Source organism: Pseudarthrobacter sp. DSP2-3-2b1 (genome assembly GCF_049895945.1).
In the GTDB taxonomy this organism is placed as follows: Bacteria; Actinomycetota; Actinomycetes; order Actinomycetales; family Micrococcaceae; genus Arthrobacter.
Genome location: NZ_JAFCTI010000001.1, coordinates 449,271 through 562,808 on the forward strand (window position 1 = coordinate 449,271; position 113,538 = coordinate 562,808).

At 65.4% G+C, this 113,538-nt stretch carries 103 protein-coding genes, 1 tRNA gene and 2 riboswitches (1 of these 106 cut by a window edge); of the genes, 36 read left to right on the forward strand and 68 right to left on the reverse strand.

Annotation, left to right across the window (positions count from 1 at the left end):
• Positions 1–140: 140 nt before the first annotated feature.
• Both ACP7AX_RS01910 and ACP7AX_RS01915 read left to right on the forward strand, forming a co-directional pair.
• Entirely contained in the window at positions 141–881 is a 741-nt protein-coding gene (locus ACP7AX_RS01910) for a YqjF family protein (RefSeq protein WP_426225196.1), read from the forward strand.
• A 300-nt stretch (positions 882–1,181) separates the two neighbouring features.
• The gene (locus ACP7AX_RS01915) at positions 1,182–1,973 is read left to right on the forward strand and encodes a ZIP family metal transporter (protein ID WP_426225197.1); all 792 of its coding nucleotides are present in this window, start codon (positions 1,182–1,184) and stop codon (positions 1,971–1,973) included.
• Between the two features lie 30 nt (positions 1,974–2,003).
• Here the strand turns inward: ACP7AX_RS01915 and ACP7AX_RS01920 are convergent, their stop codons facing one another.
• Positions 2,004–4,511: a Tex family protein gene (locus tag ACP7AX_RS01920; protein WP_426225198.1), complete on the reverse strand. Its 2,508-nt coding sequence runs from the start codon at positions 4,509–4,511 to the stop codon at positions 2,004–2,006.
• Between the two features lie 185 nt (positions 4,512–4,696).
• On the opposite strand from ACP7AX_RS01920, the gene ACP7AX_RS01925 reads away from it, so the two are divergent.
• Positions 4,697–4,993, forward strand: coding sequence for a hypothetical protein (locus ACP7AX_RS01925; RefSeq protein WP_131682329.1), 297 nt, complete (start codon positions 4,697–4,699; stop codon positions 4,991–4,993).
• A gap of 240 nt (positions 4,994–5,233) precedes the next feature.
• Here ACP7AX_RS01925 and ACP7AX_RS01930 read toward each other — a convergent pair whose 3' ends face one another.
• Positions 5,234–6,304: an alkene reductase gene (locus tag ACP7AX_RS01930; RefSeq protein ID WP_131682330.1), complete on the reverse strand. Its 1,071-nt coding sequence runs from the start codon at positions 6,302–6,304 to the stop codon at positions 5,234–5,236.
• Positions 6,305–6,505: 201 nt separating this feature from the next.
• Between ACP7AX_RS01930 and ACP7AX_RS01935 the strand changes: the two genes are divergently transcribed.
• From ACP7AX_RS01935 to ACP7AX_RS01945, 3 genes are all read left to right on the forward strand, one after another.
• Positions 6,506–6,940, forward strand: a complete 435-nt coding sequence (locus ACP7AX_RS01935) for a pyridoxamine 5'-phosphate oxidase family protein (protein WP_131682331.1) — start codon at positions 6,506–6,508, stop codon at positions 6,938–6,940.
• Positions 6,941–7,099: 159 nt separating this feature from the next.
• Positions 7,100–7,570 carry a DNA mismatch endonuclease Vsr gene (locus ACP7AX_RS01940; protein WP_131682332.1) on the forward strand — a complete coding sequence of 157 codons (471 nt, stop codon included), beginning with the start codon at positions 7,100–7,102 and terminating at the stop codon, positions 7,568–7,570.
• A 269-nt stretch (positions 7,571–7,839) separates the two neighbouring features.
• Positions 7,840–8,250: an Hpt domain-containing protein gene (locus tag ACP7AX_RS01945; RefSeq protein ID WP_131682333.1), complete on the forward strand. Its 411-nt coding sequence runs from the start codon at positions 7,840–7,842 to the stop codon at positions 8,248–8,250.
• Here ACP7AX_RS01945 and ACP7AX_RS01950 read toward each other — a convergent pair.
• A complete protein-coding gene (locus ACP7AX_RS01950) occupies positions 8,223–8,993 on the reverse strand; it encodes a response regulator transcription factor (RefSeq protein WP_426225199.1) in 771 nt (256 codons plus the stop codon). The two genes, ACP7AX_RS01945 and ACP7AX_RS01950, sit on opposite strands and share 28 nt — an antisense overlap.
• A gap of 100 nt (positions 8,994–9,093) precedes the next feature.
• Between ACP7AX_RS01950 and ACP7AX_RS01955 the strand changes: the two genes are divergently transcribed.
• Positions 9,094–10,752, forward strand: coding sequence for a sensor histidine kinase (locus ACP7AX_RS01955; protein ID WP_426225200.1), 1,659 nt, complete (start codon positions 9,094–9,096; stop codon positions 10,750–10,752).
• Between the two features lie 45 nt (positions 10,753–10,797).
• Here ACP7AX_RS01955 and ACP7AX_RS01960 read toward each other — a convergent pair whose 3' ends face one another.
• The 11 genes from ACP7AX_RS01960 to ACP7AX_RS02010 form a co-directional block, all read right to left on the reverse strand.
• Entirely contained in the window at positions 10,798–12,057 is a 1,260-nt protein-coding gene (locus tag ACP7AX_RS01960; RefSeq protein ID WP_426225201.1) for a 5-methylcytosine restriction system specificity protein McrC, read from the reverse strand.
• A 58-nt stretch (positions 12,058–12,115) separates the two neighbouring features.
• Positions 12,116–14,347: an McrB family protein gene (locus ACP7AX_RS01965; RefSeq protein ID WP_426225202.1), complete on the reverse strand. Its 2,232-nt coding sequence runs from the start codon at positions 14,345–14,347 to the stop codon at positions 12,116–12,118.
• A gap of 95 nt (positions 14,348–14,442) precedes the next feature.
• A complete protein-coding gene (locus ACP7AX_RS01970; protein WP_131682337.1) occupies positions 14,443–14,709 on the reverse strand; it encodes a PLDc N-terminal domain-containing protein in 267 nt (88 codons plus the stop codon).
• Between the two features lie 141 nt (positions 14,710–14,850).
• Positions 14,851–15,267, reverse strand: a complete 417-nt coding sequence (locus ACP7AX_RS01975) for an acyl-CoA thioesterase (protein ID WP_426225298.1) — start codon at positions 15,265–15,267, stop codon at positions 14,851–14,853.
• Positions 15,268–15,392: 125 nt separating this feature from the next.
• Positions 15,393–17,462 carry an ABC transporter ATP-binding protein gene (locus ACP7AX_RS01980; RefSeq protein WP_426225203.1) on the reverse strand — a complete coding sequence of 690 codons (2,070 nt, stop codon included), beginning with the start codon at positions 17,460–17,462 and terminating at the stop codon, positions 15,393–15,395.
• On the reverse strand, positions 17,459–19,192 hold the full coding sequence (locus ACP7AX_RS01985; RefSeq protein ID WP_426225204.1) for an ABC transporter ATP-binding protein: 1,734 nt from the start codon (positions 19,190–19,192) through the stop codon (positions 17,459–17,461). Before ACP7AX_RS01985 ends, ACP7AX_RS01980 begins: the two co-directional genes overlap by 4 nt.
• 211 nt (positions 19,193–19,403) lie before the next feature.
• On the reverse strand, positions 19,404–21,011 hold the full coding sequence (locus ACP7AX_RS01990; RefSeq protein WP_426225205.1) for an MDR family MFS transporter: 1,608 nt from the start codon (positions 21,009–21,011) through the stop codon (positions 19,404–19,406).
• Between the two features lies 1 nt (position 21,012).
• The gene (locus ACP7AX_RS01995; RefSeq protein ID WP_131682341.1) at positions 21,013–21,501 is read right to left on the reverse strand and encodes a MarR family transcriptional regulator; all 489 of its coding nucleotides are present in this window, start codon (positions 21,499–21,501) and stop codon (positions 21,013–21,015) included.
• A 168-nt stretch (positions 21,502–21,669) separates the two neighbouring features.
• Entirely contained in the window at positions 21,670–23,364 is a 1,695-nt protein-coding gene (locus ACP7AX_RS02000; protein ID WP_426225206.1) for a thiamine pyrophosphate-binding protein, read from the reverse strand.
• A 6-nt stretch (positions 23,365–23,370) separates the two neighbouring features.
• Complete coding sequence (gene speB / locus ACP7AX_RS02005) at positions 23,371–24,447, reverse strand: agmatinase (RefSeq protein WP_426225207.1); 1,077 nt, start codon at positions 24,445–24,447, stop codon at positions 23,371–23,373.
• 145 nt (positions 24,448–24,592) lie between these two features.
• Entirely contained in the window at positions 24,593–25,168 is a 576-nt protein-coding gene (locus ACP7AX_RS02010) for a cupin domain-containing protein (RefSeq protein WP_131682344.1), read from the reverse strand.
• Between the two features lie 284 nt (positions 25,169–25,452).
• Here ACP7AX_RS02010 and ACP7AX_RS02015 point away from each other — a divergent pair, with 284 nt between their 5' ends.
• Positions 25,453–26,976, forward strand: coding sequence for a sodium:solute symporter (locus ACP7AX_RS02015; RefSeq protein WP_426225208.1), 1,524 nt, complete (start codon positions 25,453–25,455; stop codon positions 26,974–26,976).
• Positions 26,977–27,106: 130 nt separating this feature from the next.
• Here the strand turns inward: ACP7AX_RS02015 and ACP7AX_RS02020 are convergent, their stop codons facing one another.
• Positions 27,107–27,331, reverse strand: a complete 225-nt coding sequence (locus ACP7AX_RS02020) for a hypothetical protein (protein WP_131682346.1) — start codon at positions 27,329–27,331, stop codon at positions 27,107–27,109.
• A 258-nt stretch (positions 27,332–27,589) separates the two neighbouring features.
• On the opposite strand from ACP7AX_RS02020, the gene ACP7AX_RS02025 reads away from it, so the two are divergent.
• Both ACP7AX_RS02025 and ACP7AX_RS02030 read left to right on the forward strand, forming a co-directional pair.
• Positions 27,590–28,732, forward strand: coding sequence for a VIT1/CCC1 transporter family protein (locus tag ACP7AX_RS02025; protein WP_426225209.1), 1,143 nt, complete (start codon positions 27,590–27,592; stop codon positions 28,730–28,732).
• Positions 28,733–28,863: 131 nt separating this feature from the next.
• Positions 28,864–29,739, forward strand: coding sequence for a matrixin family metalloprotease (locus tag ACP7AX_RS02030; protein ID WP_426225210.1), 876 nt, complete (start codon positions 28,864–28,866; stop codon positions 29,737–29,739).
• A gap of 33 nt (positions 29,740–29,772) precedes the next feature.
• Here ACP7AX_RS02030 and ACP7AX_RS02035 read toward each other — a convergent pair whose 3' ends face one another.
• Complete coding sequence (locus ACP7AX_RS02035; protein ID WP_426225211.1) at positions 29,773–30,909, reverse strand: LOG family protein; 1,137 nt, start codon at positions 30,907–30,909, stop codon at positions 29,773–29,775.
• 5 nt (positions 30,910–30,914) lie between these two features.
• On the reverse strand, positions 30,915–31,385 hold the full coding sequence (locus ACP7AX_RS02040) for an SRPBCC family protein (RefSeq protein ID WP_426225212.1): 471 nt from the start codon (positions 31,383–31,385) through the stop codon (positions 30,915–30,917).
• Between the two features lie 240 nt (positions 31,386–31,625).
• Between ACP7AX_RS02040 and ACP7AX_RS02045 the strand changes: the two genes are divergently transcribed.
• The gene (locus tag ACP7AX_RS02045; protein WP_426225213.1) at positions 31,626–32,366 is read left to right on the forward strand and encodes a GntR family transcriptional regulator; all 741 of its coding nucleotides are present in this window, start codon (positions 31,626–31,628) and stop codon (positions 32,364–32,366) included.
• Positions 32,367–32,381: 15 nt separating this feature from the next.
• Positions 32,382–33,275 (forward strand): 5-deoxy-glucuronate isomerase, encoded by an 894-nt coding sequence (gene iolB, locus ACP7AX_RS02050; protein ID WP_426225214.1) that lies wholly within the window; start codon positions 32,382–32,384, stop codon positions 33,273–33,275.
• A 67-nt stretch (positions 33,276–33,342) separates the two neighbouring features.
• Here the strand turns inward: iolB and ACP7AX_RS02055 are convergent, their stop codons facing one another.
• The 18 genes from ACP7AX_RS02055 to ACP7AX_RS02140 all read right to left on the reverse strand — a co-directional run bounded on the left by ACP7AX_RS02055 (position 33,343) and on the right by ACP7AX_RS02140 (position 53,967).
• Positions 33,343–34,383 (reverse strand): Gfo/Idh/MocA family oxidoreductase, encoded by a 1,041-nt coding sequence (locus ACP7AX_RS02055; RefSeq protein ID WP_426225215.1) that lies wholly within the window; start codon positions 34,381–34,383, stop codon positions 33,343–33,345.
• Complete coding sequence (locus ACP7AX_RS02060) at positions 34,380–35,165, reverse strand: TIM barrel protein (RefSeq protein ID WP_426225216.1); 786 nt, start codon at positions 35,163–35,165, stop codon at positions 34,380–34,382. Before ACP7AX_RS02060 ends, ACP7AX_RS02055 begins: the two co-directional genes overlap by 4 nt.
• On the reverse strand, positions 35,165–36,253 hold the full coding sequence (locus ACP7AX_RS02065; protein ID WP_426225217.1) for a Gfo/Idh/MocA family oxidoreductase: 1,089 nt from the start codon (positions 36,251–36,253) through the stop codon (positions 35,165–35,167). The genes ACP7AX_RS02060 and ACP7AX_RS02065 overlap by 1 nt, the downstream gene beginning before the upstream one ends.
• Before the next feature lie 36 nt (positions 36,254–36,289).
• Positions 36,290–37,333, reverse strand: coding sequence for a Gfo/Idh/MocA family protein (locus ACP7AX_RS02070; RefSeq protein ID WP_426225218.1), 1,044 nt, complete (start codon positions 37,331–37,333; stop codon positions 36,290–36,292).
• A complete protein-coding gene (locus tag ACP7AX_RS02075; RefSeq protein WP_426225219.1) occupies positions 37,334–38,329 on the reverse strand; it encodes a Gfo/Idh/MocA family oxidoreductase in 996 nt (331 codons plus the stop codon). It abuts the gene before it with no gap.
• 121 nt (positions 38,330–38,450) lie between these two features.
• Positions 38,451–39,386, reverse strand: a complete 936-nt coding sequence (locus ACP7AX_RS02080; RefSeq protein WP_426225220.1) for an ATP-binding cassette domain-containing protein — start codon at positions 39,384–39,386, stop codon at positions 38,451–38,453.
• A gap of 10 nt (positions 39,387–39,396) precedes the next feature.
• Entirely contained in the window at positions 39,397–40,446 is a 1,050-nt protein-coding gene (locus ACP7AX_RS02085) for an ABC transporter permease (RefSeq protein WP_426225221.1), read from the reverse strand.
• A gap of 63 nt (positions 40,447–40,509) precedes the next feature.
• Positions 40,510–41,511: a substrate-binding domain-containing protein gene (locus ACP7AX_RS02090; protein ID WP_426225222.1), complete on the reverse strand. Its 1,002-nt coding sequence runs from the start codon at positions 41,509–41,511 to the stop codon at positions 40,510–40,512.
• A 360-nt stretch (positions 41,512–41,871) separates the two neighbouring features.
• Complete coding sequence (locus ACP7AX_RS02095) at positions 41,872–43,314, reverse strand: sugar porter family MFS transporter (protein ID WP_426225223.1); 1,443 nt, start codon at positions 43,312–43,314, stop codon at positions 41,872–41,874.
• Complete coding sequence (locus tag ACP7AX_RS02100; protein WP_426225224.1) at positions 43,311–44,186, reverse strand: sugar phosphate isomerase/epimerase family protein; 876 nt, start codon at positions 44,184–44,186, stop codon at positions 43,311–43,313. The genes ACP7AX_RS02095 and ACP7AX_RS02100 overlap by 4 nt, the downstream gene beginning before the upstream one ends.
• 53 nt (positions 44,187–44,239) lie before the next feature.
• Positions 44,240–45,253, reverse strand: a complete 1,014-nt coding sequence (locus ACP7AX_RS02105; RefSeq protein WP_426225225.1) for a Gfo/Idh/MocA family protein — start codon at positions 45,251–45,253, stop codon at positions 44,240–44,242.
• 42 nt (positions 45,254–45,295) lie between these two features.
• Positions 45,296–46,213, reverse strand: coding sequence for a sugar phosphate isomerase/epimerase family protein (locus ACP7AX_RS02110; protein WP_426225226.1), 918 nt, complete (start codon positions 46,211–46,213; stop codon positions 45,296–45,298).
• Between the two features lie 85 nt (positions 46,214–46,298).
• Positions 46,299–47,828, reverse strand: a complete 1,530-nt coding sequence (locus ACP7AX_RS02115) for a CoA-acylating methylmalonate-semialdehyde dehydrogenase (protein WP_426225227.1) — start codon at positions 47,826–47,828, stop codon at positions 46,299–46,301.
• Positions 47,829–47,890: 62 nt separating this feature from the next.
• Positions 47,891–49,819, reverse strand: a complete 1,929-nt coding sequence (gene iolD / locus ACP7AX_RS02120; RefSeq protein ID WP_426225299.1) for a 3D-(3,5/4)-trihydroxycyclohexane-1,2-dione acylhydrolase (decyclizing) — start codon at positions 49,817–49,819, stop codon at positions 47,891–47,893.
• Positions 49,820–49,858: 39 nt separating this feature from the next.
• Positions 49,859–50,854 (reverse strand): Cgl0159 family (beta/alpha)8-fold protein, encoded by a 996-nt coding sequence (locus ACP7AX_RS02125; RefSeq protein WP_426225228.1) that lies wholly within the window; start codon positions 50,852–50,854, stop codon positions 49,859–49,861.
• On the reverse strand, positions 50,851–51,882 hold the full coding sequence (iolC, locus tag ACP7AX_RS02130) for a 5-dehydro-2-deoxygluconokinase (protein ID WP_131682355.1): 1,032 nt from the start codon (positions 51,880–51,882) through the stop codon (positions 50,851–50,853). The genes ACP7AX_RS02125 and iolC overlap by 4 nt, the downstream gene beginning before the upstream one ends.
• A gap of 204 nt (positions 51,883–52,086) precedes the next feature.
• Complete coding sequence (locus ACP7AX_RS02135) at positions 52,087–52,491, reverse strand: tautomerase family protein (RefSeq protein WP_426225229.1); 405 nt, start codon at positions 52,489–52,491, stop codon at positions 52,087–52,089.
• Positions 52,492–52,749: 258 nt separating this feature from the next.
• On the reverse strand, positions 52,750–53,967 hold the full coding sequence (locus tag ACP7AX_RS02140) for an MFS transporter (protein ID WP_426225230.1): 1,218 nt from the start codon (positions 53,965–53,967) through the stop codon (positions 52,750–52,752).
• Positions 53,968–54,139: 172 nt separating this feature from the next.
• On the opposite strand from ACP7AX_RS02140, the gene ACP7AX_RS02145 reads away from it, so the two are divergent.
• The 3 genes from ACP7AX_RS02145 to ACP7AX_RS02155 all read left to right on the forward strand — a co-directional run bounded on the left by ACP7AX_RS02145 (position 54,140) and on the right by ACP7AX_RS02155 (position 55,560).
• Positions 54,140–54,589 carry a MarR family winged helix-turn-helix transcriptional regulator gene (locus ACP7AX_RS02145; RefSeq protein ID WP_426225231.1) on the forward strand — a complete coding sequence of 150 codons (450 nt, stop codon included), beginning with the start codon at positions 54,140–54,142 and terminating at the stop codon, positions 54,587–54,589.
• 105 nt (positions 54,590–54,694) lie between these two features.
• Complete coding sequence (locus ACP7AX_RS02150) at positions 54,695–55,081, forward strand: metalloregulator ArsR/SmtB family transcription factor (protein ID WP_131682474.1); 387 nt, start codon at positions 54,695–54,697, stop codon at positions 55,079–55,081.
• Positions 55,078–55,560 (forward strand): SRPBCC domain-containing protein, encoded by a 483-nt coding sequence (locus ACP7AX_RS02155; protein ID WP_131682359.1) that lies wholly within the window; start codon positions 55,078–55,080, stop codon positions 55,558–55,560. The genes ACP7AX_RS02150 and ACP7AX_RS02155 overlap by 4 nt, the downstream gene beginning before the upstream one ends.
• 164 nt (positions 55,561–55,724) lie before the next feature.
• On the opposite strand, the gene sucD is transcribed toward ACP7AX_RS02155, so the two are convergent.
• The 7 genes from sucD to ACP7AX_RS02190 all read right to left on the reverse strand — a co-directional run bounded on the left by sucD (position 55,725) and on the right by ACP7AX_RS02190 (position 63,551).
• Complete coding sequence (gene sucD / locus ACP7AX_RS02160; protein ID WP_131682360.1) at positions 55,725–56,627, reverse strand: succinate--CoA ligase subunit alpha; 903 nt, start codon at positions 56,625–56,627, stop codon at positions 55,725–55,727.
• Between the two features lie 10 nt (positions 56,628–56,637).
• Entirely contained in the window at positions 56,638–57,807 is a 1,170-nt protein-coding gene (sucC, locus tag ACP7AX_RS02165; protein WP_131682361.1) for an ADP-forming succinate--CoA ligase subunit beta, read from the reverse strand.
• Positions 57,808–58,028: 221 nt separating this feature from the next.
• A complete protein-coding gene (locus ACP7AX_RS02170) occupies positions 58,029–58,736 on the reverse strand; it encodes a hypothetical protein (protein WP_426225232.1) in 708 nt (235 codons plus the stop codon).
• Positions 58,737–58,742: 6 nt separating this feature from the next.
• Positions 58,743–59,483, reverse strand: coding sequence for a hypothetical protein (locus ACP7AX_RS02175; protein WP_426225233.1), 741 nt, complete (start codon positions 59,481–59,483; stop codon positions 58,743–58,745).
• On the reverse strand, positions 59,480–59,938 hold the full coding sequence (locus ACP7AX_RS02180; protein ID WP_426225234.1) for a hypothetical protein: 459 nt from the start codon (positions 59,936–59,938) through the stop codon (positions 59,480–59,482). Before ACP7AX_RS02180 ends, ACP7AX_RS02175 begins: the two co-directional genes overlap by 4 nt.
• Before the next feature lie 103 nt (positions 59,939–60,041).
• The gene (gene pcrA, locus ACP7AX_RS02185) at positions 60,042–62,639 is read right to left on the reverse strand and encodes a DNA helicase PcrA (RefSeq protein ID WP_426225235.1); all 2,598 of its coding nucleotides are present in this window, start codon (positions 62,637–62,639) and stop codon (positions 60,042–60,044) included.
• An 81-nt stretch (positions 62,640–62,720) separates the two neighbouring features.
• Positions 62,721–63,551, reverse strand: a complete 831-nt coding sequence (locus ACP7AX_RS02190; RefSeq protein WP_426225236.1) for an inositol monophosphatase family protein — start codon at positions 63,549–63,551, stop codon at positions 62,721–62,723.
• 32 nt (positions 63,552–63,583) lie between these two features.
• On the opposite strand from ACP7AX_RS02190, the gene ACP7AX_RS02195 reads away from it, so the two are divergent.
• From ACP7AX_RS02195 to ACP7AX_RS02210, 4 genes are all read left to right on the forward strand, one after another.
• Positions 63,584–64,216 carry a hypothetical protein gene (locus ACP7AX_RS02195; RefSeq protein ID WP_131682365.1) on the forward strand — a complete coding sequence of 211 codons (633 nt, stop codon included), beginning with the start codon at positions 63,584–63,586 and terminating at the stop codon, positions 64,214–64,216.
• Positions 64,217–64,306: 90 nt separating this feature from the next.
• Positions 64,307–65,137 (forward strand): hypothetical protein, encoded by an 831-nt coding sequence (locus ACP7AX_RS02200; protein ID WP_426225237.1) that lies wholly within the window; start codon positions 64,307–64,309, stop codon positions 65,135–65,137.
• A gap of 2 nt (positions 65,138–65,139) precedes the next feature.
• Positions 65,140–66,606 (forward strand): hypothetical protein, encoded by a 1,467-nt coding sequence (locus ACP7AX_RS02205; protein WP_426225238.1) that lies wholly within the window; start codon positions 65,140–65,142, stop codon positions 66,604–66,606.
• 2 nt (positions 66,607–66,608) lie between these two features.
• Positions 66,609–67,019, forward strand: coding sequence for a hypothetical protein (locus tag ACP7AX_RS02210; RefSeq protein WP_131682368.1), 411 nt, complete (start codon positions 66,609–66,611; stop codon positions 67,017–67,019).
• Here ACP7AX_RS02210 and ACP7AX_RS02215 read toward each other — a convergent pair.
• Positions 67,016–67,900 carry a DUF998 domain-containing protein gene (locus tag ACP7AX_RS02215; protein ID WP_426225239.1) on the reverse strand — a complete coding sequence of 295 codons (885 nt, stop codon included), beginning with the start codon at positions 67,898–67,900 and terminating at the stop codon, positions 67,016–67,018. The two genes, ACP7AX_RS02210 and ACP7AX_RS02215, sit on opposite strands and share 4 nt — an antisense overlap.
• Between ACP7AX_RS02215 and ACP7AX_RS02220 the strand changes: the two genes are divergently transcribed.
• From ACP7AX_RS02220 to ACP7AX_RS02230, 3 genes are all read left to right on the forward strand, one after another.
• Positions 67,874–67,946, forward strand: a tRNA-Arg gene (locus ACP7AX_RS02220). The two genes, ACP7AX_RS02215 and ACP7AX_RS02220, sit on opposite strands and share 27 nt — an antisense overlap.
• A 1-nt stretch (position 67,947) precedes the next feature.
• The gene (locus ACP7AX_RS02225) at positions 67,948–68,442 is read left to right on the forward strand and encodes a DUF6314 family protein (protein ID WP_426225240.1); all 495 of its coding nucleotides are present in this window, start codon (positions 67,948–67,950) and stop codon (positions 68,440–68,442) included.
• Entirely contained in the window at positions 68,439–68,891 is a 453-nt protein-coding gene (locus ACP7AX_RS02230) for an NUDIX domain-containing protein (protein WP_131682370.1), read from the forward strand. The genes ACP7AX_RS02225 and ACP7AX_RS02230 overlap by 4 nt, the downstream gene beginning before the upstream one ends.
• Positions 68,892–68,919: 28 nt before the next feature.
• Here the strand turns inward: ACP7AX_RS02230 and ACP7AX_RS02235 are convergent, their stop codons facing one another.
• Both ACP7AX_RS02235 and ACP7AX_RS02240 read right to left on the reverse strand, forming a co-directional pair.
• A complete protein-coding gene (locus tag ACP7AX_RS02235) occupies positions 68,920–70,833 on the reverse strand; it encodes an ABC transporter transmembrane domain-containing protein (protein WP_131682371.1) in 1,914 nt (637 codons plus the stop codon).
• Entirely contained in the window at positions 70,830–72,494 is a 1,665-nt protein-coding gene (locus ACP7AX_RS02240) for an ABC-F family ATP-binding cassette domain-containing protein (RefSeq protein WP_426225241.1), read from the reverse strand. The genes ACP7AX_RS02235 and ACP7AX_RS02240 overlap by 4 nt, the downstream gene beginning before the upstream one ends.
• A 251-nt stretch (positions 72,495–72,745) precedes the next feature.
• Here ACP7AX_RS02240 and ACP7AX_RS02245 point away from each other — a divergent pair, with 251 nt between their 5' ends.
• Both ACP7AX_RS02245 and ACP7AX_RS02250 read left to right on the forward strand, forming a co-directional pair.
• Positions 72,746–73,513, forward strand: a complete 768-nt coding sequence (locus ACP7AX_RS02245; RefSeq protein WP_426225242.1) for a hypothetical protein — start codon at positions 72,746–72,748, stop codon at positions 73,511–73,513.
• Positions 73,510–74,247, forward strand: a complete 738-nt coding sequence (locus ACP7AX_RS02250; RefSeq protein WP_426225243.1) for a hypothetical protein — start codon at positions 73,510–73,512, stop codon at positions 74,245–74,247. The genes ACP7AX_RS02245 and ACP7AX_RS02250 overlap by 4 nt, the downstream gene beginning before the upstream one ends.
• A gap of 226 nt (positions 74,248–74,473) precedes the next feature.
• Here ACP7AX_RS02250 and ACP7AX_RS02255 read toward each other — a convergent pair whose 3' ends face one another.
• The 10 genes from ACP7AX_RS02255 to ACP7AX_RS02300 all read right to left on the reverse strand — a co-directional run bounded on the left by ACP7AX_RS02255 (position 74,474) and on the right by ACP7AX_RS02300 (position 86,022).
• Positions 74,474–77,521, reverse strand: coding sequence for an alpha-mannosidase (locus ACP7AX_RS02255; protein WP_426225244.1), 3,048 nt, complete (start codon positions 77,519–77,521; stop codon positions 74,474–74,476).
• 132 nt (positions 77,522–77,653) lie between these two features.
• Positions 77,654–78,541 (reverse strand): formate dehydrogenase accessory sulfurtransferase FdhD, encoded by an 888-nt coding sequence (fdhD, locus tag ACP7AX_RS02260; protein ID WP_426225300.1) that lies wholly within the window; start codon positions 78,539–78,541, stop codon positions 77,654–77,656.
• Positions 78,542–78,682: 141 nt separating this feature from the next.
• Positions 78,683–80,233 (reverse strand): molybdopterin molybdotransferase MoeA, encoded by a 1,551-nt coding sequence (locus tag ACP7AX_RS02265; RefSeq protein ID WP_426225245.1) that lies wholly within the window; start codon positions 80,231–80,233, stop codon positions 78,683–78,685.
• Between the two features lie 10 nt (positions 80,234–80,243).
• On the reverse strand, positions 80,244–80,537 hold the full coding sequence (locus ACP7AX_RS02270) for a DUF6457 domain-containing protein (RefSeq protein ID WP_426225246.1): 294 nt from the start codon (positions 80,535–80,537) through the stop codon (positions 80,244–80,246).
• A 2-nt stretch (positions 80,538–80,539) separates the two neighbouring features.
• Complete coding sequence (mobA, locus tag ACP7AX_RS02275) at positions 80,540–81,208, reverse strand: molybdenum cofactor guanylyltransferase (RefSeq protein WP_426225247.1); 669 nt, start codon at positions 81,206–81,208, stop codon at positions 80,540–80,542.
• Between the two features lie 83 nt (positions 81,209–81,291).
• Positions 81,292–81,792 (reverse strand): HNH endonuclease, encoded by a 501-nt coding sequence (locus ACP7AX_RS02280; RefSeq protein WP_426225248.1) that lies wholly within the window; start codon positions 81,790–81,792, stop codon positions 81,292–81,294.
• Between the two features lie 303 nt (positions 81,793–82,095).
• Positions 82,096–82,866 carry an NlpC/P60 family protein gene (locus tag ACP7AX_RS02285; RefSeq protein WP_131682378.1) on the reverse strand — a complete coding sequence of 257 codons (771 nt, stop codon included), beginning with the start codon at positions 82,864–82,866 and terminating at the stop codon, positions 82,096–82,098.
• A gap of 182 nt (positions 82,867–83,048) precedes the next feature.
• Positions 83,049–83,738: a C40 family peptidase gene (locus ACP7AX_RS02290; RefSeq protein WP_426225301.1), complete on the reverse strand. Its 690-nt coding sequence runs from the start codon at positions 83,736–83,738 to the stop codon at positions 83,049–83,051.
• A 61-nt stretch (positions 83,739–83,799) separates the two neighbouring features.
• Positions 83,800–83,965, reverse strand: a riboswitch (cyclic di-AMP (ydaO/yuaA leader).
• Between the two features lie 144 nt (positions 83,966–84,109).
• The gene (locus tag ACP7AX_RS02295; protein ID WP_131682379.1) at positions 84,110–84,934 is read right to left on the reverse strand and encodes a peptidoglycan DD-metalloendopeptidase family protein; all 825 of its coding nucleotides are present in this window, start codon (positions 84,932–84,934) and stop codon (positions 84,110–84,112) included.
• Positions 84,935–84,937: 3 nt separating this feature from the next.
• Positions 84,938–85,148, reverse strand: a riboswitch (cyclic di-AMP (ydaO/yuaA leader).
• Positions 85,149–85,326: 178 nt separating this feature from the next.
• Positions 85,327–86,022 (reverse strand): iron dependent repressor, metal binding and dimerization domain protein, encoded by a 696-nt coding sequence (locus ACP7AX_RS02300; protein WP_131682380.1) that lies wholly within the window; start codon positions 86,020–86,022, stop codon positions 85,327–85,329.
• A gap of 285 nt (positions 86,023–86,307) precedes the next feature.
• Between ACP7AX_RS02300 and serC the strand changes: the two genes are divergently transcribed.
• Positions 86,308–87,438 (forward strand): phosphoserine transaminase, encoded by a 1,131-nt coding sequence (serC, locus tag ACP7AX_RS02305; protein ID WP_426225249.1) that lies wholly within the window; start codon positions 86,308–86,310, stop codon positions 87,436–87,438.
• Positions 87,439–87,446: 8 nt separating this feature from the next.
• Here the strand turns inward: serC and ACP7AX_RS02310 are convergent, their stop codons facing one another.
• Genes ACP7AX_RS02310 through ACP7AX_RS02320 form a run of 3 tightly spaced genes read right to left on the reverse strand, consistent with a single transcriptional unit; the run spans position 87,447 to position 89,836 of the window.
• On the reverse strand, positions 87,447–88,784 hold the full coding sequence (locus ACP7AX_RS02310) for an MFS transporter (RefSeq protein ID WP_426225250.1): 1,338 nt from the start codon (positions 88,782–88,784) through the stop codon (positions 87,447–87,449).
• Positions 88,785–88,829: 45 nt separating this feature from the next.
• The gene (locus ACP7AX_RS02315) at positions 88,830–89,444 is read right to left on the reverse strand and encodes a DUF3027 domain-containing protein (RefSeq protein WP_426225251.1); all 615 of its coding nucleotides are present in this window, start codon (positions 89,442–89,444) and stop codon (positions 88,830–88,832) included.
• A gap of 8 nt (positions 89,445–89,452) precedes the next feature.
• Complete coding sequence (locus ACP7AX_RS02320) at positions 89,453–89,836, reverse strand: cold-shock protein (protein ID WP_108597270.1); 384 nt, start codon at positions 89,834–89,836, stop codon at positions 89,453–89,455.
• Between the two features lie 249 nt (positions 89,837–90,085).
• Between ACP7AX_RS02320 and ACP7AX_RS02325 the strand changes: the two genes are divergently transcribed.
• From ACP7AX_RS02325 to ACP7AX_RS02355, 7 genes are all read left to right on the forward strand, one after another.
• Complete coding sequence (locus ACP7AX_RS02325) at positions 90,086–90,319, forward strand: hypothetical protein (RefSeq protein WP_131682384.1); 234 nt, start codon at positions 90,086–90,088, stop codon at positions 90,317–90,319.
• A gap of 10 nt (positions 90,320–90,329) precedes the next feature.
• Positions 90,330–92,834, forward strand: coding sequence for a helicase-associated domain-containing protein (locus ACP7AX_RS02330; protein WP_426225252.1), 2,505 nt, complete (start codon positions 90,330–90,332; stop codon positions 92,832–92,834).
• A gap of 13 nt (positions 92,835–92,847) precedes the next feature.
• Complete coding sequence (locus ACP7AX_RS02335; RefSeq protein ID WP_131682386.1) at positions 92,848–94,494, forward strand: DNA repair helicase XPB; 1,647 nt, start codon at positions 92,848–92,850, stop codon at positions 94,492–94,494.
• Between the two features lie 92 nt (positions 94,495–94,586).
• A complete protein-coding gene (locus ACP7AX_RS02340; RefSeq protein WP_426225253.1) occupies positions 94,587–95,087 on the forward strand; it encodes a DUF427 domain-containing protein in 501 nt (166 codons plus the stop codon).
• A 76-nt stretch (positions 95,088–95,163) separates the two neighbouring features.
• Positions 95,164–95,874 carry a response regulator gene (locus tag ACP7AX_RS02345; RefSeq protein ID WP_131682388.1) on the forward strand — a complete coding sequence of 237 codons (711 nt, stop codon included), beginning with the start codon at positions 95,164–95,166 and terminating at the stop codon, positions 95,872–95,874.
• A gap of 2 nt (positions 95,875–95,876) precedes the next feature.
• On the forward strand, positions 95,877–97,421 hold the full coding sequence (locus ACP7AX_RS02350) for a sensor histidine kinase (RefSeq protein WP_426225254.1): 1,545 nt from the start codon (positions 95,877–95,879) through the stop codon (positions 97,419–97,421).
• Positions 97,422–97,530: 109 nt separating this feature from the next.
• Positions 97,531–97,818, forward strand: a complete 288-nt coding sequence (locus ACP7AX_RS02355) for a WXG100 family type VII secretion target (RefSeq protein ID WP_131682389.1) — start codon at positions 97,531–97,533, stop codon at positions 97,816–97,818.
• A 39-nt stretch (positions 97,819–97,857) separates the two neighbouring features.
• Here the strand turns inward: ACP7AX_RS02355 and ACP7AX_RS02360 are convergent, their stop codons facing one another.
• Positions 97,858–98,871: an RNase H family protein gene (locus tag ACP7AX_RS02360; RefSeq protein WP_426225255.1), complete on the reverse strand. Its 1,014-nt coding sequence runs from the start codon at positions 98,869–98,871 to the stop codon at positions 97,858–97,860.
• Positions 98,872–99,101: 230 nt separating this feature from the next.
• Between ACP7AX_RS02360 and ACP7AX_RS02365 the strand changes: the two genes are divergently transcribed.
• A complete protein-coding gene (locus tag ACP7AX_RS02365; RefSeq protein WP_426225256.1) occupies positions 99,102–100,424 on the forward strand; it encodes an ABC transporter substrate-binding protein in 1,323 nt (440 codons plus the stop codon).
• A 105-nt stretch (positions 100,425–100,529) separates the two neighbouring features.
• On the opposite strand, the gene groL is transcribed toward ACP7AX_RS02365, so the two are convergent.
• The 5 genes from groL to ACP7AX_RS02390 all read right to left on the reverse strand — a co-directional run bounded on the left by groL (position 100,530) and on the right by ACP7AX_RS02390 (position 105,023).
• Positions 100,530–102,158, reverse strand: a complete 1,629-nt coding sequence (gene groL / locus ACP7AX_RS02370; protein WP_108600340.1) for a chaperonin GroEL — start codon at positions 102,156–102,158, stop codon at positions 100,530–100,532.
• A 292-nt stretch (positions 102,159–102,450) separates the two neighbouring features.
• Positions 102,451–103,734: an ABC transporter substrate-binding protein gene (locus ACP7AX_RS02375; RefSeq protein WP_426225257.1), complete on the reverse strand. Its 1,284-nt coding sequence runs from the start codon at positions 103,732–103,734 to the stop codon at positions 102,451–102,453.
• Between the two features lie 11 nt (positions 103,735–103,745).
• Positions 103,746–103,952: a cold-shock protein gene (locus ACP7AX_RS02380; RefSeq protein ID WP_108600346.1), complete on the reverse strand. Its 207-nt coding sequence runs from the start codon at positions 103,950–103,952 to the stop codon at positions 103,746–103,748.
• A 57-nt stretch (positions 103,953–104,009) separates the two neighbouring features.
• Positions 104,010–104,642, reverse strand: a complete 633-nt coding sequence (locus ACP7AX_RS02385) for a LytR C-terminal domain-containing protein (RefSeq protein ID WP_131682393.1) — start codon at positions 104,640–104,642, stop codon at positions 104,010–104,012.
• A gap of 51 nt (positions 104,643–104,693) precedes the next feature.
• Positions 104,694–105,023, reverse strand: coding sequence for a DUF3263 domain-containing protein (locus ACP7AX_RS02390; RefSeq protein WP_131682394.1), 330 nt, complete (start codon positions 105,021–105,023; stop codon positions 104,694–104,696).
• 129 nt (positions 105,024–105,152) lie between these two features.
• Here ACP7AX_RS02390 and ACP7AX_RS02395 point away from each other — a divergent pair, with 129 nt between their 5' ends.
• Positions 105,153–105,923, forward strand: a complete 771-nt coding sequence (locus tag ACP7AX_RS02395) for a uracil-DNA glycosylase (protein ID WP_426225258.1) — start codon at positions 105,153–105,155, stop codon at positions 105,921–105,923.
• 14 nt (positions 105,924–105,937) lie between these two features.
• Positions 105,938–106,777, forward strand: a complete 840-nt coding sequence (locus ACP7AX_RS02400) for a siderophore-interacting protein (protein WP_426225259.1) — start codon at positions 105,938–105,940, stop codon at positions 106,775–106,777.
• Positions 106,778–106,819: 42 nt separating this feature from the next.
• Here ACP7AX_RS02400 and ACP7AX_RS02405 read toward each other — a convergent pair whose 3' ends face one another.
• The 3 genes from ACP7AX_RS02405 to ACP7AX_RS02415 all read right to left on the reverse strand — a co-directional run bounded on the left by ACP7AX_RS02405 (position 106,820) and on the right by ACP7AX_RS02415 (position 110,848).
• Positions 106,820–108,307, reverse strand: a complete 1,488-nt coding sequence (locus ACP7AX_RS02405) for a threonine/serine exporter family protein (RefSeq protein ID WP_131682397.1) — start codon at positions 108,305–108,307, stop codon at positions 106,820–106,822.
• 62 nt (positions 108,308–108,369) lie between these two features.
• Positions 108,370–109,686, reverse strand: a complete 1,317-nt coding sequence (locus tag ACP7AX_RS02410; protein ID WP_426225260.1) for a peptidoglycan bridge formation glycyltransferase FemA/FemB family protein — start codon at positions 109,684–109,686, stop codon at positions 108,370–108,372.
• An 88-nt stretch (positions 109,687–109,774) separates the two neighbouring features.
• On the reverse strand, positions 109,775–110,848 hold the full coding sequence (locus ACP7AX_RS02415) for a lipid II:glycine glycyltransferase FemX (protein ID WP_426225261.1): 1,074 nt from the start codon (positions 110,846–110,848) through the stop codon (positions 109,775–109,777).
• A 247-nt stretch (positions 110,849–111,095) separates the two neighbouring features.
• On the opposite strand from ACP7AX_RS02415, the gene ACP7AX_RS02420 reads away from it, so the two are divergent.
• Positions 111,096–111,638 carry a TspO/MBR family protein gene (locus ACP7AX_RS02420; protein ID WP_426225262.1) on the forward strand — a complete coding sequence of 181 codons (543 nt, stop codon included), beginning with the start codon at positions 111,096–111,098 and terminating at the stop codon, positions 111,636–111,638.
• Between the two features lie 362 nt (positions 111,639–112,000).
• Here the strand turns inward: ACP7AX_RS02420 and gcvP are convergent, their stop codons facing one another.
• Positions 112,001–113,538: the 3' portion of an aminomethyl-transferring glycine dehydrogenase gene (gene gcvP, locus ACP7AX_RS02425; protein WP_426225263.1), read on the reverse strand. It continues 1,327 nt past the right edge of the window; the window shows 1,538 of its 2,865 coding nt (coding positions 1,328–2,865); the start codon falls outside the window, past its right edge — the gene reads right to left on this strand; it ends in the stop codon at positions 112,001–112,003.

Here is a 113,538-nt window from a genome sequence, read left to right on the forward strand (position 1 = left end):
GCCACCAAAGACCACCCACCAGGCTGGATCTCACCCACCGGCAGACACTACGCCACCGAAGAACCCGACTGGGAACCACCCCAACTACCGGAAGCGCTCACAAAAGCGGGACCGGATTCATTGGATGAAGGATTGAGGCGATGACAAATCAGCTGAGTAGCCCTGAACCGTGGCCGGAAGCGCCGCAACTGCCTGGCCCCATCATCATGGACCAGCGCTGGACCGATACCCTGTTCCTGCACTGGCGCCTGCCCGAGTCAGCCGCAGCCGCCTTCATGCCGCCCGGGGTGGTTCCCGACGTTTACGACGGTTCGTCCTGGGTGGGCCTGATCGGCTTTCGCATGCGCAAGGCCGCACTCGGCCGTGGACCAGCAATACCGTTCTTCGGGGATTTCAACGAGGTCAATGTTCGTCTCTACTCCCGTGGACCGGATGGCACTCGAGGCGTGGTGTTCCTGAGCCTCGACGCTGATCGCCTCGCGGTGGTCCTGGCGGCCAGAGCAGCCGGAATCCCTTACGTCTGGTCCAGAACTGACTTCCACTCCGCACAGTCGGACGGTTCCACTGGCTACTCGGTCCGGCGGTTCCGGGGCGGCGCCAGGAGCGAGTTCGCAGCTATACCTGAGCTGGAAGGCGTCGCCACCGATCCGTTGTCTGTACACCTCACCGCAAGGTTTGGCCTCCACACCACTTTCCGCGGCCGCACCCTGTACATCCCCAACACGCACTCGGCCTGGCCATTGCACCAGGCGGAGGTGACCCAACTCGACGACGGAATCGTCAACGCTGCCGGAATCGGGGTGGCTGGCCCCCCGGAGTCGGTCCTTTTCTCGCCGGGAGTCCGGACCCAGTTCGGCCGGCCGAGGGTTCTGAGTACCTAGCGGGCCGACGCCCGCCGACGCCCGCCCGGAGGACAGCACCACCAGCGCGTCGCCCCCGCGCGCTTTATGCGGTTATGCGTCCTGCCACCATCGCCCTTTACAAACCTGGCAACGAGGGTTCCCACACCCGCCTGAAGGGAGTTGGAGGGGTCAAAATACAGGTCTCCCTCGGTCGCCCGGCTGTGCGCGATGAGCTGTTCCGCTTCGAGTTTGGCTTCCGCCGCAGTGGCACCGACGATGCCTAGTCCTGACCTGCAAAAATAGGTTCCGCCCGCCGGGTCCCGCTCCTATACTGTCGGGATGATGATGTCGCTGGTTTTCGGCGCCATAGCATCCAGTGCACTGATTCTGGGTGCCTTCATCGGTGTTAAGTTCGAACTCCCCAAGCGCCTCCTGGCGATGCTCCTGGCTTTTGCAGCCGGTGCCCTCATCACTGCCCTGACCTTCGAGTTGTTCGAGGATGCCTACGAACGCGGCGGGATCATTCGGGCCGCCATTGGCTTGATGATGGGAGCCATCGTATTCACCGCCCTCAGCGCCTTGCTGGACCGGTGGGCCCAGCCGGGGTCCAAGGCCACGCCAGCGGACGAGTTCCAAGGCAGCGCCAAGCTCGACACTGACGCAGCCGCCGCGGACAAACCCGCAGCTGTTGAGTCGACCCGTGGTGCAGCCGGACTTGCCCTCCTGGCTGCTGTCACGCTGGACGGGGTGCCCGAAAACGTCGCCTTGGGGGTTTCCCTCGGTGAAGGAACCGGCGGCTTGGCATTGCTGGCCGCCATCTTTGTGTCCAATTTCCCGGAGGCCCTGGTGGGCGCGGCCTCCATGCGGACCCAGGGCCGCTCGGCCGGAAGCATCATCGGGCTGTGGGGTGCCTGCGCAGTGCTGCTGGTTGTTGCCGTTGTGGTCGGTGCCGGACCTCTTTCAGGCACCGACCCTGAGGCGATCTCGCTGCCCTTGGCCTTTGCAGCCGGGGCCGTGATTGCATCGCTGGCGGACACTCTGATGCCGGAAGCATTCGAGCACGGCGGCCCGGCGGTGGCGCTGAGCACCGCTGCCGGGTTCGTTCTGGCGTTCGTTCTGTCCCTCGCCTAAGCAAGGCCTTCCCCCGCCTGAGGCGGCGAACTACTTGCCCAAGCCGGCTTTGCGAAGCGCCTCGGCCATGGCGGTATTAGCGGGAGCAGGTTTGGGGGCAGGAGGCCGGCCGCCGGTGCCCCGCGCACCTGAATCCCCGCCTCCGGAGTTCGGCAAAGTGCTGGTCTTGCCACTGCCGCGGTTGTCCGACTTCTGACCACCGGCGCCCCGCCCACCTGAATCCCGGCCCCCGGAGTTCCGCCCGCTGGCGTCGCGGGTCCCGCCGAAATCCCTTGCGCCGCCCGGGGTCCTCGCGCCCCCGGACGGCGACGGCTCGTCGTCGAGCCTCAACGTCAACGAGATCCGCTTCCGTTCCGGATCGGCCTCCAGCACCTTCACCCGGACCACCTGCCCGGACTTCACCACTTCACGGGGGTCGGACACGAAGCGGTTGGCCAGCGCCGAGACGTGGACCAGGCCGTCCTGGTGGACGCCGACGTCAACAAAGGCGCCAAATGCCGCGACGTTCGTGACAGTTCCCTCCAGCACCATGCCGGGCCTGAGATCGGAGATCTTCTCAATCCCCTCCAAGAAGGTGGCCGCGGCGAAGGCGGGGCGAGGATCGCGGCCTGGCTTATCCAACTCGGCCAGGATGTCCTGCACCGTGGGTAACCCGAACGTCCCATCAACAAAGGTGCGTGGATCCAGGGAGGACGCAGGTGCGGACCCGGCCGCCACCAGGATTTTCCGCGCCACCGCGTAGGCCTCCGGGTGGACACTCGACGCATCCAGCGGTTCCGCTCCCCCGGTGATCCGCAGGAACCCGGCGCACTGCTCAAACGCCTTGGCACCCAGCCGCGGTACCTTCTTCAGTTCGCTGCGCTTGGCGAAGGGCCCGTGTTCGTTCCGGTACGCCACAATGTTTTCGCTCAGCAAGGGCCCGACGCCGGCCACCCGGCTCAGCAGCGCAGGCGAGGCCGTGTTCACGTCGACCCCCACCGCGTTCACGCAGTCCTCCACCACCGCGTCCAGGCTCCGGTCCAACTTCGACGCCGTGACATCATGCTGGTACTGGCCCACACCGATGGATTTGGGATCGATCTTCACCAGTTCCGCCAGCGGATCCTGGAGCCGCCGCGCGATGGACACCGCCCCGCGCAAGGACACGTCCATGCCCGGCAGCTCAGCGGCCGCCAGCGCAGATGCCGAATACACCGACGCCCCGGCCTCGGAGACCACCAGCTTCTGTGGCTTTTGCGCAGCGGCGGGAAGCAGTTTAATCAGTTCGGCAGCGAGCTTGTCCGTTTCGCGGGACGCCGTGCCGTTGCCAATGGCCACCAGCTCCACGTGGTGCTTCTGCGCCAACCGGACCAGCGTGGCGAGCGCCTCGTCCCATTTCCGGGCCGGCGCGTGCGGGTAGACGGTGTCCGTGGCCACCACTTTGCCCGTTCCGTCCACCACGGCGACTTTCACGCCGGTCCGCAGGCCAGGATCCAGACCAAGGGTGGCGCGGTTGCCGGCGGGCGCGGCCAGGAGGACATCGCGCAGGTTGGCGGCGAAGACCCGGACGGCCTCATCCTCGGCGGCGCTGAACATGCGGCCGCGAAGATCAGCGGTCAGCCGCGCAAGCACCCGCGAGCGCCAGGCAAGCTGCGCGGTCTGCATCAGCCACGCGTCGGCGGGACGGCCACGGTCCGCAACCCCGAGGCACCTGGCCACCGCAGCCTCATAACGGGCACGCGCGGCGGCAAGGGCGTCGTCGTCGGCCGGATCTGCCTCGGCGAGGTCAAGTTCCAGCACCCCATCCTTCTCGCCGCGCAGCAACGCCAGCACGCGGTGCGAGGGCATCCCGGACGGCGCCTGGGCGAACGCAAAGTAGTCCGCGAACTTCTGGCCGTCGGCTTCCTTGCCCTTCTTCACGCGCGACACCATCCGGCCCTGGGTCCAGAGCCGTTCGCGCAGGTTGGCGGCAAGATCCGGGTCCTGCGCAACGCGTTCCACCAGGATGGAGCGGGCACCGGCGAGCGCAGCAGAGGCATCCTCAACGGCGTGCTCCGGGTTCAGGTACTTGGCCGCCTCCCGTTCCGGATCGAGGTCCGGGCGTTTCAGCAGCGCCTCGGCAAGCGGCTCCAGCCCGGCTTCGCGGGCGATCTGGGCCTTGGTGCGCCGCTTGGACTTGAACGGAAGGTAGATATCCTCCAGCCGGGACTTGGTGTCCGCAGCAAGGATCGCCGTCTGGAGTTCCGGCGTCAGCTGCCCTTGGGCAGCGATCGCCTCAAGGACGGTACGACGGCGGTCCTCCAGTTCGCGGAGGTAGCGCAGGCGCTCGTCGAGCTCGCGGAGCTGTGTATCGTCCAGCGTCCCGGTGGCTTCCTTGCGGTACCGGGCGACGAACGGGACGGTGGACCCGCCGTCGAGCAGTTCCACTGCGGCCTTCACCTGCCAGGTATGAACGGCAAGCTCAGCGGCAATCTGGGCATAGATTGCGTCGTCCGGCGTGATGGCGCCGGTTTGGGCGGGCGATGCGGGGGACGAAGGGCGCTGCGGGAGTTGAGTCACCAGAACATTTTGCCCTACTGCCCTGACGGTCTCTACCAAGGCGGGCGCTGGCGGCTTTGCCTGTCACGGCGCCCGTTGCCCCGGCTCTGCCCGGGCGGGCAGCGGAAACGGGTATTCCACTCCGGGCCGTGAAGTGCTGTAGTTGAGTTGCCGTCATCGGTAATCATTTCGAGGAAGAGGCCACCATGCGGGAACTGCTCATCGTCTTTCAGGAAGGATTCGACGAGGCCAACATCACCGTACTGGTCAACGGCAAAGAGGTCCGCCGTGACGTCGGGGTCTCCACCAACCCGCTCTTGGGCGAAGCCTTCGAAGCTTCAGTGGAACTGCCCGCAAAGGGTGCCCAGGTGGGCGTGGAAGTCACCAACCGGGGCCTCAAAGGTATCCTCAAAGTCAGCGGAAAGCCCAAAAGTCTGCTCGTCTCCATCCAGGACGGCAAGCTGGTTATGCGCGAAGGAACCGGCCGGGAAGCCTTCCTCTAAATTCCCCTAGCTATGGTCCATTCGCTGGAGTATTCTGTCATCACCGCCCAGTCCATGCGAATCTGGGCGGGCCAACTTATAGCTCAGCCAAAACAGCCGTCGGATGGCTAATTGGCGCGGGCTGCCGGAACAGCACGCCGAGCAGCCGACGACGGCGGCACCCCCCGGGTGCCGCCGTCGCCCTGTGTTGCTGCCTGGACAGCAGTTGTAGCACTTAGAAAGGCGCCACAGTCACCCGTTTTAGCCGGCGTACGCCGGGTAATCGGTGTAGCCCTTGGCGCCCTCGGTGTAGAACGTGGCGGCGTCGATAGCGTTCAGCGGAAGGCTTTCCTTCCAGCGGCGGGCCAGGTCAGGGTTCGCCAGTGCGGGGCGCCCCACCACCACAGCATCCGCGTGGCCGTCGGCTACGAGCGCCAGGGCCTCCTCGCGGGTGGTGACCACGCCAAAGCCGCTGTTCACCAGGAACGGGCCGGCGAAACGGGTCCGGAGGTCCTGCACCAACTCCCCGCTCGGTTCGTGGTGCAGGATGCTCAGGTACGCCAGATTCAGGGAAGCGATGCTGTCCACCAGGACCTCATAGGTGGCGCGGACATCTGCCGCGTCCGTTTCCGCGATGCCCTGGACGTTGTGCTCGGGTGAGATGCGGATGCCCACGCGGTTTGAGCCGACAGCGGCAACCACGGCATTGACCGTCTCGATCACGAAGCGTGCCCGGTTTTCCGGGGAACCGCCGTAGCTGTCCGAGCGGACGTTCGAGTTCGGGGCGAGGAACTCGTGGAGGAGGTAACCGTTGGCTGAGTGCAGCTCCACGCCGTCGAAACCTGCTTCAATCGCGTTGACGGCGCCGGTGACGATCTCCTGCATCACTACGGACAGTTCCCCGGTGCTCAGGGCGTGCGGCACGGGGAACGGCTGCTTACCGGACGGCGTGCGGACTTCGCCGTCGATGGCAACCGCACTCGGTCCCACGATGGTCCGGCCACCCGTGATGGCCTCGTGGGACACCCGGCCGCCGTGCATGACCTGGGCGAACATCCGGCCACCCTCTGCGTGAACGGCGTCGGTGACCTTCTTCCAACCCGCAACCTGTTCTGCATTGACCAGTCCTGGCTGCCCTGAGTAGGAGCGTCCGGCAGGGCTCGGGTAGATACCCTCGCTCACGATAAGCCCCAAGGATGCACGCTGGCGGTAATGCTCCACCACCAGCGGGCCCGGGACACCTTCTTCGCCAGTACGGATACGGGTCAGCGGCGCCATCACCAGGCGGTTAGGCAGTTCGAGCTCGCCAAGGGTCAACGGAGAAAACAGCATGCGCGGTCCTTTCGAAAATGAACGGGTTCTGCTTGGCCCAACTGCCCGGCGCCTGCAACTATTCCGGGGTGAGACGCGGATCATGGGCTGCCGGCCGCCGGCAGCCCTGGCAGGCGCCGGCACATCCCCTCGCGGGGTGGGCGTCAGCAAAATTGTCCCGGGGTCTAGCATTCTTCTACCGATCGTAGAAGAATGGCCCACATGATGTTCAACCACGCAGATGGAAACCCTGTCCTGGAACTCGATGATGAGCAGTCCTGGAAACTCCTGGAGGCCACCAAGCACGGCCGGCTGGTTGTTTCAGTGGCCGGCGAACCCGACATCTTTCCCGTGAATTATCTTGCCTCGGGACGGAAGCTTTACTTGCGGACAGCGCCGGGCAACAAGCTCGCCCAGCTGACCATCAATTCGACCGTGCTCCTGGAGACCGACGGCATTCTCGAGGACGAGGCGTGGTCGGTAGTGGTCCGGGGCACGGCACGTGTCCTGAGCAACTCCGCGGAGCTCGCCGAGGTGGAGGGCCTGGGCCTCAAAACCTGGGTGCCCACGCTGAAGGACTTCTATGTGGAGATCGAGCCCCGCTCCGTCAGCGGCCGCCACTTCGAGTTCGGCGAGCAGCCTGAGCGCGAGATCTAGGAGCTCCTGGGTCACACTCCAAGGCTGGGTCACTCCGAGGCTGGGCACTTCCAGACTGGGTGACTCCGAGGCTGGGCACTTTCAGACTGGGTCACTTCTGAGGCGGGTAACTCCCCCAGCAGGTGAATCCTAAACCGGGCAAACTCCTAGACTGGAATCATGGCGGACAAGCTCACTCCCGAGCAGCGCAGCTGGAACATGTCCCGGATCCGGGGAAAGAACACCAAGCCCGAACTGCTGGTGCGCCGCCTGCTCCACGCCAAGGGCTACCGCTACCGGTTGCACGGAAAAGCCGGCAAGGCGCGCCTGCCCGGCCGCCCAGACCTGGTGTTCGCGGGACGGCGCAAGGTCATCTTCGTCAACGGCTGCTTTTGGCACTTCCACGACTGCCGGGTGGGCCAGCACGCCCCCAAAGCCAACGCCGCCTTTTGGGAGGCTAAGCGCACCCGCACCTTGCACCGCGATGCCCACCAACGCCTTGAACTCGAAAGTGCGGGCTGGGAAGTGCTCACGGTCTGGGAGTGCGAGCTGAAGGACGGCTCGTCCCTCGAAGCCCATTTGGTGAGCTTCCTCGGTTCGCCGGCTGGTACAGCCGCTCTTGCCAGCCCCACCCCGGGCCCGGCTGGCTGAGTCAGCGGGCCGACCGAACTCAGCGGGCCGACCGAATTCAGCTGGCCGATGGAACTTGAGACAATCTTGACTCTTTGCCCCGCCGCGAATTGATGCGCGCCCGCGAGGATTGGGCTCCTGAAGGTAAACCCGCAGTCTCCTCAGGAAAGCCACATTCCTTGTGCTGAGCCGTGCCGGGTCTACGTAAGAGTCTTAGTCTGAAAGTGGACGAAATGCCCGACGGCGCCGCCCCCTTTCCGGGGTGGCACACCCCAGCGGAAAGGACAGTAATGGCTTCCTCCGACGACGCCGGGCGGCCCTTGGTTGACCAATCAGTCCTTGACCGGCTGCGGGTTGAACTCGACGAGGATGAGGGCTACAGCACTGTCTTTGTGGGCAATTTCATTGGCTACCTGCCGGTCAGGATCGACAGGCTTCGGTTGGCGTTGACCACCGGAGACCTGGACGGGGCCGTGGACGCAATCCTCAGCCTCAAAACATCCAGCCAGATGGTGGGCGCCGAACGGCTGGCGTGCTTGGCGCTGACCCTGGAACGCTCCATCCGCGAAGAGTCGCAAAGCACCGATCCCTCAGTTGCGCTGCCCCGGCTGGCCGCCACACACCTGAAACCGATCAGCCACTGCATCCGCCAAACGGTCCACCGGCTGGAGTCTCAGCGCTCCGCCGGAGCCAGCCGGTAGCCGACGCCGCGGACTGTCTGCAGCCAGCGGGGGCGCTGCGGTGAATCGCCGAGCTTCTTCCGCAGGTTTCCCATGTGGACTTCCACGGAACGTTCGTCTGCCTCGCTGATGTAACTGCCGACGTCGTAATCCTCGTCGCGGAGCCGTCGCACCAGATCCGATTTGGTCCGGACCGTCCGCCCCGCCTCGAGCAGGGCGTAAAGCAGTTCGAACTCGGTCCGGGTCAGGTTAAGTTCAGCCCCATCCACTGTGACGGACCGTGAAGCGTAGCTCAGGACCAGGCCGTTGTGGCTGTAGGTTCCGTCGCCTGAGCCGGGGGGAGCGTCCACGGGCTGGTCCGCGCCGGGAACGGCTTCCGCCGGGTCGGGGACCGACCGGGGGCGGCGCATCATGGCGGCGATCCGGGCTCGTAGCTCGCGCGGCCTGAAAGGCTTGGTGAGGTAGTCGTCCGCCCCGGATTCCAGCCCGATCAGCGTGTCCAGCTCATCCGCGCGGGCCGTGAGCATCACGATGTAGGCATCGGAGAACTCACGGATCTGGCGTGACACCTCAAATCCGTCGATGTCCGGCAGCCCGAGGTCGAGGGTGATGACGTCAGGATTCAACGTCTTTGCGGCCAGGACCCCTTCGATGCCACTGCTGGCAACGGTCACCTCAAATCCCGCCTGGGTCAGGACCGTGCGTACAAGTTCGCGGATATCCTGATCATCCTCGATGACCAGCCCCACTCGTGCTTCACTCATCCCAGCCCCCTCAGCCACCTTGACAACGTCAGAAGTATAGCCCGCTGCCGATATCCTGCTGGTATGCGTCTCCCTATCGTCCCATCTCAGGCCCGAATTCATGCGTGACTCTGCTGTGCCGCGTGCTGTGGGCTGGCTGAAAGCGTTCCGCCGGCCTTTCCACGAGAACACCCTGACATCCCGGGTGGTCCTCAGCCAGGCACCGCTGTCCGTCACGGCCCTCTTTACGGCGTTCCTGGTGTTGGCGTTTTTCCCCGGCGTTTTCGAAAACCCCTTGTTTGTGGCGTTTTTGGTCTCCCAGCTGGTCATTACGGCGTTGTGTTTCCTGGTTCCCTGGGACCGGCTGCCGTTCACCAGCTTCCTTGTCCTTCCGTTGTTGGATTTCGTGTCCATCGGGTTGGGGCGGGAGGGTGGCCAGGACAGCCTGACAGGCATCAGCCTCCTCGCCGCGTTCCCCGTCATCTGGCTTTGCGCTTCGGGTTATTACCCGCGGACTGCCCGGTTGCTGTCCTTCGTGGGGCCGCTGGCAATCATCTGGGTTCCCCTCTTCGCGCGCGGGGACGTGTCCGGCCCGAGCCTTGCCAAAGCCCTGCTCATTCCGCTGATGATGCTGGGGATCGGAGTCTCTGTCAGCGTCCTGACGCAGAGCATGATGCGCCAGCAGCGGACCCTGGAGGAGAAGGACCAGCAGCTTCAGGCGGGCCTGGAAAAGTCCATGCGCCAGGAAGCGCTCCTCAACACCATCCTGGATACCGTGCACACTGGGGTCCTCGCCGTGGATGCCGGCGGGAACGACATCCTGATGAACCGGAAGCAGCGGGCCAATCACATCCTGGCCACGCCCCAGGACATCCCCGATCCGAACGAGTCCCAACTGCTGGTGTTCGCGGCGGACCGCACCACTCCGGTCCCTGTTGGGGACAGGCCGGTGCGCCGGGCTGTGCTCGGTGAGACGTTTACCGACTACCTGGTTTGGCTCGGTGCCGGGCCTCAGCAGCGGGCCATCAGCACCTCGGCCCGGGCTATGAAGGACGCCGACGGGAAGTTCGCGGGATCGGTGATCGTCTTCAGCGATGTGACGGACCTGGTGGATGCTCTGGCAGCCAAGGACGATTTTGTCTCCAGCGTCTCGCACGAGTTCAGGACACCCCTGACCTCGATTCTCGGCTACGTGGAACTGCTCCTGGCCGATGGACCGGACGAGGAACGGCAGCAGCCCCTGGAGATCATCAAGCGGAACTCGGAGCGGCTGCTCACCTTGGTCTCTGACCTTCTGGCCAGCAGGAACGGCCAACTGCTGGTGAAGCCGTACGCTGTGGACGTGGCTGACCTGGTGCGGGCCAGTGTGTCCGCCGCGCAGCCCAGGGCCGACTCCTCCGGGGTGGTCCTGGAGACGGACATTCCCGCGCAGCTGGAGGCCCACGTTGACGGCCCGCGCATCTCCCAGGTGCTGGACAACCTGGTTTCCAATGCGATCAAATACTCGCCCGACGGCGGCAACGTGGTGATTGCCCTGGTGCAGGAGGACGGCCACCTCAAGTGCCAGGTCCGGGATACCGGCATGGGCATGGCCCCTGCTGACCAGGCCGAGGTCTTTACCAAGTTCTTCCGGACCTCCAACGTCCGCCGGACAGCCATTCCCGGCGTGGGACTGGGGTTGCCCATCAGCAAGGCGATTGTGGAGGCCCACGGCGGAACCATCGAGGTGGAAAGCAAGCTGGGCCAAGGCACCACCTTCACGTTCCGGGTGCCCGTCTAGGCTTAGCACCAAGCCCGGCGCTTCCAGGGGCGGTGCCAGCGGGGTTTAGCGGGCGGCCCGGACCACTTCTCCCCACGACTGCCGCGCCAGATCGCCGATGGCAGCCAAAATTTCCGACGGCGGCCGCGAAAGGTCCAGCGGAAATTCGACGACGTCGATGTCGGTGTTCAGGATGCGCCGCAGTTTGACCTCTCCCGCACCTGCGTAGACCAGCCAGGCGGTGGGCACTTTCAGGGCGGTGCAGTACGCGAGCATCTGGTAATGGTCCGCAGTCAGGGACGCGCCCAGATCCGCCGCGGCCTTGTACTTCGCGTCATAGACCACCACTGGACGGCCGCCCAGCAGGTGCACTGCGTCCGGCCGCACGGAGAGCCGGTCCGAATCCCTGACAGCCTCACTCAGCAGTGCGTTGTACTGCAGCCGCATCTCCCCCGGGTATGCGGCCATCGCCTCGCGGAGGGCGGTGCCGACGAAATCCACAAACACCTGCTCCATGTCCACCACAAACGCGGCCGTCTGCTGTTTTCCTTCCCCTGCTTCAGCGGAGGCCTTGCGCAGGATCAGTTCAGCCAGGCGCAGGACCGCGTGGTAACGGACGTTCTTCCTGCTGGGCGTCCACGGCGGTGGCGGGGCTCCGGCCGGAAGGCGGGTGACGGCGTCGAGCTTTCCCTTGAGTTGCCGGAGGCGGCTCAGGACTTCGGGCCGGACCCGCGGGACCTGGCCCATGCGCTCGAGCGCGGCCCGCAGGACGCGGTTTTCGGCGATGTCCTCCGTGAACTCGTCGTAGGAGACTTCGAGCGGGACCAGCATGCCGGGGCGGCGGGAAATCTGGTCCGAAATCCGGATGCGGCCTTTCACTGTCCGCAGCGACTCGTCCACCGTGAGGTAGCCCTGCAGCACCCCGCGGCCCAAAGCACGCTCTGCCAGCTGGGCGAGGGATTCGGCCAGCGCGCTCCAGAGTTCACGGTCCTCGGCAGCGGCCACGGAATCCGGACGGAAGCCTTGCTCGCCGGCATAGCCGAGCAGGAACAGCAGCCTGCTCAGGCCCAGCCGGTCCTTGGGCCGCACATCCAGCTGGAGCGTGGAGGTGCGGACTGAACCCACCTTCCCCACGGGCTCGATGCGGTACAGGCCCATGCCCATCGGCGACGCCTTGGCCAGGCCGCTGGAGTTCACGAACGCCGCGGTGGCGGAATCCAGGCGCTCCACGATCCCGCCGGACAGCTCGTCCAGGACCAGGTGCCGGGCAGCTGGGGCCGCCCGAGCCGGCTGCCCAGCCTGGCCAGACTGGCCACGTGACGACACGGGCTTTCCGGCCGGCGCTTTGCTGCTCGCAGCGCCCTGCGACGGCTCGTGGGCAGGCTTAGCCGGCAGCAAGGCGTCCCAGCAACTGGTCCAAGCCGAACCGTTCCTCAAGCTGGGCCCGCTTCAGCTGGCCGTGATAGTGCTCCTCCAGCAGCGGCATCAGCTCGTATTTCCAGATCCGGCGCAGGCCGGCGGGTGTCTGCGCGGCGGGCTTCATGAAGTAGGACGGGCCGATCATCAGGTCCCGGTCCCATTCGTCGATGGCAGCGTTCAGCGCATCCAGCAACAACGCCGGTGTGGTGTCCAGCTGCCTGGCCTGGAGGAAGCGCAGCAGCGAACCCTTCACCGGTTCGGTCTGCGGATGCAGCTCGATGAAGGCGAAGCGGCGGCGGATGGCTGCGTCCATCATGGCGATGGAGCGGTCCGCCGTGTTCATGGTGCCGACGATGTAGAGGTTGTCAGGCAGCGTGAACGGCTCGTTGGGGCTGTACTGCAGGTAGATCCGGTCATCGCGGTATTCGAGCAGGAAGTACAGCTCGCCGAACACCTTGGCCAGGTTGGCGCGGTTCATTTCGTCGATGATCAGGAAGTAGGGCTTGCTTTCGTTCCCGGGCTTGGCTGCTTCCTCGGCCAGCCGGCGCAGCGGCCCGGCCACGAGCTTGAAGGACACCTGGCCCTCATCCGTTTTGTCCGGCCGGTACCCTTCGAAGAAATCCTCGTAGGCGTACGACGGATGGAACTGGACCAGTTTCACCCGTTCGTCGGTGCTGTCATCGGCAAGCTCAGCGGCGAGGTGCTTGGCCAGGTAGGTCTTACCGGTCCCGGGCGGGCCGTACAGGACCAGTTGCCTGTTCTCCTCCAGCAGCTCCGCGATCTCCTGCAGCGGTTCGAGGTCCATGTGGAGCGAATCCGCGAAGCCGCGGCTGAGCGGGCGGAAGCCCTCGTGGACCGGGACAACCTCGACGGCGGCGGTGGCGGGGTCGTCGTCGTCCGGTTCCGCCTCGGCGGGCACGAGCGACTGGAGTGCCTGCACCACTTTGGTGACGTCAACGATGATTCCAGGCGTGGCCAGCTGCCGCTGGACGTGCCGGGGCAGGTCCGCGGTGGTGTGGGCGTCGTCAAACCAGCGGACCTTGCGGCGCATCCGGCGGTTGTCCTCATTGTGTTCCGGTTCGCCGAGCACCACACCGAGCCGGACGGCGCCGGCGTGCTGGCAGAGGACGAGGTCGCCGGGCTTCATCACCGTCAGGAAGGCGAAGACGGCCGTTTTGGTGTCCTCCCGTTCCACGTAACCCAGGTGCTTGTAGTCCTCGTCCACGGCATGCTGGACCAGCCCGGCAGTCACACCAGGGTCCAGGAAGCGGAGATGCTCGACGTCGAGCGTTACCTTCTCCTCGGCCTGCCAGGCGGCGAGGAGCTCGGTGTTGTCGCTGTGGGTCCGGAGCAGCCAGGCCCGGCGGCCTGGGTCCCCCACCTTGCGCCACTGGCTGACCAGCTGGCGGGCGTACCAGTCAATCCGCTGGCCGGCCTGCTCATCCAGGTGCAGCCGGATACGGTGGATGTCCGCGGTGATGTCCGGGTCAGTGTCACCCTTGGCGCCGCCCACCAGGGAGGCAAAGGCGTCCCTGATCTCCTGGCGTTCCACGTCCGCCACCACCGGCTCAAAGAAGCTGGGCCAGGCAAGGTATTCGATGCTGCGGCGGATGGCCGGCTGATCCCCGGGGGTGGCTGCAGCGAGCTGGTGGAATTTCTGCGGATCCTTCAGGGCCTTGGCGATGGTGGAAGGCGGCTGCTGGTCCACGTGCTGGACAAACCGGCACAGCCACTTCAGATGGTCCCAAATGGTCCAGTTGAACTCAGCCGTCCGGTCCCTGATCACGCCGTGGTCCGTCATGCCCTTGTAGAGTTCCTCGGGCAGCTCCAGCGGCGGCTCCAGCCAGGACGCAGCTTCAGCGACGCGGGCACGCTTGACCTTGAGCGACTTGACCTCGTGGGCCAGCGGCAGCGACTGCAGGAAGAGCAGCTCAATGGCCAATTGCTTGGCTTCCCGGGAGGCGTCCTCGAGGTTCTGCCGGAGGTTGGTCATCATGGGCGCCTTGGCATCCGGGACTCCCTTCTCCAGGCGTGCCAGCAGCTCCGCGGCGGCGTCCGCTGTCCAGGTGAGGGTCTTGCCGTCCAGGGCGGACGGCTTGCCCTGGAGGCCCGGTCCGAGCACAAACCAGGCAGCGTCCTCGATCTCCTGGGAGATACCGGGGGCGCGGGCCATCACAGGTTTGGGGCTTGGAGTCATGGCTTCAAATTTACAGGCTCAAGCTGGGTGCCTGCTCCAAAGCACGTGGCTATGTGGACTCCGGAAGATGGCTGCGCCGGGTGCGCGCCTGAAAGCTATGTGGCAGCTCCAGGCCTCTTGCGGCCCAGGACGAAGTAGCCGATTGGCCCAATGAAATTGATCAGGGACGCAGCCCGCCAGGCCGCCTTCGGACCGTTGATTTGAGCTGCCGGGCGGCGCGAGATGTCACGCTGGGCGGCCACCATCAAGGACATCTGCACGATCCCTATCGCCACAAAAGAGGCCCGCGCACCCGGGGACATCTCTTTCCAGGTTTTTTTGCGCTGCTTGGGGACCTTGTGTTGCTGGGGTTTCTTGGCCATGACCAACGCTCCTTTGATAGACATCTTCAGTTTCCAGTGTGCGCCAAGCCTGGCGCAACGGGCTAAAGACCCGCCTGCAACGGCCCCGGGGGACCTGGAAGCAGGGCTGGCAGGCTTTATTTCCGGTGTTGCGAAGCGGGATCAGACAACAAACGGCACCATCCGCTCCTTCTGCTCCGGAGTGAGGCGCAGGACCCGCCCGGTGGCCTCGTCCACGAAGGCGAGGTGGCTGCTGGCCCGGACGCAGTCCTCCCGCGTGACGGGATCCTGGACCACGTAGTGAATGTCGAAGCTGGCGCCCTTCACGGCGCCTATCCACACCTGCACCACGGCCGGGATGTTGCGGTATTCGAGGGTCTTGACGTAACGGATCCGGTGGTCCACCACCAGGGCCAGGACCCCGTCAGGGACGTCGTTGAAGAGGGACACTTCCGGTTCGATCCCGGGCAGGCCTGCACCGCGGGGCGGGCCAAACGCGGCAATCCGCGCCTCTTCGAGCATGCGGACGATCTGGACGTTGTTGATGTGCCCATAGGCGTCCATGTCGCCCCAGCGCATCGGGATCAGGACCTCGATGCGCCGGGGAGCTGTGCCCTGCAGATCAGTGCCCTGCGGAGCTGTGGGCTGCGGAGCTGTGGGCTGCGGATCCGTGCCCTGGGAATCGGACGGGTCCGCCTGCACGCTCAGCTGTGTACCGCCGTCGAATCATCAACCACGGATTCTTCCACGTTGGAACCGGCGAACTGCGACATGTACAGCCGGTAGTACGCGCCCTCGGCGGCCAGCAACGTCTTGTGGTTGCCCTGCTCCACGATCTTGCCGTTCTCCATCACCAGGATGGTGTCGGCGTCGCGGATGGTGGAAAGGCGGTGCGCGATTACAAAGCTTGTCCGGTCCGTCCGCAGCGCCGCCATGGCCTTCTGGACCAGGAGTTCGGTGCGGGTGTCCACGGAGCTGGTGGCCTCGTCCAGGATGAGCAGCGACGGGTTGGCCACAAACGCGCGGGCGATGGTGATCAGCTGCTTTTCACCGGCGCTGACGTTGTTGCCTTCTTCGTCGATGACGGTGTTGTAGCCCTCGGGCAGGGCGCGGACAAAACGGTCCACGAAGGTGGCCTTTGCGGCCGCCATGATCTGTTCCTCGCTGGCGTCCAGGTTGCCGTACCGGATGTTGTCGTAGATGGAGCCGCCAAACAGCCAGGCATCCTGCAGAACCATACCCACCTTGGAGCGGAGCTCGGCCCGGCTCAGGTGCGTCACGTCCACGCCGTCCAGCGTGATGGCCCCTGAGTTGAGCTCGTAGAAGCGCATCACCAGGTTCACCAGGGTGGTCTTGCCGGCTCCCGTGGGGCCAACGATTGCCACAGTGTGCCCTGGTTCGGCGGTGAAGGAGAGGTTTTCGATCAGCGGCTTGTCCTCGGTGTAGCTGAACGTGACGTCCTGGAATTCGACATGCCCGTCGGTCTTGGCCGGTAGGTGCTCGGTGGCAGTCTCCGAATCCTGCTCATCGGCGTCAAGGAACTCGAAAACGCGCTCGGAGGAGGCCACACCGGACTGCAGCATGTTGGCCATCCCGGCCATCTGCCCCAGCGGCTGGGTGAATTCGCGTGAGTACTGGATGAAGGCGGTGGCGTCGCCGAGGGACATGGAGCCGGAGGCAACACGCAGGCCGCCCACCACGGCGATGCCCACGTAGCTGAGGTAGGAGACGAACTGCATCACCGGGAAGATGATGCCGGAGACGAACTGGGCGCCGAAGCTGGCCTTGTACAGTTCCTCGTTGCGTTCCTCGAAGCGTGCCAGCATGTCGGCGTCGCGGCCGAAGACCCGCACGAGGTCATGCCCCGAGAAGGATTCCTCGATCTGGCCGTTCAGGGCACCGGTGTTCTTCCATTGCGCGGCGAAGAGCTTCTGGCTGCGCGAACCAATGATGCCGGCGGCAACGCCGGAGAGCGGCAGCGCGATCAGGGCGATGAGCGCGAGCTGCCAGGAGACGATGAACATCATGATGACAATGCCGATGACGGTCAGGAGGGAGCTGATCAGCTGGGCGAAGGCCTGCTGGAGAGCCTGCTGGACGTTGTCGACGTCGTTCGTTACCCGGGACAGCACGTCCCCGCGCTGGCGGGTGTCGAAGTAGTTAAGCGGAAGCCGGTTCAGCTTCTTTTCGGTGTCGTCGCGGAGCCTGCGGATCACCTTCATGACAATCCGGTTCAGCACATAGCCCTGCAGCCACAGGAAGATGTTGGCCACAAAGTACATGACCAGGACGATCGCGATCAGGACGGAGAGTTTTTGGAAGTCGATCCCGGTGCCGGGCACCAATTCCATCTTCGCGATCATGTCCGCGAAGTTGTCCTGCCCCTGCTGGCGCAGGCCCGCCACGAACTCGTCCTTGCTTGCGCCTGCGGGCAGCTGCTTTCCCACCACACCGCCGAAGATCACGTCCATTGCCTGGCCCAGGATCTTGGGCGCGATGACGTTCAGGACCACGGAAACGATGACCAGGGCAACCACGGCGTAGATGCCGATCGCTTCGGGTTTCAGCAGCCCCATCAAACGCTTCGCGGAAGGCCAGAAGTGCTCTGCCTTCTTGGCAGGCACCCCGCCGAACATGTCGCCGTCGGCCTCGGAGGGCTTGTACTCCTCCTCAACGAAGTCGTCGTCGAGGAGCTCTGGTGTTGCCTCGGTTCCGGGGGTCACATCCGTGCCCTGCTCCGCGGCCAGTGTTGCGTCCTTCTTGCGGGCGCTCATGCCATTTCCTCCACGCTCAGCTGGGATTCGACGATTTCCTGGTAGGTGGGTGAGGTTTCCAGGAGTTCCTCATGGGTTCCGCGGTCCACGATCCGGCCGTTGTCCAGGACCAGGATCTGGTCTGCTTCGGTGATGGTGGAGATCCGCTGCGCCACGATGATCACGGTGGCGTCGGCGGTGGTTTTTTTCAGTGCAGTGCGCAGCCGGGCGTCGGTGGCAACGTCCAGTGCGGAAAAGGAATCGTCGAAAAGGTACACCTTGGGTTTGGTGACCAGCGCGCGGGCGATGCACAGCCGTTGCCGCTGTCCGCCGGAGACGTTGGTCCCGCCCTGGGCGATCCGGGCGTTTAGTCCGTTCTTCTTTTCGCGGACGAAGTCTCCGCCCTGGGCCACTTCCAGTGCGTCCCAAAGTTCCTGGTCCGTGGCTTCGGTCTTGCCGAAACGAAGGTTGTGCTCGATGGTGCCAGAGAACAGGTACGGCCTCTGCGGCACCATCGCTACCCGCTTGGTGATCTCGGCCCGGTCAAGGTTGGCGACGGACACGCCGTCCAGGAGAACCTCACCCTCGGCGATGTCATACAGGCGCGGCAGCAGGGACAGCAGCGAGGTCTTTCCCGCACCGGTGGAACCGATGATGGCCACAGTCTCCCCCGGCTTGGCAGTAAAGCTGATGTTGCTCAGCACCGGCGACTCGGCACCGGGGTAGGCAAAGCTGACGTTCCGGTATTCCACCACGCCGGCAAGGGCGGCAGGGGCCTCGGGCCGTTCGGGATCGTGGATGGACGGTTCGACGTCGAGCACTTCACCGATGCGGTCCGCACACACTGAGGCGCGCGGGATCATCATGGCCATGAACGTGCCCATCATCACCGCCATGAGGATCTGCAGCAGGTACTGCAGGAACGCGGTCAGTGCGCCCACCTGCATCTCACCGGAATCCACACGCTGCCCGCCGAACCACAGCACTGCGGCCGTCGACAGGTGCAGGATCATGCCAATGGCGGGGAACATCAGGACAAAAAGGGCCCCGATCTTCAGCGAAACATCAGTCAGTTCCTTGTTGGCCACCCCGAAGCGCTCGGTCTCGAAGGGTTCGCGGACGAATGCCCGGACCACCCTGATACCAATGATCTGCTCACGCAGGACGGCATTGATGCGGTCGATCTTCTTCTGCATGGAGCGGAACAGCGGCATCAGCCGCACCACCAGGTAGCCCACCACCACCAGGAGCACAGGCACCGAGACCCAGACGAGCCAGGACAGGCTAAGGTCCTCGCGCAGGGCCATGATGATGCCGCCGATGCACATGATAGGCGTGGCAACCATGAAGTTCAGGCCCATCAGCACCAGCATCTGTACCTGTTGGACGTCATTGGTGCCGCGGGTGATCAGGGTGGGCGCCCCGAACATGTTTACGTCCTTGGCCGAGAAACTGGTGACCTTGCGGAACACCCCCCGGCGGAGGTCCCGGCCCACAGCCATGGCCGTCTTGGAGCCGTAGTAGACCCCTGCGATGGCTGTGCCCACCTGGACAAAGGCCACCAGGAGCATCAGGCCGCCGGTCCGCCAGATGAAATCCGTGTCCCCGCGGGAAACGCCCTCATCGATGATCTGTGCGTTGAGGCTGGGCAGGTACAGCGCCGCGATGGTGGACGCGAGCTGGAACGCGACGACGGCAACGATGTATGGCATATACGGCTTGGAATAGCGCCGTATCAGGGTGAAGAGCATGCCCACGGGTCCTTAAGGGAGAGAGCGCGAATTAGTGAGTCCAAGTAGTAGCAGCCGGGGCTGACATTCCAGACGGTCCCCACTCTACGAAATAGTGCGGCGCCGCGTAACATCGGCAGGCAAAAGTTCATCGGAAAGCCTGAAGCGGGTGGAAAATGAGGCCCGGTTCCCCATCGGGTAACCGGGCCTCACGTGACCAGCAGCGCGCCTCTTACTTGTTCGCCGAGGCAAGCTCCGCCGTCGAGCGTTCAGAGTCTGCGCCAGACTGAAGATCACGCACGTCCGGCTCCACGTCCACGGTGCGCCGCAGCGGGCGTTCCTTGATGAACAGCACGGAGACCAGGGCGATGACGGCCACCACGGCGGAGATGAGGAACACCTCGGCGGTGGCGTCACCGTAGGCGGCGCGCATGATCTCGCGGACCGGGGCGGGCATGTCCACCAGGTCCATGCTTGCTCCGGCCGTGCCGCCGGCCACCGGGATGCCGGCAGCGTTGAGGCCCTCGGTGGCGAGTTGGCTGACCCGGCTGCTCAGGACCGCTCCCAGTACTGCCACGCCGATCGCGCCGCCTACCGAGCGGAAGAAGGCCACTGAGGCGCTGGCCGTTCCGATGTCCGACGCCCGCACGGTGTTCTGGACTGCCAGCACCAGGTTCTGCATCAGCATGCCCAGGCCCACGCCCAGGATTGCCGTGAAGATCCCGGCCTGCCACAGTTCGGTGGTGTGGTCCATGGTGCCGGCCAGGCCCAGTCCGCCGATCAGCAGGACGGACCCGCCGATCAGGTACCTCTTCCACTTTCCCGTGCGGCTGATCAGCAGGCCGGAGACCACGGAGCCTGTCAGGTTGCCGGCGATCATGGGAAGTGTCAGCAGGCCGGCCTCGGTGGGCGAGGCGCCGCGGGCCACCTGGAAGTACTGGCCCAGGAAAGTGGTGGAACCGAACATGGCCACACCCACGGCCACGGAGGCCAGGATGGCCAGGGCGGTGGTGCGCTCGGAGATGATCTTGAGCGGGATGATGGGCTGTTCCACTTTGGCTTCGACCAGCACCAGCAGGGCCAGGAGCACCACGCCGCCGCCCACCATGGCGGCTGACTGCCAGGAAACCCAGCCGTAGTAGGCGGGGTTGCCGGCGAAGGAGACCCAGATGAGCAGCAGGCTGACGCCGGAGGTCAGCAGGATGGAGCCCAGCCAGTCGATCTTGGCGGGGCGTTTGATGTGCTGGATCTTCAGGGTTACCTGAAGCAGGATCAAGGCAACCACGGCCAGCGGCACGCAGACGAAAAACGTCCAGCGCCAGCCGAGCGGGCTGTCCACGATGAAGCCGCCCAGCAGCGGGCCGCCGGCGGTGCCAACGGCCATCACGCCGCCCATGTAGCCGGAGTATTTGCCGCGGTCCCGGGGCGGGATCATGGTGCCGATGATGGCCTGGGACAGGGCCGTAAGGCCGCCCATCGCAACACCCTGGATGACGCGGGCGGTGAGCAGCAGCGGGATGGTTTCGGACAGTCCGGCCATGACCGATCCGGCCACAAAGATGACAATGCTCAGCTGGACCAGGACCTTTTTGTTGAAGAGGTCAGCCAGCTTGCCCCAGAGCGGGGTGGTGACGGCGTTGGCCAGGAGCGCGGCCGTGATCACCCAGGCGAAATCGGTCTGGGTGCCGTGGAGATCGGACATGATGGTGGGCAGCGCGTTCGCAACGATGGTGCTGCTGAGGATGGCGGTGAAGAAGGCCGCCAGGAGCCCGGTGAGGGCCTCCATGATTTGGCGGTGGGTCATCACCACGGGAGGTGCAGTAGCAGGTGGATTCGACATGTCAGTGCTCCTGGAGTGTCTTGGTCATCGTGTGGGGACCGGCCGCCGTTGCCCGGGCTGAGAGTTTGAGGGAATCCGTGAGCCGCGCCAGGGTCCGCGCGGTTTCTTCGGCATCGTCCTGGCTCCAGCTGCTGAGGTAGTCCTGCAAGGTGGCTGCGCGGAGCTCCTCGATCTGGCGGAGCTTCTCCACTCCGGCCGGCGACAAAGCAACCAGCTGGGCCCGGCCGTCGCAGGGATCCTGCCGCCTGGTGACGTAGCCCTGCATTTCGAGATCAGCGATGTGGCGGCTGAGGACGGGGGCGCTGACGCCCAGCCGTTCTGCCAGGTGGGTGGCGCGGGATTCGCCCTCCCCCACAAACCGCAGGACGCCCTGCACCGCCACGCCCGTATCCATACCGCGGAAACTCGCGTTCGCCACGTACCGGACCACGCGCTGGAGGTCGAAAATGCGGGAGACAAGATCCGCAGCAGTGTCTGGCGCAACGGCCATGATTGAACCCTCCTTTTTGCTTGCCTCAGGCAACTATATAGAAAAATGGTTGCTTTAGGAAACTAACAAGCTGGAATGGCCCTTAAACGCCAAGCGCGGACCTGCAGCCAATAGACCCGTTTCGGGGGTTATCAGCTGCCGGTCCGCGCTGTTTACGAAGCGGCTTTCTCAGCCGTCCAGGTGGGTGGGGCCGAACATTTTGAGCAGGGTTTCAACGACGACGACGTTGGGGCCGTCGGCGGCGAAGCCCGCCCTGAGCGCGTCCCCCACGTCCTCGGGGGCCACCCGGGTGGCCGGGACGCCGAATGCTTCGGCGAGTTTGACGAAGTCGGGGCGCGCCAACTCGGTGGCCGTGGCTTTGCCGAACGCACCCACCATGTACTCGCGCAGGATGCCGTAGCCGCCGTCGTCCACGATCAGCCACGTGACCGGCACGTTGTGCTGCTTCGCCGTGGCAAGTTCGGAGATGGAGTACATGGATGAACCGTCGCCGGAAACTGCAAGGACCCTGCCGGGTTTGCCCACTGTTTCCAGGCCAACGGCACCGCCGATTGCGGCCGGGAAACCGTACCCCAGGCCGCCGGCACCCTGGGCCGAGTGGAATTGGCCGTCCCGGGCATCCCAGCAGCTCCAGCCCCAATACGCCGCAATGGTCATGTCCCAGAAGGTCTGCATGTCCGCGGGGACTGCCTCCCGGATGTCGGCCATAAACTTCAGTTCCTTGCCCAGGTCCTGCGCTTCCAGCCGCGCTTTCACCTTGGCCAGGGAATCCTTCACCAGGGTCTCGGGCGTGGCTCCATGCCAGTTGGGTTTGGTTCCCGGTACTGCCTGAAGTGCCGCATCCAGGGCGGCGAGCGCCTGGCCTGCGTCGGCGCGGATGCCCAGGCCCGGGCTGTTGGATTCGAGCACGCGCGGTTCGGCGTCGATCTGGATGATCCGGCCGCGCGGCTCGAACGTGAAGTAGTTGGACGTGACCTCGCCCAGGGAGGAGCCGATCACAATCAGGACGTCGGCATCTTCCAGGAGGTCCGTCATGTGGCGGTCCTCGATCCAGGACTGCAGGGACAGTTCGTGGTTCCAGGGGAATGCCCCGTTGCCGCCAGGTGTGCAGATGACCGGCGCGCGAAGCTTCTCGGCGATGGCGAGCAGGGACCTCTCGGCCCGGCCACGGCGCGTACCGCCGCCCGCGATGATGGCCGGACGTTCCGCCGTCGCAAGCCATTTCACTGCCTCGCGGACCAGCTCCACGCGGGGCGGGTTGTCCGCCGCTTCGGCGAGCGCGTCCTCAACCGGCGGGACCATGATGGGATCCAGCAGCACGTTCTGCGGGATTTCCAGCCAGACGGGCCCCTGCGGGGAGGAGATGGCCTCGGTCCAGGCATCCTGGATGGCCGACGGGATACCGGAGGCGTGCTGGATCAGGCGCTGGCTCTTGGTGACGTTGGCGGCCGAGGCCTTCTGGTCATCGAGCTGGTGGAGCATGCCTTTGCGGCGGGCCCCCAGCCCGTCGAGCGGGATCTGGCTGGCCACCACAACCATGGGCACACCCGTTGCGTAGGCCTCCTGCAGGCCGGCCAGGGACGTCAGTGCGCCTGGCCCGGTGGAGAGGAACAGGACGCCCACTTCACCGGTAGCGCGCGAATAGCCGTCAGCTGCGAAGGCTGAGTTATTCTCCACGCGGGAGGAAACGAAATGCAGGTTCCCGCGGCCCATGGCATCGAACAGGCCCAGCGCGTGCTGGCCCGGAATGCCGAAGACCGTCTTGGCCCCCAGGGCTTCGAGGGTCTCGACGACGAGATCCCCGCCGTTGCGAACGTCGGTGCCTTTGGTGGGAGCTGCTGTGCCCGGATCGAAGTCAATCATGATTTGCTACTCCTTGATTCCAGCGGCGATTCCAGCCGCGAAGCCGGCAGGCTGGCGGATCTGCTGGCCGAGGGCCTGGGCGGCGTAGCCGTTGGCTGCGCCGAACCTGTCCCCCGGAACAGCATTGTCCGCCATCAGGGTGACCAGTTCATAGGCAACATGGCTCGCTGCCACCCCGGTGATTTCGGCGTGATCGTAGGCAGGGGCCACTTCGACGATGTCGGCGCCCACCAGGTTCATGCCGCGGAAGCCTCGGATGATTTCCAGGAGTTCGCGGCTGGTGATGCCGCCGGCCTCGGGGGTTCCGGTGCCCGGGGCGTGGGCCGGGTCCAGGACGTCGATGTCCACGGAGATGTAGAGCGGGCGGTTGCCGATCCGGTCGCGGACCTTGGCCACGGTCTCGAGGACGCCCTGGTAGTAGACGTCTGCGGAGGTGACGATGCCGAACCCGAAGCGGTGATCGTCGTCGAGGTCCTTCTTGCCGTAGAGCGGGCCGCGGGTGCCGATGTGGCTGATGGCCTCGGTGTCCAGGATGCCTTCTTCCACGGCCCGGCGGAACGGGGTGCCGTGGGTGTATTCGGCGCCGAAGTAGGTGTCCCAGGTGTCCAGGTGGGCGTCGAAGTGGAGCATGGCGATGGGGCCACCCGCCCGTTCGGCCGCCGCACGGAGCAGAGGCAGGGCGATGGTGTGGTCCCCGCCCAGGGTCACCAGTTTGCTGCCGGCCGCCGTCAGGTCCAGGGCGTTCTGCTGGATGGCCTCAATGGCCTCGTTGATGTTGAACGGATTGACCGCCATGTCACCGGCGTCGGCAACCTGGATGTTCTCGAACGGGCTGACATCCCAGGCCGGGTTGTACGGGCGGAGCAGGCGGCTCGCTTCACGGACATGATTGGCACCGAACCGCGCGCCTGGACGGTAGGAGACACCGGAATCGAACGGCACGCCCACCACCGTCACATCAGCCTTGGCCACCTGGTCCAGGCGGGGCAGGCGGGCATACGTGGCGGCGCCGGCGTAACGCGGGATGCGGGATGAATCGATCGGACCAAGATTGCCGTTGGCTTCGATGCGCAGCTCTTTCACGGTGAGCCTCTCCTTTGAGATTGATCGGCGGGTGTGACACCCATCATACGCAGAAGTTTCGCAATGTGCACCAAATGTTTACACCGGAACGGCGCCGGGGCCGCGCAACCTACCCGGGCCCGGCAACCTAGATGCTGGCGGCAACTTACCGGCTGGCGGCGGGCACCAGGACCCAGAGCACTTCCACCGGCTCGTCGGTGGGGTTGGCCCAGGTGTGCGGTTCGCGTCCGGGGAACGTCACGGTATCGCCGGTGCTGAGTTCGTATTCCTCGTTGGTGAGGATCAGGCGGATCTGGCCCTTGATCACGTGGAGCACGTCAACATCGCAGTCCACGGCGTACAGTTCGGATTCGCCGCGGCCGTGGGGTGCAATGACCGCCTGGATGATCTGGACGCGCCGTTCGGACCGCGCCGTCAGCAGCCGTTCCACAATTCCTTCGCCGCCAAGCGAGATTTTTGGCCCCGCACCTTTTTTGGTCAGGTGCGTTTCCGGGGCCATAAACAGGTCACCGATGGAGATGGAGAGCACCTGGCACAGGGTCACCAGCGAGGCCACGGACGGCGAGGTAAGGTCCCGCTCCACGCGGCTGAGGAATCCCTTGGTCAGCCCGGTAGCGTCTGCCACCTGCTCGATGGTCAGCCGCTGCGACTGCCGGGCGGCACGGATCCGGGAACCGATGGCAACCGGGGTGTTGCTCGGCTCAACTGGCAGTGCCTTCATGTGCGAACCTTTCGTGGCCGGTGGTCCAGCCCCATCTCTGGAGCAATACTAATGGCCAGCAGCCCGCGAAAAGCGGCCGGCCGCGTCGTACAAGATCATGTGGCGTAGCAACGTTGACTGTTACGCCGGTCACAGAATATGCTTGCGGACAACAAATGTTGCCTGTCAGGCAATTATTGGCTTTTTGTTCCCCTTTCACTCCGCAAGAGCAGCAGAATACCGGCTCCCTCCGGGCAGGCCCACCGGTTCACGCACGCTGCACCTCAGCTCCAGGAGCCCCCAACATGGATCCAAATTTCGTCAACATCGCCATCGTGGTGGTGTATCTCATCGCAATGCTGGCCTTCGGCTGGTGGGGCAAGTCCCGCACCCGGAACAACAGCGACTTCCTCGTGGCAGGGCGCCGCCTCGGCCCGTTCCTCTACACAGGCACCATGGCCGCCGTGGTCCTCGGCGGGGCCTCCACCGTGGGCGGTGTAGGACTCGGCTACAAGTTCGGCATCTCCGGCATGTGGCTTGTGGTTGCCATCGGCGCCGGCGTGCTGCTGCTGAGCCTGCTCTTCGCGGGCACCATCCAGCGGCTGAAGATCTACACGGTCTCCCAAATGCTCACCCTGCGCTACGGCAGCAAGGCGACGCAGACCTCCGGCATCGTGATGCTGGCCTACACGCTGATGCTGTGCGCCACCTCCACCGGCGCCTACGCCACCATCTTCGTGGTCCTCTTCGGCTGGGAGCGCTGGCTGGCCATCGCCATCGGCGGGGCCATCGTCCTGGTCTACTCCACGATCGGCGGCATGTGGTCCATCACCCTGGCCGACCAGGTGCAGTTCGTCATCAAAACGGTAGGCATCTTCCTCCTGATGCTCCCCTTCACCCTGAACGCTGCCGGCGGGCTGGACGGTATCCGCGGCCGTGTGGATGCAAGCTTCTTCCAGTGGGACGGCATCGGCGTGCAGACCATCATCACGTACTTCGTGGTCTACACCCTTGGCCTGCTGATCGGCCAGGACATCTGGCAGCGCGTGTTCACGGCCAAAAATCCGGGCGTGGCACGCTGGGGCGGCGCCACTGCCGGCATCTACTGCATCCTGTACGGCGTGGCCGGGGCACTGATCGGCCTGGGAGCCAAAGTTGCCCTGCCTGATATCGACGTCGCCACCGGCGGCAAGGACGTTGTCTACGCCGAGGTAGCCCAGAACCTGCTCCCGATCGGCATCGGCGGGCTGGTCCTTGCCGCAGCCGTGGCCGCCATGATGTCCACCGCTTCCGGCGCCCTGATCGCCGCGGCAACCGTGGCGCGCGCCGATGTCCTGCCGTTCGTCGCAAGCTGGTTCGGCAAGGACATTAACACCGGGGACACCGACAACCCCGAGCATGACGTCAAGGCCAACCGCATGTGGGTCCTCGGACTCGGGGTCGTGGCCATCCTGATCGCCATCATCACCAAGGACGTCGTGGCTGCCCTCACCATCGCCTACGACATCCTGGTGGGCGGCCTGCTCGTGGCAATTCTGGGTGGTCTGGTGTGGAAGCGCGGAACCGGCCTCGCCGCTGCCGCCTCCATGGCCGTGGGTTCAGTGGTCACGCTCGGCACCATGATTGTGCTGGAAATCAACGCGGAGGTTCCGCTGGACGGCGTCTTCGCCAACGAACCGATCTACTTCGGCCTGCTCAGTTCGGCCGTGGTTTACGTGGCGGTCTCGCTGCTGACTAAGCCCACGGATCCCCAGGTCATGCGCAACTGGGTCCGGCGCGTCGCCGGCAAGGACAACGAAGAAGTACCGGTAGCAGTTCCCGCACCGTAGCGCGGAGCAGGCAGCACACCAGCAGGAAGTACGACGGCGGCACCCGCGTTCGCTTTTCAGCGAACCCCGGGTGCCGCCGTCGTCCGTTCTGCGTGAGGCGCGTCACCGGACCTTCATGCCGGTTCCGCTCCTATTCAATACCGCGGAATTCGTCCTCATCCAGCGGAACCAGCCGTTCCTCGGCGTCGACCTTGACCGGGGGCGTTGGAACGATGACCTCTTCGGCATCGAGGAACTCGTCCTCCGCGTCCCAATCGTCCTCGTCAACCGGAATGTCCTCGGCATAGTCGTAAGCGGGGTCCGATTCAACTGATTCAAGGTGCGGCAGGTCCGGGTGCTCTCCGGTGGTGTTCATAGTCCAACCTCCGATTATTCGCCTGTGACATGCTCTTGCGGCCGGGCGGTGGCGGGCGCCCACACCTTCATAACAGCACCGCGGGAATGTGGGGTCAAGGGCCGGACGGCCTTCAGCGGTGGACCCACGGGAGCAGGGAATATTAAGGGGAGCCGAAAATTGCGAGTGAGGTTTGCCAGCCGAAAATCCGCGGATTTCCGCGGTAGGCTGGTCACTGCAATGGGGCCGAACCATGCCCTATCCAGCACAGGAGCCTTCGTGACTCAGCACGCCAAACCCAGCCGCGCCCACCCCTCCGCGGACCCCCACCCGTCTGCACCGCAGCCCTCTGCAGCAGACATCCGCCGGTGGCGCCAGTACCTCGCAGACGAACGCGCCGAGGCCGCCGTCTACCGCGACCTGGCCCAGAACCGCGTCGGTGAAGAGCGGGACATCCTCCTGGCCCTCGCCGACGCAGAAGGCCGCCATGAAGCCCATTGGCTGAAACTCCTGGGCGAGAACGCCCAGAAGTCCCGGCCCGCATCGCTGCGGAGCCAGCTGCTCGGCTTCCTTGCCCGCCACTTCGGTTCGGTGTTCGTTCTTGCCCTGGCCCAGCGCGCCGAAGGCCGCTCCCCCTATTCCCGGGAACCCAACGCCACTGACGCGATGGCGGCCGACGAACAGATCCACGAGGAAGTGGTCCGCGGCCTGGCCACCCGTGGCCGGAACCGGCTTGCCGGCACCTTCCGCGCCGCCGTGTTCGGCGCCAACGACGGCCTGGTCAGCAACCTCTCACTGGTCATGGGCATGGCCGCCTCCGGGGTCTCCAGCGGCGTGGTGCTGCTCAGCGGCATCGCCGGGCTCCTGGCCGGTGCCATGTCCATGGGCGCCGGCGAGTTTGTTTCGGTGCGTTCCCAGCGAGAACTCCTGGCCGCCACCAGGCCCACGCAGATCACGCTGGCCGCCGCACCCAAACTCGATCTTGAACACAACGAACTGCTGCTGGTGTACCTGGCCCGGGGCATGTCCCGGGAGGCCGCCGAACACCGCGTGGCAGAACGCACCGGACTGCTGGCCTGCGACTGCGATCCCAGCCTGTCCCTGCAGCCTGAACTGCCCGAAGCCGCCGACCAGCATGAGGCGGTGGGCACCGCGTGGGGCGCAGCGCTCTCCAGCTTCTGCTTCTTCGCCTCCGGCGCCATTGTGCCCATCCTGCCGTTCCTGTTCGGCATGACGGGTGTGGCCGCGCTGGTGGTGGCTGGCGTCCTGGTGGGCCTGGCGTTGCTGGTGACCGGCGGAATCGTGGGCCTGCTGTCCGGCACGTCGCCGCTGACGCGCGGGCTGCGCCAGCTGGCGATTGGCCTGGGGGCCGCCGGCGTCACGTACCTGCTGGGCCTGGCCTTCGGCACCGTGGTGGGTTAGTGGACGCGGGACCACCGCGCCCTTCCGACGGGGGCCCTTCCGACGGGAGCCACTCCGGCGGGCGCCGCTCCAACAGGCTTCGCTCCGACGGGAGTCCCCGGCGGTGCGGCGGGATTGTCCGCAATTTCCTTGTGCTGACGGCCATCGGTGCCTCGGCGTTCCTGGTGGCAGGGTTTCTTTACGGTGATCCGCGCATCATGGGCCTGCTGGACGTCCGGATCGGCCCGGGCCTGCAGCCAGGCCAACCCGGCGCCGGCCAACCCGCCGGGGGCCAGTCCGGAACGGGCGAATCCGGAACGCCGGAGCCCGGCACTGCTGGGCGGGCGGGCAGGAGCGCTGAAGCCCCGCCGCCGGGGATGGAGGAAGAGGGAGCTCCGCTTGGCAGCCCGGAGTCTCCGGTGCTGGGGAGCGATTCCTACGGTTTCCTCGCGGTCAATGGCGACGGCACTCCGGTGGGGTACTCCCCCTGTCGGCCGCTGCATTATGTGGTCAACGCCGAACTTGCCCCAGCCGGCGCGCAGCAGCTGGTTCCGGACGCCATTGACACCATTTCCCGGGCCACCGGCATTCAGTTCATTTATGACGGGGCCACCACCGAGCAGCCGTCCGGGCAGCGGGATCCGTACCAGCCTGATGCCTACGGTGACCGGTGGGCTCCCCTGCTCATCGCCTGGACCACCCCCGAGGTTGCCCCGCAGCTTAAGGGCAAGGTGATCGGTACCGGCGGGAGCACCCATTACAGCTTCGACGACGGCCCCAAGACCTTCGTCACCGGCAGCCTGGAACTGGACGCCTTGCAGATCACCGAGGACCTGCGGCAGCCGGACGGGAAGCTGTACGCCACCGCAGTGATCCTGCACGAACTTAGCCATGTGATGGGACTGGAGCACGTGGACGATCCCAGGCAGCTGATGTACCCCGAGATCGGCAGCCCCGAGGGACTCGCGGCGGGCGATCTCAACGGATTGTACGAGCTCAGCAAAGCCCAGTGCCGCAAGGATTTGTAGCTCTCCTGAGGCGTTGTTCAGAGCGGTCAGGCCCTACCCGCCCATGACCGCGAGGGCCTCCTCCACGCTGTCCACCAGGAAGATCCTGTCCTCCATGGCGCGTCCGGCGGCCAGTTTCTGAAGGATGGGCCACGCCGGGCACTCCTCCTCCCAGTGCCGCTTTCCCACCAGCACCATGGGCGTGACGGCTTCGCGGGCGCTGTAATAGTTCTCGCACGCGTCCTGGAAGATTTCCTGCACGGTACCGGCCGCTCCCGGCAGGAAGATGATCCCACCGTCGCAGACCTCCAACAGGATTGCCTCCCGCACCGCGTTGGCGAAGTACTTGGCGATGTGCGTGGCGAAGTAATTCGGCGGCTCGTGTCCATAAAACCAGGTGGGGATCCCCAGCGACGGCGTTCCATTCGGGAAACGCTCGACGACGGCGGCAGCCGCCCGCGCCCACGCGGACACGGAGGGGCGGAACCCCGGGACGGAACCGAGCCCGGCGAGCGCCGCAGCCACCTCGGCTTCCGGGAAGCCGCTCAGGTACGCGCCCAGGTTCGCAGCCTCCATGGCACCCGGCCCGCCACCGGTCGCGACAACCCGCCCGCTGCGGGCAAGCAGCCTGCCCAACGCCGCGGCCTGGCCAAATCCCTCGCTGCCGCGCTGCGCCGCGTGGCCGCCCATCACCCCCACCACGGTCCGGCCGGCGAAAACATCCGAGCGGAGGAACTCCTCCAGTGCGTCCCCTATCGCGTGATCGTGCAATGCCGACGCCAGGGTGGACTCCAGCTGGTGGCGCTGCCCGGGCTGGATGCTCCACTGGTACACCAGCGCGTCCGGGAGTTCCTCATACGGTGAATTTTCCAGGCCGGTATACAGCTCCTGCGGTGTGTACAGCTGCGCCCGGTAGGGATCGAACGGAACTCCTTCGAGGCGTGGAAATATCAGTGCGCCCCGCCGGCGGATCCGGTCCTCGACCCCCGGATCGAACGTGCAGCCCAGGAATATGGCGCCTCCCACGTCCAGGGTGTCCAGCGCGGCCTGCCGGCCACGGAGGTCCAGGGACTGGGCATGCCAGCCGTGCATGGCCACTGCCCCGGCGCGCACCAGCCGGTCGAAGCTGTCAAGGCTTTCGATTTCAAGGGTGCGCGGGCTGTGGCCGCGGCTGGCGGTGAGGTCCACCATGGCTGTTAGCCGTTCACTTCGGCGGTGCCCGTCAGGTGGTGATCCAACCGGGCAAGGGTTTCCTCGATGCTGACCGGGTGGCGGCGCAGGTACCCGGCAAGCCGCAGGAAGAATTTGCCGCGGACTGCCCGGGCGTCCCACTGCTCGGTGACTTTGGTCCCGGCGGTTCCATCGGCGGCGGTGGCTGGTTCCAGGATGTAGCGCCAAACGTGGCCGTAGAAGTGGCGCCACGCGATCCGCCGGCCTTCCTCAAATTCGCAGACCGTATTGAGGATCTTGTAATCCACCTTGACGTTCATCTCCATGCCGAACTTCGCTCCGGCGGACAACCTCTCCGGGCCGCGCGGCTGGGCGCCTTTGACCGTGCCGGAGCCATCGATAACGCTGTGCATCGCAGGGGTGGCGAGGATTTCAAAGATCGCTTCGGGGGTGGCCGCGATGAAGCGCTCACGGGAGACGAGGTATCGGTTAGTCATTCCCCCAGCCTAAAGGCAGGCCCCCCCGGCCGGCGGGACGGATACCCTCATGAGACCTTCGTGCGCATGTCCGGACATGTTTCTCCGTTGCCATCGGCACGGGCTTGCGGCTCCCTTGACGGCCGCCAGCCTGCTGATATCATCGATTCAGAAGTATGTCCTATCAAGCGAACATATGCAGACCAGTACCTTCACAAGAGGTGCCGGCCGGGCAACGCGTGGAACCTGAGGAAAGATTCAGTGACGAACCAACTCGGCCTCATCATCGACCGGTCCTCCCCTGTCCCCCTGTACCACCAGGTGGTCCAGGGGATTGAGGCAGCCATCCACAGTGGCATCCTGGAACCTGGCAGCAGGCTGGACAACGAGATCGACCTTGCCGCCCAGCTCAACCTGTCCAGGCCCACCATGCGCAAGGCCATGGATGAGCTGGTCCGCTCCGGGCTTCTGGTGCGCAAGCGCGGCGTCGGGACTCAGGTGGTCTCCAGCCAGGTCCGGCGGCCTTTGGAGCTTTCCAGCCTGTTCGACGATCTCACCAACAACGGCAAAAAACCCACCACCGAGGTGCTGAGCTTCTCGCATGGGGAGGCAGACGCAGCCACGTTGGCCACCTTGGAGATCCCCGCAGGATCCACGGTCTACCACTTCACCCGGCTGCGCAAGGTCGGCGGGAAACCACTGGCGCTGATGGAGAACTGGGTCCGGGACGATATCGTCGCCATCGACGAAGCAACCCTCGCAGCCGAAGGGCTTTACGCCATCCTGCGCCGGGGCGGCGTCAACTTCCGGCTCGCCACGCAACGGATAGGCGCAGTGATCGCCAACGAATTCCAGGCAGGCCTTCTCGACGCACCCGTGAACTCGGCACTGGTCACCATGGAGCGCACCGCCACGGACGATACAGGCCGCCGGGTGGAAACAGGCCACCACGTTTACCGCGCCGATTCCTACAGCTTTGAAATGACACTCGTACAGCGCTAACGCAAGGAAAAATCCATGGCCAACTGGGTCTACCCCCTGGGCACCGCCGCCGACGCCGGCTGGGACATCTCACTCGGAACTTCCGATTCATCACTGGCCGTGGACGGCTGGGCCCACACCGGCCTGAAGGTGGCCACCCTGGCCGCCGGCGCCGCCGTCGTCCTTCCTGCAGCGGGTGAGGAACGCATCATCGTTCCCCTCAGCGGCTCGTTCACTGCAACTGTCGACGGCGACGATTACCGGCTGGGCGGGCGGGCTTCGGTTTTCCACGGCCCCAGTGATGTGCTCTACACGGGGACGGGAAAGGCCGTCACCATCAGATCGGCCGACGGCGGCAGGGTGGCGGTTGCCACCGCTCCCGCCAGCGCGTGGTACCCCACCCGGCTGGTCACCGCCGCCGAAACCCCCGTGGAACTCCGCGGCGCCGGCAACTGCTCACGCCAGGTCCACAACTTCGGGACCCCTGCTGCGCTGGAAGCTGACCGGTTCATAGTCTGTGAGGTGCTCACTCCCGCCGGCAACTGGTCCTCCTATCCCCCGCACAAGCACGATGAGGAGAAGGACGGGGAAACCCAGCTCGAAGAGATCTATTACTTCGAGACCCGGGTGGCCGACGGCTCCGGGGCTCCGGCCGACGCCGATGCGATCGGGTACCAGCGCGTGTACGCCTCGGACGAGCGTCCCATTGATGTCGCAGCAGAGGTCCGAACCGGCGATGTTGTGCTGGTTCCGTACGGCTGGCACGGCCCTGCCATGGCCGCTCCCGGCTACGACCTGTACTACCTCAACGTCATGGCAGGCCCAGGCCCGGTCCGTGAATGGCTGATCAGCGATGACCCCCACCACGGCTGGGTGCGGCAGAGCTGGGACGGCCAGGACGTGGACCCCCGCCTGCCGTTCGGCGCCTGATTCGTCGGTGAACCAAAAAGCTCCCCTCCGGAATGTAACCTCCGGAGGGGAGCTTTTCTGTGGAGCGTCAGACGGCCTGCTCGGCGGCAAGCGCTACCCTGACCGGAACCCCGCTCGCCAGCGACTCCTGCGCGGCATCCGCCACCCGTGAAGCGGCGACGGCGTCCTCCGGCGTGCAGGGGTTCGCCCGCCGGCCGAGGACCAGCTCAACAAAGGCTGCCATTTCCGAGCGGTAGGCCGCGTCGAATCGTTCAGCGAAGGTCTTATGGGACTCGCCCGCGGGGAACCTGACGCCCTGCTCGGCTGATGTCAGGGCGGATTTTTCGTCGAGGCCGACCATCAGGGAACCCTTGGAGCCCTGGATCTCGAGGCGGACGTCATGGCCGGCCCCGTTGTAGCGGCTGGCAGACACAGTGCCCACGGTGCCGTCGTCGAACGTGATCACAGCCAGCGCCGTGTCCACGTCGCCCACCGCGCCGATGGCGGGATCGCCGTTGTTGGAACCGCGGGCGTAGACCTCCACGATTTCGCGCCCGGTCAGCCAGCGCAGGATGTCGAAATCGTGGACCGAGCAGTCGCGGAACAGCCCGCCGGAGGTGGCCAGGAATTCCACCGGCGGCGGCGTCATGTCACAGGTGACGGCCCGCAGCGAGTGGATCCAGCCGAGCTCCCCGGCCTGGTAGGCACGCTTCGCTTCCAGGTACCCGGAGTCAAAGCGGCGCTGGTGGCCGATCTGGACCACGCCGTCCTTGGCGCGGATGTGCTCCAGGACGGGCAGGGAATCGGCCACATTCATGGCCACGGGCTTTTCGCAGAAAACGGGAATACCTGCGTCCACGCCCGCCCGGATCAGTTCCGGGTGGGTGGCTGTTCCGGTGGCGATGACCAGCCCCTGGATGCCGGAGGCGATCAGGGCATCCACCGAGGGCAGGAATTCTGCGCCGAGGCCCGCCGCTACCGTGCGGGCGTGGTCTTCGGCGACGTCGGTCAGCCGCAGTTGGACACCGATGCCCTGGGCCGCGAATTCCGTGTTGAGCGCTGCGATGTTGTTGGCGTGCATCACGCCGATCCGGCCCACGCCAACCAGTCCGAGAATGGTATTTTTCATAGTTTGTCCTCTGCATAGACGGTAAAGGCGGTTCGGAAGGCTTCCAGCGCCGCCAGGTCGTCGCCGCTGGACCACGCCTCCATGCCGACGGTTCCCTCATAGCCGGCGGCTGCGAGCGCCCGGGCCACGGCCGCGTAGTTGATTTCGCCGGTGCCGGGCTCGCAGCGGCCGGGAACGTCGGCCACCTGGATCTCGCCGATGTGCGGCAGCGCCGTGCGTATGAGCTCGATCAGGTTCCCCTCCCCCAACTGTGCGTGATAGAGGTCCAGCATGAGTTTCACGTTGGGGTGGGCCACCGCTTCCACGAGGGCCAGGGTGTCCTTGGCACGGGCCAGCGGAATGCCCGGATGGTCCAGCACCGTGTTGAGGTTTTCCAGGCAGAACGTGAGGCCGTGCTTCTCACCGAGCACACCAAGGCGTTCCAGGGTCCGTGCACCGGTGATCCACATTTTGCCAGTGGAGCGGTAGGCGGGCCGCGCTGCCTTCCCGTCGATGAGCTCCGCGGAGTGGACCACCATCCGGCTGACGCCGAGTTCCAACGCTGTGGGAATCAGTGTTTCAGCGGTCCGCACCACGTCGTCGGCTGTGTCCGGGTCCACCAGGCTGCCGGAGGTGTAGCCGGTCATCGAGGAAAAGACGGCGCCGGTGGCTTTGAGCGCGGCGATGTCCTTATTCCTCGAGTCCCAGAGTTCGACGTCGAAACCCGCTTGGTGGATCCGCCGCACCCGCTCGGTGAACGGCAGCCCCGTAAACACCATTTCGGCGCACACGGCCAGCCGCATCAGACGGCCGCCTTCTGGGCCACAGCAACCGGACCGCCGTGCTGGACGGATTCTATGCACGCCAGCGCCATGGCGAGGGCACGCCTGGCGTCGGCGGCCCCCGGGGTGAGGGTCTGCGCGCCCGACGGCGGCTGGTCGCCGTCGCGGTGCGCGCGGACCGCCGCGGTGAAGTCAACGAGTTCGTCGGTGTAGGCATCCCGGAACAGCTCAACGTTGAGCCGTGGCGTATCGGCGGACAGGCCTTCGGCGGTGTACCTCACCGCTGCCGTTTCAGTGGGGCGTCCCGCCTGGACCATACCCTTGGAGCCGAATACTTCTCCCCTGACGTCATAGCCGTAGAGTGCGCTGAAGTTCGCCTCCGCCACCGCCAGGGCTCCGTTGCTGTAGCGGATGGTGACCACTGCCGTGTCCAGGAATCCCTGGTCGCGGAGGGCCGGTTCCACGAGCGCGTCCGCGGCGGCATAAACCTCCACCGGCTCCGCGCCTTCGTTGAACCAATTCAGGGTGTCGAAATCGTGGATCAGGGTTTCCAGGAAAATGGTCCAGGCAGGAATCCGGGCTGCGTGTCCGATGCTCCCGGTGCCCGGGTCCCTGGTCAGCGAGCGCAGGAGCTGCGGCGTCCCGACCACGCCGTTGGCCAGGTCCTTCTTGGCAGACTGGAAGTCAGCGGCGTAGCGGCGGTTGAATCCGATCTGGAAGTGGATCCCCGCCGTTTCCACGGCGCGGAGGGCGGCGTCGAGTTCGTCGAGGTTCTGCGCACCGGGTTTCTCGCAGAACACATGTTTGCCCGCCGCGGCGGCCTGGGCGATCAGGGACGCGTGGAACCGTGCCGGGCTGGCGATGATCACGGCGTCGATGTCCGGATCAGCCAGGATGTCCGCGGCGTCAGCGGTGACCTTCGCTGCACCAAGGCCGGCCGCCACGGAGGCTGCGGAGTCCAGGTTGGGATCTGCGACGGCGGCCAGGACGGCACCGGGAATCCTGCGGGCAATGCTTTCGCCGTGGAATGCCCCCATCCACCCGGAGCCGATGAGGCCCAGCCGCACCGGGGCGGGCATTTCGGTGGAACGCTGTTCGATGTAGGCCATGGGCCAGGTCCTTTCGATAGTCAGTACAACAATTGATCAGGCGGAACCGCTGTGTTCGCCCGGGAACTCAATGCCGAGCTGCCGCCGGATTTCATCGGCAGCTTCAATGGTCCTGAGGGAGGAAGCGAGCAGCCGCTGCGGGGCTTCAGTTTGACCGGCAGCGATGGCGCGGGCCACCGCCGCCGCTTCATGGTGCAGGCCCTCGAAGTGGCCGCCGGCTGGTTCGTCGTGGCGGAGCCGCCTGCCGTCGGGGAACCGGATTTCAAATCCTCCGGGCATGTTGAAGGGGCCGTCGATGGTCAAGGTGGCAGCGGAGCCCACGATGGTTGCTGCCGTGGGCGTGAAATTGTGGAGTTGGGTGTTCATCACGGCCTGGCTTCCGCCGGGGAATTCCATGATGGCGGAGAGCTGGGCATTGACCCCCGATTCGTGCTGCTGGCCCGCGGCGTGGAGCTGGTCAGGCGAGCCCAGGACCTCGGTGATGAGTGCCAGCGGGTAGGTTCCCAAATCCAGCAGCGGGCCGCCGGCCAGGGCCGGATCAAAGATGCGATGGCTGCGGTCGAAGTACTCGCCGTATTCGGCGAGGACAGTGGTCACGGTCCCCAGCACGCCGTCGTCGAGCACTTGCTTGATTACGTCGAATTTGGGCAGGAAGAAGCTCCACATTGCCTCGGCGGCGAAAACCCCGGCAGCTGTGGCCCGGGCGGCGATATCCCGCGCCTGCGCCGCGTTGAGGCCGATGGGTTTCTCGATCAGGACATGTTTGCCCGCGCCGAGGGCGAGCAGGGCGGCGCTGTGGTGGACGTTGTGGGGCGTGCAGACGTACACGATGTCGACGTCGGGAGACTCCGCCAACTCCTCGTAGCTCCCGTAGGCGGCGGGCACACCGAAAGTACCGGCAAACGCCTTGGAGCGGGCCAGGGAACGTGAGCCGACGGCGGCGATCACCTGGTTTGTGTGGGCCTGCACCGATTCCGTGAAGCGCTCGGCAATCCACCCCGGGCCCATGATCCCCCACCGCAGGGAGGGTGCGTCCCGTGAGTCCGGCACACGTGCTGCCGGCAGGGAGGTCAGGGGCATCTAGTAGATCACTTTCGTGAAGGCTCCATCACTGTGGAGCGAGCGAATCATGGCCTGGGCAACCTGCGATGCCTTCAGGCCGTCTTCTGCGGTGGCGAGCGGCGCGGGTTCGCCGCGGCGGAGCGCCGAAATCCAGGCCTGGAGCTGCAGGCGGTAGGCGTCGGCGAAGCGCGGGCGCCAGTCAGCGGGGATATCGGAGCGGTGCTGCCCCTCCTGGTGGATGGCCAGGGCGGCGGGTTCCGGCAGGGCGGCGGTGCCGTATTCCGACACGATCTCGCACGCGGTGGTGTAGCCGTACCGGGCGTTGAGGAAGAGTTCCAGGGTGGCAAGGGTGCCGTCTGCTGCGCGCAGCAGCATGAAGGAGGGGTCCATCAGATCGCCGGTGCTGTGCCGGGAACTGCGTCCCGCTTGCCAGGAGACCTCGGTGATGGGAGAGCCAAGCAGCCAGGGGATGATGTCCAACTCGTGGATGGCCGAATTGGTGATGGCGGATTCGGAGCTTGCACCCGGCCCTGAGGATGCCGTCCGGCTGATGCAGTGCACCTGCAGGGGCTCGCCCTGGCTGCGTGCCTGGGTGGCTTCCCGCAGCGCGGCGTACCCGGGATCGAAGCGCCGCATGAATCCCATGGAGAGCAGCCGGGCCCCGGTTGCGGCAAGGATGTCGGCTTCGGCTTCCACCACTTCGCGGCTCTCCAGGAGCGTCGGCGCCAACGGTTTTTCACACAGCACTGGAGTCATCGCTTCAAAGCATTCAAGGACCAGGCCGGCGTGGGTATCGTCATGCGAGGCAATGACGACGGCGTCAACCTCACTTGAGTCGATGAGCTCGGAGGGGTCGGTGGTGATGCGTGCCGACGGCGGCGCCGCTGCCGCCGCACGTCCGGCGTCGAGGTCTGCCACGAAGGTGACTTCAGCCCCGCTGATGGTGGTGGAGAGGTTCCTGATGTGGTCTGCGCCCATGACACCGGCGCCGATAACGCCAACCCGGATCGGCATGTTGTCTTCCCGTCTGTTTCCTCGTGGCCTGGCCGGCCTTTATTTGTGCCATGACAGGGCGGGAGGGGCCCTCCGGTCATTCCGGCGGGCCCCGACGCTGTCCGTCTGCATGGGTGCGGGCCTACACGTGCCGTGGGCTGCTTTCCCGTGAAGCTTCGGCGACGTCGGCAACGTCCGCGACTTCCGCCTTGACTTCCTTGACGATGTCGCCGTGGCCACCGAGCTGTTCGAGCTCGTGGGCGAGCTCCGCCAGCTCCGCGCCGCCGGCCATCTGTGCGGTGAGCTCGTCCAGGGTGATGTCCTTCTTGTCGTAGTAGCCGATCGACTTGCCGCGCTTGAGCAGCAGGAACCGGTCACCGACGGGGAAGGCGTGGTGCGGGTTGTGGGTGATGAAGATGACCCCCAGCCCACGGTCGCGGGCCTGCAGGATGTAGCGGAGGACCACACCGGACTGCTTCACGCCCAGTGCCGCCGTCGGTTCATCCAGAATCAGGACCTTCGCACCGAAGTACACAGCGCGGGCGATCGCGACACACTGGCGCTCACCGCCGGAGAGCTGGCCGATGGGCTGCTCCACGTCCCGGAGATCGATGCCCATCTCGGCGAGTTCCTTTTTGGTGATGTCCTTCATCTTTTCAACGTCCATGCTCTTGAACGGGCCGAAGCCGGACGTCAGTTCGGAGCCAAGGAAGAAGTTGCGCCAGATCGGCATCAGGGGCACAACGGCAAGGTCCTGGTAGACGGTGGCGATACCGACGTCGAGGGCGTCCCGGGGCGAGCTGAACTTCCGTTCCTCACCCATGATGTTCAATACCCCGGCGTCGTGCTGGTGCAGCCCGGCGATGATCTTGATCAGCGTGGACTTGCCCGCACCGTTGTCACCGAGGACGCAGGTGACGCGGCCGTTGTCCACGGCCATGGTGACATCGGACAGGGCAACGATGTTGCCGTAGTGCTTGCCTACTCCCTCAAGTGAGAGCAGGTGCACGGGGGTGTGGGTGAGCGGGTCCCGTTCATTCTGCAACAGGGTCTGCTGGTCAATCTGCTTGGCATTCATTCCGGGCCCCTTACTTGAGTTCCGCGCGGCGTTTGACGATGAGGTTGACGATGGTGGCCAGCAGCAACATCAGGCCCAGGAAGAACTTGAACCAGTCCGGGTTCCACTGGGCGTAGACGATGCCCTTGTTGGCCATGCCGAAGATGAACGCGCCGATCGCGCCGCCGATCGCTGAACCGTAGCCGCCGGTCAGGAGGCACCCGCCGATCACTGCGGCGATGATGTAGAGGAACTCGTTGCCCACGCCTTCGCCGGACTGGACCGTGTCGAAGGCGAAGAGGTTGTGCATGCCCAGGATCCAGCCGCAGAAGCCCACTCCCATGAACAGGCCGATCTTGGTGGCCTTGACCGGGACACCAACGGCGCGGGCGGCGTTTTCGTCCCCACCGACGGCGAAGATCCAGTTACCCACCCGGGTCCGCATCAGCACCCAGGTTGCCACAGCGACGAGCGCAATCCAGATGAAAACCGTGATGTTGACGTCGATCCCGCCGATCTTCACTGAAGACGCGAAGACCGCACGGGCGGCAGCGAAGCCGTCCATGTCCGAAATCGAGGGGGAAGACACGCCGCCGCCGATCATGCGGGTCAGGCCGAGGTTCAGGCCGGTGAGCATCAGGAAGGTAGCGAGGGTGACGATGAAGCTGGGCAGTTTGGTCTTCATCAGGATCCAGCCGTTGATGAAGCCGATGGCCAGGGAGACCACCAGGGCCAGGGCTACCCCCACCCAGATGTTCGTGCTGAAGTACCAGCTGAACATCGATGCCGTCAGTGCGGAGCTGATCACCGCAACACCAGTGGAAAGGTCAAACTCACCGCCGATCATAAGCAGCGATACCCCGACGGCCATGATGCCAATGGTGGAGCTGCCGTACAGCACTGTGGCAAAAGACGCCGGCTGGAGGAAGGTCTGGGAGACCACGGCAAAGAAGATGAACAGGACGATTGCGCCGACGAGGGCGCCGACCTCCGGGCGGCCGAGGAGCTTCTGGAGGGGGTTGCGTTTGCCGATTCGTTCATCGGCGACGGGGAGGGGGGACTTGGATAGTGTCTGGGTCATGGGGTTCTCCTGCTAGGGCGGGTTCCGGAGCCCGAGGACTCCGGAACCCGGCTCAGAGCATCCTTAGCGGATGCCTTCCTTGGCGAATTTGAGGACGTCAGGAGCTGCTGCCTGATCGATGATCGACGGACCTGTCAGGACCGGCAGTCCGCCACCCACGTGGTAGCCGCCGCGCTTGACCTGCCACAGGGCGTCGATGGCGCCGTAGCCCTGAAGCCATGGCTGCTGGTCAACGGTGAAGGCCACCTTGCCGTCGATGATCGCCTGGGCAAGGTCACCGTTCATGTCGAAGGAGGCAACCTTGACTTTGTCCTGCAGTCCCAGGGCTTCCACCGCTTTGTTGATGGTGAGGGTGAACGGTGCGCCGAGGCCGATGATCGCGTCTGCGTCCGGGGTGGCCTGGAGCTTTGCAGTCACGGTGGAGGAAACCTGGGTCATGTCGGTTCCCTGGACGAACAGGTTTTCGGTGGCAGGGATCTTCGTTTTGACGCCTGCGCAGCGGGAATCGAGGGCGACGTTTCCCTGTTCCATGATCACGCAGATGGGGCGCTTGGCTCCGAGTGCGGCGAGCTTCTCGCCAACGGCTGCGCCAGCCAGGTTTTCGTCGGAACCGAAGTGGGTGAAGGCCCCCACGTCACCCCAGACATCCGCACCGGAGTTGAGGCTGACAACCGGGATTCCAGCGTCGGTGGCCTTCTTCAGGACATCCTTGAGCGCATCCGGTTTGGCCAGCGTCACGGCGATGCCGCTCACCTTCTGGTCAATGGCCTGCTGGATCAGCTGGGCCTGGCGTCCGCCTTCGGGATCTGAGGTGTAGAGCAGTTCCACGTTGTCTTTCGCGGCTGCCTCTTCAGCACCTTTGCGGAGGATGTCCCAGAAGGTATCGCCCGGGGCTGCATGGGTGACCAGCGCAATCTTGATCCGTTCAGTCGTGGCCACCTGGCCGCCGCCTGCACCGCCGCCGGTCTCCTCGGACTTGCCGCCGGTGCTTGAACATGCACTGAGGGCCAGCATCGGGACAACCGCTGCTACCAGTGCCGCCTTACGCCAAGAGAGTTTTACCACTGTGAATCTCCTTTGATTTCAGCTCCGGGCTGCCACTTTGCAGCCGCCGGAATATCGCCTATATCGATCATGGTGATCCAGCGCACAGATGTCAATACTTTGTCCTGACATTAGGATGTAAACACGTAAATTTCGACGGCGTCACAGCCAGTAGACGCCTCGATGGAACCGGCCCGCCATGCGCCAGGAATGATCGGCGGCAGGCTGACGACTCCCAGCACCGCAACAACGCGGGGTCACTTCCCTCCCAATAACCGACCGTTATTGGGCGGGAAGTGACCCCGCGTTGCTGGTGGACGGCAATGGGCAGTTCCGCGGTGGTCTGCGGAACTGCCCATTCGTTTCTCGAAGAGAACTGGTTCAGACGGTGAGGGTTTTGGTGCTTTCCGGCTTCACTCCTGCGATGTTCTTGAAGTAATGCTCCAGGTCCTCGAGGCTCTTGTCCTTGGTCTCAGGAACGAATCTGGCGGCGAACAGGATGGCACCAACGCCCAGGACCGCAAAGACGAAGAACGTGTTGGAGAGCCCTATCGCCGCGAGCAGCTGCGGGAACCCGAAGCCGACCAGGAAGTTCACGATCCAGAGCACAAAGGCAGAGGCCCCCATGCCGAGACCGCGCATTTTCAGCGGGAAGATCTCAGACAGCATCAGCCATGTCACAGGCGAGATGGCACCCTGCTGGAACGCAAGGAAGGTGACGGTCAGAGCCAGAATTACAAAGCCCCGCCCGGTCCCTTCCGGCAGGACCAGGGAGAAAATGCCGATCAGGAGCAGGGCGCTGGTGGTGCCGATCTGGCCTGTGATAAGCATTTTTCGCCGGCCCACCTTGCCCAGGAGCCAGATGCCCACGAAGGTGGCCACAACCGAGATAATGCCGTTGGCGATGTTGGCGGTCAGTGCAGCCTCGCGCCCAAAACCTGATTGGGCGAGAATCTGGGTGCCGTAGTACATGATCGAGTTCACGCCGGTGATCTGCTGAATGACGGCCAGGCCGATGCCAACCACGAAAATCCGCCGCAGCCAGGGAATACCAAGGTCTTTCCACGAGCCCATCTTGGACTTGTAGTCCTCCACGGCCATCGCTTTGACTTCCTCGAACTCGGCCCGGGCTTCCTCCTGGGAACGGATGCGCCGGAGCACGCTGAGCGTCTCGCCGAAGCTTCCCATGGAGGCGAGCCAGCGAGGGCTCTCCGGCATGAAGTTCATGCCGATCCACAATGCGATGGCCGGCAGCGTGGCGATTACCAGCATCCAGCGCCAGATACCGCCGGCCTCGCCGAAGGTGTTGCCAAGGTAGGCGTTGAAGATGAACGCCAGCAATTGCCCTGTGACGATCATGAGTTCGTTCTGCGTGACGATCCGCCCGCGCCGGGCACTCGGCGAAACCTCGGCAAGGTAAACGGGAACCGTGACGGACGCCCCGCCAACGGCCAGGCCAAGGACAAACCGGGCCAATATCATCACTTCGGTATTCGGAGCGAAAGTGCAGGCCAGAGTACCCACCAGGAAGATGATGGCAAGGACCATGATCATCTTGCGGCGGCCGTTCCGGTCCGCGAGGCGGCCACCAAACAGCGCCCCGAAGGCTGCACCGAAAAGCAGCGAGGACGTCACCAGGCCTTCTGTGAGCGGTGTGAGGCCCAGGTCTTCCTGCATGTAGGGCAGCGCACCGTTGATCACCCCCGTGTCATAGCCGAAGAGCAGTCCCCCGAACGTGGAGATGATCGTGACGGTCCGCAGTGCCCGCTTATGGTTGGGTGGCTGTCTAAGGCTGGTGTCCGCGGAAGCGGACACCCCCGTCATACGCTCACCTTTCGGACGTACTGCTTCATGGTCTCCAGCTGGTAGCGGGAAACCTCCTCGGCGTTGTCGTCCTCAGCGAACACGCTGGAGACCATCACAGCGTTCTCGTTGTCCAGGAAGCCGATCTCCTGCAGGCCGCCGAAGAATTCATCCCAGTTGACATCGCCGTCGCCGATCTTGAGGTGCTGGTGCACCCGGACCGGGTTGCCGGGCGGGTTGGTGATGTAGCGCAACCCGTGCGAGGCATGGTGGTCCATGGTGTCGGCCACGTGGACGAGGCGGAGCTTGTCCCCTGCGGCCCGCATGATGTCCAGCGGCGCGTTCTTCATATGGAAGCTGTGCGAGGCGACGTAGACCAGGCCGACATTCTTGGAGTTCAGCCCACGGATGACACGGATGGCGGCCAGGCCTTCCTCAACGAAGTCGTCCGGGTGCGGGTCGATCAGGAGGTCGATCCCCTCCCGCTCAATGATGGGAAGCAGTTCTTCCATGGAACGGTAGAAGGCCCGCTCCGACTCCTCGGCTTTCTCCGGCCTCCCGCTGAACTCGGTGTTCATGGTGCTGACGCCCAGGTCCACCGTGATCTGGATGGCACGCTTCCAGTAACGCACAGCGGCTTCGCGGGCGTCCTCGTCGGGACCGGACCAGCGGAGCACCGGCAGGACGGAGGCGATTTCGATGCCCGCATCCCTGCAGGCCTTGTTCAACTGGCCCACCAGTTCGTCGTCGGCTTTGGGGTGGTTATAGAACGGGATCAAGTCTGCATGCGGGGTCATCTGCATGTACTTGTAGCCCAGGTCGGCTGCCACCCGCGGGAATTCGAGCAGGCTGTGCGAGTGGTGGAACGGGGTGGGGTCAAGGGCGATTTTCACGAAGGACACTCCATTGTGGTTCAGGGGGGTCGTCAGGGCGGTTGCGGGCATGCCTAGCTGTAGAGGGCAGGCTTGGCGTTCAGCTTCACGGCAACCTTTTCGCCGTTCTTCTGCGCCTCGACGCCGGCTTCGCAGCACGCGGCGGTGGCATAACCGTCCCAGGCGGTGGGACCACCGATCTCACCGCGAAGGGCGGCGTCCACCCATGACTGGATCTCGACGTCGTACGCGGCACCGAAGCGCTCCTCAAACCCGGGCGTGACGTTGCCGCCCCAGTGCCCGGCACTGCGCGTGTAGGGGCCCTTGTCCCCGCCGATGCTGACGATGCCCTCTTCAAAGGAGGCCTGGGTGGCCACTTCGTAGCCGAACTTGGCGTTGACATAGATCTCGACGTCGGCCAGGACGCCCGACTCGGTTTCGAGCAGGACGTGCTGGGGATCGTGCTGCCCGGCGGGGGCGTTTTTTGTGGCCTTGCCGAGCCGTACCTGGACGCTGGTGATTTCCTCGCCGGTGAAGAAGCGGATGGCATCGAATTCATGGACCACGGAGTCGTTGATCAGCATTTCGTTGGTGAAACCCGGCGGCGTGGTGGGATTGCGGTGCTGGTGGTGCAGCATCAGCAGTTCGCCCAGTTCGTGGTTCTGGATGATCTGGCCAAGCGCTGCGTATTCGGCATCGAAGCGGCGCATAAAGCCGACCTGGATCCGTTTGTGGCCCAGCTTCTCTTCCGCTTGGACGATCTTCCAGGAAGAGGCGGCGTCCGGGGTCAGCGGCTTCTCACAGAGGATGGGGATGTCCTTGGCAAGTGCCTTCAGCAGGATGTCCTCGTGCAGGAAGCCCGGGGTGGCGATGAGGACGGCGTTGACGTCCCCGTTGCTGAGGGCTTCCTCGGCGTCGGCCAGGGCGACTGCGCCCGGGATCCCTTCGATTGCCGCCTGGGCCCGGGCCAGGTCGACGTCGACGACGGCGGCAACTTCAGCTCCGTTGATCCGCTTGGTGAGTCGCTGGATGTGGTCTGCGCCCATGCGGCCGGCGCCGATGACAGCGACGCGGAGGGTTTCAGTCATTGTGGTGTCCTTTGGGGTGAGCTTGCGGAAGCGGGTTGGGCGTCAGCTGACGGTGGTGCGGGAGCCGCAGGAGAGCAGGTAGTTGCGGGTTCGCTTGGCGATCGGCATGGGAACGTCGAAGGCCACCGGGTACATGTCCTGCTCCACGATGCCGAAGATCGGCCGGTTCAGTGCTTCAACTGCTTCGATGACGGCGCGCAGGTCCGGCAGGCCGTTCGGCGGCTCGGTCATGACGCCGGCCAGATTCGCTGCAGCCCAGGTCATGTTTTCCTCGTTGACTCGTCTGAGGATCTCCGGGTTGATCTGCTTCAGGTGCAGGTAGCCGATCCTGTCCGGGTAGTTCTTGATGAGCTCCAGGCTGGAGGCGCCGCAGTACTCAGCGTGGCCGGTGTCCAGGCACAGGTTCAGGAACTGCGGATCCGTTGCCGCGAGCAGCGTCTCGATGTCTTCCTGGGCGCCCACGTGGGAATCTGCGTGGGAGTGGAACTGCTGCTTCAGGCCGAAGTCCTCCAGCAGGGTTTTGCCGAGCCGGTTGTGGCCTGCGAAGAGGTCGCTCCAGGCCTTCTCGGTGAGCTGGCCGCTTTCCACTGCCTCGCCGGTGACGTCATCGCGCCACATGGCCGGGATGACCACCATGTGTTCGCCGCCCATGGCAGCGGTCAGCTCGGCGACCTTGCGGGCAGGTTCCCAGGCGGTTTCCCACTGGTCCAACCCGCGGTGGAACGCGGTGAAAACAGTGCCGGCACTGATCTTCAGGTCACGCTGCTTCAGCTCCTCGGCCAGGCGGGCGGGATCGGTGGGCAGGTAGCCGTAGGGGCCCAGTTCGATCCACTTGTAGCCGGCTTCTGCGACTTCGTCGAGGAACCGCTCCCACGGGGTCTGTTGTGGATCGTCGGCGAACCAGACGCCCCAGGAATCCGGCGCGGTGCCGATGATCAGCTTGTTCTGTACGTCAGTCATGACAGCGTTGTCTTTCTTGTATCGGCTGGGCCCACGCCGCCAGGGTTCCCTGGCCGAGCTTGCGAGGCGAGGGCGGCGGTGGGGATTAGTTGGAGGGGAAGTTGTAGGAGGCGCCGGAGGCGTGGTGGGTTTCGGGCCAGCGGGAGGTGATGACCTTGCCGCGGGTGTAGAAGGAGACGCCCTCGGGGCCGTAGATGTGCTTGTCGCCGAAGAGTGAGGCTTTCCAGCCGCCGAAGGAGTGGTAAGCCACCGGGACGGGCAGGGGCACGTTGATGCCGATCATGCCCACGGTGACGGAGCGCTGGAATTTGCGGGCTGCGGCGCCGGAGGAGGTGAAGATGGCGGTGCCGTTGCCGTAGGGGTTGGCGTTGATCAGCGTGATGCCGTCTTCGAGGGTGTCGACGCGGACCACCACGAGGACGGGGCCGAAGATTTCCTCGGTGTAGGCGGTCATTTCTGTCTTGACGTGGTCGATGACTGTGGGGCCGACCCAGAAGCCGTCCTCGTGGCCGGGGACCACGAGGTCGCGGCCGTCCACCACCATCGCCGCTCCCGCGGCTTCGGCTTCGGTGACGATCCGGACGATGCGTTCCTTGGAAGCCGGGGTGATGACCGGGCCCATTTCGGCGTCGGGGTCGGTGCCGTTGTTGACCTTCACGGCCAGGGCGCGTTCTTCGACCTTTTTCACGATCAGGTCCGCGGCGTCCCCGACGGCAACGGCGACGGAGATGGCCATGCAGCGTTCCCCGGCGGAGCCGAACGCGGCAGCGGCGAGGTGGTCGGCCGCGTTGTCCAGGTCGGCGTCGGGCATCACGATGGCGTGGTTCTTCGCCCCACCCAGGGCCTGGACGCGCTTGCCGTGCTTGGTGGCGGTCTCATGCACGTACTGGGCGATCGGGGTGGACCCGACGAAGGAGATGCCGTCCACGTCCGGGTGGGTCAGGAGCCCTTCGACGGTTTCCTTGTCGCCGTGCAGGACCTGGAACACGCCGTCGGGCAGTCCGGCCTGCTTCCAGAGCTTGGCCAGCAGCATCGAGGCGGAGGGGTCGCGTTCGGAGGGCTTGAGGATGAAGGCGTTGCCGGTGGCGATCGCCATCGGAGCCATCCACAGCGGCACCATCACGGGAAAGTTGAACGGGGTGATGCCCGCCACCACGCCGAGCGGTTCGCGGAAGGAGAAGACGTCGATGCCGGTGGAGACCTGGTCCGAGTAGTCGCCCTTGACCAGGGACGGGATGCCGCAGGCGTATTCGATGACTTCCAGGCCGCGGCCGATCTCGCCCTTGGCGTCCGAGAGGACCTTGCCGTGCTCGGCGGTGATCAGGGCAGCGAGGTCATCCACATGGGCGGCGACGAGTTCGCGGAACTTGAAGAGCACGGCGGTGCGCTTGGCGAGGGAGATGTCGCCCCAGGAGTCCGCGGCCTTGCGGGCGGCCGCGACCGTGGCTTCCAGGTCGGCGCGGTTGGCCAGGCGCAGCTCACCCGACACCTTGCCGGTGGCCGGGTTGTAGACGGGCTGGGTGCGGGTGCCCTCGCCGGCGGTCTCGGCGCCGTTGATGAAGTGGTTGATGGTGCTGGTCTGGGTGGGATTGGTCTGGGTGCTGGTGGCAGTCATGGGACTCTTCCTTGAGTAGGTGGAACGAAGTGTCTGTATGAAGTGGTTCGGCGTGGAGGTTCTCAGCCGAGGAATGTGCGCTGGCGGTTCTTGTGTTCAACGTAGGTCTGGTATGCCTGCTGGGTGGACTTGAGTTCGGAGACCTCGGAGACAGGAACATCCCACCACGATTCGGAGCTCGGGGCGTCCAGCAGCGGGTCCGATTCGACGTGGATCAGGATGGGGCCGCCGCGCTCCGGCGCCGCCTTGGCATCGCGGATGGCCTGTTCGAGTTCGGCAATGACCTTCTCCCCCGGTTCAATCCGGATGACCTTTACGCCCAGGGACTCGGCGTTCAGGGCCAGGTCCACCGGGAGGGTCTCGCCTTCGTCGAAGCTGTGCTGCTCCTCGTTCAGGGCCCGGTACTGCGTGCCGAACCGCTGCGAACCGAGCATTTCCGAGAGCGAGCCAATGGAGGCGTAGCCGTGGTTCTGGATCAGGACCACGATCAGCTTGATGCGTTCGGCGACGGCGGTGACCAGTTCGGTGTGCATCATCAGGTAGGAGCCGTCCCCCACCATCACGACGACGTCGCGCTGGGTTCCGCCCCTTGCCGCCTCGGCAAGTGCCGCGCGCTTGACGCCGAGGCCGCCCGGGATTTCGTAGCCCATGCACGAGTATGCGTACTCCACGTGGTAGCCGAACGGGTCCCGGACCCGCCACATCTTGTGCAGGTCCCCGGGCAGGGAACCCGCCGCGCAGATCACGACGTCGGCCGCGTCCATGGCGCGGGACGTGGCGCCGATGATTTCGTTCTGTGCCGGCAGCGGCGTGTACCGGGTGTCGAAGGCTTCGTCCACGGTGGCGTCCCAGCGCTTCTTCTCGGCCGCGACCTGCTGTTCCAGGTCAGCGCCCACTCGGTAGCCGCTGAGGGCTGCGTTGAGCTTAAGCAGGGCTTTGCGGGCGTCTGCCACGATCGGCAGCGAGGTGCCGTGCTTGTACGCATCGATGGGGGCGACGTTGATGTTGATGAACTTCACGTCCGGGTTCTGGAACGCGGTCCGGGAGGCGGTGGTGAAGTCCTCGTACCGGGTGCCGATCCCGATGATCAGGTCAGCCTCGGCAGCGATGGCATTCGCCGCCGTCGTGCCCGTGGACCCGATGGCACCGAGCGAGTACTTGTGGTCCCAGGGCAGGACGCCGACGCCTGCCTGCGTGTTGCCCACCGGGATTCCAGTCAGCTCAGCGAGAGCGGCGAGTTCATCGTTCGCGAAGGCATAGAGGACACCGCCGCCGGCGATGATCAGCGGGCGCTTCGCCGCGCGGATCGCGGCCGCGGCGCGGGCAATATCCGCATCGTCGGCATCCGGGCGCCGGATCCGCCACTCACGCTCCGCCAGGAACTCCTCCGGGACGTCAAAGGCCTCGGCCTGGACATCCTGCGGCAGCGAGATGGTCACCGCACCGGTTTCGGCCGGGTCAGTCAGGACGCGCAGGCCGTGGTGGAACGCGGAGAACAGCTGCTCGGGCCGGTTGACCCGGTCGAAGAACTTGGACAACGGCCGGAACGCGTCATTGACCGTGATGTCGTAGGCGTATGGCTGCTCGAGCTGCTGCAGCACGGGATCCGCAGCGCGGGTAGCGAACGTATCGGACGGCAGCAGCAGCACCGGCAAACGGTTCGTCGTCGCCAACGCTGCACCGGTGAGCAGGTTCGAGGACCCGGGACCGATCGAGGTGCTGATCGCGAAGGTCTGGCGGCGGCGGGTGTGCCGGGCGTAACCCACGGCCTGGTGCGACTGCGCCTGCTCATTGCGGCCCTGGTAGTACGGCATGATGGCCGGATCAAGCTGCTGGTACTGCTTCAGGGCCTGGCCCACACCGGCAACGTTGCCGTGGCCGAAGATGCCGAACGTGCCCGGGATCAGGCGTTCGCGGTAGTCCACTCCCCCGACCGTGTCCACGGTGTACTGCTTCGAAAGGTACTCGACCACGGCCTGGGCCACCGTCATCCTGCGTGTTCCCGATGAATTCTTCATTCCCATGGGAGATTACTCCGTTACTTCTGCGGTCTGGGCTGACGCCGTGTGGGCTGACGCGCTGTGGGATGACGCGGCGTCGGCGGATGCTGTGTGGTGAAGGAGGGAGGCAGCGGAAGCCACCGCGCCGGCAACGTCTCCATCGGCCGGGTAGAGGAGGGTCCGGCCAACGGTCAGGCCCTGGACGCCGGGCAGCGACAGGGCGGCTTCCCAGGTGGAGAACACTTCCTCCTGAGTGCCTTCCGGGTCTCCGCCGAGCAGCACGGTGGGCAGGGTGGTAGCGGCCATCACGCGTTCCATTTCCGCCACCACGGGCAGCTTCATCCAGGTGTAGGCGCTGGTTGAACCCAGCCCTTCTGCTATAGCGATGGATTTGATCACCGCGTCGGTGGAGAGGTCGTTGCGGACCTTGCCTTTCTCCCAGACGGACAGGAACGGCTCCACCATGGCAATCAGCTTGCGCTCAGCGAGGGAGTCGATGGCCTTGGCCGTCGCTTCGAGCAAGGACACGGTATCCGGATCGCCGAGGCAGATCCGCGTCAGCATTTTGCCGCCGTCGGCCCCCAGCGCTTGGAGCGCCGCGGCCGTGTGGCCGGTGAAGCGGTCATCGAACTCGTTGACCAGGCCCGTGAGGCCGCCCCGGTTCATGGAACCGAACACCAGCTTGCCCTCCAGGGCGCCCAGCAGCAGCAGGTCATCCATGATGTCCGGGGAGGCCAGGACGCCGTCCACGGCCGGGTTGGCCAAGGCAATCTGCAGGCGGTCCAGGAGCTGCCTGCGGTCAGCCATCGCCACCGGGTCACTGCCAACGGACAGGGCGCCGCGGGCCGGATGGTCCGCGGCCACGATGAAGTTCTGCCGGCCGGATCTCAGGCCGGGGTGGCGGCGGCGCGCCTTCGCTGCCCGGGAGATGGCATCCGGATCTTCCAGGCGGATGGTGCTCAGGTGGGCGTAGCGGCGGGGATTGTCATCAACCGCGATGGGGGCGGTGCCAAGATTGGTGCTCACAGGGCTGCTCCTTCGGTGGCAAGTCCCTCAGCGGCAAGTCCTTCGCCGGCAAACTGCCCGGGAACCAGGCGGCCGCGCTCCGCGAGCAGCGAGGTGACCTCATCCGGCGTCGGCATCGCATCCGCGCATGACAGGCGGGAGGCCACAATGGCGCCGGCCGCGTTCGCGTAGTCCAGAACCTGGGCCAGGGGCCACCCGGAGAGGAGACCGTGGCAGAACGCCCCGCCAAAGGAGTCACCTGCACCCAGTCCGTTGAGTGTTTCGACCGGAACCGGGGCTGAGACAACCCGCTCGGTAAGGGTCTTGGCCATCACACCTTCGGGGCCCAGCTTGACGACGGCGATTTCGACGCCCGCGGCGAGGAGCCGGTCTGCCTGCTCGTCGGGGGTTCCCTCCCCCACTGCTACCGCGCACTCCTTGTCGTTGCCGATCGCCACCGTCACGTGCGGCAGGATTTTGGCGACCTGGGCGCGGGCTTCCTCTTCGGAGGCCCAGAACATGGGGCGGTAGTCCAGGTCCAGGATGGTGAACTGACCCTCTTTCAGGTCCGCGCGGGAACGGGCCTCGTGGGCTGCCAGGTGGGCGGAGCGGCTGGGTTCCTGGCACAAACCAGTGACGGTGGACCAGAAGATCCGGGCATTCCGGATGGCGTCCAGGTCCAGTTCCTCGGCCCTGATCTGAAGGTCCGGGGCCGTGGGAAAGCGTCCGTAGAAGTACAGCGGGAAATCATCCGGGGGCATGATGGCGCAGAACGTCACCGCCGTGGGCCACTCCTGCACCGGGGTGACAAAGGAATCGTCCACGTTGAACTTCTGAAGCTCGCGGTGAAGGTAGGTGCCGAACGCGTCATCGCCGGTCCGGGTGATGACAGCAGCGCTGCGTCCATGGCGGGCCGCAGCCACGGCCACGTTGGACGGGGAACCACCGAGGTACTTGCCAAAGGACGTGACGTCCTCCAGGCCCACCCCGATGTCGTTCGGGTAGATATCAACGCTGATGCGCCCGATCGTAAGAAGTTCGTGGGTCACGGTTATCGCGGACCTTTCCTGATTGAACTCGGTACCTGTGACAGTTGGAGCTCCGTTGCCTGGCCATTCCCGTGAGCGGGAACACACCACTACTTTGCCCTAGAATCAATGTCCTGTCAAAGGTTTGTACTGACATAACTACAACTTGCATTTGGCCCCCGAAAACCACGCAGTTCGGAGCCCTGGGCCTTGCGGCGCAGGAGCCTATTTGCGCGGCACGGCCAGCTCGCCGGTGACATACTGGGCACGCCCGAACCCGAAGGACCAGTCCCCGGGAGTGTTCTCGACGTAGCCGATGAAGACGTCCTCCCCGGCTATGCCCAACTCCGCCAGGCTGCGTGCGATTGCCGCGAAGAGGGATTGCTTGGCGCCCTGGGAACGGCCGCCCTGCGTGAAGATTTGGATCATGACGACGCCGGCCGTGCGCTCAAAACCCAGGCCCGCATCCTGGGCAAAAATCTGCCCCCGCGGATGCTCGGTCAGGACATGGAAGTAGTCGCGCTCCGGAATCTCATACTCGGCAAGAATCGCGTCATGGATTCCCCGGCTCAGTTGGCGCAGGCTTTCGGTGCTGCGCCCCTCATTGACATCAATTCGCACCAGTGGCATTTCCATCTCCTCAACTTTGTCCTGACATACTAACAAATACTGACGAGACCGCGCAATGCCCGCCGCTGCTGCGAGCGCAGTGGGACCGTCCCCAAGGCAGGCCTTAAACACGTACGACGACGGATGGTCACCATCGTGGCGATGGCGACCATCCGTCGTCGTGCTCTGCGAAATCCTGAAGCTGTCAGCCGCTGAAGTCCGCGGGGCGACGGACTTGGGGATGATCCGCCCCTGCTGATGAGGGTGGCCGGCTGGCGATCAGCGGAGGGCGGCTGCTGGCTCGGGGGACGCGGGCTCTATGGACACCGGGGCAGCTTGGTGCCCGGCCGGCCGCCGGGCCGCAGCAGCTGCGATCAGCATGACGGCGAGCCCGAGCAGAGTGATGCCCGCACCGGCCCAGATGGGCGAGGTGTAGCCGAGTCCCGCCGTGATGGTTACCCCGCCGAGCCACGCGCCGAGCGCATTGCCCACGTTGAAGGCACCAATATTGGCGCCCGAAGCGAGGGTGGGTGCGCCGGCGGCGTACTTCATCACCCTCATCTGCAGACCGGGCACGGTGGCGAAGCCGAAGCCGCCCATCAGGACAAGGGAGGCCACGGTGAGGACCTGGTTGTCTGCCGTGAAAGCGAAAGCTGCGAGGATAACCACCAGCACGGCGAGCACCACAATGAGGGTCCGGTCAACGTTGCGGTCGGCCGCCTTGCCGCCGATGGTGTTGCCGATGAAGAGGCCCACCCCGAATACAATCAGCAGCCACGGCACGGTGGACGCCGCGAAGCCGGTGACCTCGGTGAGCGTGAACGCGATGTAGGTGAAGGCGCCGAACATACCGCCGTAACCCAGAATCGTCACAAGGATGGAGAGCCACACCTGGCCGGAGCGGAAGGCCCGCAGTTCCGAGCGGAGGGTTCCGGGGGTGGTGTCCCCGTGGCCGGTTTTCGGCACCAGGGCCAGGATTCCGGCCAGGGCGATGACGCCGATGACGGTAATGGCCCAGAATGTGGAACGCCAGCCCGCCGCCTGGCCCAGCATGGTGCCGAACGGCACGCCCAGGACGTTGGCAGCCGTAAGGCCCGTGAACATGATGGCGATGGCACCAGCTTTTTTGGTGGGCGGCACCATGTTGGCGGCCACTACCGCACCGATGCCGAAGAATGCACCGTGGGCCAGGGCGGCAATAATGCGGCCGGCCATCATCATCCCGTAGTCCGGAGCCAGGGCGGAGATCAGGTTGCCCGCGATGAAGAGCACCAGCAGGACGGCCAGGACCGGCTTGCGTTCAAAGCGGGTGACGGCTGCCGTGAGCAGCAGGGCGCCAACCACCACCGCCAGGGCGTAACCGGAGATCAGCCACCCGGCCGCTGCCTCGCTGACCTGGAAGTCCGCGGCAACTTCGGGCAGCAGGCCCATGATGACGAACTCGGTGAGTCCGATGCCGAACCCGCCGAGGGCTAGGGCTATCAGGCCTATGGGCATGGGAGTGCTCCTTTGAAAACTTTACGGGTTGAGGTAGTGCGCGTAAGCTAGTAGTTGCAGGCGCGTTATTTATTGTTGCACAAGCAGATACCCCGCGCAAGCAACTATTTAGTGGTTATGGCCGTCGTTATGTCCTGCAGCGCTGGGCGGCCCACCGGAAAAGGAACAGACAATGGGCATCAAGGACGACGCCGTGGAGGTCCGCGCACAGGGATGGCGCACACTCGCGGCACTGCACGGCCTGATCGAGGGCGAGCTGGAACGCTCCCTGCAGGCCGAGTCAAAGCTGTCCGTGGTGGAGTACACCGTGCTGGACGCGCTCAGCCGGCAGGACGGTTGGCACATGCGCATGCAGCAGCTGGCCCGCGCCACCGCACTGAGCGCCAGCGCCACCACCCGCCTGGTCAACCGCCTGGAGGACCGGGGCCTGCTGACACGGATCCTCTGCGCGGACGACCGCCGGGGGATCTACACCGAGCTCACGGCCAATGGGGTCGCCCTGCTGGAAGAGGCCCGCCCGGTCCACGACACCACCCTGGAGCGTGCCCTCGCCGAGGCCCGCGACGTTCCCGAGCTGGCCGCACTGGTCCACGCCCTCCCGGGACTCCACGCAGCCGTCTAACAACCCTGCCCTGGACAAAAGCCCGGGACTCTTGACCGCCGCGGCTGGCGGATTTACTCTTAAACAACCAGATGGTTGATCAAGCCTCTGGTTGATGAAGGGCAGATGATCGTCATGGAGAACGGATCCTTGGACTCGGCCTTTATGGCCCTGTCTGATCCCGTCCGCCGCGGAATCATCGCCCGGCTCAGCCGGGGCCCGGCCACCGTGAATGAACTGGCGGAACCCTTCGCGATCACCAAGCAGGCGGTCTCGAAGCACATCCAGGTCCTTGAGCAGGCAGGACTGGTAACCCGTTCGCGGGATGCCCAGCGCCGGCCCGTCCACCTGGACCCGGCACGGCTGGAGGCGCTCACAGCGTGGATCGACCAGTACCGGCTGATCCATGAAGAGCAGTTCCGCCGCCTTGACGCCGTGCTCCAAGCAAACACCCGCAGTGCCGCCAACGCCGGCGGCACTCTGAATGGCAGAGAATCCAAGGAGTCATCATGAGCAACCCCCTGCACCTCTCGGTTCCAGAAGGCCTTCCGTTCATCGACTACGAGCGCGAGTTCGACTTTCCCGTCGCCGAAGTCTTCCGCGCCCACAAGGAACCGGACCTGATCGTCCAGTGGCTCGGGCCGCGTGGCCTGAAGATGGAGATCGATCACTACGATTTCCGCACCGGTGGCAGCTACAGCTACCTGCACACGGGGCCGGACGGCGTCGCCTACGAGTTCAAGGGCATCTTCCACACCGTCCGCGAGAACGAGTTCGCCATCCAGACCTTCGAATTCGGCGGCTACCCTGATGTGGTCAGCCTCGAGTTCATGACCTTTGAGGACCTCGGCAACGGACGCACCCGCCTGCGGGGCCACTCGGTCTACCCCACCCAGGAGGCGCGCGACGGCATGGCGCAGTCCGGTATGGAAGGCGGCCTGAGCGAAGGCTACGAGCGGCTGGAGGAACTTCTTTCCGGCGCGAAAGTCTAGTACGCCAAAAGTACGACGACGGATGGTCACCTTGGCTGGGCGGGTGACCATCCGTCGTCGTACTTAAACATCGGTGAAACTTAAACAGCAACGCGGGGTCGCTCCGCGCCCTTCCAAGTCTTTGGATTGGGCGGGAGTGACCCCGCGTTGTTTGTAACTGAGTGCTAGAGCGCTGCGTAGACTTCGCGCAGCAGCTTGGCGGTCTCGGACGGCGTCTTGCCGACCTTCACGCCTGCAGCCTCGAGGGCTTCCTTCTTGGCCTGGGCGGTTCCGGCGGAACCGGAGACGATAGCGCCGGCGTGGCCCATGGTCTTGCCTTCGGGAGCCGTGAAGCCCGCCACGTAGCCAACAACAGGCTTGGTGACGTTGGCCTTGATGAAGTCAGCCGCGCGCTCTTCAGCATCGCCACCGATTTCGCCGATCATGACGATCGCCTTGGTTTCGGGATCAGCCTCGAACGCAGCCAGGGCGTCAATGTGCGTGGTGCCGATGACGGGGTCGCCGCCGATGCCGATCGCTGTGGAGAAACCGAGATCGCGCAGTTCGTACATCATCTGGTAGGTCAGGGTTCCGGACTTGGAAACCAGGCCGATGGGGCCCTTGCCCGTGATGTTGTTCGGCGTGATGCCCACCAGCGCCTCGCCCGGGGTGATGATGCCGGGGCAGTTCGGGCCGATGATGCGGGTGACCTGGTTGCCGTCGGCGTCAACCTTGGACTGGGCCAGCGCCCAGAACTCGGCGGAATCCTGGACCGGCACGCCTTCGGTGATGACAACCACAAGGCCGATGCCGGCCTCGATGGCTTCAACAACGGCGTTCTTGGTGAATGCCGGCGGCACGAAGACGATGGAGACGTCGGCGCCGGTGTCAGCCATGGCTTCCTTGACGGTGCCGAAGACGTTGATTTCGTTGTCGCCGTGCAGGACCGTGGTGCCGGCCTTGCGGGCGTTGACGCCGCCAACAATGTTGGTGCCGGCCTTCAGCATCAGGGCGGTGTGCTTGGTGCCTTCGCCGCCGGTGATGCCCTGGACGATGACCTTGGAGTCCTTGTTCAGATAAATAGACATGGTGCGTCCCTTACTTAGCTGCGTTGGCGAGCTCGGCAGCCTTGTCGGCGCCCTCGTCCATGGTTGCGGCCAGGGTAACCAGCGGGTGGTTGGCCTCGGCCAGGATGCGGCGGCCTTCCTCAACGTTGTTCCCGTCGAGGCGGACTACCAGCGGCTTGTTCGCGGAGTGGCCCAGCTCGGCCAGCGCACCGACGATGCCCTTGGCAACGGCGTCACACGCGGTGATGCCACCGAAGACGTTCACGAACACGGACTTGACCTGCTCATCGCCCAGGATGACGTCGAGGCCTGCAGCCATGACCTCGGCGGAAGCTCCACCGCCGATGTCCAGGAAGTTCGCGGGCTTGACGTTGCCGTGGTTCTCACCGGCGTACGCAACGACGTCCAGGGTGGACATGACCAGGCCTGCACCGTTGCCGATGATGCCCACGGAGCCGTCCAGCTTGACGTAGTTCAGGTCCTGCGCCTTGGCCTTGGCCTCGAGCGGGTCCGCGGCATCCTTGTCTTCAAGGAGGGCGTGCTTGGCGTGGCGGAACTCAGCGTTCTCGTCCAGGGAAACCTTGCCGTCCAAGGCAACGATTTCACCGGCGCCGGTCTTGACCAGCGGGTTGACCTCCACCAGCGTGGCGTCTTCCTTCTTGAAGACGTCCCACAGCTTAAGGATCACGGCGGCGACCTTGCCGCGCAGTTCCTCGGCGAAGCCTGCGGCTGCGACGATTTCGTCAGCCTTTGCCTGGTCGATGCCCACGGCGGGATCGATGGCGATTTTTGCGAGCGCCTCTGGGCGTTCGACGGCGAGCTGTTCGATTTCCATGCCGCCTTCAACCGAGCACATGGCCAGGTAGTTGCGGTTGGCCCGGTCCAGCAGCACGGAGAAGTAGTACTCCTCGGCGATGTCAGCACCCTGGGCGATCATCACCTTGTTGACGGTGTGGCCCTTGATGTCCATGCCCAGGATGTTGGTGGCGTGCTCAAGTGCCTCATCGGCGGTCTTGGCAACCTTGACGCCGCCGGCCTTACCGCGGCCACCGGCCTTAACCTGGGCCTTGACGACCGTTACGCCGCCGATTTTCTCGGCAGCTGCCTTAGCTTCTTCTGGGGTATACGCCACGATGCCGGCAAGCACGGGTACACCGTGCGCCTCGAACATATCGCGCGCCTGGTATTCAAACAGGTCCACGGTTTAGTGTCCTTCTACGTCGAAGTAGTTTCTGTACAGTCGGGCACCATCGAAGACGATGACCGGGCTGCGGATTGAGCGCCTGCGGCCGGTTACGGAAACCAGCCACCCAGCGCAATGCTCCATTCGGAACTCTAGTCCTTATCAAGGACCGGCCCGTCCCACACTACCGCTTATGTGAGTAAGGACACTATTCTATGGAGCGTAGAAAAACCCCTAGATTACGGGGTTTTTGAGGCCTCCGACGGTGCCGGCACAGCGGTTTCCACTGGCTTTGAATTAAGTTCGTAGCTTTCCGGGGAAACGAAGAATCCGACGCCGGCAGAGACATTTCCGCATGCCACGCCGCCGTTGTACGCCGAACACCGGAGCCCGTTCCGTTCCAGGTTGGCCCCCTCCGCCAGGACGGCCAGCTGAGTCAGCGGGCCGGACTTGTTTCCCTTGGGTCCGTAGGCTGCCTCCATTTGTGTGACGCCGGAGCGGCACTCCCCGTAGGTGGCTTTGTCCGGGGTCAGCAGTGCGGTTCCGCCCAGATAGCCCAGGCCGGTGCCTGCGCAGCCGTCCGTGATATCGCCGGCGTCGGGTTTGGGATAGTCAGCAAGCCCGCAGTGGGCCACGGGGACGACGGCAAGTTTGTTGTTGTCCGCATCGCTGAAGCTGTTCACCTCGTAAGGGAGGTTCAGGTGCTCACCGCGGGCGTCAGTCAGCGAGCAGACCACTTTCCGGTCTTCGGTAATGAAAGAGATGACGCTGTCCCCGGACCGGTACCCGGCCGGGTCAACCAGGGCTGCCTGTTCAAGCTGTTCCAGGGCCGGGAGCGGCGGCGGCGCAACATAGCCGGGGTCCTCAGTGGTGATGGAGCACGCAGTGGCCGCCAGCATAAAGAAGGCGGCGAAGATCCCCAGAACAGTCCGTCGCATGGTCCCCATTATGCTTCATGACTGCGGCTGCGCCGGAGCATGGTTGCGGCGGGCCTGCCGGGCTGAGTAAGCCAACCACAGTGCCCACACCACCATCAGCGTGAGGGCTCCGGCCAGCAGGCCGGACCAGGGAAAGCTGTTTGCGCCACCCGGCAGCAGGGCAAACCCGGCCCAAACGGCGCCGGAAGCTACGAGCAAAGTCAGCAGACCGCCAAGGATGTCTCCGCCGGTGTCGCGGCCCCGGCCGCTGTCCCTGTCCCGGCCCCGGCCCCGGCCCCGGCCAAGCCTGACAGCAAGGTCTGCTGCCAGAACCAGGATGAGGGCTGCGCCCGTACCAAGCGGGTAGGCAATGAAATCGCTGCTGAAATCCTGGGCAGCCGCCCACCACAGGAAGAATGCCAGGCCCGCAAGGAGAGCGAGCGCCTTGATCGCAGCCTCGGCGGCAGCCAACTGGCTGGGCCTGCGGCGCGTGTCCTGCCGCCGGCGGGGAATATAGTCCCACGCGGCCCTGGTGAAACGGGACCCTGTGAAGCCTGCGGCCACGGCGAGGAGCAGTGGCACCAGGACCGGGGTGACGTGGTTGTTGCTGACGGCCCAGAGGGCTGCCAGCAGGGCGGTGAAGACCTGCGGTGTAGCCGCTATCCCCAGCCACCAGCCTTTCAGGTACTCCTTCCGCGCCGCCGGCAGGTCCAGAGGATGGACCAGAAACTGCTGGCGGGGATCGGGCAGTTGAACCTGTTCTTCGATCGGCTTCATGGAGTCCTCCAAGGCACAGTGTCGATGTACGGCGGGCGAAGGCCCCCACGGGATATTTCGTAGACCTTCTGGCGGGAGACGCCGAGGCCGGCTGCAACGGTGACGGCGCTGTAATCGTCCAGGAGTTCGGCCACGGCCTCCGAGCGGATGCCGGACGCCCGGGAGTTCAGGTGTGCGGCGAAAACGCTGATTTCGGCTGAGAGCAGGGCAACGGCGAGGCTGCCGCCAAACTGCGCAGCCCAGCCCGGGCTGCCCTGCCGCGCTGCCGCATAGAGTGCGTCCCCGCCGTCGGACAGCGCGGCCCGGACCTCAGCCGGGCCGATTCTGGCAGCAGTGAACCTCGCGGCGGCCGCTTCCCGCGATCCGTCCCCGGCAAGGCGGTGGGACAGCACCGTGTTCCAGCCCGTTCCAGCTGCGCCAGCCGACACGGTGTCGCCCCGGGGGTTACTTAACATGGTTCCAGCATGGACGCTTTCCTGAGCGTACGTCAACCCCGGGTAGACAATTTCGCGGAAGGTACCCCTTAGCCGTCACCCCGGGTCAAGGCTGGCAGTCCCTTTAGGCGTCCAGTTTTGTCAGCGGCGCGTAACGGAGCAGGAGCCGCTTCTCGCCGACACCGAACTTCACCTTGGCCACCGTCTTGTCCCCAGCGCCTTCGAGGGCAAGAACGGTGCCGTTGCCGAAGCTGGTGTGGTTTACCTTGTCCCCCACGCTGACCGCCACGATCTCTTTCTGCGGCTGGACCCGGTTCTTGGCAATGATGGCTGGGACGTCGGCATTGAAACCTGCCGAGGAATCAGCCGCGGCGCCGCGGGATGTCCCGGCGCCCCAGAATGATCCGCCGTACCGGTTGGAGCCGATGGACCCACCACTCCCCCAGCCGCCGGTTTGCCTGCTGGTGCCTTCACGCTTCCACTCCACCAGTTCGGCGGGAATCTCTTCGAGGAACTGGCTGGCCGGGTTGTACTGGCTCTGGCCCCACATGCTGCGGACCTCGGAGCGCGTCACGTACAGCCGCTTCCGGGCGCGCGTCAGGCCCACGTAGGCGAGCCGGCGTTCCTCGGCGAGTTCCTTGGGATCAGTGGCGGAGCGCTGGTGCGGGAACAGCCCGTGCTCCATGCCGGTCAGGAACACCACCGGGAATTCGAGGCCCTTGGCTGTGTGGAGGGTCATCAGCGTGACCACACCCAGCCGTTTGGCTTCGGCCACGGCGGCGTCAATGTCCGCGCCGGGCGCGTCCGGGATCTGGTCCGCATCCGCCACGAGCGAGACCTGTTCGAGGAAGGCCCCCAGGGAACCTTCCGGGTTCTCCTGTTCGTATTCACGCACGACGGCGACCAGTTCAGCCAGGTTCTCCACGCGGGACTCATCCTGCGGGTCGGTGCTGGAACGCAGCCCGGCCAGGTAGCCGGTCTGTTCCAGGACGGCCTCCAGCGCGGCGGCAGCCCCGGAGCCGGTGGCCACCTCAGCCAGGTCATCGAGCAGCTTCACAAATCCCAGGACGGCGTTGACGGAGCGGGTGGCCATGCCGGGGGCCTCTTCGGCGCGGCGTGCCGCGGCCATAAAGGACATCCGTTCCCGCTGTGCCAGCGCAGCCACGGCTCCTTCAGCGCGGTCGCCGATCCCGCGCTTGGGTTCGTTGAGCACCCGGCGCAGGTTGACGTCGTCGTCCGGGTTCACCAGGACCCTCAGGTACGCAAGGGCGTCCTTGATTTCCTTGCGCTCGTAGAACCTGGTGCCGCCCACCACTTTGTACGGCAGGCCAACGCGGACCAGCACGTCCTCAATGGAGCGGGACTGCGCATTGGTGCGGTAGAAGATGGCAACGTCGCCGGGGCGGAGGTTGTCCTCGTCCTGCAGCCGGTCGATCTCCTTGGCGATGAACTGGGCTTCGTCATGTTCGTTTTCGCCAACGTAGCCGATGATCTTGTGGCCCTCGCCCTCAGCAGTCCACAGCCGCTTTTCGGGGCGGTTGGGATTGCGCGAGATCACCGAGTTCGCGGCGCTGAGGATGTTCTGGGTGGAGCGGTAATTCTGCTCCAGCTTGATGGTGCGGGCATCCGGGTAATCGTTCCCGAACTCGACGATGTTGCGGATGTCAGCGCCGCGGAAGGCGTAGATGGACTGATCGGAATCGCCCACCACGGTGAGCTCGGAGGCCCCCGGACCCTCCCCCACAATTTCCCGGACCAGGGCGTACTGGGCGTGGTTGGTGTCCTGATATTCGTCCACGAGTACGTGCCGGAACCGGCGCCGGTAGGAGTCCGCGAGCGCAGGGAAGGCGCGGAACATGTAGACGGTTTCGGCAATGAGGTCATCGAAGTCCATGGCGTTGGCCTGGCGGAGCCGCTGGGTGTAGCCCTTGAAGACGTCCGCCACGGCTGATTCGAAGGGATCGTTGTGGTTGGCCGAGAGGGCGTAGGAATCGGCGTCGATCAGCTCGTTTTTGAGCGCCGAGATCTTGTGCTGGATGGCCTTGGGCGCAAACTTCTTGGGATCAAGGTCCAGGCTTTTGGACACCTGGGTCACGAGCCGGAGGGAGTCAGCGGAGTCGTAAATGGAAAAGTTGGACTTCAGCCCGACGTTCGCGGCCTCCTGCCGCAGGATGCGCACGCAGGAGGAGTGGAACGTGGAGATCCACATGATCTTGGCGCGTCCGCCCACCAGCGCCGAGATGCGTTCCCGCATCTCAGCGGCGGCCTTGTTGGTGAAGGTGATGGCAAGGATCTCACCATGATGGGCGCGCCGGGTGGCAATAAGGTAAGCGATCCTGTTGCTGAGCACACGGGTTTTGCCGGAACCGGCACCTGCCACAATCAGCAGGGCACTCCCCGCGTGCTTGACCGCTTCCTCCTGCTGGGGATTCAGGCCCTCAAGGAGTTCGGCGGCATTGGGCCGGTGTTGCGTTTCATGGTTTCCCTGGCCGCTGTTGCCCTCGCCGGCGGGCTGCTGACTGGCCCAACCCGTGTTCTGGGTGCCGGGTTCGGGGCGGTGTTCAGGATTGCGCTCGGCGCCGCCCCCGGTTCCGGAAGCAGACCCGCCGCCACCGAATTCCGGGAACGCAGCGAAGCCCTCCGGGCGCGACTTGGTGATGGCGGCAGCTTTGGAACTGGCCTTGAACGGTCCGTCAGAGTACGGGTCAAACAACATATCCATGGTGCGTACAAGTCTAGGCGGTAGGGCTGACAGTCACTTCAGCCTGTGGATATCCGGACAACCGTCCCCCGGAAAGGGGGCTCAGGTGACCGAGCCGGCCTCAAGGGCCGTCCGCAACTCGCGCACCGCCGTCGTTCCTCCTGCCATGAACCAGTCCAGGCCGTTGACGCGCACCGTCTCCGTGGCGCCGCCGGCGGCGCGGACGATCGCTTTGCCGGGCAGCCAGTCCCATTCCGGGCAGCTGTGCTGGAACCAGCAGCCCAGTTGCCCGTCGGCCACGCGGCCCAGGTCGCAGGATCCGGAGCCGAACATCCGCAGGGCGGCAGCGGAGGTTGCCGCCGAATGCCAGGGCATGGCACACAACGGATCCATCAGCCAGGTGGGGTGGATGTAGGTGGCGGCGCCGAATTCGGCGAGGGGGGTTGAGTTGCGGGCACCGCCGTCGTTCCGGAACGCGGTGACAGCCCCACCGTTCAGAGTGGTGGGTTGTGCAGTGCCGCCGAGCCACAGTTTGTCCTCCTCCGGCTGGAAGATCGCCCCGAGCAGCACGTCGGCGGTGTCCTTGAGGGCAATGGCCGAGCACCAGTAGGTGGACCCATGCAGGAAGTTGTAGGTGCCGTCCACCGGATCTATGACCCAGGTGCGGCCGCTGGTTCCGGCCACCGAGGCGCCCTCCTCGCCGAGGATCCCGTCCTCCGGGCGGCAGCGCCGCAGCTGCCCCAGCACGTACGCCTCAGCGGCATGGTCCGCGGCCGTCACAATATCCGAGACCGACGTCTTCTGCTGCGACTGCAGCCCGGCCATCCGCATGAGAAGCGCCAGTTGGCCTGCTTCCCGGACCAGCGCAGCTGCCAGTTGGTAGTCGTCCAGGGTGGGATCAAGTTCGAGGGCGCTGTGCCGGCCAGTGGTCATTGACCCAGTTTATGGGGCGGGATAATGGTGCCATGGCTAAGACCCCAGCGCAGCGGATCAAGAAGCATGGCTCGAAGGCTGTTGTTCCACAGCACAACCTGCCGCCCGTCATCAACCCCACCACGGCACGGTCGCCGCAGAAGGCCCAAAACAACAGCAACCTCATTTTGATCGCCGGCGTGGTGGTCAGCCTGTTCCTGTTCTGGTACCTCCACCTGCTGACGCTGAACCAGCTGACCCAGCTCTCGGGCGGACTTGCCATGCCGGATTCGCTGGTGGGCGGGTTTGACCCAGGGTACGCAGGCCAGGTGCGCGATGCGATGGATGGCGACGCCCGCGGCCAGCTCAACTACCTCCACAAGACGGCGGGCACCCTGTTCCCGCTCATCTTCGGTTTTACGTGGCTGCTCCTGATAGGGACGAACGTGGCCAGGAAGTCCATCCGCTGGGCGCTCTGGGCGCTCCCGCTGCTGTTCGTGGTGGTCAGGTTGTGGGGCAACGTAGCCATCGATGCCCTCTTTGGACCGGAAACGCCCGACGCCGGCCAGGTCGCCTTGGCGTCCGGGCTGACGATCGCTGGTTGGGTGCTGCTGGTCCTCAGCCTGCTTGCCGGTGCGGCCGCAGTGTTCCTGCGGAAAAAGCCGCAGCGCCAAGTGGCCGGATAGTTCTCCCCATTCACGCGGGGAGCAAGGTCCCGCTAGTGTGTGAAATACAGCCACTGCCTGCGTTCTGCGGGCACAATATTGGGGGAATCCTTGGGGGAATCACGAACGGACGTTGCGCTCAACGTCGTCAAGATCAGCGGACGGGCCTGGGCACTGACTGTCCACAAGGCCGCCGGGGCACTCGCGCACGAGCCGGACGCTGACCTCTCCGCTTATGCCGGCTCAGTCCAGGCCCAGGCCGTCCGGGAGATGGATACCGAGGCCGTTCAGGCTCTCGAGGCCGAACTGCGCCTTGCAGGAATTGTTGACGCGGGCGGCACCATTACCCGGCAGTGGGTGCTGGCCGTCTGGATTTCGGCTTTCGGCCCCTTGCGGGCAGCTGCGGTGGTTCAGTCGGCGGACCTGTCCGTCCACACCGAACTCGCCCTCGCAGGCGGCCGGGGCATCGGAGTCACTTATTCCCGGCGGATACGTCACGGGGAAGCCGGCGTAGAGGTCACGGACGTCCGCGACGCCGTCGAAATTTCCTTCTTCGCTGAGGAACATGCCTGGGCCGCCATCAGGCGCCACCTCCCGGACATTCCAGAAGTACCCGGGCTGCCCAAGTCACCGGCAGCCACCGCCGGCGAAACCGTTGCGGCTGCCAGGTACACCATTCACCTCCAGGTATCGGCCCACCCGGCGGGATCACGCGTTGCCGGTTCAGGTCCGACGCCGAGTCCCGCTCCGGCCGGCGCTCCGGCCCACGGCAGCTGGGATGTCTGGACGCTGACCGACCACCTGTATGCGGTAGGGACCAATCCCTCCGGTGACGGATCCGCCCTTGCTCCGGTTGGTTCGGATGCCATCGGACGGGAGTTCGCGTGGCGCCTGCTGGGTGCGCGGGAGTACTTCGCCAGTGTCGCGGAACAGGCGGCCTGATCATGACCCTCTACGGAATGGATATTGAGAGCGGACGGCGCCTCAGCGAAGAACTTGCCCGGGCCAGCGACCGGCTGACAGCCCTCGGCAGCAGCCTCACACCCTTGATCCAGGGTTCGCCCTGGAAGGGTGGAGACGCACAGAAGTTCACCGCTGAATGGACCGGCCACAGGACAAAGCTGATCGGTACAGCGCAAGCGCTCAAGGCCGCTTCGAATGCTGTCAGGCGCAACGTCGAGGAACAGATTGCGGCCAGCAGCAAGGGATCGGGCGGACTGACCGCTCCGCATGCGCCATCGTTCTTCGACTCGCTGGTGGATTCCGTAGCCGGCGCCGCCGGGGACCTGTGGGATACGGCCGGAAACGTCACGGACACTGTCCAGGACGCGCTCGGCGGCGCCTGGAATGCCGTTCAGGACGCCGCACCGCTTCCCATCCGGAACCTCATGGACGCGCAGGGAAATGTCCTCGACCAGACCGGCAACGTTCTGGACATGGGCTGGCGGTGGATGACATCCGGTGAGCCACCATCCATCACAGAGCTGTTCGCCAACGGTTTGCTGCTGGCCACCGCCGTGGACAACCTGCGCTCGACCACCTTCACACTGGGGCTGATCAACCCTCATTACCTTGACGACGGCCGGCCGGTCGCCGGAGACCCCATCCCTGTTGGCGTCGGAACGCCGGAGGAAACCGACAGCAACGGCCGGACGGTGACACCGGTCCCGTCCACCATCAGCGCTGTACTTAGCGCCACGGACGCTGCCTACAGCGACCCGGGCATGGCCGGAACCCCGGACACGGGCATCCGCATCACCACCGTCGAGAAACCAGGCGAACCGCCCGCGTACATTGTCAGCATCCCCGGCACCACCCGGTGGCTGCCCGACGGCGCCGAAAATCCCACCGACCTCACCGGGAACCTTCAACTGGCCGGTGGCAACCTGTCCACCGCAGCCGAAGCCGTCCGGCTGGCCATGGAGAACGCCGGCATTCCCGCGGGTGCCCCGGTGATGCTATCCGGGCACTCCCAAGGCGGAATGATCGCTGCCGCACTCGCTTCCGACGCCGGCTTCACCGACCGCTTCAACGTCACCAACGTCGTCACGTTCGGTTCACCTGTGGATTCGACGCCCATCCCGCCGTCCATCGATGTCCTGGCGCTGCAGCACGCCGGAGATCCCGTACCGAGAGTGGACCTGGCCGACGCCACCGCGTGGCCGGGCGGGATCGTCTCCACCACCCAGGACAACGGGGCCACCATCGTAACTATGCCAAACCCGGACATCGACCCCGGGATCGCCGGCATCAACTATCACGACGCCTATCGCTACGTGGATTCTGTCAGCGAGCACGAGGCCGCGGGGCCGCTCGCCCAGTACAGTCAACAGCAGTCAACCCAACGATTCCTGACTATGGATGCCGGCCAAGTGAGCTCCACGGTGTCCAACGTTTCCCGAAAGCAGTGATTATGCGCCACCTCCTTACCATTGCCAGAGCGCTGGCCTTAGGGCTGGTCGTCCTGGGCATATCGGCGTGCGTGGCGAAAGGCCCGTCCAATGCTGAACGGCTGGAAAGCGACATGCAGGAAGCCGCCATGTCCGTTCCCGGCGTTGAGTCGGCGCTGGTCAATGTCAACCTGAACACCTCGGGAAACTTCATCAATGTGAAGCTGGTTGGCAACAGCCAGGACGAGGCAGGCCTCGCCGAAGTGCTTGGCGAAGCGCTCCCGCCGATGCTGGCGAAAACAACAGAGCTCGAGTCGGGTTCCTTCGCCATCAGTATCTTCTCGCCGGACGACTCCGTGTCCACCGGGGCTGATGCCCTCGGCTACTCCGGGGGAAAATCACTGAGCAAGTTCCGCGAGTTTTTCACGAACTAGGGCCGCCCCGCAGCTGCCGTCAGCCGGAGTTCGGCGGCTGCCTGGCGGTGCCGGTGCACCCGCTGCGCGATCACCAGCCCCGCAGCCGCAACACCCACGGTCACCGGGTAGCCCATCAGCCGCTCCAGCGTGCCCGGCTCCGGGACGTTCAGTCCGGTCACCCCGGCGGTGATGAGCGCAGCAGCGGACACCACGCCGCAGGCCAGGATGAACCATGCCAGCGGGGTCTTGTGCAGCCACAGCAGGCCCAGTACCAGGAGCGCGAGCGCGCCGGCGACGAAGTACATGACAGCGCCCACGTAGTGCCAGAACGAGCCCACGTCTTCGGGCACCAATCCCACCAGCACTGTTCCTGCACCGGCGGTTCCGGTCAGGATACGCACCGCCGCAGCGGCCAGCCAGGGTTTCCTGCGGGCAGCAGGAACCGGGGTGCCTGCCCGGGCGGCCACGCACAACAGCCCGGTACTGAGCAGCAACGCTCCGAGGACCATCCCGAGTCCCTGCACCACAAACGAAGCATTCATCAGCCAGTTCAACGGCGAGCAGACCTCGCGGCCATCGTAGATCCCGCAGTAGATGGCCCCCAGGTCACTGATGTAGCCGGTGCGGAGGTCATAGGGCCGTGGGCCTGCCCACGCTGCGATCACGGCTGCCTCCGCCGCAAAATACTGCAGCACGCTCAGGACGGACCACGCGCCGATGTACTGCCGGGTGGAGGTTGTATCGGGAATATACGCCACTGCGGAAGCGGAGGACGGGGCTGATCTCATGCCAAGAGCGTAGTACGGGCGCGCACCTTGTATGCTGGTATCCGTGTCCGGACGGACCGGCCCTGCCGGATCGACCGGGAACATGCCCTCGTAGCTCAGTGGATAGAGCACGGCTCTCCTAAAGCCGGTGTCGTTGGTTCGATTCCAATCGAGGGCACTTGAACTTGTCCGTCCCGGCGTTTGATCTCCGCGCGTACCTGCTGGGCCCCGCCACGGGGTCGGGGCGGTCCGGAACCTGGGCTGTTGAGCGCCAGTTGCTGGACCGCGCCACCGGCACCCACGGAACCTTTTCCGGCGTCGTACGTTTTTCCCCCACCGACGACGGCGGCCTGGCCTTCCACGAGGAAGGCACCATGCGCTGGCCTGCTTTTACAGGTCCCGCCTCACGGGAATACCTCCTCAGGGCTTCCGGCCAAGCGGCTGCCCTGGACGTGTTTTTCGCCGACGGCCGCCCTTTCCACCGGATGAGTTTCGCGCCGGACGCCAGCCACGACAACCACTGGTGCGATCCGGACACGTACCGCGTGAGCTACACCTATGGGGGCCCGGACCGGTTCGGCTACACGTGGGAAGTCAGCGGGCCGCTCAAGGACCTGCAGCTCACCTCGCGGCTGCACAGGATGCCGGCCGACGGCTTAGGCTCGGAACCGTGAAAGCCCGCATTGTTGTCTCCGCCATCTGTGTCTTCGACGACGCCGGGAGGCTCCTGACCGTCCGCAAACGCGGCACCCGGATGTTCATGCACCCCGGCGGCAAACCGGAAGCCGGCGAATCCGCTGTCCAGGCCGCCGCCCGCGAACTCCGGGAAGAAGTGGGGATCGTGGTGCAGCCGGGCGAGCTGGAGCTGATGGGCGTCTGGATTGCCGATGCCGCCAACGAGGCCGCCACGGACATCGAGGCAACGGTTTTCAGGGCGCCGGGGACCTGGACCGCCCACCCCGCCGGCGAAATCGACGAGATCCGCTGGCTAGACCTGGCCGCTCTGGCCCGCGGCGCGGCACACCCCACGGACCTGGCGCCGCTCCTGACGGACCACATCCTGCCGGAGCTCGCGTCACCCAACATCCAAAGGCGGGATCCCGGCGCTAAGAAGCTCCTTTAGCGCCGGGATCCCACCACTCGATCAGGGGTCAGTACTCCGGAACGGCTTCCTCGGCCACGGCCGTGGCTTCGGCGAACTGCGTCCTGTACAGCTCGGCGTAGCGGCCTTCAGCTGCGAGCAGCTCGGTGTGCGAGCCGCGCTCCACGATCTGCCCGTCCTCCACCACCAGGATGACGTCGGCGGCGCGGATGGTGGACAGCCGGTGGGCAATCACGACGGCGGTGCGCCCCTCGAGTGCGGCGCCCAGGGCTGCCTGGACGGCTGCTTCGTTCGTGGAGTCCAGTGCGGCCGTCGCCTCGTCCAAAATCACTACCCGGGGCTCGGAGATCAGCAAACGGGCGATGGTGAGCCGTTGGCGTTCTCCGCCGGAGAGCCGGTAGCCGCGCTCGCCCACCACAGTGTCCAGGCCATCGGGCAGGGACCGGATCATGGTTTCCAGGCGGGCCTGACGGATGGCCTCCCACATGTCATCCTCGGTGGCGTCCGGCCTGGCGAGCCGGAGGTTGGAGGCGATGGATTCGTGGAAGAGGTGGCCGTCCTGGGTGACCATACCCAGGGTGTCGCGCAGTGAATCGAAGGTGACGTCCCGGACGTCCAGCCCCGATTTGGGCAGGCTGCCGCCGAGCCGCACGGCCCCGGAGTCGACGTCGTACAGGCGTGACAGGAGCTGGGCGATGGTGGATTTTCCGGCGCCGGAGGACCCCACCAGGGCCACTGTCTGTCCGGGCTCCACGCGGAAGCTGATGCCGTGCAGCACTTCCTCGCCGCCCCGGGTGTCCAGCGTGGAGACTTCCTCCAGCGAGGCCAGTGAGACCTTGTCCGCGGACGGGTAGGCGAAGCGGACGTTGTCGAACTCAACGCTCACCGGGCCGCGCGGCACGGCCTCCGCGCCGGGCTTCTGCTGGATCAGCGGTTTGAGATCGAGGATTTCGAAGACGCGCTCAAAGCTGACCAGGGCGCTCATGATCTCCACGCGTGCGTTGGACAGCGCCGTGAGCGGGGCGTAGAGGCGGGTGAGCAGGAGTGCCAGCACCACGACGTCGCCAGCGGCAAGCTGCCCGCCGATGGCCAGCCAGCCACCCAGCCCGTAGACAAGCGCCAGCGCGAGGGCGGAGACGAGGGTAAGGGCGGTGACGAACGTGAACTGCAGCATGGCCGTGCGGACGCCGATGTCCCGCACCCGGCCGGCCCGGACCGCGAACTCGCGGGATTCCTCATCCGGCCTGCCGAACAGCTTGACCAGGGTGGCTCCCGGAGCCGAGAAGCGCTCGGTCATCTGGGTACCCATGGCGGCGTTGTGCTCGGCAGCCTCGCGGCGCAGGTCCGCGAGGCGGGAGCCCATACGGCGGGCGGGGATCAGGAAGATCGGAAGCAGGATCATGGCCAGCACAGTGACCTGCCAGGAGGTTCCCAGCATCACGATCAGGGTCAGGATAAGGGCCACTACGTTGCTGACCACCCCGGACAAGGTGCCGGCGAACGCGGACTGGGCGCCGATGACATCGTTGTTGAGCCGGCTGACCAGGGCGCCGGTGCGGGTCCGGGTGAAGAACGCGATGGGCATTTTCTGCACGTGGTCAAAGACCCGCGTGCGGAGGTCCACAATGACGCCTTCGCCGATGTTGGAGGACAGCCACCGGCTCACGAGCCCCACACCGGCTTCGGCCACGGCAACCACCGCGATCAGCAGGGCCAGCCGGATCACCTGGTCGGTACCAGACTTAGCCACGATGGCGTCCACCACCTGGCCGGCCAGGACGGGCGTGGCCACGGCAAGGAACGCCATCACCACGGACAGCGCCACGAACGCTATCAGTTTGGTCCGGTGCGGGCGGGCGAAGCCCAGGACCCGCTTCAGGGTGGCCTTTGAAAACGGCTTGGACCCGTTTTTGGCCCGGGAAATGTTGTAGAGGGAGTGCCAGGCGACGCCATCCATGCTCATCGCTGCTGCTCCGTTGCGCCGGTCATCAATTCAGTTACCATCCCATTTTCAACATTCCAGCGGACATCGAGCTCGACGTTTTCGAGCAGTCTCCGGTCATGGGTTACCAACAACAACGCGCCCTCATAACTTCCCAGGGCCTCTTCCAGCTGCTCAATGGCGGGCAGGTCGAGGTGGTTGGTGGGCTCATCCAGGACCAGCAAATTCACCCCGCGTGCCTGCAGCAGGGCCAGGGCCGCCCGGGTGCGCTCCCCCGGCGAGAGGGACTCGACCGGACGGGCAGTGTGGTCAGCCTTCAGCCCGAACTTGGCCAGGAGGGTACGGACTTCAGCCGGCGTCAGGTCCGTGAGGACGGCCTCGACGGCGTCACCCAGGCTGAGGTGCCCGGCCAGCAGGCCGCGGGCCTGGTCGATTTCGCCGACAGCCACCGAGGCGCCCATGGCCGCCTTCCCGGAGTCTGGCTCCTGGACGCCCAGCAACAGGCGGAGCAACGTCGACTTTCCTGCCCCGTTGGGACCCGTGATGCCGATCCGCTCCCCCGCGTTGAGCTGAAGATTGACCGGGCCAAGCGTGAAGCTGCCCTGCTTCACCACCGCATCACGAAGAGTTGCCACGACGGCGCTGGACCGCGGAGCCTGGCCGATGGTGAACTGCAGCTGCCATTCCTTCCGCGGTTCCTCCACCACGTCCAGCCGGGCGATCCTGGATTCCATCTGCCGGACCTTCTGTGCCTGCTTCTCCGAGGACTCAGTGCTGGCGGCGCGGCGGATCTTGTCATTGTCCGGGCTCTTCTTCATGGCGTTCCGCACGCCTTGCGAGCTCCATTCGCGCTGGGTCCGTGCCCGGGAGACGAGGTCAGCCTTGGTGGAGGCGAACTCCTCGAACTTTTCGCGGGCATGCCGGCGCGCAACGGCGCGCTCTTCGAGAAACGCCTCGTAGCCGCCGTCGTAAACCGCTACGGAGTTCTGGGCGAGATCCAGCTCCACGATGGTGGTCACGCAGCGGGCCAGGAACTCGCGGTCATGCGAAACCAGCACCACGCCGCCGCGCAGGCCCTGGACAAAGGCTTCCAGCTTGGCCAGGCCGGCGAGGTCAAGATCGTTGGTGGGCTCATCCAGCAGGACAATATCGAAGCGGCTCAGCAGCAGGGCAGCAAGGGCCACACGTGCGGCCTGGCCGCCGGAGAGCCCGGTCATGGGCGCCTCTGCACCGGTCTCCAGGCCGAGGTCGGCAAGAACGGCCGGAATGCGTTCGTCGAGGTCGGCCGCCCCGGAAGCCATCCAGCGGTCAAAGGCCAGGGAGTAGGCGTCATCTGCGCCGGGAGCGCCGGAGCCCAGCGCCTCGGCAGTGGACTCCATCTCCGCCGTGGCCTGGGCGCAACCGGTCCGGCGGGCGATGTAGGCGGCCACGGTCTCCCCCGCCACGCGTTCGTGCTCCTGGGGCAGCCACCCCACGAAGGCGTCCGAAGGCGCCAGGCTCACGGCGCCGCCCTGCGGCTCGTCCACACCGGCCAGCAAGCGCAGGAGGGTGGATTTGCCCGCACCGTTGGCACCCACCACGCCCACCACGTCGCCGGGGGCAACAGTGAGGGACAGCTTCGAGAACAGGGTGCGGTGATCATGGCCACCGGAAAGGTCTTTGGCAACAAGGGTTGCAGTCATGGTGTGGGTCTTTCCTCTCGCTGCCGCCGGGCCGGAGGAGCTGCCTGAATCAGCCCGGAAGTGCGGGAAATTCCGCAGCCTGGCGCTCCGCGAAGTACCGGGACACTAAAGAGCCCGCCGATCCGGACTTGGGGGGTGTACGGACCAACGGGCTCGACCATCAAGCATAGTCGACTCCGCACGCCGCACCAAACCGCTCCCCAAAGTCAGGCTAAAATCAAGGCAATCATCCGTTCTGCAGAGAGCCGTTCATGCCCATTTCCGCCAAGGCGTTCCAACGCTGGCTGCAAGGCATCGCCCCGGAAACCAGCATCTCAGACGTCTGCCGGGTTTCGGGGATCAAGCGGACCACACTGGCCCAGCAGCTGGTCCGCGGAAAGGTGGCGGAGTCAACAGTGGTGAGCATCAGCCGCGCCTACAACGTCAATCCGCTCACTGCGCTGGCAGCTTTCGAGACGTACATTCCCCTGACGGCGGAGGAGGCGCCTGCGCCCACCCGGTCCGAGCTGGTCAGCCAGATCGCCACTGCAGATCTCCTGCGGGCGCTCCTGGCGCGCTCGGTTGGCACCCCTGCGGGGGCAGAGCCGGACGGACAACCAGGGGCGGTGGCGGCCCACGGTGCGCCGCCACTGGAACCGCCCCCGCATGCCACGTCAGTGAAGAACTGGGTAGAGGCAATCGACGACGGCGAGCTCCGGCACCGCGTTTCGGAGGCCACCGGGATTGCCCCGCAGAACTATTCGGCCCAGCTGACCGCCAACAGGCTGGCCCCGGAACTGGCAGTGGCCACCTCCCTGGCGGCCGGCGTCGGACCGGCCAACGGCCTGGTGGCAACCGGCCTGGTCACGGAGGCCGAAGCAGGCTGGGCCCCGGGAGCCCGCGAGGCCGCCTTGGCCGGCCTCTCCGACGGCGAGCTGACCACACTCGCGGGAGAGCGGCTTCAGGCCCTCGGCCGGGCTCTGCGCCGGCACGAACATGACCAGGAACAAACCGAAAAGATCTGGGAGAACCTGGGATGATCGCAATTCTTCAGTGGTCAACACTGGCCATCTGCGTTGTGGTGGCGGCGGCCCGCGTTCCCAGCGCCGTCCGGGGCGAGAACCGCTCCCTTTTCTACATCTTCGCGTTGATGGCGTTGGCCATCCTCCTGAGCATCGAGGCACCATATCTCGCAGTCGACCAAGCCATGGGCGGGGTCAACGCAGCCAACCTCCTGCTCCGCTTTGTGATTTTCGGCGCCATCTATTTCGTGGGCATCCGGATCACCAGGGGGTTCAACGCCGCCGACGCCTACCGCCTGATCGCCGGGCGCGTCGGGATGTCCGTGCTGGCCGTCATCTCCGTGGTGGTGGTAGCCGTGTTCCTGATGATGGAAACAGCAGGCTCTTCAGCGGGCCTGAGCGCCCTGTCTGCAAAGGACGGCCCCAATGAGGTGCTCGTTGAGTATTACGCCGCCGCCGGCCGCGCCTATCCCGCCTATGTGGCTCTGGTTCTGCTGCCGGCGATGTGCCGCGCCTGCCGGAGCACTCTCCCACCGCTCGTCCGGATGGCAGCCCTCCTGCTGGCCACCGGTTCGGTTGCCATCGGCCTGAGCCTTCTGTTCCCCCTGATCCCCCCCGAATCGGGTTCCCTCAGGTTTGTGATCAACTACACGGCGGTGCTCTGTTTTGTGGTTGGTCTGGCTCTGATCTGGGCGGCAAGGGTGCGGCACGGTGGAAAGATGACTCCCAGAAGGACATCTACTGAAAAGTAACCATTCCGTGTTTTCACAAAATCATTAGATATGACACAATCATGAATGTGTGAAGGTGGGTACCGGGGTTTGTGAACGGGGATAACTTCTTGGACGCCCGGGCTTTTTGATCTTTTGCGCGCATTGGGGGGATGAGTGGTGGCGGGCCGTTGGGGACCGCCCCCACTCAGCCTGTTTAAGGCCCCTGCCCTGGCGTGGCCTGGTCCAGCCACCCGGCCGGGGAAAACTACCTCGCGAACCTCAAGGTCACGAGCTGGAAGGGACGCAGCGAAAGCTCCGCGGCGGCGTGCTTACCAGCATCGCCGGCGGAAATCCGGACGCCAGGAGCTTCTGTGGTCCGCTCCAGCAGATCAGTGGCCTCGGCGGATGTCGCAGGGAAGTTAGCTGTAAGGGAACCTATGGAGCGCTGCCCCAAAGACTCGTAAAGCCGCACCACAACATCGCCTGAGCCGTCTTCAGCAAGCTTCACGGACTCGATGACGAGGGCTGGGTTGTCCACAGCGAACAGCGGTTCAGCGCCATGGGCGCCACGCACCAGCCGCGGCACGAGGTTGGTTCGGTAGCCCTCCTCCACGGCTTCCGCAATTCCCGCACCGGGCCGTATTGTCACGGTCAGTTCGTGCTGGCCACGGTCCGCCGCCGGGTCCGGGAACTTGGGCGCCCGCAAAAGGGACAGCCGCACCTCCGTGGTGGTGCCGCCGTCGGACTCCCTGATGCTCCTGGTGACATCGTGGCCGTACGTGGACGAATTGGAAATCGCGACGCCGTACCCCGGCTCCGCGACGTGGATCCAGCGGTGCGCGCAGATTTCGAACTTCGCTGCCTCCCACGAGGTGTTGACGTGGGTGGGCCGGAAGACGTGGCCGAACTGCGTCTCCGACGCCGAGCGGTCCGCCCTCACGTCCAGCGGAAAGCCCAGCTTGAGCAGCTTCTCGTGCTCCTGCCAGTCAACGGCAGTGGTGATGCTCAGGGAGTCACTGCCGGCCTCAAGCAGGATCCGCTGGGTCACCGGCGACGAGCCTGCAACCCGGTTCACCACCACAACAGCGCTGGTGCCGGAGCGCTCAAGGCTGACTGCCTGTGCTTCCGTCAGGGGTTTGACGTTCCGGCGGTAGAACTCGTCGATGTCCCAGGCATCCCATTCGTTGGGGGTGTCCCGGTGCAGCTCGAGCAGGTTTCCGCGGGTGCCCGGAGCGATGGCCTCGCGCCCGGTGGCATAGTCCGTGAGGGAGGCAAGGAGCCCATCGGAATCCAGGACGGCCCTGATCACGCCGTTGTCCAGCACATAACCGTCGTCGGCAGCGGTGGCTTGGACCGGCTCCTTGGCGGCTGCCGGTTCAGCCACACCCAGGGCGGGAACGCCGCTCCGTGAATGGGGCGCCGCATTAAGCAGGAAGGTCTGTGAGCCCTCACCCAACAAGGCGGTTGCCGCCTGGCCGATCAGGGTTTCGAGGCCTTCGCTGATGGCGGCGTAGTTCCGTTCCGCGTCCTGGTGGACCCAGGCAATGGAACTGCCCGGCAGGATGTCGTGGAACTGGTGCAGCAGGACCAGCCGCCAGAGCCGCTTCAGTTCAGCAGCCGGATACTCAAAGGCGCCGGCCGTGCGGACCGCTGCCGTGGCGCACCACAGTTCCGCTTCGCGGAGGAGGTGTTCGCTGCGCCGGTTCCCGCGCTTGGTCTGGGCCTGGCTGGTATACGTTCCGCGGTGGAGTTCCAGGTACATTTCACCGGCCCACACGGGCAGGGCGGTGTACTCCTCCTCCGCCTCGGTGAAGAAGCTTTCGGCGGATCCGATCCTGACCTTGGGTGAGCCCTCGAGGTTGGCAGCCCTGTGGCCTGCTGCCAGCATTTCCCGCGTGGGGCCGCCGCCGCCGTCGCCGTAGCCGAACGGCACCAAGGAGGTGGTGCCCCTCCCATGGTCGCGGTAATTCCGCTCGGCATGGGCGAGGTCGCGCGCGCTTAGCTCCGAGTTGTAGGTGTCAACGGGCGGGAAGTGCGTGAAGAGCCGGGTGCCGTCAATGCCTTCCCAGTTGAAGGTGTGGTGCGGCATCCGGTTGATCTGGTTCCATGAGATCTTCTGCGTCAGGAACCAGCGGCTGCCGGCTGATTTGACGATCTGCGGCAGGGCTGCGGAGTAACCGAACGAATCCGGCAGCCACGCCTCACGGCATTCGACGCCGAACTCGTCCAGGAAGAAGTTCTTGCCTTCAATAAACTGCCGGGCCATGGCTTCACCGCAGGGCATGTTGGTATCTGATTCCACCCACATGCCGCCCACGGGAACGAACTGGCCGGCCTTGACCTTCTCGCGGATCCGGCCGAACAGCTCAGGGTAGAACTCCTTCATCCAGGCAAACTGCTGCGCCGAGGAGCAGGAGAACACAAAGCCCGGGTCCTCATCCATCAGCGCCACCACGTTGGAGAACGTCCGGGCGCATTTGCGGATGGTCTCCCGCACAGGCCAAAGCCACGCGGAGTCGATATGGGCGTGGCCTGTCGCCACCAGCTGGTGGGCCGAGGCGTACGCAGGCCTGGACAGGACTTCCGCAAGCGCCGCGCGTCCTGCTGCCGCGGTGCCGGCGACGTCGTCCGGATCCATCAGATCCATCATCCGTTCCAGCGCACGGAGGATCTCGTGGCGGCGCGGGAGCTCGGTGGGGAGTTCGTGCATCAGCCCGGCGATGGTCCCGATGTCCTGCTGGAGTTCCCAGACGGTCTGATTGAGTTCGGCGATGGCGATGGTGCCCAGCCTGTACTGCGGGGCCGTTCCCGCCGTCGACTTATCCCCGTAAGGAGTGGCGGCGAAAGTCCAGCCCTGCGCAACATCGGGGTTGGCTGCCGCTTCAATGTAGAAGTCCACGGACATGCCGCTGCCAAGCAGTTTCAGCGGGATGTACTGGTTCCGCGGCGAGATGGCCTTGATGATGGTGCCGTCCGGCCGCCAGGCAATTCCTTCGCACTGGAAACCCGGGGCTTCGGTGGTGAAGCCGATGTCGGCAACGATTTCCACCGCAGTGTCCGGTCCGGTACCCCAGCCCTCGGGGACGTCGCCCTGCAGGCGAAGCCATTTGGTCCCCCAGGGCTTGCCCCAGGCGGCACCGTGTTCTTGAGGCAGGAAGTCGTGCCGCAGGGCCTCCATCACGGAGACAGGTTCGTCCGGCACATCCCAGCTGCTCAGCTTCAGGGGAATGCTGCGGGTGTAGACGGCGGGATTGATCCGCTCCCGGATAAACCGGTCCAGGCGGACCTCGGTGATCCGGCGGTTGTCATGCAATGTAAGCCCTCTTTAATGCTTGAACTGGAGAATTCAGATCCGGACAAACCCGTCCAAACGATGGATAAAATCTACTGGCAAGTAGCCAAATAGCCAAGCTTCACCACCATTCCGGGTACCGGTCCGGGCCCTTTATCCCCTAAGCTCCGCGGGGATCCGGACGTCCGGCAGGGTAATCCGGCGCTGTCCGGCATAGATGTTCAGGCTCGCACCGCGGCTGAAACCGGCCAACGTTATTCCGCTGGCCTCGGCCAGTTCCACGGCCAGGCTCGACGGCGCGCTGACCGCGGCCAGCACGGGGATCCCGGCCATTGCGGCTTTTTGGACGAGCTCAAATGACGCCCGGCCGGACACCTGCAGGATGAGACCGGAGAGGGGAAGCAAACGTTCCCGGAGGGCCCAGCCCACCACTTTGTCCACTGCGTTGTGGCGGCCCACATCCTCGCGGAGGCACAGGAGCCGCACGCCGCCGTCGTCCTCCATCCGGAAGAGCCCCGCGGCATGGACGCCGCCCGTGACATCGAAAACAGCCTGAGCTTCCCTGAGCCGCTCCGGAAGCGAAGCCAGGATGTCCGCGGGTACGGTCAATGGATCCGCGGCCGGGCTGAATTGCGAGGACTTCCGGACGGCGTCGATTGAATCCGTGCCGCAGATCCCGCAGGAACTGGACGTGAAAACGTTCCGGCCCTTTTCCGGGAGCTGCACGTCTGGGCGGAGCTGGGCTTCGACCACGTTGAAGGTCTGCACACCGTCCTCGTCCTCGCCGGCGCAGAACCGCAGGGAAACCAGCTGCTCGGCACTCCAGATGATCCCCTCGGACACCAGGAAACCGGCCACCAGGTCGAAATCGTCCCCGGGGGTCCGCATGGTCACGGAAAAGGACATGCTGCCAAGCCTGATTTCGAGCGGTTCCTCGACGGCGAGCACGTCTTCGCGGTGCCGGACCGGGAATTCAAGGGCATTGGGCGAGCCGTCAAGAACATACTTGTGCACCTTGCGGCGCTGGGTCACGCGTCCCATCAGCTGCCGGCCATCCTGCCTGCGGGAATCCGGCTGACGTTCCTGGTCTTCGGGCGGGAGGTGTTCATACGTCAATCATCGCACCACGGACGGCAGCAGTGGACGTGGGCGGGACGGCCGGAGACGGGATGGCAGGTGTGCTCAATCCAGCAGGGCACTCCAGTCCACCGGACCGGCGGGCTTCGCCTTTTTGCGTGCGCCATCCTTCCCGGCGCTGTCCTGGCCGGCGATGTCCTGGCCGGCGCTGTCCTTGCCGGCGTTGTCCGTGCCGGCAGCCCCTGGTGCAGTCCTGGCAGCCCTGCTCCGGGTTTTTGTGCCCGGCGGTTCCGGGGCAGGAACAGGCGGCCCCCAAGGCAGGGCGAACGCGGGCACCAGCTCACCCAGTTGCACGCCGTGCGGCGGCACCACCATGACACCGTGGGCCGATGCCAGCCCGCGCATCATCCCCGGACCCGTGTGCCGGGCCGGTGAGGCCATGCCGTAGAGGAGCCGGAACGGCATCAGCCGGGTGCGGCCCGTCTCCGGCTCAAGGGTGGCTCCGCACGGGACCTCCTGCACCGGGGGCAGCGGGCGGTGGCCCAGGGCAGCCAGCAGCGGCTCCCCCACCGTTGAGAGCGCCATCATGGCAGCCAAGGGGTTGCCGGGAAGTCCCAGGACGAACCGCCCGTCCGGGAGTTCGGCAAGGACGGCGGGGTGGCCGGGACGCATGGCTATGCCGTCGATGATCAGCCGTCCGCCGAGTTCGGCCACGGCGCGGCGGAGGTGGTCCGTGTCGGAGCGGCCGGTCCCGCCGGTGGTGATGACGACGTCGGCCGGGACAAAATCATCCGGTGCGATGCCGGTGGGCGCGGCACCAGGCGGCACAACGCCGGGCGGCACCATTTCGTCACGCCCGACGCCGTCACCCGGGGACGCAGCGTCCGGCACCTCGGGTGCGAGGTCCTCCAAACCTGCCAGCCACTCGCTGTAGGAGTCGCCGATTCTTTCCTGGCCGCCGTAGATGCCCCCGAGCATGCCTATCACGGCGGCGAGTTGGGGTCCGAAGGTGTCCCGCACCTGACCGGGGCTGGGCAATCCCCTTGCCACCACTTCAGAGCCGGTCATCAGCAGCTTGACCACCGGCTTCCCCTGGACCAGGAGGTCATCGTGTCCGGCCAGCGCAGCGACGGCCAGATGAGCCGGATTCAAAGCCACTCCCGCTTTGACCAGCACCTCCCCCGCCAATGCTTCCTCGCCGGCTTTCCGGATGTGCTGGCCGTTCCTGGGCTCTCCCGGCCGGGCGGTTCCGCCGGTTAACAGAAGCGGCAGGCCGTCGTCGTCGGTGCCCAGCACCGAACTCTCGCTGCGCAGGATCGCTTTGGCGCCCGGCGGGATCAGTCCGCCGGTGACAATGGGACTCGCCTGGTGCGGGGCCAGCCGCTGGCCGGCCTCGGCAACAATCCAGGGGCCGCTGCCGTTGACCGCCCAGCCATCCATCGCGGAGGACGCGTAGTGCGGCATGTCATGCAAGGCCGTGATGTCTTCAGCCAGAACCCTGCCGAGGGCCTGCCCCAACGGCACCCGTCCCGGGGGAATGGGCGTGGCGGCGTCGAAGGCCGCCTTGCGTGCTTCCTCCCACGTATGGGCCAGGTGGTGTGCCGGGGGTTGCTGCGGGGCCGGGCTTTCGTCTGCGTCGCCAGGGGCGGCAGTCATCCGACGGGCATCATTCGACGGGCGTCCCTGCGGACTGGGCGTCGTAGTCTTTGGCCAGTGAGCGGGCAACGTCCATGGCGGAGGACATGGACACAGCATCGGTGGCCTGTCCGGATCCGGCCGCCAGACCGGCTGCGAAACCAGCAATGAAGGTGGTCAACGGGGCCGCAGGGCGCACTACTGAATGCGCGGCCACCCCGGCCAGCGACAGGATCGCGTTGACATCGATCTGGACGTCCTCCAGCTCGTAGGCCTGAAGCAGCGCCCGGCACCACTCTTCCAGTGTCTCGTCCTGGTTCTTCACGCTCAGTCTCCCAAATCATCTGCGGCGGCGTCTGGCTGCGAACCACTCAGTGGTTCCACGCCGGCCACTCCAAGTGCGGCGGCATCGTCCCAGGTGTCCACGTCAGCTGTGGAGCCCGCCGGGACGGCGACAAGCTGCACGTCCAGCCTAGCAAGGAGTGAGGTGACCGAAGCGTTCGTCAGGCCTCCCACTGCCGCCCGTTCGTCCACAGCACGTTGTAGCGCGGGTGTGCTATAAAATCCGACGAGGGGCTGGCGCCGCCCGTCCTCCGAAACAGCAACAACTCCGTCCGGCTGTCCGGCTCCTGCGGTACCCAACATTTTCCTGAGCTCTGCGACCGCACGCTCCACATGGGGCATGTCGCAGGCCAGCACCAGGGTGAAGGGCGGACGTTTTCCGCCCACGGCGGCCAGGCGCGCAAGCCCGGCCCCGATCGCGGCGGCGGGGCCACCGTAGACCGGTTCCTCCCGGCAGCCGAGCAGCCCGGCAGGCAATTCAGCAGGATAGGGACCAACCACAACGGCGGCCCGGGCTCCCCCGGCAGCGGCGGCCGAGCGGCGGAGGAGCGTATCGCCGTCGTACGTCAGGCTCTGCTTCGGCACGCCTCCCAGCCGTGACGAACGGCCGCCGGCAAGGATAACGGCGTCAAAGGGCACAGGGTCAGGATCCACACTCCCAGCCTAACCGTGCGGCCACGGCCGCGGCAGTCCACGGGGCGCAGGCGAGCTGGGAGGAGACTCTGTGAAGGTGGCGGTCAGGCAGCCCGTTCAGGCAACAGGAAGGGGTCCCACGCGGGCGTAGGCTTTTCGAGTTCCTTGATCTGCCAGATGGTGCCGTGGGGCGGCTCGGGAACAATCCTCAGCTTCCAGCCCATTTCAGAGGGCGTGTGGTCACCTTTGGTGTTGTTGCACCGGAGGCAGGCCGCGACGAGGTTCTCCCAGGAGTCCGTACCGCCGCGGGATTTCGGCTGGACATGGTCGATCGTGTGGGCTGCTTTTCCGCAGTAGGCGCACCGGTGGCCGTCCCGCCGCAGTACCCCGCGGCGGCTCACGGCAGTGCTGTGGTTGTATCTCGGGCGGATGTAGCGGTTCAGGAGGATCACGGACGGGCGGCCCAATATCTCCTGCGGTCCCACCACGGGATCTTCGCCTTCGGCAACAACACTCGCCTTGCCGGTAAGCACAAGGACGAGCGCCCGGCGGAAGGTGATCACCGCCAGCGGTTCATATCCAGCATTCAGAACGAGAGTGCGCATGCACGTACCTCTTTGTGGCCGCACCCGTCAGGGGCACGAGGGCCGGCTGCCCCCGGCATAATCCGGGCTATGGATCGACACCACAAGAGTAAACAAAGAAACCCGTGATTAACTAATCGCCGGCACGGGAACACCGTCGTGTCGGGCACTGGTTCCTCCCCGTGGCGGGGCCGCTCCCCCACTGCCGGTCCCCCAAGGTCGCTCCCCCCAGTGCCGCCCCCCCCTGCCGGTCCCCCGTGAGGCGGCCCGGGACAGCAAAGGACCCCCGCCGGGTGGCGGGGGTCCTTGAAGCTGAAGCAGCTGCTAGGAAACGCGGATGAAAACCGGTCCCGAGCCAACGTTGGCGCTGAATACAACGGTCTGGTTGCCGTTGTAGCCGCCGTGCACTGCCTGGCCGTTGCCGGCGTACACAGCGATGTGGGCAACGCCCGCGCCGCCGTCGGCGTAGTAGATCAGGTCGCCCGGCTGAGCTTCGGCGGCACTCACGGTGCGGCCCAGGCCCAGGTAGCCCGCGGGCCAGTCGTGGAAGTTGATGCCAACGGCAGCCAGGGAGTTGGTCACCAGCATGGTGCAGTCCTGCATAACACCGAGCTGTGCGTAGGCAGCGGAGAGGATTGCTGCTCCCTTGCCGCTGGCAGCAACCGGTGCCGGTGCGGCCGGAGCCGCGGCGGTGGTCACCTTGACAGCAGCGGCGCGGGCCGGAGCAGCGGCGGGAGCTGCTGCTTCCTGCACCTCAACCTCGGGCTCAGGTGCCTCAACAACGGGAGCCGGTGACGTGGTGACAGCAGGCTTCTCGTAGGAGATCGCAATGGTGGATTCAGCGGAGATTACTGCCGGGGCGGAGACCTCAAGCTCAAGGTTCGAGACCGGGGACACTTCACGCTGGACGCTGGTGTCGGCGGCGTTTGCCGCGATACCGCTGGTGAGGACCAGGCCGGAGGCAGCAGCGATAACCGCTGCCTGGCGGCCCATGCCGCCGGCGTTGTCGCCGACAGCCTTGGCAATGACAGCCAGCGAGTTGGTCTTGGTGGTGACCTCGGCGCGGTGCCGTGCAACTGTTGCACGAGTAGTCATTAATTTTCTCTCTTTCGATTTCCTCAGGACCGCGTGGGCAGGCCAGGGTTTGGACGCGCCGGCATCTTGGGGGTACGTCGGCACGTCCCGAACGGGGATTTAGCGAAAGGTTCAGGCGGCATTGGTCCTGCAGCGCGAGGCTGCAGGATTATTGCCCGGCAGGAACCGGGAGCGGTGGTTAGTTAGCCGCCCATGGTGAAGAAGGAGGAGGTGCCCGTGGAGGCCGCCGAGTGGAGCAGCGTGCCCTGTCCCGGGTTGAGCGCGCTGATCATCATGCCGTTGCCGACGTAGATACCAACGTGCGCGCCGCCATTCTGCATGACCAGGTCACCGGGGACCGGCGTGGAGGTCGGCTTCATTGCGGTCCAGGCATTGACGCGGGGAATGCTGATGCCTGCCTGGGCGTAGACCCACTGGGTGAAGCCGGAGCAGTCCCAGCCGCTGGGAGAAGTGCCGCCCCAGACGTAGGGGCTGCCGATGCCGGTGTAGGCAATGGCTGCCAGGCCGGAGCCGGAGGCAGTGGAGACGGCGTCCGCGAGCTTGCTCGGAGCCTTCTCCGTAGCGTCAGTACCCTCGGTAGCGGTAGCCGCGGCGGTCTCAGTGGCCGTCGACTGCGCACGGACCGGTTCGATCTTCGGCGCGGCGGTGGTGGTGACCACCGGGCGTTCGAAGGAAACGGTGGCCGTGGGAGCCGCGGTGACGGCCAGGGCGGCCTGGGCTGACTCGGTGGAGGCGGACACGCCGGCGGTGGAATCCGCAGCGTTGGCCGGAAGTCCCATGGTCAGGATCAGACCTGACGCGGCTGCGATGACTGCAGCCTGGCGACCTACGGTCCCGGCGTTTGCACTGACCGCCTTGGACACTGAGCCCATGGGGTTGGTGCGAACCGTTTGCGCACGGTGGCGCGCAGAATTATGGCGTGAAGACACGAAGGTAGCCTCTCCCAATGCCTGCGAGGTGAGCTGTCGGATTCGGATGGGAGTGCACCCGGCCACGCGGCTTCCTGGGAAGCTTTGCGACTTAACCCCAAGGCCTTCAGAATCAAAGGCCAAAATTGGTTCCCCCGCCCCTGCCAGACGAATTCATGCGAACGGACCTTGAGCGGTGGCAGAGCTAGGCAATCCACTCAAGAACGTCAGCTTCGGAAAAGCTGGCGCGAGTTAGACGTTACAGGACTTCCAGACCAATGTCACATTCAGGTCACGGCATGTCACCGAGATTTGATAGTTGGCCATCATTTGACTCAAAGCCACCCTGTGGGGTCCACGACTTCGCCGTTGACCTGGACCTCGAAGTGGAGGTGGCAGCCCGTGGAGGCGCCGGTGGTTCCGCTGAGCGCAATGACATCGCCGCGGCTGACGGTCTGGCCCATGGTCACGCTGGCGGAGGACAGGTGGTTGTACGTGGTTTCAAGGCCATTGCCGTGATCCACCACGACGCGGTTGCCGCCGCCGTACTGGTGCCAGCCAACGAAGGTGACCGTGCCGCTTGCGGCGGCCTGGACAGACGTCCCGCACTGTGCCGCAAAGTCCTGGCCCCGGTGGAAGTCTCCGGAGCCGCCGGTGATGGGGCTGATCCGGAAGCCGAACGGAGAGGCGGTGGCCAGTTGCGCCAGAGGCGCGCCGAGACTTCCCGCGGAGGCTGCACGGGTGATGGATCCGGCTGACTGCGCGCTCAACAGCTGCTTGAGCTTGCCGTCCGGATCGCCCTTCGTGACGACCGAAGAGCGGCTGAAATCGATCTGCGCGCCGGCGGCGGCGGAGATTTCGGGCTGCGGGGCGGCGGAAACAGCCGAGGCCGGCTGCCCCTGCTCCGGCTGGGCCATCACAGGGCTGGTAGCGGGAACCGTCACGGTAAGGACCAGGCCGGTTGCGGCCAGGGCGATGCCGGCTTTTTGGCCGATGCCGCTGGCCGAGGCGAATTCAGTGATCTGCCGGAAGGGTCCGCGGCGGCGGCGTGCTTCGCGCTGTGAATCGCGGGGCCTGTCGGCGGTAGTGACTTCGGCCGCACGCGGCGCCGAAGCGGGGCCCGCCGCGCGGCGGCGGCCCCTGGAGTATTGCGTGGTCAAAAATGTTCCTCTCTGGATAGCCTGCGAAGTTAGCTGTCGGATTCGGGTCAGAGAGATCAAAGACCCGGTCCGCCGTGACAAGCACTTGGCGCAGAAATATCCCGTGAGGATTCTTCATTGGAAGAGGCTTGCTGCTGACGGACTACACCCCAAGGCAGCCTTGGCTGCCGGTTGTGGTTCCCCCGCCTCTGCCAGTTAGTGACTCGTGCACCTGGTCCGCTGGCAGAGCTCGGCTCCGGATCAGGTAACGCTTTTGTATCGACGTTCTGTTAAAACTATAAATGATTAAGCAGGACAGTAACAATTCCGTTATCTTTGCAGATCCGCTGTCACTGCGCTAAAGAAGGCCGCGCCGAGCCCCCTAGTCCCTTCGAGCAGGCACAACCGACCCGTCAGCCGACGGACACGAATACGTGCGCCGCCACTTCAGGAGGGAGTTCGAGAGCCCCTTCGATGCCCGGCACGCGGACGGAGATGTACTCCCCGACTCGCTCCAGGGTGACCGAAGCGCCGGGGCGGATCCCGCCTTCATCCAGCTGGACCAGCAGTTCGGGCTCCACCTGGATGGGCTCCGCCAGGCGGCTGACTTTGACGCTGGAATCAGGCCCGTAGCCCTGCATGGCCTCCAGGAGATTAATCACACCGTCGTCAAGAAGCGAGGCCGGCGCTCCGCCCAGTGCGGCCAGCCCTGGGATGGGGTTGCCATACGGGGACTCCGTGGGATGGTTCAGCAGTTCGTAGATGCGCCGTTCAACCCGCTCGCTCATCACATGTTCCCACCGGCACGCTTCGTCGTGGACATAGGCCCAGTCGAGGCCAATCACGTCCGCCAGGAGGCGTTCTGCGAGACGGTGCTTGCGCATGACTTCGGTGGCCCGCTTGCGCCCGGTTTCGGTCAGCTCCAGGTGGCGGTCCCCGGAAACCACAACCAGCCCGTCACGTTCCATCCGGCCGATCGTCTGGGACACCGTGGGCCCCGAGTGCCGCAGCCGTTCGGCGATGCGGGCGCGAAGAGCAACAATGTGCTCTTCCTCAAGCTCCAAAATGGTCCGAAGATACATCTCGGTGGTATCAATCAGATCCGTCATACAGCTCAGCTCCTCGAGCGCAGTACCTTGCGTTGTCCCACCGTATCGCGTCCGGCGCAGCGGCGAGGTCCGGTGAAAAGCCTAGCCTATTTTGATTTTGTCCGGATAATTCCGGCCCCTGCAGCATCCGGGCATTCTGTCTCATTGACTGGACTATGACGGTGCCGGTTCGGTGCCAAATAGCCGGTTCAGGCAGAATAAAAGAGGCCCTTGGTCCAGTCACTGCCGGCCACCCCACCGTCCTTCGGACATGAGTCATGTCAAACGCCGAAATTTGGAGCCCCTGTGAGCGAAACCAGCATCACTATTCCTGCCGATCTGCTGCCAAAGGACGGACGGTTCGGCGCAGGCCCCTCCAAGGTCAGGCCTGAGCAGATCGAAGCGCTGTCCGCGGCATCAAAGACCATCCTGGGCACTTCGCACCGCCAGGCGCCGGTGAAGAACCTCGTGGGGTCCGTCCGCGAGGGCCTCAGCCAGTTCTTCCGCGCCCCTGAGGGCTATGAAGTGGTGCTGGGTGTCGGCGGGTCAACGGCGTTCTGGGATATCGCAAGTTTCGGCCTGGTGGAAACGAAGGCGCAGCACCTGTCCTTTGGGGAGTTCGGCTCCAAGTTCGCCTCGGCCACCAACAAGGCCCCGTTCCTTGACGCCTCGTCCATCATCACCTCGGAGCCCGGCACCCGCCCGGCGGCAAAGGCTGAAGCCGGAGTGGACGTGTACGCCTGGCCGCAGAACGAGACCTCCACGGGTGTGGCGGCGCCGGTCAAGCGCGTTGAAGGCGCCGATTCCGGTTCGCTGGTCCTTGTTGACGCCACCTCCGCGGCAGGCGGCCTGGACGTTGATGTTGCCGAGGCCGATGTGTACTACTTCGCACCGCAGAAGAACTTTGCTTCCGACGGCGGCCTGTGGCTTGGGCTGTTCTCCCCCGCCGCCCTGGAACGTGCGGCCCGGATCAAGGCCAGCGGCCGCTGGATCCCGGACTTCCTGGACCTCCAGACGGCCATCGACAACTCCAGGCTGAACCAGACCTACAACACGCCCTCGCTCTCCACCCTGGTGACTCTCGACTCCCAGGTGAAGTGGCTGAACAGCAACGGCGGCCTGGACTTCGCAGCGGCGCGCACCGCGGACTCTGCCGGCAGGATCTACAGCTGGGCCGAGGCTTCAGACTTCGCCACACCCTTTGTGGCCAAGGCCGAGGAACGCTCCAACGTCATCGCCACCATCGACTTTGACGGCTCCATCGACGCCGCCGCGATCGCCAAGGTGCTGCGGGCAAACGGCGTCGTGGACACCGAGCCCTACCGCAAGCTGGGCCGCAACCAGCTCCGGATCGCCACGTTCGTGGCCATCGAACCGGATGACGTCTCCGCTCTGCTGGCCAGCATCGACTTCGTCGTGGGCGAACTCCGCAAGTAACGGACGCTTCAACGTCCGACGGCGTCGTCCGGGTTTTGCTCCCGGCCGGCGCCGTCTGCTGTGTCCCCGGGCTGGGAAACGCCGCCCAGGTGGGATATCACCCGGAAGTGGCGCAGCCCGCGGGCCCGCCGGTTGAACGTGATCCTCAGCTGCTGGGCCCGGATGATCCATAGGAGCCCGATCAGCGCTGCGAGGAGCCCTGAGGCGGCGGCGACCGCAAGTGCCCATCTGGCCCCTGCCACGTTGGCCACCCAGCCCACCAGCGGCGCCCCGATAGGGGTGCCGCCCATGAAGATGGCCATGTAGAGGGCCATGACCCGGCCGCGCATGACTGGATCAGTAGTGGTCTGGACGTAGCCGTTGGCACTGGTCATCATGGTGATCGCGAACAGGCCCACGGGCACCAGGGCTACACCGAACCAGAAGTAGTCCGGCGCCAGGGCGGCAAGTCCGGAGGTCACGCCGAAGGCGGCTGCCGCGCCGAAGATCATCCGCAGACGGGGTTTTCCGCGGCCTGCGGAGAGCAAGGCTCCGGCCACGGAGCCGATGGCCATGATGGAGTTCATCAGCCCGAACTCATCAGCGTCCAGCCCGAATTCGGTACCAACCATGGCCGCGATGAACAGTACGAAGTTCAGCCCGAGCGTTCCCACGATGAACACTGCAACCAGCACCACCACCAGGTCCGGCCGGTAACGGACGTAGCGCAGGCCCTCGCGGATCCGCCCCTTGCCTGCGGCCGCGCGGGGAAGCTGGCGCAGGGACGCCGTCGGGATCTTCCACAGGCTCAGGAGCATCGCCAGGAAGGTGCCGGTATTGATCAGGAACACCCAGCCCGGGCCGACCGCCACGGTCAGCATTCCGGCTACTGCGGGGCCGATCATGCGGGCCACGTTGAACGACGCGCTGTTCAGTGCCACGGCGTTCGGCAGGTAGTCATCCCGGACCAGCTCTGAAACAAACGTCTGCCGCACTGGAGCATCGAGCGCGGAGACCATGCCCAGCAGCAGGGCGAAGCCGTAGACATGCCAGAGCTGACCTGCGCCCAGTACCACCAGGACGCCCAGTCCCGTGCTGAGCAGCGCCATGGTGGACTGTGTGATCACCAGCAGTTGCCTGCGGCTGTAGCGGTCCGCCACCAGTCCGGCTACCGGCGCCAGGAAGAGCTGGGGACCGAGCTGGAGCGCCATGGTGATGCCCATGGCGCCGGCGTCGTGGTCCGTAAGGTGATCGAACACCAGCCAGTCCTGGGCCGTCCGCTGCATCCAGGTTCCGATGTTGGAGACCAGCGCGCCGAAGAACCAGATCCGGTAATTGAGGACGTGCAGGGATTTGAAGGTGGACATCAGGTCCGGCCCACGTCATGAAGCACCCCGCAAGGATCCAACCTTTTAGTCAGTCTTTGCCTCGCGCGGTTCGTCTCCGGCATCATCGACGTCGTCGGCGTCGTACTCATCTCCGGCACCGTCGGCGTTGCCATCGGCGTCGTCGGAGTCGTCTTCCGGTGGCTGCGCCGCATTGAGCGCTTCCTCGGTTTCCGGTTCATCCTCGTCCACCGCAGCTGACGGGAGCGCGGCGTCCGCGGCTTCCACCTCACCCTGTTCATCGCCAGGCCGGACGCGCTCCGCCCACGGAACCCATTCCGGGGACAGGATGGAGTCCTCGGACGGCAGCAGGCCAAGCTCGCTGACCGTCACCACCTTGGACCGGGAGTTCCTGGTCAGCACCGCGTACCACTGCCAGCCCTGGTAGCCGGGCAGCTTTGACTCGAACAAGTGGGTGACCAGGCGGTCGCCTTCGCTCTTGGCGGCCACGTGGGCGCCAATGTTGGACGGGTCAGTAATGCCCTCGATGGCGGTGCGGGCGGCGTCGACGGCGGCCGCAAGGAAGACATCAGGCTTGCCGGTCCGCCACACAGGCAGTCCGGCACGGCGCTTTGTGGGGGCAGGCTCAACGCGCGGTGCGTCCGCTGCGGCCTGTTCCGGCTGTTCAGCTTCCGGGATCATCAGCAGGCCTAAACGTCCAGCTCGTCGGCAACCTTGCGCAGGGCCGCCGCGATGGCCTTGCCCTTGTTGCCTTCCGGGTATTTGCCCGCGGACAGCGTGCCGGACAGGTTGTCCAGGACACTCACCAGGTCCTGGACGAGGGGGGCCAGATCCTTCGCACTGGGACGCTTGGCCTTGGCGATGGAGGGCGTCTTGTCCAGGACGCGCAGGCCCAGGGCCTGGGCACCCTTCCGGCCGTCGGCAACGCCGAACTCAACCCGGGTGCCGGCCTTCAGCTCGGTAACGCCTTCAGGCAGCGATGATTTGGGCAGGAAGACTTCCTGGCCGTCCTCGCCCGCGAGGAATCCGAACCCTTTTTCCTTGTCATACCACTTGACCTTGCCGGTAGGCACGTAATCAACCTTCTTCGTTCTGCATCTGCTGACACGGCGGGCAGTCACCGCATCCGCATTGATATGCGGGTTCAAGGTGTGACTGCCACGGACCGTGTTGGTCTGTTCCTTCAAGGTTATCCTGCCGGGCCCGGAAACCTGCTGTTATGGCCCGGTCATGCCGGGCAGGTCACCGGAGGCGTCCGGCCGCCACTTTGCCGAGGTAGCGCGGGCCGCCCCCGGGGTTGCACGCCTGTTAGCGTTACGTGCATGACTCCCTCGCGTATCCGGCGGCCCCTGTTGATCTGTGCAGCGGTTGTTGCCATGGTTTCCCTCGTGGCGGTGGGAGCGGTGATGGCGCTGGCCTTTGCAGGTTCAGCGGCACCGGTGTGGGTCACGTCCACTGCCCTGTACGGCTTGCCGGTGGCCTTCCTGCTGATGCTTTTCCTGGTGCTGGACAGCGTGGCCGGCAGACGCCGGGCAGGAAAGTCCGGCGGGCGGTAACGTTGGACTGATGTCCCTTATTCGCGCGCTCAGCAAGGAACTCCAGGCACGCAGCGACGAATCGTTGCGGGCCCTCTTCGCGGCGCGCCCGGACCTTATCTCCCCCACGGTGCCCGACTTCCCCGCGCTGGCCGCCCGCGCCAGCGCCCGGGTGAGCGTCCAGCGCGCGTTGGAACGCCTGAACCGGCCCCAGATGCAGGTCCTGGAGACACTGCATCTGTGCACGAACACAGACACCGAACACAGCGCCAGCGCCGCTACCGTCCGGAAACTCATCGCCGGGGCAACTCTCGTTTCAGTCGAACGGATCCTGGCGGCCCTGCAGGAACTTGCCCTTGTGCACCGCGCTGAGCCTCCCCATGGAACGGTCCCCGGCCCTCGGCAGCGTTTTTATCTGCCCGTGGGATGCCTCAAGGACGTCGTGGGCATTTATCCGGCCGGGCTGGGACGCAGCTACACCGAACTCGTGCGGCTTCAGCCCGCGTTTGCACAGCGCGCAGTCCAACTCGTGGGGGAACTCCGCCGCAGCGGAGTCGCCATCCAGGAGGCCACCACGCCGATGGAGGCCGCGCTGGCACTGCAGCACTGGACGTCTTCGCCCGAAGCCCTTGAAGAGGCTTTGGCCGGGGCCCCGGAACGCACGACGGCGCTGCTCGCCAAATTCAGTAACTGGGCCATGGGTGCCGTCCCCCAGGCGCAACGGAAAGCATCCGTCACGAACCAGGGCCACGACGTCGGGCCCGTTGACTGGCTCCTGGCACGCGGACTTCTGGTCCCGCTGGACGCCGCACACGTGGAACTGCCGCACAGCGTGGGCCTGTCCCTGCGTGGCGGTGCCGTCATCACTGATTTCTCGCTCTCGCCGCCGGTCCCGGAACTGGGCACCACCACCGCGGCTCTCCGCCGCAACGCGGCCCTCGGCGCCATCGCGGAAACCCTGCGGCTGGTAGGTGAACTCCTCCATGCGGTCAAAGAACAACCGCTGGCGACGCTGCGCAGCGGCGGGGTCGGAGTCCGCGAGATGAAGCGCATTGCCGAGGTGCTCCGCATTGACCAGCACCTCGCAGGCCTGCTGTTGGAGCTCAGCGCCTTGTCCGGCCTGCTGCGCCTGGATGTGGATTCCTCCGCCTGGGTGCAGCCCCCGCAGCTGGAATGGCAGACACTCCCCCGGCAGGAACAATGGCTGTGGCTGGTCAACGCCTGGCTCGCGAGTGAGCGGGTGCCCTCGCTGGTGGGTCAGCCGGTGAACGGGCCCGGTGTGGCCGCCGCCCACCGGACCCTGGCGGGAAACACCGTCAATGCCCTCTCAGCCGAGGCTCAGCGGCCGGACGCCCCGGTGGTCCGGAAACGGATCCTGGAAATCCTCAACGAACTGACAGCCGAGGCAGCTGCCGGGGACGGCACAGCCCCGGCCCTGGACGCCGCAGCCGTGCTGCAGCGGGCCGAATGGGCGCAGCCACGGATGGCCCGCCGGTTCAGCTCCATGATCAAGGGGGTCCTGGCCGAGGCGGAACTGCTTGGCCTTATCGGCTCCGGTGCACTGAGCCAGCTCGGCAGCGCCATCGCGGCGGACCAGCCGGACGGCGCCCTCGCCATCCTGGGTGAGCACCTTCCCGCGGCCCTGAACCACGTCCTGCTCCAGGCCGATCTGACGGCGGTGGCACCGGGTTACCTGGCGCCGGAACTGAGCGAAAAGCTCCTGATCATGGCGGACGCTGAAGGGCAGGGACCCGCCACCATCTACCGGTTCTCGCCTGCCTCCGTCAGGCGGGCACTGGACGCCGGCCATGACGCGGCGTCCCTGCTGGACTTCCTGCGTGAACACTCAGCCACAGCCGTGCCACAGCCGCTCGCCTACCTGGTGGAGGACACGGCATCGCGGCACGGCCGGCTCCGGGTAGGCGCTGCCGCCAGTTTCATCCAGAGCGACGACGAAGCAACCGTTCTGGAGCTGGCGGCCGAATCAAAGGCAGCCGGCCTGGCGTTGTCGCGGATCGCACCCACCGTCCTGATTTCCTCCGTCCCGCCCCGGGAGACTGCCCAGATCCTGCGCGGGTTGGGGCTCTCGCCGTCGGTGGAGGAATCGGAACCTTCCCTGATCCGGCTGCGCCGGACCAACGGGACCGTCCCCGGCAGTGCCCGCCCCGTCTACACCGCGCCGCGGAACGCTCCCGCCGAGGCCGACGTCGACGCCCAGCTTGCTGTCCTGCGGCAGGTTGGAGCCGGCACCGGTGGAAGCCGCAACGGGACGGGGCCGGTATCGGGTTCGGGGCAGGGCTCAGGCGAAGCGGCAACCCAGCTGGGACTCGAGACCCTGCAGAAGGCCATCCGGCTCAAGCAGCTCATTAGCATGAACGTGGTGGACAGTGCGGGGAATGCCAACCTTGAAACCGTTGTTCCGCTCTCTGTAAGCGGCGGACGGGTCAGGGTCTTCGATCCCGCCAAGGATACTGAGCGGGTACTGTCGATCCACCGCATCATCGATATTGAAGGCGCAGAAGACCTGCGCCAGTGAAGGAATCCCGCGCGTGAATGACGGACCGTTGATCGTCCAAAGCGACAAAACCATCCTCCTCGAGGTGGACCATGAACTCGCAACGGAGGCGCGGCACGCAATTGCCCCCTTCGCCGAGCTGGAACGCGCACCGGAGCACATGCACAGCTACCGGCTGACTCCCCTCGGCCTGTGGAACGCCCGCGCCGCCGGCCTGGACGCCGAAAGGGTCCTGGACACACTGCTGAAGTACTCCCGGTTCCCGGTGCCGCATTCGCTGCTGATCGACGTCGAGGAGACCATGTCCCGGTACGGGCGGCTACGGCTGGAGCAGGACCCCCAGCACGGCCTGGTGATGCGCACGGACGATTACCCGGTGCTGGAGGAAGTCATCCGCGCCAAAAAGATCCAGCCGCTGCTGGGCCCCCGGATCAATGGCGAAACAGTGGTGGTCCACTCCTCCCAGCGCGGCCAGCTCAAGCAGCAGCTCCTGAAGATCGGCTGGCCCGCCGAGGACCTGGCCGGCTACGTCGACGGCACCCCGCACCTGATCGCGTTGCAGGAGGAGGGCTGGAAACTGCGCCCCTACCAGCAGCTTGCGGCCGACAACTTCCGGGCAGGCGGCAGCGGCGTGGTGGTGCTCCCCTGTGGCGCGGGAAAAACCATCGTAGGTGCCGCGGCCATGGCCACCAGCTCCACCACCACCCTGATCCTGGTCACCAACACCGTGGCCGCCCGGCAGTGGAAGGATGAGCTGCTCAAGCGCACCTCCCTGACCGAGGATGAAATCGGCGAGTACTCCGGCTCGCTCAAGGAGGTGCGGCCGGTAACCATCGCCACCTACCAGGTCCTGACTACCAGGCGCGGCGGCCTGTACACGCATCTGGAACTCGTGGACGGGCACGACTGGGGCCTGATCATCTACGACGAAGTCCATCTTCTGCCGGCACCGATCTTCCGCATGACCGCCGATCTCCAGGCCCGGCGTCGGCTGGGGCTCACCGCAACCCTCGTGCGCGAGGACGGCCGCGAAGGCGAAGTATTCAGCCTTATCGGGCCCAAACGCTACGATGCGCCCTGGAAGGACATTGAGTCCCAGGGCTACATCGCCCCGGCGGACTGCGTTGAGGTCCGGATCGACCTGCCACGGGACGAACGCGTTGCCTATGCCATGGCCGAGGACGCGGACAAGTACCGGCTCTGCTCCACGTCGGAGTCCAAGACCCTGATCGTTGAGCAGTTGGTGGCCAGGCACCAGGGCGAACAGCTGCTGGTGATCGGGCAGTACATCGACCAGCTGGACGAGATCGGCGAGCGCCTGCAGGTTCCCGTGATCAAAGGGGACACCTCCGTGAAGGAACGCCAGCGGCTGTTCGATGCGTTCCGCGCCGGGGAAGTGCAGACCCTGGTGGTTTCCAAGGTGGCAAACTTCTCCATCGACCTGCCCGAGGCCGCAGTGGCCATCCAGGTGTCCGGCTCCTTCGGGTCCCGCCAGGAAGAGGCCCAGCGCCTGGGCAGGCTGCTGCGGCCCAAGAAGGACGGCAGGGCAGCCCGCTTCTACTCCCTGGTTGCCCGGGACACCCTGGACCAGGAATTCGCGGCCAAGAGGCAGCGTTTCCTGGCTGAGCAGGGGTATGCCTACCGGATTATGGACGCCAAGGACGTGGGCCAGCCCGGCTAGCGGCCCGGGTCCCGGCTCACGTGGTTCCTTCCAGAGCCGCGCTCCCCGGCCTCGTGCGTGCGGAAAACCCGGCAGTCCCTCACACTGGAGGAATGCGCCAGAACGTCCCGCCAGTCCCTCCCCTCCCCGGCCAGGAATCGGTGTGGGAGTACCCCCGGCCGCCCCGCGTTGAGGCCAGCATGGAAAGGATCCGGATCTTCCTGGGCGGTGAACTGATCGTGGACACCAAAGACTCGCTCCGCGTCCTTGAGACGAGCCATCCACCGGTCTACTACCTGCTCCGTTCGGCCTTCAGCCCTGGCGTGCTGGAACCGGCTGCGGGAAACAGCTTCTGCGAGTTCAAAGGCACGGCGAGCTACCTCAGCATCCGGGCGGGCGGAACGGTAGCCGGGGAAGCGGCCTGGTTCTATCCGAGGCCGACGGCAGGGTTTGAGATGCTGGCTGACAGAGTGGCCGTGTACCCGGGCAGGGTGGACTTCTGCGAGGTGGACGGCGAAAAGGTGAGGCCTCAGGCAGGGGGCTTCTATGGCGGCTGGATCACTGACCGGGTGGTGGGACCGTTCAAGGGCGAGGCGGGCACGCTGGGCTGGTGAGGGACCCAACCACCCTCTCGCCGAAAGCACAGTGAACGTCCAGAAAACTCACAGATTCTGGGAGCATGATGGGAACATGAAGAAGACCGGGCCCGAAGCCAAGCTGCTAGTTGTTGATGACGAACCGAACATCCGCGAGCTGTTGTCAACGTCCCTGCGCTTCGCCGGCTTCGAGGTGGTATCTGCCTCCAACGGCCGTGATGCGCTGGCCGCTGCCGAGCTCCACGCGCCCGATCTGGCGGTGCTGGACGTGATGCTGCCGGACATGGACGGTTTCACCGTGACCCGGAAGCTCCGCGCTTCCGGCAAGCACTTCCCTGTCCTGTTCCTGACGGCCAAGGACGACACCGAGGACAAGGTCACCGGCCTCACGGTGGGCGGGGACGACTACGTCACCAAGCCTTTCAGCCTGGATGAGGTGGTGGCCCGGATCCGCGCGGTCCTGCGCCGTACCCAGCCCCTGCTCGACGACGACGCCGTCATCCGCGTGGATGACCTCGAGCTCGACGACGACGCCCACGAAGTGCGCCGCGCCGGCACCGTGATCGAGCTGTCCCCCACCGAATTCAAGCTGCTCCGGTACCTCATGCTGAACCCCAACCGGGTGCTGTCCAAATCCCAGATCCTGGACCACGTGTGGGAGTACAACTTCAACGGCGACGCCTCGATTGTGGAGTCCTACATCTCATACCTCCGGCGCAAGGTGGACATTGATCCGGACGCTCCTGCCCTGATCCAGACCAAACGCGGCGTGGGCTACGTGCTCCGGACGGCAGAGAAGCGCTGACCTTGCTGCAGCGGTGGAAATCGGCCTCCCTGAGGTCCCAGCTGGTGGCCATGATCATGGCCCTGCTGATTGTTGCGCTGACGGTAACCGGCGCGGGCACACTGACCCTGCTGCACAGCTACCTTCAAGGGCAGGTGGACGACAAACTCCACGCCGCCGTCGAAGTCGCGGAAAACCAGCGCTCCTTTACGCCGCTGACGGCACCGAACCCGATGGTCCTCACTGACTACTCCCTGATACTTTTCACGCCCGGTGAGGATCCCCAGCCGTTCGGCGGCGATCCGGAGTACCACCCGGACATCAGCACCATCTCCGTCGAAGAAGCGCAGGAACGTGACGAGCGCCCGTACCAGGTCAGGGGCACGGACGGCCAGAACTGGCGGGTGGTGGCCGTGAGGGTACTGAGCAACAACGGTCCCGCCGTCGTGGTGATCGGATTGCCGCTGCAAAGTGTGGACGATGTCCTCCAGCACGCCATCCTGGTGGTCTGCGGGGTTGGCCTCATCACACTTCTGCTGGCCTCGCTGATCGCCAGCTGGACGGTGTCCCGGGCTTTCCAGCCGCTCGCAAGAGTGGAGAAGACCGCCGCTGCCATCGCTGCCGGTGACCTCTCCCGGCGGGTGGACGTTGATAATCCCGGCACGGAGCTGGGCCGGCTCGGCAGCTCGCTCAATGCCATGCTGGCACACATCGAGACAGCCTTTGCCGCCCGGACCGCGTCCGAGGGCAGGATGCGCCGGTTCGCCGCAGACGCCTCACACGAACTCCGGACCCCGCTGGTGACCATCAGGGGATTCTCCGAGCTGTACCGCCACGGCGCGCTGACCACCGACGAGGACGTTGCCACGGCAATGGGCCGGATCGAGAGCGAAGCCAAACGGATGGGGTCCATGGTGGAGGACCTGCTGCTGCTCGCGCGTTTGGACGAACAGCGCCCGCTCCAGCAGAAGCCGGTTGACCTGCAGCTGATTGCCCATGACGCCCTGGTGGACACCCAGGCCAGCGACCGCACGCGTCCCATTGCCCTGATAGGGCTCGACGGCGGCCCCGCGGCCCCGGCGCCCGTGCTGGGCGACGAAGCCAAACTGCGCCAGGTAGTGGGAAACCTGGTGGGGAATGCCCTGCGCTACACGCCGGATGGGAGCCCGATCGAGCTTGCGGTGGGCGTCCGGACGTCCGACGGCGGGCGGCCGCTGTCCGTCGTGGAGGTCCGGGACCACGGCCCCGGCATTTCAGATGCGGACGCTGTAAAGGTCTTCGAACGCTTTTACCGGGCGGACACGTCACGGACCCGGGAAACCGGTGGCAGCGGCTTGGGTCTCGCGATCGTGGCGGCAATCGTCGGCTCGCACGGCGGGTCCGTCCGCGTGGAACAGACCGATGGCGGCGGCGCCACCCTGGTGGTCAGCCTGCCCAGCCGGGACGAGGCCACGGCGGATGACGCCCATGGCTATGGAAGCGACCGCGGCGCCAGCGATGGCGGCCCGGACGATCGACGCGACGGCGGCACCGGCGGGACCAGCGACGGCAGGGTTATCCACATATAGCGGCCGGGGCGTGGCAGGCCTGTGGCGCCCCTCCGTAGGCTCGTTGAAGTGGTCCGGAGCAGCCGGGCCGGGCAGCGGATGCTGTCCACTACTTCGAGAGGCACCTGCCATGAGCATCATTTCCGTCGATACCGAACTGCTCGAGCTCAAGTCAGCCAACGTCAGGGCAACTGTGGACCGGATCAGCGCCGATGTGCACACCATGAAGCGCGGGCTGGACGAGCTCCAGGCCACCTGGCGCGGCTCCGCGGCCAACAACTTCCAGGCCCTCGTCACCGAGTGGACCCTGACCCAGGGCAAGGTGGAAGCCTCGCTGGCGTCCATCAACATGGCCCTTGCTTCGGCGGCCTCCAGCTATGCCCAGGCCGAGCAGGGCAACACCCAGCGCTTCAGCTGAGGGCAGTGGTGCAAACGGATTGAGGTCCACGCCACGGCGTTAGGCCTCCGGCGTCTCCTGATGGAAGCGGAGCCGCCACCTGTTGCCGTCGAGGACCCATAGTGAACTGCGGAGAGTCGTGCCCGAGCGCGAGTAGCTTCGGTACGTCAGCAGGACCGCGCTGGTGCCGATCCGGTCTGCGCCCAGGATTTCCAGCTCCGCCTGGTGTCCGGGGTCTTCCTCCAAAGCCATCATCATGGCATCGCGGGTCCATACCCTGCCGGCGGCCCCGATCTCCATGAAGTCGGGGTGGAGGAGGACTCCGGTTCGGCCGATGTCGCCGCTGACGTCCGGGCCTGACAGCTCGCGCTCGAGCGCCTCAACGATCTCCTCGGGGCGGGGCCCTGCGCCGTTGGCTTCCGGCGCGCCAAAGGAATCGCTTTCAAGCTCGCTGAAGAGGTCCGGTTCGTCGTAGCTCTCGGGACGGAAAGAACCTGACCGGCCATTCGCGGCCGCCGCAACATTGGGCGCCGCAACTTTGGCCGCCGGAACGTGGGCTGCCGGGGCTGTGGCCGGGGTTGCCGTGGCCTGTGTTGCTGCGGCCGGGGCACCTGCAAAGCCTGGACCTGAACGGGCCGCCACCCCTTGCTGGTACGCGGTGGCAGCAGCACGTGCCCGCTCATCCGCTGCTTCGTTGAGGTGATGGCCGGCGTGGCCCTTGACCCACTCAAAGGTGTATTTCCGGCCGGCAAGCTCCCGGTCCAGTTCTTTCAGGAGCTCAACGTTAAGGACGGGTTTGCCGTCAGCTTTCCGCCACCCCTTGCGCTTCCACCCGGGCATCCATTTGGTGATGGAGTTGATCACGTACTGGCTGTCGCACAGGACACGCAGGTCCTCACCCGGAACGTGGGCGGTGGCACGGAAGAGATCCAGGACGGCCATCAGTTCGCCCTGGTTGTTGGTGCCGTGCGGCCAGCCGCCTGCCCGCCAGCAGTCATCATTCACGTACCAGGCCCAGCCAGCAGGTCCCGGATTTCCTAAAGCCGAACCATCGGCCGCCGCAGTAATCGTCACTGAACCATCCTGCCAGACGGCCCGCCCTAACACCGCGTCGGAGGAAGCAGGGCTCAGTACAGGGTGGCCGCAGGAAACCGCTTACCGAAACTCTTGACGCGGAATAGATACGTCCTGCAGAATCGAACCAGTGATGAGAAACCGCTTTCTCGTCAGCAGGCTTCCAGGGCGATGACGCCTCAGCGGAACAGCTGGAGCGTGGCTCCACAAGGACGAGGAAAGGCAGATCAATGACGATTAAGACAGATCAGCGGAAATTCAGCCGGCGACGGTTCCAGCTCAGCGCAGTCGCAGTAGCTGTATCGCTGCTCGCCACGGGGTGCGGAGCGTCCACCGGATCCGACAGCAATGAAGAAGTCACTTTGCGGTTCGCCTGGTGGGGAAACGAGTACCTCAACGCGCAGACCGAGAAGGTCATCTCCGCTTTCGAGGCCGAGCACCCGAACATCAAAATCGAGTCCGAGCCCGGCGAATGGGCCAGTTACTGGGACAAGCTTGCGACCAAAACCGCAGCCAACGACGCCCCCGACGTCATCCAGATGGACCAGAAATACATTGCCGAGTATGGCGGACGCGGAGCGTTGCTGGATCTTTCCAAGCAGAGCGGGATCGACACCACCAAGCTGGACAAGGAATCCCTCGCTTCGGGCCAGTACGACGGCGCACAGTACGGTCTGAGCACCGGGAAGAACGCCTACGTCATCATGGCAAACACCAAGGTTTTTGAAGCGGCCAATGTCCCGGTGCCGGACGACACCACCTGGACCTGGGACGACTTCATGGCAACGGCCAGCAAGCTCAGCGCAGCCGGAGATGGCAAGAATTACGGTGCCGCCTACGGCAGCAACGAGGCCGATCTCATCATCTGGCTGCGGCAGCATGGCGAGAACCTGTACTCACAGGACGGCACCCTGGGCTTCGAGACCGCAACAGCTGCCTCGTTCTGGGAGCGCCTGAAGGAACAGCGCGATTCCAAGGCCAGCCCGCCGGCCACCGTCGCTACCGAGGATTCGGGAGCCGGCCTGGAGGAAAGCCTGTTCGGTACCAACCGCGTCGGCATGGCGTGGTGGTGGACCAACCAGCTTGGTTCGCTGGAGACCACCACCGGCAGCGGCATCAAGATGCTCCGCGCTCCCAGCGTTGACGGTAAATCCTCGGACAACGGAATGTACTATAAGCCCACCATGTTCTGGTCCGCTTCCTCCCGGTCCAAGCACCCTGAGGCCGCCGCCACGTTCATCAACTACCTGGCCAACAGCCCGGCGGCTGGCACCATCCTGATGACGGACCGTGGGGTGCCCAGCAACCCGGAAATCGTTGAGAAGATCACCCCTGACCTCAAGCCGGCGGACACCACCGTGGTGGCGTTCCTCAAGGACATCGCCCCGGACATCGCCGACGCGCCGCCGGTTCCGCCGGTAGGGGCAGGAAGCGTCCAGAACGTGATCAAGCGCTTCACCGACGAGGTGCTCTATGACCGCCTCACACCCCAGGCTGCAGCGGAGGCCTTCAAGAAGGAAGTCGAGGGGATGCTCGCCACTGCCCGCAAGTAGGGCAGACCGGCTTCGCGAACACACGATCTTCCAGGACACAAAAACGCGGCCCCCTCAGTGAGGGGGCCGCGTTTTCTGTGCGGAAAAGATTCCGGCAAATGGGGGCTAGAAGCCGCCCATGCCGCCCATCTCGTCGCCGCCACCCATGGCCGGAGCGTTCTTCTCCGGCTTGTCGGCCACTACGGCCTCGGTGGTGAGGAAGAGACCGGCAATGGACGCCGCGTTCTGCAGGGCAGAGCGGGTTACCTTGACGGGATCGTTGATGCCGGCAGCCAGCAGGTCGACGTACTCGCCGGTTGCTGCGTTCAGGCCGTGGCCTGCAGGCAGGCCGCGGACCTTGTCCACCACAACGCCGGGCTCGAGGCCGGCGTTGAAGGCGATCTGCTTCAGCGGAGCGTCGATGGCAACGCGGACGATGTTCGCGCCGGTTGCTTCGTCACCCGTGAGGTTCAGGTTGGCGAACGCCTTGGCGCCGGCCTGGATCAGTGCAACGCCGCCACCGGCGACGATGCCCTCTTCAACAGCAGCCTTTGCGTTGCGGACAGCGTCCTCAATGCGGTGCTTGCGTTCCTTGAGCTCAACCTCGGTTGCGGCACCGGCCTTGATGACTGCAACGCCGCCGGCCAGCTTGGCCAGGCGCTCCTGCAGCTTCTCGCGGTCGTAGTCCGAATCGGAGTTTTCGATCTCGGCACGGATCTGGGACACGCGGCCAGCGATCTGGTCGGCGTCGCCGGCACCTTCAACGATGGTGGTCTCGTCCTTGGTGACAACAACCTTGCGGGCGCGGCCCAGGAGTTCGAGTCCGGCGGTCTCCAGCTTGAGTCCGACTTCCTCAGCGATGACCTGGCCACCGGTGAGTACAGCGATGTCGGCCAGCTGAGCCTTGCGGCGGTCTCCGAAGCCCGGAGCCTTGACGGCAACGGACTTGAAGGTGCCACGGATCTTGTTGACGATCAGGGTGGCCAGGGCCTCGCCCTCGATGTCCTCGGCAATGATCAGCAGCGGCTTGGAGGACTGCATGACCTTTTCCAGGACAGCAACCAGTTCCTTGACGTTGGAGATCTTGGAGTTGACGATCAGGATGTACGGATCCTCAAGGACCGTTTCCTGGCGCTCAGCGTCGGTGACGAAGTAAGCGGAGATGTAACCCTTGTCGAAGCGCATGCCCTCGGTGAGCTCAAGCTCCAGGCCGAAGGTGTTGGACTCCTCGACGGTGATGACGCCTTCCTTGCCCACCTTGTCCAGGGCTTCGGCAATCAGCGCACCGATTTCGTCGTCACCGGCGGAGATGGAAGCCGTAGCCGCGATCTCTTCCTTGGTTTCGATTTCCTTGGCGGAGGCCAGCAGTTCAACCGTGACGGCTTCTACAGCCTTCTCGATGCCGCGCTTGAGGGACAGCGGGTCAGCGCCGGCCGCAACGTTGCGCAGGCCTTCCTTAACGAGGGCCTGTGCCAGCACGGTGGCCGTGGTGGTGCCGTCGCCGGCGACGTCGTCCGTCTTCTTGGCAACTTCCTTGACCAGCTCGGCGCCGATCTTTTCGTAAGGGTCGTCCAGCTCGATCTCCTTGGCGATGGAAACACCATCGTTGGTGATCGTGGGGGCGCCCCACTTCTTTTCGAGGACGACGTTGCGTCCACGCGGGCCGAGGGTGACCTTGACGGCGTCGGCGAGGATGTTCAGGCCCCGCTCAAGACCGCGGCGTGCCTCTTCATCAAATGCAATGATCTTGGCCATAACGGCAGTAGTCCTTTCGGGACAGTCGTTAAGAATGAACCTCACTGCAGTGCCCGCGACGGACGATCCTTGACCGGCGGCCTCTGTATGCCGCGGCTGGGGATCTCACTCCAGCTTGGTATTTCTTTCGCTCCACGGACCTTCGCAAAGCGTCGTTTCCGGGATAAAACGGACGATGCTTTAGCAGTCGGTACGTAAGAGTGCTAAGTCAATAATTAGCACTCCATAGGTGAGAGTGCAAGCGAACAGTCGGGTTATTCACTCTGCAGGCGGGCGGTTTCGCCACGGGCGATCAGCCAGCGGCCCGGCCGGCGGCCTCACGGCCGCTGAGTGAGGCCTTGTTGTCGGCGCCGTAGGTGAACACCATGAAGTTGGCGGTGGTGATGTCGCCGTTGGCGTCGAAGGCAACCGGCCCCGATTCGCCGTCGTAATTGATGCCTGCACCGGTCTTCAGAACGCCCTGGCAGTCTGTGAAGGAAAGGCACGGTTTGCCGGACGGGGCGGCGCTCTGGCCGCCTGCAACTCCCCCGGATACGGCGATCAGATTGGCCGCGATGGAGCGGCCGGCATCGTCCTGGGCGGCGGCTGCCGCCAGGACCGCCAGGTTCACGGCGTCGTAGGTCTCTGCTGCGAAGGACAGGTCCTTCAGCGCCGGATTGACTGCGATCAGCCGCGCCTGGAAATCGGCCGAGGGGAGGACACCGGGCACCACTGCGCGGGCACCATCGAGGGCTTTTGAACCCAGGCCGGACCCATACTGGGCGAAGGCGCCGTCGCTGAGGACGATTTTTTTCCCGGAAAGCCCTGCGTTGTTGAGCTCGGCGATGGCGCCCTGGGCGTCGTCCCTGGCGATCAGCACCACGGAGTCGGGTTTGGCTGCCTGGGCGTCCGCTGCCGCCTTCCGGGCGTCGCCGGGTTTGAATCCTGCGGTGGCCACTGTGTCCAGGCCGGCGTCCTTGGCCGCGCCGGCCACGGCTGCCGCGACGTCCTTGCCGTAGGCGCTGTCCTGATGGACCACGGCCAGGCTCTTGGCGCCGCCGTCCTTGGCGAGCTTCACCAGCACGGAAGCCTGGGCAACGTCCGCAGCCGCCGTCCGGAAGTAGTAGCCGCCGCTCTTGTAGCCGGAGAGGCCCGCAGCTGTGTTTGCCGGCGAAATCAGCGTTACCCGCGCCCGGGCCAGTGCGTCGATGGCGGCTGCAGCGTGGCTGGAATCAGTGGGTCCGATCACCACGTCAGCCTTGGCGCCCACCAGTTCCTCCGCCTGGGCCGCCGGGTCAGTGCCTGACGGTCTGGGGAGGAGTTCCACCGGGCGGCCTTTGTGACCGCCCACTGCGTTGATTTCCTTAACGGCTAGGGTCGCCGCGGCGAGTTGGGAATCGTTGAGGAACTCCTGCTCGCCCGCACTGTCAAGGATGAGCCCGATACGCAGCGTGCCATCGCCTGAGGCGTCAGCGGACTCCAGCCGGGCGTTACCCGCCGCGCCGGAGCAGCCGGCGAGCGTCAGCACAGCAGCGCTTCCGGCGACGGCACGAAACGCCGCTGCACGAAACGCGGCAACACCGAGGACTGGCGGCAATTTGGCCGGCTTCACTCTGCGGGCCGGACGCTTTCCGCCTGGGGGCCTTTCTCGCCCTCGCCGATTTCGAGCTCCACCCGCTGCCCCTCATCGAGCGCCCGGTATCCCTCGCCCTCGATGGCGGACCAGTGCACAAAAACGTCGTCGCCGGAGCCGTCCACGGTGATAAAGCCATAGCCCTTTTCGGCGTTAAACCACTTAACCGTTCCCAATGCCATGATGCTGTCCGCTCTATTCGTCGTGCCGCCGGTGGCCTGAAATCACTCTAGCGAGGTCTACCGGTAGTCGGGTCCGAGGACTACTACCAGCGGCACCTGGAAGTCGGGGCTTTGGACAACTGTGGGGATGCTGAGCAAGGTGGAGACTGCTTCCGCGTTGGCCTTCTGCGCGGCACCTGAGTAGTAGATGGCGGAGGTCTGCTGGGGCGCTCCACCCCAGTTGCCCACCTGCCCGAGGGTCCAGCCGTCGGCTTGGACCAGTGAGCTGATCCGTCCGGCGAGCCCTGCCGTTCCGGCGGCGTTGTAGATCGCTACGCCCTGGGTTTTGTCCAGGAGGGCGGCCGACGGCGTGGCGCTGGGTGCAGCGCTCGGCTCGGCCTGGGCGTTTGCGGCCTCCGAGGTTGCCGAGGGCTGCGCGCTGGGGGCTGATCCGGTGGTGGCCAGCGGTGCTGCGCTTGACTCCGGGGCTGCTGTGGTTTCGACGCTGGTGGACGCCTGGCTCCCGGCCTGGGAGAAGCCGAGTTTGGGGAGGATCAGAAAGGCAACCAGGCCGATGGCCAACGCCACTACACCGACTGCGAGGACGGGCCACAGCTTGCGCCGGGCGGGCGCCGAGGCCGTGCGGTGGACACCCTGGCGCGAAGCGGTCTCCGGGACCTTGTCGAATTCATCCCGAGCGTATTTGGTCATGGTGGTGAGACATCCTTGTTGATTGCTGCTGATGGCTCAGCACAGACGTGGTCAGGCGTCGGAACCCAGGCGGCGTGCTGTGCGTGCCCGCTGACGCGACGTACGTAGTCTACGCAATCTCTTGACCAGCATGGGGTCGTGGGCCAGGGCGGCCTCGGTGTCGATCAGGGCGTTCAACAGCTGGTAGTAGTGCGTCGCGGACAGATCGAACAGCTCCCTGATGGCCTGTTCCTTGGCGCCGGCGTACTTCCACCACTGGCGTTCCAGGGCAAGCATCTGCTGGTCACGCCCGCTCAACGGAGAATCGCGCGGCGTAAAATCTGCCAGCAGCGGGTTCTGCTCCGCCGGCTCCGGCACGTGCTCCCGAGCTGGTTCCGCCACTGCACACTCCTTCGCTGGATAAGTTGGAAATTCCACCCCATGTTACGGCGCGAATAACACCAATGTCATTTGCGCCGCAGCGGCAGCGCCCCAGTGCCTGCGAGAACCGGTGCCTGCGAGAATGGGAGCGTGTTTGATTCTGACGCTTTGTTCGAACTGGAGACGGACCCGGCGGACGCCCTGGACTTCGCGGAGATGGCCGGGCTGCCGCTGCGGGAGCTGATGGCCGAGGACTGGGCGGCTGCCCTGGCCGGCGTTGAGCCTCAGCTGCGCAGCGTTCTCGCCTTCCTGGCAGCCGAAGTTGCCGCCGGGCACCGGGTGCTCCCGTCGCCGTCGAACGTTTTGCGTGCGTTCCGGCAGCCGCTGGCCGGCGTGAAGGTCCTGGTGGTCGGACAGGATCCCTACCCGACGCCGGGCCACGCCGTCGGGCTGTCCTTCGCTGTTGATGCGCGGACCCGCCCCATTCCGCGGAGCCTGGCGAACATCTACCGCGAGCTGGAGGCTGATCTCGGCATCCCCGCCCGCATCCATGGCGATCTGTCGGCCTGGGCTGACCAGGGGGTACTGCTGCTGAACCGGGTCATGAGCGTCCGCGCGGGCAGCGCCGGATCCCACCGGGGCAAGGGCTGGGAGGCCATCACGACGGCGGCAGTCACCGCGGTTGCCACCCGGCAAGATCCCGACGGCGGTCGGCTCCCGCTCGTCGCGGTGCTGTGGGGGAAGGATGCGGAGGGCGTCAGGCCGCTCCTGTCAGGTGCCGCGGTGGTCTCCAGCGCCCACCCCAGCCCCCTGTCAGCGTCACGCGGTTTTTTCGGCTCGCGGCCGTTCAGCCGGATCAACGAACTCCTGCGGGAACAGGGATGCCCGGGCGTAACTTGGGAGCTCCCCCCGGCGCCTTAGCTTAGGGTTGCCTTATGAGCACAGTCCCCGCAGCCACGAGCGCCTCCAGGAAATCCCGCCCGCAGATCGACCTCACAGTGATCCGGCGCGAACAGCTCTCCCCGCATATGGTCCGGATCATCGCCGGCGGCGACGGCTTCGCCGATTTCGTCAACAACAGCTTCGTGGACCGCTACATCAAAATCGTTTTCCCGCAGCCGGGGGTTGCCTACGCCCAGCCGCTGAACCTGTGGACCATCCGCGAAACCATGCCCCGGGCGCAATGGCCCTTCACCCGCACGTACACAGTCCGCTGGGTGAACGTCGAGGCCAACGAGCTTGCAATTGACTTTGTGATCCACGGCGACGAGGGGCTTGCCGGGCCGTGGGCGGCTGCCGCCCAGCCCGGGGACGGGTTCACCTTCACCGGTCCGGGCGGCGCCTATAACCCGTCGCCCGACGCCGACTGGTACCTTTTCGCGGGCGACGAGGCCGCGTTGCCGGCCATCGCCGCCTCAATCGAGACACTGCCAGCTGAGGCGCGCGGGCTTGCATTCCTGGAGGTGGACAGTGAGGCCGATATCCAGCCGATCGCAGCTCCGCCGGGCATCCAGGTCAGCTGGCTCTTCCGCAACGGCGTACCGGCCGGCGACAGCGGCCTCCTGGTTTCGGCGGTCGCGGAGGCGCAATGGCTGGACGGACGGGTGGATGTTTTTGCGCACGGCGAGCGCGGCTACATGAAGGCCCTGCGGGACGTGCTGTTTGTCCAGCGCGGCCTGGAACGGAGCCAGGTGTCGCTGTCCGGCTACTGGGCCAAGGGCCGCGTAGAGGACGATTTCCAGGCCGAGAAGAAGCTCCCGGTCGGAAAAATCTGACAGCGAACTCTGATTGCGGACACTGACGGCCGGCCCGAACGGTCAGCGGCGGCGGGCGCGGCGCCGCTCGTTGCTGGCCAGGCTGCGGGTCAGCGGCCTGGCGAGGGTATCGCCGAGCACGATCCCGCCCGCTGTGCCCAGGACAATCGCGCCGGCGTTGAGCATCCCCCCGGCGCCCAGCAGGATCTCGGACTCCTCGATGGTCAGCACGTACATGGAGCGGAAGATGGTCAGCCCGGGCAGCAGAATGAGGGCGGCGGGGACTGCCACCACCAGCTGCGGTGCGCCCATTTTCAGGGCCACCACCCTGGCGAGCAGCCCAATGACGACGGCGGCGAGCGCCGGGGAGAACCGGTCGCCCACGCCGAGCTGCGCGGCGCCCAACAACACGAAGTAGCCGGCCACCCCAACGGCAGCGGTGGGAAGCAGCAGCTCCCAGGACGTCTGCTCGGTGATGCCGATGGCTATCACTGCGATGGCGGTCAGGATCACCAGGACCCAGAGGTCATAGGCCGGCGGGAACGTCTGGGTGACGCTGATGGGCTGCATTCCGGACATGGCCCCCACCACGAAGGCCACAGCGATTCCGGCCACGATCGCTCCGAAGGTGAGCAGCGTGGACAGGAACCTGCCGGCCGCGGTCACCGGGAAGCCGTTGATGGCATCCTGGACTGACGAGACAAGCCGCCCGGTAGGCAGGAGCAGCAGGATGCCGCCCACCACCACAATGGCCGGCGATGTGGTCAGGTCAAAACGCCACAGCAGCAGCGCGCTGAGCGTGACAGCGAACGCACACGCCGCCGTCGTAAAGAAGTCAGGAACCCGCCACCGGCCCAGCTGGCGGGCCAGGAGGCTCACTCCGATGTTGGCCACGAAGGCAATGGCGGAGGACACGGGACCGCCGCCGAGCACCCCAACAAAGGCAGCCGCGAAAACACCGAAAGCCACCGTGACCATCCAGCGCGGGAACGGTTTGGGGCTGGATATTGCCTCGTCCAGCCGGCGGATGGCCTCATCCCGGCCTACTCCCCCGGCCACGATGTCCGTCACGAGCCTGTGCACCTTGGCCAGGCCGGCATAGTTGTTGGTCCAGGACCGCACCACACGGAGCAGGGCGATGGGCGGCTGGTCCTTGGGCGCATAGTTAATGGCCACCGACTGGTTGGTGATGTCCACTTCGATGTTCTTCAAGCCCAGCGCCGCGGTGACAGCGATGATGCTGGTTTCCACTTCAAGGGCACCCGCCCCGTAACGGAACATGGTCTCGGCCAGATGCAGGGCAAAATCGAGGGTCTTCCGCGCGGAGGTGTCCACGCCTCCCACCTGGATCATCGGGTTGGCGTAGGGGCTCCCGGCGAGCCTGTCCACAATGCTCATCGGCGCCGTCGGCGGGTGCTCCCCCTGGACCAGGCGGCGCAGCATCCGCTTGGCGGCCGCGTCCTGGCCGATCTGGGAGGGCGTCAGCCGCTCGGTTTTCGGCAGGCCGTCGGTGGCGGGCCTGCCCCGCGGATCGTTGCGTCGGTTGGTCATACTGGTCCTCCTCCCTGAGGGTCTGGCTGGTGTTTCGTGGGTTACGTCTGGTGTTTCGCGCGTTACGCCGTGCGTTTGATGGGCAGTTTGCCCAGCAGGATCCGGGCCGCGGCGATGGCTTCCCGGGCCAGGCGGTTGGCCTGGTAAAAGACCGGCCGTACCGGCATCACAAAGTCGCCCACCAGTTGGACCACGTCCCCGCCGAAGCCCTTCTTGAATTCGTAGCCGCCATGGCCTTCTTCGTCCTGGCCCTGGATCCCGAAGGTGCCGTAGAAGTTGTAGCGCGAGTAGCCCTTTTCCAGCGCGTGGAGCATCATCCCCCAGTACAGCGAGGTGGCGCCGTTGAAGTAGATGTAGTCCTGCTTGGTGCCGCCGATCACACACGTGACTTCGTCGCCGAAGCACACGAAATGGATGGCAGCTACGGTGGCCACGCCCACCGAATCCGGGAACCGCTCGATGTCCTTAAGGCTGCGCTCGTAACTGTCCACGAGGTCCTGGACCACCTTGAGGCGGTTGGCCTTCTTCTTGCTGCCGGTCTCTTCGACCTCCCGGCGCAGTTCGGCTGCGGAGGCGGACTCTGCTTCCAGCCGTTCGGTGATGGACTTCCGGTAGGCGGGGATGTCGATCTTGGCCATCATGAGTTTGGTGAACTCGGCCGAGGTGGTCCGCAGGAGCTGTTCGTAGTATTCGCGCTCCCGGTAGATGAAGCCCTTCTCATCCCCGGCGGTGCTCAGCGCGCCGTAGAACTCATCGAGGGTCTCGAGTGTGGCCTGTTCCAGGAACACGCCGTTCTTCTCAGCCTTCCGGATCGCTTTCCGGGTCCGGTAGCTGGTGCCCATGATGAGCTCTTCGGCGTCCTGGATGCCGTCCAGTTTCTTGATGAACATCCAATTGACGTTGGCGAAGTTCATGTCCGAGCCCTGGTGTGCCAGGCCGAGCCTGCCCAACTCCACCACCAGCGGCCTGTTATCAGCGATTTCCGGGTGTTCGGCGCCATCCTCATCGCGGGCAATAAACGGCAGGTTGGGGGAAATCCGCAGTTCCGCGGCCTTGCGGTCCGCTGCGCGTCCCTTGAGAAGTCCGACGACGTCACTGACCAGGGCGGAGTCCGTGTAGTCCATGAGGGGGCCCTTGGCGCACTCGCACACGCGGTAGCCAAGCCGGTTGGTGGTGTAGTTCAGCTTGCCGGCGGCGACGAGCTCGCCGTCGCGCTTTACACCGAACAGTTCCACGTCCTGGCCGCGGGCGCGCTGGAAGCGGGTGAAGTCGGCGGACTGGATGAAGCTGTTTTGCGGGTGGCTGACGGAGAAGGTCTCGAACTCGGCATCGCTCAGGACGCCGAACTGGAGCCCGGTTCCGGCTTTGGTGGGATTCACGGAAGTAACCTCATCTATCGCTGTGCTGCCGGTTGGGGCAGGCGCGGGCGTTGGTGGTGGGAATGGCCTGGGTGGACTGGGTGCGCTGTCAGTAGAACTGACGGCCAGTGCGGGCGGTTTCAAGCCGCCGGAAGATCCGTTCAGCACCCTTGACCCACAAGGTGTGCCTGACCGGAGCCAGCACGTAGTCGTAGCAGCCAACGAAATCCGTGACCGTCTTGGTGAAGCTCGTTTTGAACATGCCCATGCCGTAAAGGGAATGGGTTTTGTCCTTGATCTGGCCGGCGGGAGGCGTTCCGCAGAAGTCGTATTGGGTGCAGCCCAGTTCCTGCATCCGCCGGATCGCCGCCCACTGGACCAGGTGCGAATCGCCGTACTGTTTACGGTTCTGGGTTGAGCCACCGTCCTTGTAGGTGGCTTTGGACCCGTAGTTGATCACAAAGGCGCCCACGCTCGGTTTGCCGTCCTCGTAGACGAAGAAGAAGCTGCCCTGGCCGCGGTTGCAGAATTCGTCCCAGAACCGCGTGTAATACTCCAGGCTGCGCAACGGCATGGAGCCCTTGGCGTTGACGGTGTCCGCCATCAGGTCATAGAGGGCACGGTATGTTTCCGGGCCTTGCGGCTGCTGCACCACTTCACAGCCTTCCCGCTCGGCGCGGCGGATCGCATTGCGTGCGCGGGACGAGATGGCGCGGAGCACATGGCTCTCCGGAGCCGAGATGTCCAGCAGCGCCGTGGAGTCGTTGGACTGGATGTTGGGGGCCTTCACCAGGCCGGCCGCGGTGAGCTGCGCCTGGACCTCCGGGGAGGTGACGATATCGGGTTCGACCTTGATGGTGAACACGTTGAGTTTCCGGCTCCGGGCAAGGGCGGCGCAGGCCTTCAGGGCCGGCGTGAGATCGTCCACAGCACTGAGGTCCGGTCCCTTGATCAGGTACCAGAGACGGCCCAGGGCAGGGAACTTCTTCTCCAGGACCAGGTTGTAGCTGGCCGTCCCGGTGGACTCCAGGACCAGGAAGCGGGCGCTCCAGCCAGTGCCGTTTTTCACCGACGCGTAAGCGGCCGATTGCAGCATGTTGCCGCCATTGGGGTTGGCCGTCACGTGCTTGTCCCAGTTCTCAATTTCTTCGGCTGTGGCAAAGCGGGCGGTGAATTCTCGCAAGGGGGCCGTGTCCAATCTGAGGGGTTTGGGCGCTGTTCTGGAGGCGTGGCTGCGGGCGGACATATAGCCTCAAGTCTAAAGCCTGATCCGCCCCGGGCTTTCCAGCCGGATGCCCTGCGCCTCCCGGCCCTGGCCTTGAACGGGCGCTGCCTGGAACCAGTCCTGCCTGGTCCCTGTCTGAACCAGGCCTGTCTGGGCCCCGCCGGGCTGCCTTGACTCCTGGTGTGCGCTTCGCAAGGGTTGAGGCATGCAGGTGCACCCAGAGAAGTCCGCTTCAGAACAAGCAAGCCGGAAAGCGTTCTCGCCGGGCGTGCAGGCCGCTGGCCTGGCAGGTTTCCTTGGCGCCTCGGCTCTGGTGGCCTGGCTGGGCGCCTTTGCCACGGTGAGCAATGTGGACGGCTGGTACGTCACCGCGGACAAGGCACCCTGGTCTCCGCCCAACTGGGTTTTCGGCCCGGTCTGGACCCTCCTGTACACGGCCATGGCGGTGGCGGCGTGGCTCGTGTGGCGCAGCCGGTCTGGACAGTCCACGCGTGCCCTGATCGCGTACGGCATCCAGCTGCTCCTCAATCTCGCCTGGACGCCGGTGTTCTTCGGCCTCTATCCGTTGCTGGGAACAGCTGCACTCTGGATCGCTTTGGCCATCATCGCGGCCCTGATCGTCTCGGTGACGGTCACGGTCCTCTACTTCGGTCCCATCAGCCGCACAGCGGGACTGCTTCTGCTGCCCTACATCTCATGGCTGGTATTCGCCGCAAGCCTCAACATCTGGGCTGCCTTCCACAACTGAGGGGCTCCGCGCGCAACTGGTAGGTAACAGGGTGCCGCCGAACGCATCTTCCCCCAAGCAGGACGCTCTCTCATTTAATGCGCGTTTTCGGCAGACGCTCTCTCACTCCTGACCTCCAAACATGAGGCAACGCACAGCGCCCGAGGTCGCGCTGGACTGAATTACTCCACAGGGAAGCCTCGGTGACGGCGGATGCGCCGATCGCGGACGGCCCGGACCCACAGGAGCGACGACGAGCGCCGTCCGAGTCCCTGCATCAAGTGAAAGAGCGTCTAGGTCAAACTTCGCATGAGGTGAGAGAGCGATCGTCAAAAACGCACATTAAGTGAGAGAGCGTCGAGTGGGCGCTGGGGTGCCGATCCCTAGTTTTCGAAGTCTGAGAGCGGCGGGCAGGAGCAGATGAGGTTGCGGTCTCCGGCGGCGCCGTCGATCCGGCCCACGGGCGGGAAGTATTTGTCCTGCTTGAGGGAGGCCAGCGGGAACGCTGCTTGCTCGCGGGGGTAGTCCCGGGTCCAGTCGGAGCTCACGACGGCGGCTGCCGTGTGGGGTGCGTGGCGCAGCGGGGAATTGGTGACGGTGAAGTCGCCGTTGGCGACCTGGTCGATTTCCTTGCGGATGCTGATCATCGCCTCGATGAACCTATCGATCTCGGCCAGGTCCTCGGACTCTGTCGGCTCCACCATCAGCGTCCCCGCAACAGGGAAGGCCAAGGTGGGGGCGTGGAACCCGTAATCGATCAGGCGCTTGGCCACGTCCTCGGCCGTGACCCCGGTCTTCGCGGTGAGGTCGCGGAGGTCCAGGATGCACTCGTGCGCCACCAGCCCGCCCTCGCCGGTGTACAGGACCGGGAAGTACTCGTTCAGCCGTGCCGCCACATAGTTCGCCGCGAGCAGCGCGGACTTGGTCGCCTCGGTCAAGCCCTCGGCGCCCATCAGCTTCACATAGGCCCAGGAGATCGGCAGGACCCCGGCCGAGCCGTAGTTCGACGCGCTGATCGCGACTCCGTGGCCGTCCTGGTGGGCTGCCTTGTTCGCATCGCCGGGCATGAACGGGGCCAGGTGGGCTTTGGCCGCGACCGGGCCCACGCCCGGGCCGCCGCCGCCGTGCGGGATGCAGAAGGTCTTGTGCAGGTTCAGGTGCGAAACGTCCCCGCCGAACTTGCCCGGCTGCGCCAACCCGACCAGGGCGTTCAGGTTCGCCCCGTCCACGTAGACCTGGCCGCCCGCGGCGTGGACAGCGTCGCAGATCTCGGTCACGTCCGCGTCGAATACGCCGTGGGTGGAGGGGTAGGTGATCATGATCGAGGACAGGGCATCCTTGTGCGCCTCGATCTTCGCGTACAAATCAGTGTGGTCGATGGACCCGTCAGCGGCGGTGGCCACGACGACGACCTTCATGCCCGCCAGGACGGCGGAGGCGGCATTGGTGCCGTGCGCCGAGGCCGGGATCAGGCACACGTTCCGCTGGGTATCACCGTTGGCGTGGTGGTAGCCGCGGATCGCCAGCAGGCCCGCGAGTTCGCCCTGGGAGCCGGCGTTGGGCTGCAGCGAGACCTGGTCGTAGCCGGTGATCTCGGCCAGATCGTTCTCAAGCCCGGTGATCAGTTCGCGCCAGCCCGCCGTCTGGGAGTCCGGGGCGAACGGGTGGATCGAGGCGAACTCCGGCCAGGAAATGGCTTCCATCTCCGCGGTCGCGTTCAGCTTCATCGTGCACGAACCCAGCGGGATCATGGTCCGGTCCAGGGCCAGGTCCCGGTCACTCAGCCGGCGGATGTAACGCAGCAGCTGCGTCTCGGACCGGTGGGTGTTGAACACCGGGTGCTGCAGGTAATCGGAGGTGCGGAGCACTGCGGCATCGAAATTGAAGGCGGAGCCGGTGCCGGCCGTCACGTCGACCAGCG

Excerpts from the sequence above, each read along its gene's own strand:
- ACP7AX_RS02180 (WP_426225234.1), bottom strand. The coding sequence starts at position 59,938 with ATGTTAAGTAACCCCCGGGGCGACACCGTGTCGGCTGGCGCAGCTGGA.
- fdhD (WP_426225300.1), bottom strand. The coding sequence starts at position 78,541 with ATGGGACGCGTGACCCAGCGCCGCAAGGTGCACAAGTATGTTCTTGAC.
- ACP7AX_RS01985 (WP_426225204.1), bottom strand. The coding sequence starts at position 19,192 with ATGCTCTTCACCCTGATACGGCGCTATTCCAAGCCGTATATGCCATAC.
- iolB (WP_426225214.1), top strand. The coding sequence starts at position 32,382 with ATGGCCAACTGGGTCTACCCCCTGGGCACCGCCGCCGACGCCGGCTGG.
- ACP7AX_RS02095 (WP_426225223.1), bottom strand. The coding sequence starts at position 43,314 with ATGACGGGGGTGTCCGCTTCCGCGGACACCAGCCTTAGACAGCCACCC.
- ACP7AX_RS02055 (WP_426225215.1), bottom strand. The coding sequence starts at position 34,383 with ATGAAAAATACCATTCTCGGACTGGTTGGCGTGGGCCGGATCGGCGTG.
- ACP7AX_RS02235 (WP_131682371.1), bottom strand. The coding sequence starts at position 70,833 with ATGAGCATGGATGGCGTCGCCTGGCACTCCCTCTACAACATTTCCCGG.
- ACP7AX_RS01910 (WP_426225196.1), top strand. The coding sequence starts at position 141 with ATGACAAATCAGCTGAGTAGCCCTGAACCGTGGCCGGAAGCGCCGCAA.
- ACP7AX_RS01950 (WP_426225199.1), bottom strand. The coding sequence starts at position 8,993 with ATGAGTGAAGCACGAGTGGGGCTGGTCATCGAGGATGATCAGGATATC.
- ACP7AX_RS02420 (WP_426225262.1), top strand. The coding sequence starts at position 111,096 with ATGCAGGTGCACCCAGAGAAGTCCGCTTCAGAACAAGCAAGCCGGAAA.
- ACP7AX_RS01975 (WP_426225298.1), bottom strand. The coding sequence starts at position 15,267 with ATGCGCTGGGGCGACATGGACGCCTATGGGCACATCAACAACGTCCAG.
- ACP7AX_RS02265 (WP_426225245.1), bottom strand. The coding sequence starts at position 80,233 with ATGACTGCCGCCCCTGGCGACGCAGACGAAAGCCCGGCCCCGCAGCAA.
- ACP7AX_RS01955 (WP_426225200.1), top strand. The coding sequence starts at position 9,094 with ATGCGTGACTCTGCTGTGCCGCGTGCTGTGGGCTGGCTGAAAGCGTTC.
- ACP7AX_RS02365 (WP_426225256.1), top strand. The coding sequence starts at position 99,102 with ATGACGATTAAGACAGATCAGCGGAAATTCAGCCGGCGACGGTTCCAG.
- ACP7AX_RS02035 (WP_426225211.1), bottom strand. The coding sequence starts at position 30,909 with ATGGTGGACCTCACCGCCAGCCGCGGCCACAGCCCGCGCACCCTTGAA.
- ACP7AX_RS01965 (WP_426225202.1), bottom strand. The coding sequence starts at position 14,347 with ATGACTCCAAGCCCCAAACCTGTGATGGCCCGCGCCCCCGGTATCTCC.
- ACP7AX_RS02020 (WP_131682346.1), bottom strand. The coding sequence starts at position 27,331 with ATGAACACCACCGGAGAGCACCCGGACCTGCCGCACCTTGAATCAGTT.
- ACP7AX_RS02075 (WP_426225219.1), bottom strand. The coding sequence starts at position 38,329 with ATGCCGATCCGGGTTGGCGTTATCGGCGCCGGTGTCATGGGCGCAGAC.
- ACP7AX_RS02385 (WP_131682393.1), bottom strand. The coding sequence starts at position 104,642 with ATGACCAAATACGCTCGGGATGAATTCGACAAGGTCCCGGAGACCGCT.
- ACP7AX_RS02205 (WP_426225238.1), top strand. The coding sequence starts at position 65,140 with ATGACCCTCTACGGAATGGATATTGAGAGCGGACGGCGCCTCAGCGAA.
- ACP7AX_RS02280 (WP_426225248.1), bottom strand. The coding sequence starts at position 81,792 with ATGCGCACTCTCGTTCTGAATGCTGGATATGAACCGCTGGCGGTGATC.
- ACP7AX_RS02155 (WP_131682359.1), top strand. The coding sequence starts at position 55,078 with ATGAGCAACCCCCTGCACCTCTCGGTTCCAGAAGGCCTTCCGTTCATC.
- ACP7AX_RS02175 (WP_426225233.1), bottom strand. The coding sequence starts at position 59,483 with ATGAAGCCGATCGAAGAACAGGTTCAACTGCCCGATCCCCGCCAGCAG.
- sucD (WP_131682360.1), bottom strand. The coding sequence starts at position 56,627 with ATGTCTATTTATCTGAACAAGGACTCCAAGGTCATCGTCCAGGGCATC.
- ACP7AX_RS02250 (WP_426225243.1), top strand. The coding sequence starts at position 73,510 with ATGATCGCAATTCTTCAGTGGTCAACACTGGCCATCTGCGTTGTGGTG.
- ACP7AX_RS02315 (WP_426225251.1), bottom strand. The coding sequence starts at position 89,444 with ATGATCCCGGAAGCTGAACAGCCGGAACAGGCCGCAGCGGACGCACCG.
- groL (WP_108600340.1), bottom strand. The coding sequence starts at position 102,158 with ATGGCCAAGATCATTGCATTTGATGAAGAGGCACGCCGCGGTCTTGAG.
- ACP7AX_RS02040 (WP_426225212.1), bottom strand. The coding sequence starts at position 31,385 with ATGACTAACCGATACCTCGTCTCCCGTGAGCGCTTCATCGCGGCCACC.
- ACP7AX_RS02080 (WP_426225220.1), bottom strand. The coding sequence starts at position 39,386 with ATGAATGCCAAGCAGATTGACCAGCAGACCCTGTTGCAGAATGAACGG.
- ACP7AX_RS02070 (WP_426225218.1), bottom strand. The coding sequence starts at position 37,333 with ATGCCCCTGACCTCCCTGCCGGCAGCACGTGTGCCGGACTCACGGGAC.
- ACP7AX_RS02285 (WP_131682378.1), bottom strand. The coding sequence starts at position 82,866 with ATGACTACTCGTGCAACAGTTGCACGGCACCGCGCCGAGGTCACCACC.
- ACP7AX_RS02170 (WP_426225232.1), bottom strand. The coding sequence starts at position 58,736 with ATGGGGACCATGCGACGGACTGTTCTGGGGATCTTCGCCGCCTTCTTT.
- ACP7AX_RS01980 (WP_426225203.1), bottom strand. The coding sequence starts at position 17,462 with ATGAGCGCCCGCAAGAAGGACGCAACACTGGCCGCGGAGCAGGGCACG.
- ACP7AX_RS02405 (WP_131682397.1), bottom strand. The coding sequence starts at position 108,307 with ATGACCAACCGACGCAACGATCCGCGGGGCAGGCCCGCCACCGACGGC.
- ACP7AX_RS02195 (WP_131682365.1), top strand. The coding sequence starts at position 63,584 with ATGGCTAAGACCCCAGCGCAGCGGATCAAGAAGCATGGCTCGAAGGCT.
- ACP7AX_RS02240 (WP_426225241.1), bottom strand. The coding sequence starts at position 72,494 with ATGACTGCAACCCTTGTTGCCAAAGACCTTTCCGGTGGCCATGATCAC.
- ACP7AX_RS02000 (WP_426225206.1), bottom strand. The coding sequence starts at position 23,364 with ATGATTGACTTCGATCCGGGCACAGCAGCTCCCACCAAAGGCACCGAC.
- ACP7AX_RS02115 (WP_426225227.1), bottom strand. The coding sequence starts at position 47,828 with ATGACTGCCACCAGCACCCAGACCAATCCCACCCAGACCAGCACCATC.
- ACP7AX_RS02345 (WP_131682388.1), top strand. The coding sequence starts at position 95,164 with ATGAAGAAGACCGGGCCCGAAGCCAAGCTGCTAGTTGTTGATGACGAA.
- ACP7AX_RS02010 (WP_131682344.1), bottom strand. The coding sequence starts at position 25,168 with ATGAAGGCACTGCCAGTTGAGCCGAGCAACACCCCGGTTGCCATCGGT.
- ACP7AX_RS02210 (WP_131682368.1), top strand. The coding sequence starts at position 66,609 with ATGCGCCACCTCCTTACCATTGCCAGAGCGCTGGCCTTAGGGCTGGTC.
- ACP7AX_RS02065 (WP_426225217.1), bottom strand. The coding sequence starts at position 36,253 with ATGGCCTACATCGAACAGCGTTCCACCGAAATGCCCGCCCCGGTGCGG.
- ACP7AX_RS02015 (WP_426225208.1), top strand. The coding sequence starts at position 25,453 with ATGGATCCAAATTTCGTCAACATCGCCATCGTGGTGGTGTATCTCATC.
- ACP7AX_RS01935 (WP_131682331.1), top strand. The coding sequence starts at position 6,506 with ATGATGTTCAACCACGCAGATGGAAACCCTGTCCTGGAACTCGATGAT.
- ACP7AX_RS01930 (WP_131682330.1), bottom strand. The coding sequence starts at position 6,304 with ATGCTGTTTTCTCCGTTGACCCTTGGCGAGCTCGAACTGCCTAACCGC.
- ACP7AX_RS02380 (WP_108600346.1), bottom strand. The coding sequence starts at position 103,952 with ATGGCATTGGGAACGGTTAAGTGGTTTAACGCCGAAAAGGGCTATGGC.
- ACP7AX_RS02310 (WP_426225250.1), bottom strand. The coding sequence starts at position 88,784 with ATGTCCACCTTCAAATCCCTGCACGTCCTCAATTACCGGATCTGGTTC.
- ACP7AX_RS02110 (WP_426225226.1), bottom strand. The coding sequence starts at position 46,213 with ATGACTGACGTACAGAACAAGCTGATCATCGGCACCGCGCCGGATTCC.
- ACP7AX_RS01995 (WP_131682341.1), bottom strand. The coding sequence starts at position 21,501 with ATGGCCGTTGCGCCAGACACTGCTGCGGATCTTGTCTCCCGCATTTTC.
- ACP7AX_RS02060 (WP_426225216.1), bottom strand. The coding sequence starts at position 35,165 with ATGCGGCTGGCCGTGTGCGCCGAAATGGTGTTTACGGGGCTGCCGTTC.
- ACP7AX_RS02190 (WP_426225236.1), bottom strand. The coding sequence starts at position 63,551 with ATGACCACTGGCCGGCACAGCGCCCTCGAACTTGATCCCACCCTGGAC.
- ACP7AX_RS02325 (WP_131682384.1), top strand. The coding sequence starts at position 90,086 with ATGACTCCCTCGCGTATCCGGCGGCCCCTGTTGATCTGTGCAGCGGTT.
- ACP7AX_RS02330 (WP_426225252.1), top strand. The coding sequence starts at position 90,330 with ATGTCCCTTATTCGCGCGCTCAGCAAGGAACTCCAGGCACGCAGCGAC.
- ACP7AX_RS02085 (WP_426225221.1), bottom strand. The coding sequence starts at position 40,446 with ATGACCCAGACACTATCCAAGTCCCCCCTCCCCGTCGCCGATGAACGA.
- ACP7AX_RS02245 (WP_426225242.1), top strand. The coding sequence starts at position 72,746 with ATGCCCATTTCCGCCAAGGCGTTCCAACGCTGGCTGCAAGGCATCGCC.
- ACP7AX_RS02300 (WP_131682380.1), bottom strand. The coding sequence starts at position 86,022 with ATGACGGATCTGATTGATACCACCGAGATGTATCTTCGGACCATTTTG.
- ACP7AX_RS01945 (WP_131682333.1), top strand. The coding sequence starts at position 7,840 with ATGGCTTCCTCCGACGACGCCGGGCGGCCCTTGGTTGACCAATCAGTC.
- ACP7AX_RS01940 (WP_131682332.1), top strand. The coding sequence starts at position 7,100 with ATGGCGGACAAGCTCACTCCCGAGCAGCGCAGCTGGAACATGTCCCGG.
- ACP7AX_RS02145 (WP_426225231.1), top strand. The coding sequence starts at position 54,140 with ATGGGCATCAAGGACGACGCCGTGGAGGTCCGCGCACAGGGATGGCGC.
- ACP7AX_RS02140 (WP_426225230.1), bottom strand. The coding sequence starts at position 53,967 with ATGCCCATAGGCCTGATAGCCCTAGCCCTCGGCGGGTTCGGCATCGGA.
- iolD (WP_426225299.1), bottom strand. The coding sequence starts at position 49,819 with ATGACGGTGGCCCAGGCCGTGGTCGAGTACCTTTCGAAGCAGTACACC.
- ACP7AX_RS02135 (WP_426225229.1), bottom strand. The coding sequence starts at position 52,491 with ATGCCACTGGTGCGAATTGATGTCAATGAGGGGCGCAGCACCGAAAGC.
- ACP7AX_RS01915 (WP_426225197.1), top strand. The coding sequence starts at position 1,182 with ATGATGATGTCGCTGGTTTTCGGCGCCATAGCATCCAGTGCACTGATT.
- ACP7AX_RS02105 (WP_426225225.1), bottom strand. The coding sequence starts at position 45,253 with ATGACTGAAACCCTCCGCGTCGCTGTCATCGGCGCCGGCCGCATGGGC.
- ACP7AX_RS01925 (WP_131682329.1), top strand. The coding sequence starts at position 4,697 with ATGCGGGAACTGCTCATCGTCTTTCAGGAAGGATTCGACGAGGCCAAC.
- pcrA (WP_426225235.1), bottom strand. The coding sequence starts at position 62,639 with ATGGATATGTTGTTTGACCCGTACTCTGACGGACCGTTCAAGGCCAGT.
- ACP7AX_RS01970 (WP_131682337.1), bottom strand. The coding sequence starts at position 14,709 with ATGGCCAAGAAACCCCAGCAACACAAGGTCCCCAAGCAGCGCAAAAAA.
- ACP7AX_RS02355 (WP_131682389.1), top strand. The coding sequence starts at position 97,531 with ATGAGCATCATTTCCGTCGATACCGAACTGCTCGAGCTCAAGTCAGCC.
- ACP7AX_RS02340 (WP_426225253.1), top strand. The coding sequence starts at position 94,587 with ATGCGCCAGAACGTCCCGCCAGTCCCTCCCCTCCCCGGCCAGGAATCG.
- ACP7AX_RS01990 (WP_426225205.1), bottom strand. The coding sequence starts at position 21,011 with ATGTCGAATCCACCTGCTACTGCACCTCCCGTGGTGATGACCCACCGC.
- ACP7AX_RS02150 (WP_131682474.1), top strand. The coding sequence starts at position 54,695 with ATGATCGTCATGGAGAACGGATCCTTGGACTCGGCCTTTATGGCCCTG.
- ACP7AX_RS02400 (WP_426225259.1), top strand. The coding sequence starts at position 105,938 with ATGAGCACAGTCCCCGCAGCCACGAGCGCCTCCAGGAAATCCCGCCCG.
- ACP7AX_RS02290 (WP_426225301.1), bottom strand. The coding sequence starts at position 83,738 with ATGGGCTCAGTGTCCAAGGCGGTCAGTGCAAACGCCGGGACCGTAGGT.